Genomic DNA, 108894 nt, shown 5'->3' with positions numbered 1-108894 from the left:
ATGTGGGACTTCTCGACCGGCAGGCCGACCTCGTCCCAGGAGAAGCGGCCGAGCACGGTGCGGACCGGGTTGTCCTTGGTGCGCGCGTGCAGCCATTCGCCCATCTTGGCGTTGTCGGTGGTGCCGGCGCCGATCATTGCCTGCTCGATGCCCTGGCAGACAGCGAACGGAATGGCGCTGTCCTCGTCCGGCTCGACGCCGTATTCAGCGGTGAAGGCCTTGACGAAGTCGGCATTGTTGAACGGCTTGCCGGCCAGCGTGCTCTCGAACGGCACGTCCTTGTGCCAGGTGGTGTGGATCAGCACGCCGTCGGCGGCCTCCTTGCCCACGCCCTCGATGAACTCGGTCTGCGCACCCTGGCTGAGGTAGACCAACTTGGGCGTGGCGCCGACCGTCTTCAGGCTGCGCGTCAACTGCACCGCCTCTTCCGCCGAGGCGGTCAGGCCGATGATCATCTCGGCGCCGGAGCGCTTGATCGAGTTGGCGAGGTTCAGCCAGTCGTTGAAGCCTTCCTCGGGCCATTTCTCCTTCATCACCACTTCGATGCCGACATCGGCGAGGTAGCCCGGTGCGAGATCGGCGATCTCCTTGTCGGTCGCCGGGTCCTTCACCTTCTGTCCGAGCAGGCCGGCCTCGATGGCATTGGCAAAGAAGTCGTCAGCGGAAACGACGGCAACCGTCTTCGGCGCCTGGCCCTCGGCGATGAGCTGCTTGATCACCGCGGCCACGTCCTTGCCGGTATATTCGGCGGCATTGACCTGGAAGTAGAACAGGTTCTTGTAGCCCTGCTCATAGATACGCAGCGCGCCGCCCGAAGGGATGGCGTGCACCATGTTGTATTTCGACAGGATGCTGGCGACCGGGAAGGTCAGGCGGCTCGAAAACGTGCCGTAGACCGCCTCGACCTTGTCAACGTTGATGAAGCGCTCGTACTGGTTAATCGCGGTTGCCGTGTCAGAACGGTTGTCGCTGACGACCAGCTCGACCTGGCGGCCGAGAATGCCCCCGGCCTCATTGATCAGCTTGGTGCAGAGCTCGTAGCCCCGCTTGTGCTTCTCGCCGCTGACCGACAATCCGCCGGTGATCGGCAGCGAGGCGCCTATCCTCAGATTTTCGGCATGAGCCGCGCTTGCCATCAGCGCCGCTGCGGCTGCCGCAGCGAGCAATGTATTCAATCTCATACGCTTTCCTCCCGTTAGCGATCGACTGTATGCGTAACCAGGCGTCTACCTATCGAGACACGCTGGCTGGATTCCGAACCCCGACAGATCTCGTCCTGCGGCTTTGCCTGCTCCCTCTTGCGCAACTGTTGGGGTATCCGCTTCGCCATCCTCCCAGACGACAAAGCATTCCGCCTCGATGCACAAGCTCCTCCGTGCAATCGATTGCGAGGATGGAGTACCACGGCCCCGCAAGACGGTCAAGGAATTTTCGCAAACGATTGCGTGACACATGCCGGGTCTGTTAATTTGCACAAATCAGGGGTTGTCAGCATGCGGCAGAAGCGGATCACACTTAAGGACATTGCGCGCGAGACGGGGGTCCACGTATCGACCGTGTCCCGCGCCCTGGACCCGGTCGAGCGCAAGTCGATCACCGAGGAAGTCGCAAGCCGCATCCAGGCTGCGGCGGACGCGCTGGGATATCGGCCGAACCGCATCGCCGCCGGCCTGCGCACCAATCGCACGATGACGGTCGGAGTGATGATCCCCGACATCACCAACGTCATCTTTCCGCCGATCCTGCGCGGCATCGAAAGCGTGCTGGAACCGCTCGGCTATGCATCGATCATCGTCAACACTGACAGCGAACGGGACCGCGAAAGCCGCCTCGTCGACGTTCTGCGCGACCGTGGCGTCGACGGCATCATCCACGCCGCCGTGCTGAGAAGCGACCCCACCATCGCGCGGGCCGCGTCCGAGGGCCTTCCGGTGGTGACGCTCAACCGCATGGTCGAAAATTCCCAGATCCCCTACATCATCAACGACGAGGACGCCGGCATCTGCGAGATGCTGGGCCACCTCCGCGACCTCGGACATCGCGACATCGCGCACGTCGCGGGTCCGCAGGACCTGTCGACCGGCCAGCTCCGCCTCGCCGCCTTCCGCAATGCCGCAAAAAGGCTGTCGGTCGAATTCCGACCCGAGCTTGTCGTCACCGCCAGGCGCTTCGACGAAAAGGACGGGGCGCGCTGTGTCCAGGACCTGCTGGCCTCGGGCAGGAAATTCACCGCGATCCTGTGCGCCAATGACCGTCTCGCCCTTGGTGCCATCGACGAGTTGCGCGAGCGAGGCATCGACTGCCCGCGCCAGGTGTCGGTCACCGGCTTCAACGACATGCCCTTCCTGGAGCTGATCCGGCCAAGGCTGACGACCGTTCGGATCCAGTCGCATGTCGCCGGATGCACCGCGGCGACCGTGCTGCTGCAGCTGATGAACGGCGAGAGTGCCGAAAACGTGCCGATGGAGACGATCCTGCCCGTCGAGATCATCGTCCGCGAAAGCACTGCCCAGGCAGCGCACTGACCCGAGGCCGCTATCGGCCTGCCTGGGTCTTCGTGCGCTCGGCAAACTCGGCAAAGCCGCGGACGAAATCGTGCAACTGCTGGCGCACGCCGTCGTCGACGATGGCGCCGGCCTGGTCAAAGACGCTGTGGGCGCGGGCGACGAGCATGCGGCCGCCGAACCACGGTTCGGTTCCGAGCGTGCGCAGGACCGGAAGCCAGGCATTCTGGCTGAGCACCGTGCCGAAACCACCTGCCGATGCGCCGAGCACGGCAACGGGCTTGCCGCCGAAGACGCGCTTGATGTCGCTCGCCGGACGGCTCATCCAGTCGACGGCGTTCTTGAACACGCCGGGGATCGAGTTGTTGTATTCGGGAGTGAACAACATCAGGCCGTCCGCGCCGGCGACAAGCTCCTTGAGTTGCGCAACCGTGTCGGGAATGCCGTCGGTCGCCTCGACGTCGGCGTCGTAGAGCGGAATGCCCCGGATCGAGGCGGGGTGGAGCTCGACGCCTTGCGGCGTCATCGCAACCGCCGCCCGCAACAGGGCGGAGTTGTAGGAGCCGTGCCTGAGGCTGCCCGAGATTCCCAGAAGCTTCGTCATGTCATTCACTCCACACCGTCATCGATTGCCGGGAGGTTGTCGCCTCCCGGCAGGTGACGCTCAAACAAGCGGTTTCAGCTTGGCTTCGATCGAGGCCCGCTTCGGCTCGAGGAGGGGCGGCAGGGCCAGCCGTTCGCCCAGCGTTTCCAGCGGCTCGTCGGCGGTGAAGCCCGGACCGTCGGTGGCGATCTCGAACAGGATGCCGTTCGGCTCGCGGAAATAGAGCGAGCGGAAATAGTAGCGCTCGACCTCGCCACTCGACGGCAGGCGCACGCTGGCCAGCCGCTCGGTCCATTCATGCATCGAGTCCAGGTCCGGCGTGCGGAAGGCGACGTGGTGTACCGCGCCCGCGCCCTGCCGGGCCGGCTGGAGCTTGGGCTCCACCGCGACATGCAGCTCGGCCGCCGGACCGCCCTCGCCCATGGCAAAGACGTGGACATGCCCGTTGCCGTCGGCGGAGGCATGGTCGCGCACCTGGCGCATGTTCATGACCTTGGTCAGCACCAGCTCGGTGGGCGCAAGGTCGGGAACGCTGAGCGCAATCGGGCCAAGCCCCCTGATCTGGTGTTCTGCCGGAACCGGGCTCTTTGCCCACGGATGGGCATCGCCCTTGCCGCCATCGTCGATGAGGCGGAAGCGCTGGCCTTCGGGATCCTCGAAATCAATGGCGCGATGGCCGGCGATTTCGGCGATCTCGCTGGCCGCCACGCCCGACTGCTTCAGATGCTCCTGCCACCAGCCCAGGCTCTTTTCGCTCGAAACCCGCAAGCCCGTGCGGGCGACGCTGTGCGTGCCACGCCTTTCGCGGCCGACCGGCCAGTCGAAGAAGGTCAGGTCGGTGCCCGGCGTCGCTTCGCCGTCGGCATAAAACAGGTGGTAGGCGCTGGTGTCGTCCTGGTTGACCGTCTTCTTGACCAGCCGCAGGCCGAGCGTGTTGGTGTAGAAGCGCAGGTTCGCCGGCGCGTCCGCGGTGATCGCGGTCAGATGGTGGATGCCCGTCAGTTGCAAAGTCATTGGTGCCTCCTGCATGTGTTCTGTGATTGCAGCAGTCATATCGTCGTTCTTGCATCGCCCTATAAGAGCGCATTCCGGGACGCAGTGTTCTCAAAATCGGACCTGGCGGGGCAAATGCCCCGCCAGATCTGTCGTCCTTATTTCTGCGAGTCGAGCTGCTCGTGATCCTTCTCGACCTGCTGCGCCTTGAGGTAGCTCTCGATCAACAGCTGGTAGGGAGGGAAGATCTTGGTGTAGACTTCGGCCCATTCCTGGGCGTCTTCGCGGTGCCAGGTCTTCTGCAGCTCCGAGGCAACTGCCGCGGTATCCATCGGCACGACGCCGGCCTGGACGACGCGAGCAAGGGTGATCTCCTGCGCCATCTTCGAATAGGTGCCGGAAGCGTCGATCACGGCGAAGACCTTGTAGCCGTCATAGGCGGCGCTGATCGACGGGAAGGCCATGCAAACGCTGGTGATGGTGCCGGCGATGATCAGCGTGTTGCGACCGGTCGCCTTGACCGCGGCGACGAAGTCGGGATTGTCCCAGGCATTGATCTCGCCCTTGCGGGCCACGTACTTGGCATGCGGTGCGTTCTGATGGATCTCCGGGATCAGCGGGCCGTTCGGGCCCTGCGGCACCGAGGCGGTGGTGATGACGGGGATGTTGGAGAGCGTCGCCATCTTGGCGAGCGCGGCAGCATGGTTGCGCAGCGTCGTCATCGGCATGTCGGCGACGGTCTGGAACAGGCCGCTCTGGTGGTCGATCAGCAGCAGCACGGCGTCGTTGGGGTCGATGACCGGGCGCTGGCCGTTGAAGTTCGCGATGTTGTTGTTCGTGCTCATTGTCGTCTCCTGGGGGTGATGAGCCATGTTCGTTGGGGGTAGTGGCTCGTTGCTGCTGTTCGGCTCGCGCTCTCGTACGGGCCGTGCTTGCAAGGGGCCGGCCGGAGCCGGGCCCTTGATCTCATCCGGTCAGCTTTCGATCCGACCGAAGCCGCCGCGCCGGAAATCGGCGAAGGCCTGCTGGAGTTCTTCCTGGGTGTTCATAACGAACGGTCCTTGCCAGGCGACAGGCTCGTCGATCGGCTCGCCGCTCAGAAGAAGCACGCTGGCGTCGCTCGACGCAGCGATGGTGAACTCGCCGCCGCTGCGGTCGAGCAGGACGAACTGGGCATCGTGCACCAGTTCTGTGCCGTTGACGACGATGTTGCCGCGCAGCACGACCAGGCCGGCTGCATGGCCCTCCGGCAGTTCCAGTGACGTCTCGCCACCGGACTTGAGCTGGAGATCCCACATGTTGATCGGCGTGAAGGTGCGGGCCGGTCCAGACTTGCCCTGGAAGTCGCCGGCGATGACGCGCAGCGTGCCGGCCTTGTCGTCAAGCTTGACTGCGGGAATGTCGGCATCGAGCAACGTCTGGTAGCCGGGGGTCGCGTTCTTGTCCCTGGCCGGCAGGTTGACCCAGAGCTGGATCATCTCGAGCACGCCACCTTGTTGGGTGAACGCCTTCGAATGAAACTCCTCGTGCAGGATGCCCTTTGCAGCCGTCATCCACTGGACGTCGCCGGGACCGATCAGGCCGCCTGCACCGGTCGAGTCACGATGTTCGACCTCGCCCTGGTAGACGATGGTGACGGTCTCGAAACCGCGATGCGGATGGACGCCGACGCCGCGCGGCCTGTCGGTCGGCGCAAAGTCGGCCGGGCCGGCATAGTCGAGATGCAGGAAAGGGCTGACATGCTGTCCGAGCGTCGTCTGGGAAAAGACCGAGCGAACCGGAAAGCCATCGCCGACCCAATGCGGCGACGAGGCGCTGTAGACCCCTAGTATCTTTCTCATCATCTTTCTCCTTGCGAACCCTCGACGGGTTGTGTTGCAAAGAGAATATGCGCAGGACACAAAACGCAGTAGACACCAGAATTCGGTCACACTGTCCTACAGACGAGACAATCGACGGCCATGCATGACCTGAATGATCTTTATTTTTTCGTCCAGGTCGTCGACCAGAACGGCTTCGCCGCCGCGGCGCGCAAGCTCGGCATGCCGCGATCGAGGCTCAGCCGGCGCATCGGCCTGCTCGAGGAACGCCTGGGCATCCGCCTGATCCAGCGCTCGACCCGGCGCTTCGCCGTCACCGAGATCGGCATGGAATACTATCGCCACTGTGTCGCCATGCTGATCGAGGCCGAGGCGGCGCAGGAGGTCATCGAGCGGACCCGCTCCGAGCCGCAAGGCATCGTGCGGGTGGCCTGCCCCTCCTCCGTCGTCTACTTCCAGGTCAGCGAGATGATCGCCGGCTTCATGGCCGAGTGCCCGAAGGTCGAGGTCCATCTCGAGAGCACCAACCGGCGCGTCGACGTGATCCGCGAGGGGTTCGACCTGTCGATCCGCGTGCGCTTTCCCCCGCTGGAGGAAAGCGACCTCGTCATGAAGGTGCTGGCAGACAGCCCGCAACGGCTGGTCGCCAGCCCCGCATTGCTCGCGCAATGCCCCGGCGGCGTGGTTCCCGCCGATCTCAGCACGTTTCCAAGTCTCGCCTGGGGTCCGGTGCATGGCGACTATGAATGGCGACTCGACGGCCCCAGCGGCGCAACGGCACGCATCCCGCACGTCCCGCGCTTCGTCACCGAGGACATGGTGACGCTGCGCCACGCGGCACTGCGCGGTGTCGGGGTGGTTCAGCTGCCGACCATGGTCGTCAGGGCGGACCTTGCCGCCGGAACGCTTGTCGACGTCCTGCCGGACTGGGCACCCAAGACCGGCATCATCCACGCAGTGTTCCCGTCACGCCGCGGCCTGCTGCCGTCCGTGCGCGCGCTGCTGGACTATCTGGCGGTCGAATATGCAGCGCTTGGCCGCGCCGAAGGCGAGCAAAACTAGCCCCGGTCACCGCTTCAAAAGCGGTTCCAGGCCTGCTTGCGCGCCGGGGAATGGGGCGGCGAACCGCCCCCGAAACGCCTATTCGAACACGATGGTCGGCGTGGCGGCAGCAGCGGCGCCCTGCTCCTGCTGGAGCCGCTCCCAGACCTTGGTGGCGATGTCGCGATAGGTTTTCGCCTCGACGCTGTCGGGCCGGGCCACCGTGACCGGCGTGCCGGCATCGGAGCTTTCGCGGATGCCCATTTCCAGCGGCACTTCGCCGAGGAAGGTGACGCCGAGGCGCTCGGCTTCCTTCTTCGCGCCGCCATGGCCGAAGATGTCGTAGCGTTTGCCGGTGTCGGGAGCGATGAAATAACTCATGTTCTCGACGATGCCGAGCAGCGGCACGTCGACCTTCTTGAACATGTTCAAGCCCTTGCGAGCGTCGATCAGGGCCAGATCCTGCGGCGTGGAGACGATGACCGCGCCGGCCAGCGGAACCTGCTGGGCCATGGTCAGCTGGGCATCGCCGGTGCCGGGGGGCATGTCGACCACCAGCACGTCGAGCGGACCCCATTCGACCTCGCGCAGCATCTGGGTCAGCGCCGACATGACCATCGGGCCGCGCCAGATCATCGGCGTCTCCTCATCGACGAGGAAGCCCATCGACATGACCTTGAGGCCGAAATTCTGCATCGGCTTCAGAATCTTGCCGTCGACCGTTTCCGGCCGACCATGGATGCCGAGAAGCTTGGGCATCGACGGGCCGTAGATGTCGGCGTCGAGCACGCCGACCTTGAGGCCGTTGGCGGCGAGGCCGAGCGCGATGTTGACCGCCGTCGTCGACTTGCCGACGCCACCCTTGCCGGAGGCAACCGCGATGATCGCGGCGATGCCGGGCACGCCACGCTTGCCTTGCGACTGCGAGGCGGGCGCGTGTGGGGCGGGACGGGCCGCGGGCGCTGCCGCCGGACGCGGCGCCGGCTTCGACGGCACCGGCGCTTCCATGCCGCCGCCCTTCTTCTCGGCGGTCAGGGCGACGACAGCGCCGTTGACGCCGGGAATGGCCTTGACGACGCGTTCTGCGGCGGCGCGCAGCGGCTCCATTTCCTGGGCCCGCGCGGCCGGCACGGTGATCGAGAAGAACACCTTCCCGTCAGCGATGAAGATGTCGGACACCAATCCGAGATCGACGATGTTGCCTGAGAAATCCGGGCCGTTGACCGTCTTGAGACGCTCCACAACGGTTTCTTTGGTGACTGTCATGTGACGAACCTGTCTGCTTCCCTGTTGGGTTTCAGATAATGCAGTTTGGCGAAAGAACCAAGCTACCCGAAATGGCAGCGGGCGGCGCAGGTTGGCACAGAGGCAAAGTGCCCCATGTGTCCAGGGCAGGATTTTTTTCGCCGATGTGTCGGCATCGACCAGCCCGGTGCGTCCTTGGTGAAGAAACCCCAGCCAGGGAGCCGTTCGATGAAATTCGTCAACCACCCGTTCTCCAACGGCAACTGCCGCGAGGCCTTCGGGTTCTATGCCAAGGTTTTCGACGGCGAGATCGTCGGCAATGCTGACGCATCGCGAAATGCCTTGGATGATCAGCCGCGGCAATGCAGGCGCATAGGCGGCGCAAACGCAATTTCACGAGGAAAACATGACCTATCCAGCCATTGAAACGCCCGCAAGTTCGAACGCGGCACTGTGGACCGGCCGCGTGTTGAGCGGCGCGCTGATCACCTTCCTGGTGTTTGACGCGGCAATCAAGCTCGTGCCGCTTCAGGTGGTGATCGAGACCACCGCGGCACTCGGCTTTCCGCCTGAACTTGCCCGGACCCTCGGCGCGCTGACGCTCATCTGCACGGCCCTGTATGCCTGGCCGCGGACGGCGATCCTCGGTGCGATCCTGCTGACCGGCTATCTCGGCGGCGCCATCGCCATCCATCTGCGCATCGGCAACCCGCTGTTTTCGCACACTTTGTTCGGCGTCTATCTCGGGCTGATGGCCTGGGGCGGGCTCTACCTGCGGGATCAGCGCCTGCAGGCGCTGATCCCGTTCCGCCGCTGATCCTGCCATTCCAAGGAGACGACAATGCAGTTCCTCGCCATCATCCTCGGCCTGGCCGTGCTCGCGATCATCGCCATCCTGGCGATCGCCACCACCAAGCCTGCCACTTTCACCATCCGGCGAACGACCTATGTGGATGCAGCACCGGAGGCGATCTTTCCGCTGATCAACGACTTTCGCAGATGGCGCGACTGGTCGCCTTATGAAGACAGGGACGCCGACCTCAAGCGCACGCTGAGCGGCGCCGAAGCAGGCGAAGGCGCGGTCTACGAATGGAGCGGCAACAAGAATGTCGGCACCGGCCGGATGGAGATCACCGATGTGGCGGAGCCGCACAAGATCGTCATCAAGCTCGACTTCATGAAGCCGTTCGAGGCGCACAATGTGGCGCGCTTCACGATGGAGCCACAGGGCGCAAGGACGCGGCTGGGCTGGGAAATGACCGGCCCGTCGCCCTTCATGTCCAAGGTGATGCAGGTGTTCATGAACTTCGACAAGATGGTCGGCGCGGACTTCGAAATGGGCCTCGCCCGGCTCAAGGCGATCGCCGAACAAGAGCGTCTTGCCGCCACGTGACGTCACCGATCAGGCGCCACGAGACCTGTCGCCCCGCCGGGACGGCGCTATTTCATCAGAATGCGGGGGCAACACCAGAAGGAGACTGACATGCTTGGTCAAGTCAACGCCGTTGCCAATCTGGCCGTCAAGGACCTCGGACGCGCCAAGACCTTCTACGAGCGCACGCTCGGCCTCAGGGAAGTCGACCACATGGGCGAGGACGTGTCGGTGCTGAAGAGCGGCGACACCGTGATCAACGTCTATCGGTCGGACTTTGCCGGAACCAACAAGGCGACGGCGGTAAGCTGGGCCGTCGGCGACAAGATCGACAGGCTGGTCGACGAGTTGAAGTCGAAAGGCGTCACATTCGAGCACTACGACATGCCCGATACCCGCCTCGAAGGCGACGTGCATGTCTTCGGCGACATCAGGGTTGCCTGGTTCAAGGATCCCGACGGGAACATACTGAACCTCATCAACCAGTGATTTTCGCAGCAAGTGCAATGTGATGGCTGGCCTAATCGATCGGCGCCGGATAGTTTTCCGGCATGATCGACAAGCTCGAATTCTTCATCGCGCTCGCCAGAGAGCAACATTTCGGACGCGCAGCCGAGGAATGCGGCGTGACCCAGCCGACGCTTTCGGCCGGGATCAAGCAGCTCGAGGACATATTGGGCGTGATGCTGGTGCAGCGCGGTTCGCGGTTCCAGGGCCTGACGCCGGAAGGCAGGCAGGTGCTGGACTGGGCCCGGCGAATCGTCGGCGACACGCGCGCCATGCGCGAGGAGATGCGCGCCGCGCGCCACGGCCTGTCCGGCCGCATCCGGATTGCCGCCATCCCGACGGCGCTGGCGATGATTCCGAGGCTGACGACGCCGTTTCGCGACAAGCATCCCGGCGTCACCTTCTCGATCCTGTCGCGCACGTCGATCGAGGTGCTGTCGCTGCTCGGCAATTTCGAGATCGACGCGGGAATCACCTATCTCGACAACGAACCGCTCGGGCGCGTGACCAGCGTGCCGCTCTATGCCGAGCGCTACCAGTTGATCACCGCCACGGGAAACGAGTATTCCGATCGGGACAAGGTGACGTGGGAAGAGGTGAGCACGCTGCCACTGTGCCTGCTGACCCCCGACATGCAGAACCGCCGCATCATCGACCAGCATCTGGCCGACGCCGGCGTGCAGGTGCGGCCGACACTCGAATCGAATTCGATGATCGTGCTGTTCTCGCACATCCGGACCGGCAAATGGTCGTCGATCATGCCTCTGAACCTCGCGGAAACCTTCGGTTTTGCCGAGCCCATCCGGGCGATCCCGATCATCGAACCGGACGCCAGCCACAATGTCGGGCTGGTGGTGGCGCGCCGCGATCCGAACACCACGCTGGTGCAGGCGTTGCTTGACGAAGCCATGACGCTGGCAGGCGATTTCCGCCGCAAGGCCTGAGCTATACTCCACCTGGTTTTGTCCACTCGATAGAAAATTTTTATCATGTGACGAAACAGCTTTATTGATTCCGGCGGCCAAGATCGGTTTCAATAGGAATATAGCGCCCATGTAAGGCGCCAGTGTCAGGGAGGGCGCTGCGTGGTCATGCAGCCAGCAAGTACCGAACTCGCCGCGCGTACGGCCGCGGTGATCAGCGAAATGAAGAACCTCGAGGGTCCGCTGATCCCGATTCTTCACGGTGTCCAGGAAGAGTTTGGCTATGTTCCGCAGGAGAGCCTGCCGATCATCGCCGAGGCGCTGAACATTTCGCGGGCCGAAGTCCACGGCGTGTTCACCTTCTACCATGATTTCCGCCACAACCCGGCCGGACGGCATGTGCTGAAGGTCTGCCAGGCCGAGGCCTGCCAGTCGATGGGCAGCGACGCCATCGCCGCCCAGATCAAGCAGACGCTCGGCATCGGCTTCCACGAGACCAGCAAGGACGGCGCGGTGACCCTGGAGCCGATCTATTGCCTCGGCCTGTGCGCCTGTGCGCCGGCCGCGATGCTCGACGGCGAAGTGATCGGCCGGCTCGACGCAGACAAGATCGAAGAAATCGCCGAAGAGGTGCGCAAATGAGCGTGACGATCTACGTTCCCGGCGATTCCGGCGCGCTTTCGCTCGGTGCCGAAAAGGTCGCCAAGGCGATCGCCAAGGAAGCTGCCGACCGCGGCGTCGATGCCAAGATCGTGCGCAACGGCTCGCGCGGCCTGTACTGGCTCGAGCCGATGGTCGAAGTCGTGACCGACGCCGGCCGCGTCGCCTACGGCCCGGTAGCGGCCAAGGACGTGGCCTCGCTGTTCGACGCAGGTTTCGTCACCGGCGGCCAGCACAAGCTGTCGCTCGGCGACCCGGAAAAGCTGCCCTACGTCGCCAAACAGACGCGCCTGACCTTTGCGCGCTGCGGCATCACCGACCCGCTGTCGCTGGAAGACTACGAAGCGCATGGCGGCCTGACCGGCCTGCGCAACGCGGTCAAGATGGCCCCCGCAGACATCGTCAAGCAGGTGACCGAGTCCGGCCTGCGCGGCCGCGGCGGCGCCGGCTTCCCGACCGGCATCAAGTGGAAAACGGTCCTCGATACGGCAGCCGACCAGAAATACATCGTCTGCAATGCCGACGAAGGCGACTCGGCGACCTTCGCCGACCGCATGATCATGGAAGGCGACCCCTTCGTGCTGATCGAGGGCATGGCAATCGCCGGCCTCGCGACCCACGCCACCAAGGGCTACGTCTACATCCGTTCCGAGTACCCGCATGCCATCGCGGTGATGACGAAGGCGGTCGAGGTCGCCAGGAAAGCAGGCGTACTGGGCAAGAGCGTTCTCGGATCCTCCCAAGGCTTTGACATCGAGATTCGCTCCGGCGCGGGGGCCTATGTCTGCGGCGAGGAAACCTCGCTGCTGAACAGCCTCGAAGGCAAGCGCGGCGTGGTGCGCGCCAAGCCGCCGCTGCCGGCCATCCAGGGCCTGTTCGGCAAGCCAACCGTCATCAACAACGTGATCTCGCTCGCCTCGGTGCCGATCGTCATGGACAAGGGCGCGCAGTACTACAAGGACTTCGGCATGGGCCGCTCGCGCGGCACCATCCCGATCCAGATCGCCGGCAACGTCAAGCATGGCGGCCTGTTCGAAGTGGCCTTCGGCCTGACGCTGGGCGAGATCGTCGACGAGATCGGCGGCGGCACCGCATCGGGACGTCCGGTCAAGGCGGTGCAGGTCGGCGGCCCGCTCGGCGCCTACTTCCCGCGCGCCCTGTTCGACACGCCGTTCGACTACGAGGCCTTCGCGGCCAAGGACGGCCTGATCGGCCACGCCGGCATCACCGTGTTCGACGACAGCGCCGACATGCTGAAGCAGGCACGCTTCGCCATGGAATTCTGCGCCATCGAAAGCTGCGGCAAGTGCACGCCCTGCCGCATCGGTTCGACGCGTGGCGTCGAGACGCTCGACAAGCTGGCCCAGAACATCGAGCCGGAAAAGCAACTCGCGCTGGTGACCGACCTCTGCAATACTATGAAGTTCGGTTCGCTCTGCGCCCTCGGCGGCTTCACGCCCTATCCGGTGATGAGCGCCATCAATCACTTCCCTGAAGACTTCCGGCCGGCAACGGTCGCCCAGGCAGCGGAATAGGAGACAGCATCATGGGTCTCGTACACGAAATCGACTTCGGCACCCCCGCCTCCAAGTCCGAGAAACAAGTCACCCTCACCGTCGACGGCTTCGAGGTCACCGTGCCCGAGGGCACCTCGATCATGCGCGCCTCGATGGACGCCGGCATCGAGATCCCGAAGCTGTGCGCCACCGACATGGTCGACGCCTTCGGCTCCTGCCGGCTCTGCCTGGTGGAGATCGAAGGCCGCAACGGCACGCCGTCCTCCTGCACGACGCCAGTGGCGCCGGGCATGGTGGTGCACACCCAGACCGGACGTCTCAAGGACATCCGCAAGGGCGTGATGGAGCTCTACATCTCCGACCACCCGCTGGACTGCCTGACCTGCGCTGCCAATGGCGACTGCGAACTGCAGGACATGGCCGGCGCCGTCGGCCTGCGCGACGTGCGCTATGGCTATGAAGGCGACAACCACGTTCGCGCCAAGAACGACGGCGCCGAAAACTTCAAGTGGATGGCCAAGGACGAATCCAACCCCTACTTCACCTACGATCCGTCCAAGTGCATCGTCTGCTCGCGCTGCGTCCGTGCCTGCGAAGAGGTGCAGGGCACCTTTGCGCTGACGATCGAAGGCCGTGGCTTCGACAGCCGCGTTTCGCCGGGCGCACATGAACTGTTCCTCGACAGCGAGTGCGTGTCGTGCGGCGCCTGCGTGCAGGCCTGCCCGACGGCGACACTGACGGAAAAGTCGGTCATCGAGATCGGCCAGCCGGAACACTCGGTCGTCACCACCTGCGCCTATTGCGGCGTCGGCTGCTCGTTCAAGGCCGAGATGCGCGGCGAGGAATTGGTGCGCATGGTGCCGTGGAAGGACGGCAAGGCCAATCGCGGCCACTCCTGCGTCAAGGGCCGCTTCGCCTATGGCTACGCCACCCACAAGGAGCGCATCCTCAACCCGATGATCCGCGAGAAGATCTCCGATCCGTGGCGCGAAGTGTCGTGGGAAGAGGCGATCGAATACACCAACAAGGAATTCCGCCGCATCCAGTACCAGTACGGCCGTGGCGCCGTCGGCGGCATCACCTCGTCGCGCTGCACCAACGAGGAGACCTACCTCGTCCAGAAGCTGATCCGTCAGGGCTTCCGCAACAACAACGTCGATACCTGCGCCCGCGTCTGCCACTCGCCGACCGGCTACGGCCTCGGCCAGACCTACGGCACCTCGGCCGGCACGCAGGACTTCGATTCGGTCGAGCAGACTGACGTGGCTCTGATCATCGGCGCCAACCCGGCCTCGGCACACCCGGTCTTCGCCTCGCGCCTGAAGAAGCGCATTCGCGCCGGTGCCAAGCTGATCGTCATCGATCCGCGCCGCACGGAAATGGTCAAGTCGGCGCACATCCAGGCCGAGCATCACCTGGCGCTGAAGCCGGGCACGAACGTGGCCGTGGTCACCGCGATGGCGCATGTCATCGTCACCGAGGGCCTGTTCAACGAGGCGTTCATCCGCGAGCGCTGCGACTGGTCGGAATTCCAGGACTACATCGAGTTCGTCTCGGATCCGCGCCACAGCCCCGAGGAAGTCGAGAAGCTGTCGGGCGTTCCGGCAGAGACGATCCGCGGTGCGGCCCGCCTCTACGCAACCGGCGGCAACGGCGCGATCTACTACGGCCTTGGCGTGACCGAGCACAGCCAGGGTTCGACCACCGTCATCGGCATCGCCAACCTCGCCATGCTGACCGGCAACATCGGCCGGCCGGGCGTCGGCGTGAACCCGCTGCGCGGCCAGAACAACGTGCAGGGCTCGTGCGACATGGGCTCGTTCCCGCACGAACTGCCGGGCTACCGCCACGTCTCGGGCGATGCGGTGCGCGACATCTATGACAGCCTGTGGGGCGTGAAGCTCGACGAAGAACCGGGCCTGCGCATCCCCAACATGCTGGACGCGGCCGTCGACGGCACGTTCAAGGGCATCTACATCCAGGGCGAAGACATCCTGCAGTCCGACCCCGACACCAAGCACGTCTCCGCCGGCCTCGCCGCGATGGAATGCGTGGTGGTGCAGGACCTGTTCCTGAACGAGACGGCGAACTACGCGCACGTCTTCCTGCCGGGCTCGACCTTCCTCGAGAAGGACGGCACCTTCACCAACGCCGAACGCCGCATCAACCGCGTGCGCAAGGTGATGACCCCGAAGAACGGCTACGCCGACTGGGAAGTGACGCAGTTGCTCGCCCAGGCCATGGGCCTCAACTGGAACTACAAGCACCCGTCCGAGATCATGGACGAGATCGCCAAGACCACCCCGTCCTTCGCGCTCGTCTCCTACGACCGGCTGGAGAAGATGGGTTCGGTCCAGTGGCCGTGCAACGAGAAGGCACCGGAAGGCACGCCGATCATGCACATCGACGGCTTCGTCCGCGGCAAGGGAAAGTTCATCCGCACCGAATACGTGGCGACGGACGAAAAGACCGGCCCGCGCTTCCCGCTGCTGCTCACCACCGGCCGCATCCTCAGCCAGTACAATGTCGGCGCGCAGACACGGCGCACCGAGAACGTCGCCTGGCATGCGGAAGACCTGCTCGAAATCCATCCGCACGACGCCGAGAACCGCGGCCTGCGCGATGGCGACTGGGTCAGGCTGAAGAGCCGCGCCGGCGAAACGACGCTGCGAGCACAGGTTACCGACCGCGTGTCGCCGGGCGTGGTCTACACGACCTTCCATCACCCCGACACGCAGGCCAACGTCATCACCACCGACTTCTCGGACTGGGCAACCAACTGTCCGGAATACAAGGTGACGGCGGTGCAGGTGTCGCCTTCCAACGGTCCGTCCGACTGGCAGAAGGAATACAACGAGCAGGCACAGCAGAGCCGCCGCATCGCCGGCCATCTGGAAGCTGCGGAGTAACCCAGCGGTGAGCGACCGTCCCGCCATCACCCAGACATCCCGCCTCGCCCGACGGGCGAGCGGGACCTCGGCGGCCAATCGCATGGTGCCCGAGGAGACGCCGGTGGCGCTGTCCTATGGCGGCACCACGCATGCGGTGATGATGGCGAGCCCGGCCGACTTCGAGGATTTCGCGCTCGGCTTTTCGCTGACCGAAGGCATCATCGGCTCGGTCGAGGAGATCGAGTCGATCGAGGTGCTCGACGTCGAGGCCGGCATCGACATCCAGATCCGGCTCAAGGACAAGGCCAACAAGCGCTTCGAACAGCGTCGGCGCCGCCTCGCCGGCCCCGTCGGCTGCGGCCTGTGCGGCATCGAATCCATCGAGGAAGCGATGCGCTCGGTCTGCGACGTGCACCGGCCGGTGCTCGGCCTTGCCGCCGAGGACATCGTGCAGGCGGTCAAGATGCTGTCCAAGATGCAGCCGCTTCACGCCGAAACGGGCGCGGTGCATGCCGCCGGCTTCTACGTGCCGGGCAAGGGCGTGGTCGCGGCGCGCGAGGACGTCGGGCGCCACAACGCGCTCGACAAGCTGGCCGGCGCGCTTGACCGGGCCGGCATCGCCGGCGGTTCGGGCGCGGTGGTGGTTACCAGCCGCGTCTCGGTCGAGATGGTGCAGAAGACGGCGGCCATCGGCGCGCCCTTCATCATCGCCGTCTCGGCGCCCACGGCATTGGCCATCCGCACCGCCGAACAGGCGGGCATGACACTCGTCGCGCTGGTGCGCGGCGACGATTTCGACATCTTCACCCACCCTGACCGCGTGAATACCGGAGCCGCGAAAAATGTCGCATGATGACGGCAGGATGAGCACCAAGCAAAAGCTCGTCTACATGGCGAACCAGATCGCCACTTTCTTCGATTCGAAGCCGCATGAGGAAGGTGTGGCAGGCATCGCCGAGCACATCAACAAGTTCTGGGACCCTCGCATGCGCCGCCAGTTCTTCGAGATGCTGGACGCTGGCGGCGACGGCATGAAGCCGACCGTGATCGAGGCTGGAGCCACGATCCGGCGCCCCAGGCAGGACGCCGCCTGAGTGCATAGCGACGGGCGGAACAGGCCGTTCCTCCCGACCAAACATCTGCTATGTTAGCCATCCCTAATGGTTTTTGCCGACGGGGTGGCTCCGATGAGGCCGATCGCGACCCGGTATGCGCGCAGCGGTGACGTCCATATTGCCTATCAGGTGGTCGGCCAGGGGCCGATCGACCTGGTTTTCGTGCCGGGTTTCATCTCCAATCTCGACCTGCACTGGGAAGACGAAGGCTACAGCCGGCTGTTGCACCGGCTGTCGGCCTTTTCCCGGCTGATCCTGTTCGACAAGCGCGGAACCGGGCTGTCCGACCGGGTCGACGCGCATGCCCTGCCCAGCCTCGAAACGCGCATGGACGACGTGCGCGCGGTGATGGACGCCGTCGGATCGAGCCGTGCCGCGATCCTGGGCGCGTCGGAGGGCGCGCCGATGGCGATCCTGTTTGCCGCGACCTATCCGGAGCGCACCCGGTCGCTGGTGCTCTATGGCGGCTACGCGCAGTTCCACAGATGGGTGATGGCGCGGGACCGGCTCGACGCCTTCATCGAGGCGGCGGCGACCGCGTGGGGCACAGGCGCAACCCTGGCGCAGTTCGCGCCCGGACGTGTCGACGACAGCCGCTTCGCCAACTGGTGGGCCCGCTTCGAGCGCCTGTCGGCGAGCCCGGCCGCCGCCGCCGCACTGGCCCGGATGAACGCGGACATCGACGTACGTGGCGAGCTGGCGCGCATCCGCGCGCCGACGCTGCTGATCCATCGCCGCAACGACGCGCGGGTCAATCCCGACGCCAGCCGCTACCTCGCGCAGAAGATCCCCGGGGCGCGGCTTGCCGAGATCACCGGGCGCGACCATCCGATCTGGACGGGCGACGTCAACCGTGTCGCCGACCTGGTCGAGGAATTCCTGACCGGGGCGCATGCGGCACCCGACACGGAACGGGTGCTGGCCGCCCTGCTGGTCACCCGCATTTCGGATACGGCACGGCTGGGCGACCGGATGTGGAGCGAGCGCAGCCTGCGCTTCCACGAGACCTGGCGCCTCCTGGTCGGGCGACACGGCGGCCGCGTCGCCGACCAGCATGGCGAAATGCTGGTCTCGCGCTTCGACGGCCCGGCACGGGCGGTGCGCTGCGCCGCCGCCCTGCGCGAGGCGGCCCAGGACATCGGCATCGCCAGCGCGCAAGGCGTGCATGTCGGCGAAGTCGAGATGCGCGGGCCTCTCTCCGGTCTGGCGATCCGCGTGGCGGCGCAGATCGCCGACCATGCCGGGCGCGGCGGCATCCTCGCCTCGCGGCTGGTCGCCGATCTTGCCGCCGGTTCGGGCCTGCGTTTCATCGATGCCGGAAGGTTGCCCCTCGACGATCTCGACGAGCCGCTGGCGCTGGTCGAGGCGACGTCGGAACAGCACCTGGAACCGGCCTGCCGCAGCCGGGCGATCACGGTGGAGCCATCGACCCTGACGGTGCGCGAGAACGAGGTGGTGGCACTGATCGCCGACGGCAAGAGCAATGCCGCGATCGCCGCGGAGCTCAGCCTCAGCGAGCACACGGTCAAGCGCCATGTCGCCAACATCCTGCTGAAGCTCGACCTGCCGTCACGCGCGGCGGCAGCGGCGTTTGCCGCCCGCCAGGCTGGCCCGGACGGGCCATAGCGGAAATGGCCCTTTCGGGCGAAGCGGAAAGGCGTCGCCGGCGGCTACAAATTCTCCCCATGCAGGCAGGCTGAAATCGGGCCTCGCACCTGCCGATGGAGGAAAAGATGAGCAAGAGCAGACTGTTCGCATCGCTCGCGGTTGCCGCCGGGCTCGCCGCTTTGGCCACATCCGGCGCCATCGCCGAAGACGCCACTGCCGCGACGACCTACAAGGACATCGAGGCCACGCTCGGCTCGGTGCCCGGCTTCTTCAAACAGTTTCCGGAGGCCGGCGTCGCCGGCGCCTGGGCCGAATTCAAGGGCATTCAGCTCAACCCCAAGACCGAGCTGGACGGCAAGACCAAGGAACTGCTCGGCCTGGCGGTCGCAGCGCAGATCCCGTGCCAGTACTGCATCTATTTCCACACCGCGGCCGCCAAGGCCAACGGCGCCACCGACGAGGAGATCCGCGAGGCCGTGGCGATGTCGGCGATCGTGCGTCACTGGTCGACGGTGCTGAACGGCATGCAGGTCGACTACCCGCAGTTCAAGCAGGAGGTCGACACGGCCATGGCAGCGGCCAAGGCCAAGTCGCAATAGGCCCACCGACCGATCAACCAGGTGCCCAACGCGGCACCGAAAGGAGGAACACATGCTTGCCACCAAGGAAGCCGTGACCGGTGCCTCGATCAAGAAGGCGATCGAAGGCCGCGACGGCAAGATGCTGTCCAGCTTCTATGCCGACGACGCGCTGGTGCGCGTCATCGACCGCAACAACCCGCCGAGCAAGCCACGCGAGATCCGCGGCCGGGCTGCGATCACCACCTTCTGGGATGACATCTGCAGCCGGGCGATGACCCACCGCGTCGACACCACCATCGCGCAAGGCGACAGCCTCGCCTTCTCGCAAGCCTGTGCCTACCCGGACGGCACCAAGGTTTTCTGCGCCGCCATGCTGGAACTCAAGGATGGCAAGATCGCGCGGCAGACCGTCGTGCAGGCCTGGGACGAGTGATCGGATGCGGGCGAATGGTCGCCCGCAGAATGGGAGGAAGCCATGTTCGTCGCACGCTGGAAGATCGATGCCCGCTTCGGGCACAAACAAAGCGCCATCGATCTGTTGCGCCAATGGGAACGTGAAATCGGTCCGCAAGCCGGGACCGACAAGATGGCGATGCAGATCCTGACCGGATCGATCGGCGCCAAGGAAGCCACGATCGAGGTCAACCACAACGTCGAAAGCCTGGCGCAGATCGAAGAGATGTTCGCCAAGCTGTCGAAGATCGACGCCCACGCCCAATGGGGAAAGAAGCTCGAGCCCTTCGTGGTCTCAGGCTCGTCCTACTGGAACTTCTATCGCGTGATCCAGGACTGACGGCCACCGGTCCACCAATGCCTATCGGGGCGGTTCGCCCGGAGGGCGGTCTTCGGCCGGCCTCCGGGTGCTGTGGCGCAATGCCAGGAGGAAGACGATCTCGGCGGCGACGACGATCGCAACGATGCGGAAGCCGATGGTCACCGGATCGTGGTCGCCGTCGCGCATCAGATAGCCGCCGACCAGGAAGGCGGAATTCCAGATCAGGGCGCCGCACAGCGTGGCGAGTGCGAAGGGCAGGAAGGAAAGCCGCAGGACGCCGGCCTCGAGCGCCAGGTAGGTGCGCGCCACCGGCACCAGTTGCGCCACCAGCGAAGCCCGGAAGTTGTTGCGGCGATAGGCCTGCGTCAGCCGGTGGTAGGTGGCGTGCTTGAGGAAGACGAATTTGCCGAAACGCCGAACGAAGGCATCGGCGCGGTCAGGCCCCAGCCAGTTGCCGCCGGCGTACCAGATCATCGAACCAAGGGTCGACCCGATCATGGTCGCAAACATCAGCGCGACGAGCGTCTGCATGTCCGGGGCGGCGGTCATGCCGAGAAACAGCAGCAGCACATGCGACGGTGGGACCGGCGATATCTTCTCGGTGAAGGCAAGACACGCCGCGCCAAACAGTCCGAAGCCCAGGATCGATGGAATCATGCAAAACGCCAGTCGTAACTCTTTGCCGGCTTCATCCTGATGATCCGATAGACTGCGGCCGGCGGCAGATTGCGGAAAGTATGGCCAACGCGCGTCACTTCGAGATCGAGCCTGTCGAGCAGCGGCTGATCGATAGGACAACGGAAGCCGTAAGTGAATATATACATCGCCCCATCGGGCCTGACATTAGCGAAAACGCCTTCGAGGATGGCGAGCGTCTGGCGCGGCGGGATCGCCAGGAAAGGCAGGCCGCTGACGGCGGCGCCGGCGACCGGGCCATCAAAGAGCGGCCGGCTGCGCAGTTCGGCTGCGTCCATTTCCAGCACGCGCGCGCGGGGAAAGCGGCAGCGGAGCAGGTGGGTCAGGCTGGCGTCGAACTCTATCAGCGTCAGGTCCTCCTCGCGAACGCCGCGCGCCAGCATCGCCCGGGTGAGTGACCCGGTTCCGGCGCCGAGTTCCAGCACCGGACCGGTCTCCGGCCCGAGGTGACGCGTCATCAGGGTCGACAGGCTGGCACCCGATGGCGCGACAGCGCCCATCTTCAGCGGCGCACGGGCCCAGGCCTTGAGAAAGGTCAATGTTTCGCTCGCAGTCATTTCCGAACCTCTTTCGTATTCATCACGGCCGGCGAATCGGCCGCCGACGGCTGGTCGGGGCTGTTTGCGGCCTCTGGATTACACAGGCATTGCGGGAAATCCGGAGTTCCGGCATTTCTCGGTTGCATCGCCAGGCGGTTGTTTCGCAATGCTTCGGCAATGTTGAGTCGTTAGCCCGGCCACATCTCACATCCGTTCGTGCACCTATCGGGGACGTTGAATGCGTATATTGCTGGTCGAAGACGAGCCGGAACTGGCCTCGGCCCTGCGCACGGCGCTGAAGCGGCACGACATGGTGGTCGACCACGCCGCCTCCCTGCTGGAAGCCGGCGACTTCGCTGCCGAAGATGCCTATGACGCCATCCTGCTCGACCGCCAGCTGCCCGACGGAGACGGCCTGACGCTGGTGCCCAAGCTGCGGGCACGCGGCAACGCCACGCCGGTGCTGGTTCTGACGGCACGCAGCGACACCTCCGACAAGGTCGACGGCCTCGACATGGGCGCTGACGACTACCTGGCCAAGCCCTTCGCCTTCGAGGAGCTGCTGGCCCGCTTGCGCGCCCTGCTGCGCCGGCCCGCCAACATGCAGACGCAGGTGATCCGGGCCGGCCAGATGGCATTCGATTTCGGCCATCGCGAGGTTTCGATCCGCGGCGAGGCGCTGACCCTGCCCCGCCGCGAGCTTCTGGTGCTGGAGGCGCTGCTGAGGCGCATGGGACGCATGGTGCAACGCGCCTCGCTGATGGAGGCGGTGTTCGGTCTCGACGACGAGATCCAGTCCAACGCGCTCGACACCCACGTCTCGCGCCTGCGGCGCAAGCTTGCCGAGGCGGACGGCGGCGTTGAGATCAACGGCGTGCGCGGCGTCGGCTACATGCTGCGCGAGACGTCATGAACGCCGTCCGCATTCTCCGCTCGCTCAAGCGCTTCTTCCGCCCGATCTCGCTGAAATGGCGGTTGGTGTGGCGGCTCGTCGTGCTGCAGGTGGTTCTGCTGACGCTGCTGATCGGCGTGGTATTCGGCGCCCTGATCGTCACCGGCGTCATTCCCGACAATTACGAGGGGCGTGCCGTCCAGGTGCTGGTGAAGGACGTGCGCAAGGATCCCTCGGGCGAACTTGTGCTGAAGAACGGCAAGGCATTGGCCGACCTGCGCAAGGAAGTACCCGAGCTTTGGTTCGTGCTGCGCGACGAGCACGGGCATTCGATGTCGGAAGGCACCGTGCCGCCGGAGTTTGCCCGGATGGCCGCCGCGCTCGACCATATCGACAGTGCGAGGCTGGTCTGGAAGAAAGGAACGACGCTGCCTGCGGCGTCGGTGGACTGGTACGACACCAACGCCGGCAGGGTCCAGATATTCACCGGCGCGCAAGGTCGCTTCAAGATCACGGCGCTGCTGGAAATAACGCCAGAGATATTCACCGACTTCATCCTGCCGGTCGGTGGCGTGATGGCGGTGGCGACGCTGCTGGTGATCCCGCTGGTGGTCCGCAACGCCTTCGCCGGCCTGCGGCGCGCGGCCGCCGAGGCGCAGAAGATCGACATCGACGAACGTGGCGTTCGCCTGCCGGTGGAGCAGATACCCTTGGAGATCGCGCCTCTGGTCAAAGCCGTCAACGGGGCGCTCGACCGCCTCGACAAGGGCTATGAACGGCACAAGCGCTTCCTGATCGACGCCGCGCATGAGCTGCGCACGCCCGTCGCCATCCTCAACACGCGCATCACCTCCCTGCCGGCGACGCCGGAGCGGGCACGGCTGCTGCAGGACACGGCCCGGCTGTCGACGCTGACCGACCAGTTGCTCGACATCCAGCGCCTGGGGCGGCAATCGGAACGTCTCGTCCGCGTCGACCTCGTGGCCCTGGCGCGCGGCGTCATCGTCGATCTCGCGCCGATGGCTTTTGCCGCGGGCTACGAGATGACGTTCGAACCGTCAGTGGGAGAGCTGATCATCAATGGCGACCAGACGGCGATCGAACGGGCCGTCACCAATCTGGTGCAGAATGCCATCGAGCATGGCGGCAATGCCGGCCGGATCGGCATTGCGATCGAACTGCCGGCGACGATCGAGATCTCCGATGAAGGCGAAGGCGTGCCGGCATCCGAACGCGACAAGATCTTCGAGCCGTTCTACCGGCTGCGCTCGCGCGGGCATGGTGCCGGCCTCGGCCTCAACCTGGTCCAGGAGATCATGCAGATGCACGGCGGCCGCATCGAACTGGCCAGCGGCGAGCAACGCGGCGCCTGCTTCAGGCTGGTGTTTCCACGCGAGCCGCTGGCCTAGCGGCCGGATATCGACAGTTGCGCGCCCGCCTCGGCCAGCGCCCCGGCGAGGTCGTCCGGGGGCTGGCGGTCGGTGAAAAGCTCGGTGAAGCCGGAGAAGCCGCAGACCTGGACCAAGCCCTGGCGGCCGAACTTGGTGTGGTCGGTCACGACAACGGAACGCTGGCCGCGCGCCAGGACCATGCGGGCGAACTCGGCTTCCTCGAGATTGTAGTCCATCACCCCATTGGCTGCGTCGACGGCACCGGCGGAAATCACCGCATGGGTGACGGCGAAGCGGCTGACGAACTCGATGGCCGAGATGCCGAAGGCAGCGCCGCTGTCGCTGCGCAACTCGCCGCCGGCCATGTAGACCTTGTTGCCGTTGACGGTGGCCAGCGTCCGGGCGATGTCGGACGAGTTGGTCACCACCGTCAGGCGGCGATGGCCAAGCAGTTCCCGGGCGAGATAGCTCGTCGTCGTGCCGGTATCGAGCATGACCGACTCGCCGTCATGGATGGTGGCGGCGACGGCCTTGGCGATGGCCCGCTTGGCCTCGGCATTTTCGCGCATGCGGCGCTCGAAGGGCGCTTCGCCGACGGCCGACGGCAGGCCGATGGCGCCGTGCATCTTGAGGATCGCACCATCCGAGGCCAACGGCTTGACGTCGCGGCGCACGGTTTCCAGCGAGACCCCGAGCTTGTCGGCAAGGTCGGCGATGGTGATCGTACCCTCGTCTTCGAGCAGGCGCAGGATTTCGCTGTGGCGCTTGGAGTGATTCATCAGACGGCCCCGCTCGAACGGCCGAAATGGCCGGTTTTGAGTTCCGATTTGACTGACTCTACCGCACTCATGGCGCCATTCTCAACAGATACGGGCAAAATAACAATAAAAACCACAAATCCGGATTGACACCGCAGCTTTCGCCGCGTGAGACTGCCCCTCAACAAGACAAAGGCGCAAGGGGAACGCGCCGGACACGGCACGGAGAGGCTGGATGTCGAACAGCGAGGACCGCATCCGCGCCTTGCCCTTGTGGAACGGGGCAGTGACGATCGCGCCGCTCAAGGGCGGCATCAGCAACGAAAGCTGGGTGGTGAGCGATGCGTCGGGGGCGCATGTCGTGCGCTTCGGCAAGGACTTTCCCTTCCATCACGTCATCCGCGAGCGCGAGGTGATGGTGGCGAAGGCAGCCTTCGAGGCGGGCTTCGCGCCGGAGCTGCAATATGCGGCACCCGGCGTGATGGTGACCGCGTTTCTCGGCGCCCGGACCTATGGCGGCGGCGACGTCCGGGCCAATGCAACGGGCATCGCCCGCATGGTCAGGCGCTTTCATCTGGAGATGCCCAGGTATGTTTCGGGGCCCGGCTTCATGTTCTGGGCCTTCCACGTGATCCGCGACTATGCCCGCACGCTTCAGGCCGGCGGCAGCCGGATGACGGCCGACCTGCCGCGCTATCTCGAACTGGCAGACGCGCTCGAGGAGGCACAGGCACCGCTGCCGATCATCTTCGGCCACAACGACCTGCTGCCGGCCAACTTCCTCGACGACGGCGACAGGCTGTGGCTGATCGACTTCGAATATGCCGGGTTCTCGACCGGAATGTTCGACCTTGCCGGCATCGCCTCCAATGCGGGGATGACGGAGCAGGAGTCGGACGAACTGCTCACCACCTATTTCGGCGGGCCGCCCAACCTGGATATCCGCCGCTCGCATGCGGCCATGCAGTGCGCCTCGCTGCTGCGCGAGGCGATGTGGAGCATGGTCTCGGAACTCCACCTCTCCGCGCCCGGCAGCGACTATGTCGCCTACACCACGGAAAACCTCGGCAAGCTCGAGGTCGCGCTCGAAACCTACCAGAACCAATACGGGAAACTGTAGTCATGGCCCTCCCCTCGCACGCGCAGATCGTCGTCATCGGCGGCGGCATTATCGGCTGCTCGACGGCCTATCACCTGGCGCGCGACCACAAGGCCGACGTGATCCTGCTCGAACAGGGCAAGCTGACCTCGGGCTCGACATGGCATGCGGCGGGACTGGTCGGTCAGTTGCGCTCGTCGGCCTCGATCACGCGCGTGCTCAAATACTCGGTCGAACTGTACAAGGGGCTTGAGGCCGAGACCGGGCTCGCCACCGGCTGGAAGATGACCGGCTGCCTGCGCCTCGCCACCAACCAGGACCGCTGGACCGAATACAAGCGGCTGGCGACGACGGCCAAGAGCTTCGGCATGGACATGCAGCTGGTGTCGCCGGATGAGGTCAAGCGCATGTGGCCGCTGATGGACACCTCGGATCTCGTCGGCGCCTCCTGGCTGCCCACCGACGGCCAGGCGAGCCCGTCCGACATCACCCAGTCGCTGGCCAAGGGCGCGCGCATGCATGGCGCGAAGCTGTTCGAGAACGTGCGGGTGGCCGGCTTCGAGATGAAGGACGGCCGCATCGTCAAGGTTAGGACCGACCAGGGCGACATTTCCTGCGACAAGGTGGTGAACTGCGCCGGCCAGTGGGCGCGGCAGGTGGGCGCGATGGCCGGCATCAACGTGCCGCTGCAGCCGGTGAAGCACCAGTACATCATCACCGAGAAGCTGCCGGGGCTCGCCACCGACGCGCCGACGCTGCGCGACCCCGACCGCCGCACCTATTTCAAGGAGGAGGTCGGCGGGCTGGTGATGGGCGGCTATGAGCCCAACCCGCAGGGCTGGACGACGGGCGACGTGCCCAACGACTGGGAATTCCGTCTGTTCGATGACGATTTCGATCACTTCGAGCAGCACATGGTGCAGGCGATCGAGCGCGTGCCGGGACTGGCTGACGTCGGCGTCAAGCAGATGATCAACGGCCCGGAAAGCTTCACGCCCGACGGCAACTTCATCCTCGGTGCTGCGCCCGAATGTTCGAACATGTTCGTCGGCGCCGGCTTCAACGCCTTCGGCATCGCCTCGGGCGGCGGCGCCGGCTGGGTTCTGGCGCAGTGGGTGGTCGATGGCGAGGCGCCGCTCGACCTCTGGGTCGTCGACATCCGGCGCTTTTCGAGCCTTCACCGCGACCGGCAGTGGGTGTCGGACCGCACGCTCGAAGCTTATGGCAAGCACTACACGATCGGCTATCCGCACGAGGAATATGACAGCGGGCGGCCGTACATCGTCTCGCCGCTCTATGAGCGGCTGAAGGCGCACGGTGCGGTGTTCGGCTCGAAGCTCGGCTGGGAGCGGCCCAACTGGTTTGCGCCAACGGGCATGGAGGCCAGAGACATCTACGCGATGGGCCGGCAGAACTGGTTCGAGCCGGTCGGCGACGAGCACGCCCATGTGCGCAAGGCGGTGGGCGTGTTCGACCAGTCGTCCTTCGCCAAATACGAGATGACGGGCAAGGATGCGCAGAAGGCGCTCGACTTCATCTGCGCCAACGACGTGTCGAAGCCTGCGGGGCGGCTGACCTACACGCAGTTGCTCAACACGCGCGGCGGCATCGAAGCCGACCTGACCGTGGCGCGGCTTGCGGACGACAAGTTCTACATCGTCACCGGCACCGGTTTCCGCACCCACGACCTCGCCTGGATCAGCGACCACATCCCGGCTGGACTGGACGCAAAGCTGGTCGATGTCACCGAACAGTTCGGCACATTGTCGCTGATGGGGCCGAATGCGCGGAACGTGCTTGCGGCCGTCACGGATGTGGACGTTTCCAACGCCGCCTTCCCCTTCGGCCATGTGCGTGAGATCACCATCGCCGGCGCCACGGTCCGCGCGTTGCGCGTCACCTATGTCGGCGAACTCGGTTGGGAGCTGCACGTGCCGATCGGCGCCACCGGCGAGGTGTTCGACACGCTGATGGCGGCGGGCAAGGCGCATGACATCCGCCCGGTCGGCTACCGCGCGCTGGAATCGTTGCGGCTCGAAAAGGGCTACCGCGCCTGGGGCTCCGACATTACGCCCAACGACACGCCCTTCGAGGCGGGCCTCGGCTGGACGGTGAAGCTGAAGAAGGACACCGGTTTCCTCGGCCGCAAGGCGCTGGAAAAGCTCGACAACGCGCCGCTGACCAAGCGGCTCGCCTGCTTCACGGTCGATGACAAGGAGGTCGTGCTTGTCGGCCGCGAGACGATCCTGCGCGACGGCCAGCCGGTCGGCTACCTCACCAGCGGCGGCTATGGCTACACCGTCGGCAAGAACATCGGCTTCGGTTACGTCCGCAATGCCGGGGGAGTCGACGACGCCTTCCTGACCGGCGGCAGCTATGAGCTGGTCGTGGCGATGGAGCGGGTGCAAGCGCAGATCCATCTCGAGCCGCTGTTCGATCCGGAAGGCACGCGCGTGAAAGGATAGATTTCAAGCCAATTAATTCTTCTACTTATAGTAGTAATTTACATATACAGCAACCTGGAGTAACATTCATGGCAAAGCAAGGGGGCGTTCATGAATGGCTTCCGGCCGCCAGGCGGTTGCATCCCGGCAACCGGGTCAAGCAGACATGGTGCCCTCGCCCCATCGCATCTGATCGGCTTCAAGCTGACATTGGTTCGGCTGCTGTTGCCCATCCTGCTCGCGCTCAACATGGCAGGCTGCGCAATCCAGCTTGCACCGATGTTCGACAAGACAATCGTTCAAGGTCTCACGACGGCGAACGAGCAGACAATGATCCTGTTTGCGTCTGTCTCGTCCGGCAGCAAGGCGCAAGGCTTTGGCAAGCGGAAGCCCGAATACGATTCCCTCATCGGCCAGTTTGACGCGCTCCGGCTGCAAGCCAAATCGCGGCCCTCGCCGCCACCGCCGGCGCTGTTCCTGAAGACCCGCTCGCTGGCCAGTGCAAGGGCCGGGCAGATCGACTTGCTCAGCCAGGCCCCCACCATCGAAGCCACGGAACAGATCGTGTCGCTGCTGACGCGAATGCGCGACACGGACGAGCGCCGCGGCCTTTCCACGACAAGTACCGGGCTTTTCAAGAATCAGTTCGAAATCCTGATCCGGAATGCCCTGATCTATGAAAAGGCCCTCGAACGATAGCGGGAGGTAATCATGGCGCTTCCATTCAAGCCCGAGGCCGTCAGCAAGAAAATCTTGTCCTCGTTGACCAAGATAATCGGAGACGATGTCAGGGATCATGTGCAGTTCGCGGAGGAGCAGACAAAACTGCTGGCCAAGCAGGCTGCACTGATCGCGCAAGCTGCAATCAGCGGCGACATCGACGCGGACGACCGCGATTTCTTCACCGAGAGCCTGAGGGCGTCGGCGGAGAATTTTGCCCGCACCCTGGTGGCCTTGACGATCCTGACCATCGAGAAAGCCTGGAATGCGCTCGTCTCCATTCTGTGGGGAGCAATCAACAAGGCAATCGAAAGCGCAGGCCTGCCCATCTCGTTCCCCATCCCCGGCGCGCCCGCCGCGTGACGGGCGGTAGCTCAAGCCGCCACTCGATCCGGCGGGGACAAGGGCATAAAACGTTCCAACCGCGATCTTAACGCGGCCGGCCGGGCGAGCAGCACTCGCCAAAAAGCCATGATCTGCCTTATCAAGGCTCGCAAGGACGGGCACGAGACAAGGACCGGATGATGGCGAAGAAGATGGCTCGCGCGGCATTGCGCGCAACGGCAATCGGCGGACTGCTGTTCCTGGCCGCGTGCCAAACCGGTTCGAACCTCGCGGGTGACGGCGCCGGTGCGTCGGCGACGGGTGTCGCTTATCTCGAGACCATCCGCTCGGAGCACGGCTTGCCGCCGTTGCGCCCCGATACAACGCTGGAACGTGCCGCCCTGCAGCAGGCGGGCTACATGGCACGCAGCGGCAAGATGGAGCACACCACCGGCTGGGGCAAGGATTTTGCCGCCCGCATGAACGACAACGGCGTCGAGGGGGCGGCAGCGGAAAACGTCGCCCATGGCGGCATGGAGCCGGCCAAGCTGTTTTCAATGTGGATGAACTCCGCCGGGCACCGCCGCAACATGCTCGACCCCAGGTTCAGCAAGTTCGGGCTCGCCTATGTCCGCGAGGGCAAGGGCAGCGACAAGCGCTACTGGGCGCTGGTGCTGGGGCGGTAGCTTCCTTCAGGATTGCGGCAACATACCCCACCCCTAACCCCTCCCCACAAGGGCGGAGGACCGGCGGCTTCGCGAACACTTGATGCCAACCTTTAATGAGGTGGCAGGAAGAGGCTGCGAGGCCATCCCCTCCCCCTTGTGGGGAGGGGATGGGGGTGGGGTAATTTCCAGTTTGTTTAGGTGCTCAATGCACGCTGGTCGGCACCGTCTCGGGCTCTGCCTTGTCGACCACCTTCTGGCGGTGGAAGATGAACAGGCCGGCAACGACGATGATCGCCGAGCCGACGAGGCCCTGGGCGTCGGGATAGTCGCCGAAGAAGGCGATGCCCATCACCACCGCCCACAGCAGCAGCGTGTATTGCAGCGGCGCCAGCAGCGAGGCGGGCGCAAGCTTGAGCGCGCGCGTGATCATCAGGTGCGCCGCGCATGAGACGACGCCAAGCAGCAGCATGGCCGACCAGTCGAGCGCACTTGGCGCCCGCCAGTCGGCGACCGCCAGCACGCCGCCGGCGGCGAGCGCGCCAAGCGTCTGCCAGGTGACGAGGGTGGTGTCGTTGGTGGCGCGCAGCTTGCGGCTGAGGATCAGCGTGACGGAGAAGGACAGGCTGCCGACGATGGCGAACAGCGACGGCCACGACAGCGAGGCGGTCGACGGGCGCAGCGCGATGACCACGCCGCAGAAGCCGAGCACGATGGCGATCCACCTGCGCCAGCCGACCTTTTCGCCCAGGAAGAAGTGCGAAAGGGCGGCGATGTAGATCGGGCCTGCCATGTAGAAGGTCATGACGTCGGCAAGCGGCAGATAGGCGACGGCAGCGTAAAAGAATCCCGTGTCGGCCGTGGCGAGCACGACGCGCAATACCTGCAGGCCGGGACGCTCGACCCTGGTCAAGGGGCCCACGCCTTGCTTGGCGATCATCGGGCCGAGGATGATGAAGGCGCCGATCGAGCGGATCAGGAGCACCTGGCCGACGGAAAAGCTGGTGACCAGCCATTTGCCCATGGCATCGTTGAGGGCGAACATGAAGTCGCCCAGGAGCATCAACAGGACGCCGGCAAGAACGAGATTGTTCTTGGGCAGCGCAAGGGCTTGTCGGAAGGTCATGGCACAGGAATCCGCCCGGGCAACGGGCCCGGATCGCGCCTATCTAGGCCCGCAACGCGGCGTTTGCGAGGGCTAAGTGCCCTGGACCATGCGTTGCTGCGTCGCAGCGCCAGCGATCACGGCCTGGGCGCGACGACGACAGGCCTGTAGACCACGACAGGCCTGGTCCAGTCGTCGAAGTCGCTGCGGCGGCGGAACTCGGCGCGGCGGTCGAGTTCGATGCGCTGCAGGCACTCGGCAAAGGCGTCGTTACGGGCGCTGAACCCGTAGGAGCGGCACTTTTCCTCGTCACGGGCACGCTGTTCTTCCGATGACACGCAGCCGGCAAGAACGGCGGCGGTAAGCAGCAACAAGACGGTCCTGAACTTCATGGCTACGCCTCGCATTCAAGTGGTCCGGCAAACTTGATTCCGGATGGCTACTTTAGGCGTTTGACCGGAGTTCGGAAAGAGCATGCCTAGAGACAAGCGCTCTGGCAGCAAGGCCCCTCTCCGCCTCGCTTCGCTCGGCACCTCTCCCCAGAAGGGCGAGGAACCTGGATTCTGAACCGCATCGGTTCATCACCGTATCCGTTCGATGTCGGGGTATTTCCAGCTGGGTTCCTCGCCCCTTTGGGGGAGGTGGCCTGAAGGGCCGGAGAGGGTAACGCCGTACGCTTCCCGTCGCCGGTCTGACTTTCAGCTCAGTTCGCCTGCGGCGGCACCACGTGGCGGCGGTTGATGGAGGCCGGGCGGCCCTTGATCGACAGTGCCGTGTCGCGCTTGGAACGCTCGGCCACGACCTTGCCCCTGGCGACGACGCAAAGCCGCTCGGCGCGCAGGCGCACCGCCTCGACAGGGTTTCCAGCGTCGAGCACGACGAGGCTCGCCGTCTTGCCGATTTCCAGACCGAGATGGTCGAGGCCCATGATCTCGGCATTCACCTTCGTCACCATGTCGAAACAGCGGCGCATGTCGGCGGGCGAGGACATCTGGGCGACGTGCAGGCCCATGAAAGCAACGTCGAGCATGTCGGCGGTGCCGAGCGAATACCAGGGATCGAGGACGCAATCCTGGCCCCAGCCGACGCGGATGCCGGCCTTCAGCATCTCCGGCACGCGGGTCATGCCGCGGCGCTTGGGATAGGTGTCGTGGCGGCCCTGCAGCATGATGTTGATCAGCGGATTGGGGATCGCCGAGACGCCGGCCTCGGCAATGAGCGGCAAAAGCTTCGAGACGTAGTAGTTGTCCATCGAGTGCATCGACGTCAGGTGCGAGCCGGCCACCCTGCCCTGCAGGCCAAGCCGCTGCGTCTCGTAAGCCAATTGCTCGATATGGCGCGACAGCGGATCGTCGGTCTCGTCGCAATGCAGGTCGACCATCAGGCCGCGATCCGCCGCGATCTCGCAGAGCTCGGTCACCGAGCGGGTGCCGTCGGCCATGGTGCGCTCGAAATGCGGGATGCCGCCGACGATGTCGACGCCTTTGTCCAAAGCGCGAATGGTATTCGCGCGGGCTGTCGGCGAGCGATAGAGCCCGTCCTGCGGGAAGGCGACGAGCTGGAGATCGATGTAGGGCGCGATCTCCTTCTTGACCTCGAGCAGGGCCTCGACGGCGAGCAGGCGGTCGTCGCAGGTGTCGACATGGGTGCGAATGGCGAGCAGGCCCATCGAGACCGCCCAGTCGCAATAGGCGAGTGCGCGTTCCTTGACCGCCTCATGGGTCAGCAGCGGCTTGAGCTCGCCCCACAGCGATATGCCTTCGAGCAGCGTGCCCGAGACGTTGATGCGCGGCAGGCCGTAGGACAGCGTCGCATCCATGTGGAAATGCGGGTCGACGAAGGGCTGGCTGACGAGGTTGCCGGAGGCATCGACGACACGCCCGGCCGCTGCATCGATCCTTGGCTCGATCGCGGCAATCTGCTCGCCCTTGATGCCGATGTCGGCAACGGTTCCATCGGGCAGCGTGCCGCCCTTGACGATCAGGTCGAAGCTCATCTTTCGCCTTTCTGGTACGGTATCATCAGCGCTTTCGGATAGGTGGCGCGGCGCGCCACCAGGATCAGGGCCAGGATCGACAGCGCATAAGGCATCATCAGGAACACCTGGTAGGGCACGATGCCGCCCGACATCTGCTGCAGGCGCACCTGGTAGGCATCGAAGGCGGCGAACAGGATGGCGCCGATCAACGCCTTGCCCGGCCGCCACGAGCCGAACACGACGAGCGCGATGCAGATCCAGCCGCGCCCGTTGATCATCTCGAAGAAGAACGAGTTGAAGGCCGACATGGTCAGGAACGCCCCGCCGACCGCCATCAGCGCGCTGCCGACCATGACCGCGCCGATGCGGATGGCGGTGACCGAAATGCCCTGCGCCTCGACCGCCGACGGATTTTCGCCGGCGGCGCGGACGGCGAGGCCAACCGGCGTGCGGTAGAGCACCCAGGCGACCACGGCGACGGTGAGGAAGGCGAGATAGGTCAGCGGCGTCTGTGTAAAAAGCGCTTCGCCGATAACGGGGATCTTCGACAGTCCGGGGATCGGCAGCGGCTGGAACGGCTCGATCTTGGGGGGCGACGTCACTTCCGGCAGCGCCAGGCGATAGGTGAAATAGGTCAGGCTGGTGGCCAACAGCGTGATGCCGATGCCGACGACGTGCTGCGACAGGCCTAGCGGCACGGTCAGCGTGGCATGCAAAAGCCCGAACATGGCCCCGGCAAGTGCTGCCACCAGCACGCCGGTCCACAGATCGCCGCCGGCATAGACGGTGAACCAGCCGGCGAAGGCGCCAGCCGTCATGATGCCCTCGATGCCGAGATTGAGCACGCCTGCCCGCTCGCAGATCAGTTCGCCCATGGTGGCGAAGATCAGCGGCGAGGCGATGCGGATGGCTGCGACCCAGAAGGAGGCGGTGAAGAGGATTTCAAGCGCGTCCATCAGAGGCTCCTGGCCTTGGTTGCCGCCATCGGATGGCTCCGGTGCTCTACGTCGCCCCCCTCTGGCCTGCCGGCCATCTCCCCCTCAAGGGGGGAGATCAGGCGGTCACCACGGCCTCGCCCACTCGTCAGCAGATAAAGCAGGGCTCCCGGTCGGTCAGTGCGCTCTGCCACGCTGCAAGCATTGGCGTGGCGTCGACTCGACTGATCTCCCCCCTTGAGGGGGAGATGGCCGGCAGGCCAGAGGGGGGCGCGACGGATCACAACCATCATCACTTCCACCTCACCCGGAACCGCGTCAAAAGGATCGCCACCACCATCGTCAAAAGCGACGTCGCCACCATGACGTCGGCGATGTAGCTCGGCACCTTGGCGACGCGGCTCATGGCGTCGGCGCCGACGAAGATGCCGGCGACGAAGATGGCCGAGGCGATGACGCCGAGCGGGTTCAGCATCGCCAGCATGGCAACGACGATGCCGGAGTAACCGTAGCCCGGCGACAGGTCGAGGGTCAGGTTGCCCTTGAGCCCCGACACCTCGGAGAAGCCGGCGAGTGCAGCGAGACCACCCGACAGGAGTGCCGTCTTCATCAGCACGCGGTTGACGGGGATGCCGACGAAGCGCGCGCCCTCAGGATTGTGGCCGACGGCGCGCATCTCGTAGCCGAGCACGGTCTTCTTCATGATGACCCAGACGACGATGGCCGAGATGATGGCGATGACGAAGCCGTAATGGAGGCGCTTGCCCTGGATGATGCGCGGCAGCTGCGCCTCGGCGATGACCTTCTGCGACTGCGGCCAGCCGAGTCCCATCGGGTCCTTGAGCACGCCTTCGAGCAGCATCGAGACAAACAGAAGCACGATGAAGTTGAGCAGCAGCGTGGTGACCACCTCGTCGACGCCGAAGCGGGTCTTCAGCACCGCCGGCCCGAGCAACAGAAGTCCGCCGGCCATCATCGCAGCCAGCATGATGACGGGAATGAGGACGACCGAAGGCAACGGCAAGGCACCGGTGCCGAGCACGACGGTGACGATGCCGCCGACATAGAGCTGGGCCTCGGCGCCGATGTTCCAGAGCTTGGCGCGGAAGGCGACGGCAACGGCGAGGCCGGTGAAGATCAGCGGCGTCGCGCGCGTCAGCGTTTCGAGCAGGGCGAATTGCGAACCGGCAGCGCCCTTGGCGACGAGGTAGAACACCGACAGCGGCGAAGCGCCGGCTGCGAGCACCAGAAGCGAGGTGAGGAGCAGCGTGGCGACGATGGCAGCAACGGGGAACAGGAGGGTGATGGCCAGCGACGGCGCGGGTTTGGGCTCAAGCCGCATGATGTTGCCTTCCAACGGCTTGAGATGGCTGTGGGACAGCACCCCCCTCTGTCCTGCCGGACATCTCCCCCGCAAGGGGGGAGATTGGCAGCGTCAGCCTCACCGCCCCTCCTGAAACATTGGCGATTGGCACGGGCGGCGATGAAAGCTGATCTCCCCCCTTGCGGGGGAGATGTCCGGCAGGACAGAGGCGGGTGGCGTGGAGTGCTACTCGTTCCATGCTCACGCCGCCTGCTCCCCGCCGTGACCCGCCATCAGTTCACCCAGTTCCCGGATGCTGCGTTCGCCGCGCGCCGACGGCACGGACAGCCGCCCCTTGGACATCACGACGATGCGGTCGGACAGCGCCAGGATTTCCTCCAGGTCCTCCGAGATCAGCAGCACCGCGGCACCGCGCTCGCGGGCAGCGAGCAGCATGCGGTGGACATAGGCGACGGCGCCGACGTCGAGGCCGCGCGTCGGCTGGCTGGCAAGGATGACTGCAGGCTCGGGATCGAGCGCGCGGCCGAGGATCAGCTTCTGCATGTTGCCGCCCGAAAGCAGCCGGATGCGCGCCTCGGGCGACGGGCATTTGACGTCGTAGTCGGCGATGATCTCCTCGGCGAAGGCGCGGGCCGCCTTCCAGTCGAGAAAGCCCATGCGGCTGAAGCGCGGGCTGCCATAGCGCTCGGCAATCACGTTCTCCATCACACTCATGTCGCCGATGGTGCCGACGGCATGGCGATCCTCGGGGATGCGGGCGATGCCATGGCCGAGCGCTGCCTGTGGCGACCAGTCGCCGATCGCCCGGCCGGCAACGGAAATGCTGCCGCCGGTGGGGCGCCGGGTGCCGGCGATGAGCGCGGCAAGGGCTGCCTGGCCGTTGCCGGAAACGCCGGCCAGGCCGGTGATCTCGCCTGCGCTGAGGGTCAGCGACACCTCGTCGAGCCCGGCGCCGTTGTGGCGCGCGGTCGAGACGCGGTCGAGCAAAAGCAGCGGCGCGCCGAGCTGGACGGGCGTGACTTCCGCCGGCTTGACCTCCTGGCCAACCATGAGGGCCGCCAGTTCCTTACGGTCGGTCGATTTCGTCTCCCGCTCACCCGCGAGGCGGCCGGCGCGCAGCACCAGGACGCGGTCGCTGACGGCCATCACCTCGTGCAGCTTGTGGGAAATGAAGATGATCGACAGGCCCTTGGCGACGAGCAGCTTCAGCGTGCGAAACAGCGCTTCGGTCTCGGCCGGCGTCAGCACCGCCGTCGGCTCGTCGAGGATCAGGATGCGGGCCTCGCGGTAAAGCGCCTTCAGGATCTCGACGCGCTGGCGTTCGCCGACAGAAAGGGACGAGACGGTCGCGGCGGGATCGACCGCCAGGCCGAAGTCGGCGGACAGCTGCCCGATGCGGCTGCGCGCAGCAGCCCGGTCGAGACGCGGACGCCATAAGCTTTGGGTGCCGAGCGCGATGTTTTCCAGCACCGTCATGTTGTCGGCGAGGGTAAAATGCTGGTGCACCATGCCGATGCCGGCATCAAGCGCTGCGTGCGGATCTCCGGGCGGCAACGGCTTGGCAAACGCCGCGACAGTGCCCTCGTCGGCGACATAGTGGCCGAACAGGATGTTCATCAGCGTGGTCTTGCCGGCGCCGTTCTCGCCGAGCAGGGCAATCACCTCGCCGCGCTTCAGCTCGAAGGAAATGGCGTCGTTGGCCACGAGCGGGCCGAAACGCTTGGTGATGCCGGAGAGGCGAAGGACGGGGGTGCTGGTCACGTTTGACGATCGGGAGCGGCGTTGCGGACAAGGCTCCTCTCCCCGTTCACGGGGAGAGGATGGCGGCAGCCAGGTGAGGGGCAGCGCGAGCCGCGAACGTTAGCTCCGCCCCTCATCCGGCCCTTTGGGCCACCTTCTCCCCGTGAACGGGGAGAAGGAAACGGCGCTAGCTCGACTTCGGCTCGGCGTCGTTGATCTCGACGGTGAAGGACCCGTCCTTGATCGCCTTTTCCTTCTCGGCGACCTTGGCCTTGACGTCGTCGGGCACCTTGCTCTCGAAGGTACCGAGAGGCGCCAGCGACGAGCCGCCGGCCTTCATGAAGGAATAGACGCCGTAGTCGTCGGCCTTGAAGGTGCCGGCCTTGACCTCGGCGATCGCCTTGTCAAGCGTCGGCTCGAAGTGCCACAGCGCCGACGCGACGACCGTTTCAGGATAGTCGGCCTGGGTGTCGATGACGTTGCCGATGGCGAGCACCTTCTTTTCCTTGGCCGCGTCGGACACCCCGAAACGCTCGGCGTAGAGCAGGTCAGCACCACCGTCGATCTGGGCGAAGGCGGTCTCCTTGGCCTTGGGCGGATCGAACCACGAGCCGATGAAGGCGACCTGGAACTTGGCGTCGGGGGCCACTTCCTTCACGCCTGCCATGAAGGCGTTCATCAGGCGGTTGACCTCGGGGATCGGATAGCCGCCTACCATGCCGATGTTCTTCGACTTGGTCATGGCGCCGGCAACGAGGCCGGAGAGGTAGGAGGCGTCCTGGATGTAATTGTCAAAGACCGAGAAGTTCGGCACCGCCGCGTCGGGCTTGAAGCTCGAGCCCATCAGGAAAGCGACGTCGGGATAGTCCTTGGCGACCGCGCGGGCAGCGTCCTCGACGCCGAAGACCTCGCCGAGGATCAGCTTGTGCCCCGCCTCGCAATATTCGCGCATGACGCGCTCATAGTCGTTGTTGGCGGTGTTTTCCGAATAGACATATTCGATGTCGCCACGGTCCTTGGCGGCGTTGGCCGCCTTGTGGATGCGGCTGACCCATTGCTGCTCGACCGGAACGGTGTAGACGGCCGCGACCTTGATCGGATCGGCGGCGAACAGACGGCCGGGGATGCCCACGGCTGCGACCGCAGCGGAGGCGCCGGCGGCCCTGATCAGGGTGCGTCTGGAAATGCCTGAACTGTTGGAATTGCTGTGCATTCGATCCACCTCTGGCTGGTTTTGGTCTTCTTTGGCGAAGGCGCGTTTTTTATCGTTTGGTCAACGGTATGCGAAATACGAAATCCCGGCAATCCGTAGGCGGCCTGCTGTCCACCGTCTCCTTGCGCGCCGCGACGACCGGTCCGGACATTTGCGGCACATGCACCGTTTCCCTTCGCCCGCAGGTGCTTTATATAGGCCCGCACGGGGGGCCGCGCCTCAAGGGACCCATTGATTTGTTTGGATTTTTTCGTCCGACGCAGAATCATCGCCTGATCTGGCGATTGCTGCGCGAGTCGTTCCGCCAGCATGCCCTCGGCTACGGTATCGCCATCATCGCCATGCTCGTGGTCGCCGGCATGACGGCGGCCAGCGCCTGGATCATGCAGGACATCACCAACGAGTTCGTCATCGGCAAGGACATCAACCGCGTCTACATGATCGCGGCGATGGTGGCGGGGATATTCATCCTCAAGGGCGTGGCGACCTTCGTCCAGGCCTTCTTCCTGAGCCGCGTCGGCAACTCAATCATCGCCGACCGCCAGCGCAAGATCTACGACCGCATCCTGGCGCAAGGCATCGCCTTCTACCATTCGATCCCCTCGTCGGACCTGATCACCCGCGTCACCCACAATGCACAGGCAGCGCGGACGGTGCTCGACGTCATCGTCACCTCCTTCGTGCGCGACCTGTTTTCGCTGATCGGCCTGGTTGCGGTGATGGTGTACCAGCAGCCTGTGCTGTCTCTGGTCGCCTTCATCGTCGGCCCGATCGCCATCTTCGGCGTCAACCAGATCCTGCGCCGCGTGCGCAAGATCATGGAGGCGGAATTCATGTCGCTGGCCCAGATCGTGCAGGTGATGCAGGAAACGACGGTCGGCGTGCGCATCGTCAAATCCTTCAATCTCGAGTCCCTGATGCGCAGCCGCATGCATCGTGCCGTCTCCGACGTCGAGCGGCGCGCCAACACCATCGCCGCGCTCGAAGCCGGCACCAGCCCGATCATGGAAACGCTGGCCGGCCTGGCCATCGCCGGGGTGGTGCTGGTCAGCGGCTATCTTGTCGTGCAGGGAGGGCAGACGCCTGGCAGCATCATGTCGTTCATCACGGCGCTGCTCCTGGCCTACGAGCCGGCCAAGCGGCTGGCGCGGTTCCGCGTATCGCTGGAGGCCGGCCTGGTCGGCGTGCGCATGATGTTCGAACTGTCCGACCGGCCGCTGACGATTACCGAAAAGCCCGGCGCGGAGGCACTGTTGCCCGGACCGGGCAAGATCGAACTCAGGAATCTCAGCTTCTCCTATGCCGACGGCGAGCCGGTGCTGCGCAATCTCGACATGATCTTCCCGCCGGGCAAGATGACCGCGCTCGTCGGCCCGTCGGGCAGCGGCAAGTCGACGATCATGAACCTGATCATGCGCATGTACGATCCCGACAGCGGCGAGGTGCTGTTCGACGGGCAGGACATATCGCACGCGACGCTGCATTCGGTGCGCGACCGCATCGCCTATGTCAGCCAGGACACCTTCCTGTTCACCGGCACGATCATGCACAACATCCGGCTCGGCCGCGAAGGCGCCGGCGACGAAGAGGTGATCGCCGCCGCCAAGGCCGCCAACGCGCACGACTTCATCATGGCGCTGAAGAACGGCTACGCCACCCAGGTCGGCGAGAACGGCGCGCTGCTTTCAGGCGGCCAGAAGCAGCGCCTGTCGATTGCCCGCGCCATCCTGCGCGATGCCAACGTGCTGTTGCTGGATGAAGCCACCAGCGCGCTCGACGCCGAATCCGAGGCGCTGTTCCGCGACGCGCTGGAAAAGCTGTCGGCGGGCCGCACGACGATTGCGATCGCGCATCGCCTGTCGACGGTCCACCAGGCCGACAACATCGTGGTGATGCAGGACGGCAAGGTCGCCGAACAGGGCCGCCATGCCGACCTTCTGGACGCCGGCGGGCTCTATCGCCGGCTCTATGAGTTCCAGCTGATGCGCTGAGCGGGCTCAAGGCCGCGCCCGCTTGCGGACGCGGCTTCGCGCTTGCCCGCCTGCCCGGGCTCAATCGATGCGGATGAAGACGCCCTTGGTGTTGAGATATTCGCCAAGGTGCTCGCCGCCGCCCTCGCGGCCGTAGCCGCTCATCTTGTAGCCGCCGAAGGGCACCGCCGGGTCGATGGCGTGATAGGTGTTGACCCACACCGACCCGGCCTGGAGCCGGCGCGACAGCTGGTGCGCGGTGGCCAGATCACGCGTGAAGACACCGGCGGCCAGGCCATAGGGCGTGTCGTTGGCGCGTCTCACCGCCTCGTCCAGCGTGTCGAACGGCAGGGCCGAGATGACCGGACCGAATATCTCCTCACGCGCGATGCGCATGGTGTCGGAGACCCCGGCAAAAACCGTCGGGGCAATGAAGTTGCCGGCTGCCAAAGCGCCATCCGACAGCCTGGTGCCGCCGGCAACGAGGCGGGCCCCTTCCTCCGACCCGGCGCGCAGATAGCCCTCGACGCGGTCGAGCTGGCGCTGCGAAATCAACGGGCCGATTTCCGTTCCAGGGTCGATGCCGTTGCCGATGCGCAAGCTCGCGGCATAGGCGGACAGGCGCTCGACGAATTCGTCATGGATCGAGCGCGCCACGAACAGGCGCGAGCCGGCGATGCAGATCTGGCCGGAATTGGCGAAGACCGACATGGCGGCGACCGGCACCGCGCGCTCCAGATCGGCATCGGCGCAGACGATGACGGGCGACTTGCCGCCGAGTTCGAGCGACACGCGCTTGAGATTGCCGGCCGATGCCCGGACGATGCTCTGACCGGTCAAGGTCGAGCCGGTGAAGACGATCTTGTCGACGCCCATGTGCTCTGCCAGCGGCGCCCCGGCCTCCGCTCCGGTGCCCGTGACCACATTGACGACGCCGTCGGGCACCCCGGCCTCCGCCATCAGCTCGGCGATCAGCAGCGGCGTGAGCGGCGCCTCTTCCGACGGTTTCAGCACAACCGTGCAGCCGGTCGCCAGCGCGGGGCCGATCTTCCAGACCGAAGCGGCGGTCGGTGCATTCCACGGGATGATGGCGCCGACGACGCCGACCGGCTCCTTGCGCGTGAACGACACGATGTCGCCGGGCAACGAGTTCTCGATGGTCTCGCCGTGCAGGGCGGTGGCCATGCCGGCGTAGTAGCGCAGCATGCCGAGGACGCGGTTGGCATTGCCCCGCGCCCTGGCGATGGGCAGCCCCATGTCGGTGGTGTCGGAGATGCAGATCTCCTCCCAGTGGCGCTCGAAAAGGTCGGCTATGCGCAGCAAGAGCTTCTGGCGTTCATGCGGCTTGAAGCGGCTCCACGGCCCGACGAAGGCATTGCGGGCGGCAGCGACTGCACGCTCGATATCCTGCCGGCCGCCGCGCGGGACAGTGGCGATGACCTCGCCGGTGGCAGGGTTGCGCGTTTCGAAGGTCTGGCCGGAAGCGGCATCCACCCACAGGCCGCCGATGAACATCGGCCGATGGCGGCCATCGATGGGCTGGCGGATGGGGACGACGGTCATGGCTATGCTCCTCGCCGCGCGGTCACGGCGTGGCGCCGCTGCCTGGTCAGCGCGGCAAGGCTAGGCCGGACAGGCCACGCCATTCAAGCCATTGCGATGAGGCCAGCGGCCGATCGTCAGACCGTTCCAGTGCGTTCGAAATCGCCGGTGGTGCGGTCCATGACCCACAACTCGCCCGCCGAGATGTCGAACCAGGCGCCGAAGATTTCCAGCCGGCCCTTCTGCTCGAGTATCTGGACGCACGGAAAGGTGCGCAGATTGGCGATCGAATAGCGGATGGAGATGCGTTCCAGGGCCGTCTGCCGCTCGGACTTGGTCATCATGTCGTTGCCGGAGACCGTCTCGGCGGCGGGGCCGACGAGGCTCATCCACTTGCCGATGAAATCGCCGGGCGAAAGCGGCGTGGCATTGGGGTCGAGGGCAGCGCGGATGCCACCGCAGCGGCCATGGCCCATGACGACGATGTTCTTGACCTTGAGCGCCTGCACGGCGAATTCGAGCGCCGCCGAGGTGGAATGGAACTCGCCATCGGGCGAATAGGGCGGCACGAGATTGGCGACGTTGCGGAGCACGAACAGTTCGCCCGGGCCGGCGTCGAAGATGGTTTCGGGGGCCGCGCGGGAATCGCAACAGGCGATGACCAGCGTTTCGGGCGACTGGCCTTCGCGCGCCAGCGACTTGTAATGCTCGGTTTCGGCCGCGTAACGACCGTTCATGAAGTTGCGATAACCGGTGAGCAGAGCATCAGGCAAATTCGACATGGACTTGCCCATAAACGGAAATTGCCGTTGCGGCAAATGCAAATGAGCAGGTGCTACTACGTCACCGACCTCCTGTAACGTTGCCGCCCCCGCCGCTCAACCACAGGACGCAGAGCTAGGCGCTTTACGCTGGACGACGTTGAGCTATGCTGCGGTCAAACCGCCCGGGAGCAGCTTTCCCGGGCAAGGCGCCTGCCCCGTCCGGCAGCCGACATTGGCGGCTGCGTCCGATCAACACGGCAAAGGAGAGTGAAATGCGCCTCCTCCTCTTCATCCTTTCGACCGCCAGCCTGCTGGCGGCAACCGGCGCCGGACCGATGCACGTCTCGCCCGCGCAGGCCCAGGAATGCTCGGGCGAAAACTGCCCGCCGCCGAGCGGTCAGGGCAGCGGCCGGGACTGCGAAAGCAAGAAGGAAAACACGGTCAGCTGACGCCACCGGCGGCAGGCATGTCATGGCCAGACCGGCGACACCGGCCTCTGCAAGGGTGTCGGCGCAGGGCCAGCTAGCAGCACCCGTGAGCGTCAGGGTTCGGCATCACACGAAGACCAGGCTGAGCCAGGGGAATACCATCAGCACGATGGTGACCAGCAGCATCATGGCGGCAAAGGGCAGCGTGCCAATGAAGATGTCGTTCAATGTCGCCATGCCCGGTGGCAATGTGCCTTTGACGACATAGACCGACAAGCCGAATGGCGGCGTCAAAAGCCCGATCTCGACGGCGATCGTGGTGACGATGCCGAACCAGACGAGATCGCCGCCAAGCGACGACACCACCGGCAGCATCAGCGGCAGCAGGATCAGCATGATCGAGACCGAGTCGAGGAACATGCCGAGCACGATCACGATCAACAGGTAGATCGCGAGGAACGCGGCCAGCCCGAAGCCGGCGGCGATGATCCATTCGGCAACGCCCTGGGGAATGTTGGTGAGCGTCAGCAGGCGGCTGTACAGGTTGGCCGCAACGATGAGGACGAGGACGGATGCCGAAATCTGGGCTGCCTCGACGAGGATCCGGGAGAATTTCTTCCAGTCGAGCGCGCCCTTGAGGACGGCTATGACCAGCCCGCCGGCAGCGCCGATCGCGCCCGACTCGGTCGGCGTGAAGAAGCCGGTGTAGATGCCGCCCAGGACGACGGCGATCAGGACCATGATCGGCATCATCTTCGACGAAAAATCCCGGAAGCTGACGCTGTCGTCCAGTTCGGCCGGCGATGCGCTGGCCTGCTGTCCGGCCGCGAAAATGAAGCTCGGCGAGAAGCGGGCCATACCCATAATGAGCCCGGCAAAGGCAACTGCCAGGAGCAACCCCGGCAACACGGCCGCAATGAACAGCTTGCCGACGGAGACTTCGGCAATGAGGCCGTAGACGATCAGCAGAAGGCTCGGCGGGATGAGCATGCCGAGCACCGAGCTTCCCGCGACGACGCCGACGGAGAAGCGCGTCGAATAGCCATGCAGCATCATCTGCGGGGTGGCGACACGGGTGAACACGGCTGCCGATGCGATCGAGCTGCCGGTGATCGCTGCAAAGACTGCATTGGCGAAGACGGTGGCGATGCCGAGGCCACCTTTCAGCCGCCGCGCCAGCCGGGCTGCGACGGCAAAGGCGTCGCGGCCGACATTGGCGATGTCCACGAACAGCCCCATCAGGATGAACAACGGGATGACGCCGAAGCTGTAGGAATTGATCGAGCCGGCCGCCGCGAGCACGAGCGAACGCGAGGCGATCTCGGGATTGCCGCGCACCGCCCAGATGCCGATGAACGAAAGCAGGATCAAGCCCGTGGCGATGTGCACGCCGGCGAGAACCAGCAGCAGCATGCCGCCGATGGCGACGAAGCCCACGGTGATCGGCGACAGACCCGAACTGACCACGAGGTACCCACCGGCCACCAGCACCGCAATGAAGGCCAATGCGGCGAACAGGCTGAAGGGATGCTGCCTGTCGCCGCGAACCTGCCAGAGCCGGATGGTCGAGGCGGTGGTCATCAGCCCGAACTGCAGCCCTGCCAGGCAGGCGCCGATGAAGATCGTTGCCAGGAAGGGCCAGACCGGCGCCGTGAACACGCCAACCGCGCCAAAGAACTCGGCCGTGCGCCAGGCCTCGGCCAGCTTGGGCCACAGGCCCGAGGCGATCTCGTAGAACACCCAGGTGCCGGCGAGGTTGAAGAAGCCTTCCAGCACCGCACCGGCGCGCGGATAGCGCTCCAGCACCGGTGCGTAGAGGAAATCAGCGCGCAGGAACCGGCCGGCGCGGATGGCGCTGGTGACGGCAAGGAAGACATAGCTCGGTACCGAATAGGCCACGATCTCCGGCACGCCCTGCAGCGGCTGGTTGAACAGCGACCGCATGACAATGTCGGCGCAGATCACAGCCATGATCACGAAGATCCAGATCGAACTGGTAGTCGCGAGCAGGTCCGAGCCAATTCTCAGGAACCGGTCCGGGACGTTGAGGAGCGGCGGGTGGTCGGACGATGTGGCGTCCGCAACATTGGAATTGGTGGTCATGGTGTGATCCGATTTGGGTCTGCGCGCGGCCGCATGAATTCTGGTTGTTGCCGTTTCAAGCGACCGGCATCCCGTGCCTGTCGTTGCTGGCGGCCAGCTCGACGACATGAAGCATCGTGGGCATGGCCCACGATGCTTTCCTCGAATGATCAGAGTTCCTGATCCCAGTTGCGCAGCGGCTTGGCACCGCGTTCGCGCATTTCGTCCATGAACCGGACGACGATGTCGCGGGCCGGCAGCCCCGCCTTTTCGGCCGTCTCCACCCAGGTCTTGGAAAGAGCCGCCAGGCTGTCCACCCAGAGCTGGCGGTCCTGCGCCGGCAGCGGCTTGATCTGCGCGCCTTCCTTGGCCATGTCGGCAAGGGACTGGTCGTATCTTGCCATGACCTGCTTGGCGTGCACGTCGCTGTATTCGCGGCCGAGCTTGGTGAGCACGGCCTGGACATCCTTGGGAAGGGCGTTCCAGCTGTCCTGGTTCACCGCCAGGCCGCCAACGGTCGTCACGCCGATGTCGACGAGGGTGATGTGGGGCGCCACCTCATGCAGCTTCAGCGAGAAGGAGCCGGTGGGCATGATGATGGCCCCGTCGGCGACACCGGACTGGATCTGCTGGTAGAAGCTCGGCAGGCCGCCGGCCACGAGCACGGCGCCCGTGCCTTCCAGCCAGGGGCCGAGCGAGGAGTTGCCGACGATCTTCTTGCCCTTGAGGTCGGCAAGGCTGTTCACCGGGAACTTGGTGAAGATGTGATAGGTGTCGTTGACGCTGGCGCCGAGGAACACCAGGTTGTGCCTGGTCCACTCCGCCTTCATTTCGGGAACGGTGTCGTTGAGTTCGTTCAGGACGTCGACCGCGATCGCCGGGTCGCTGGTCACGAAGGGCGTCGCAAAGGTGATGTTCTGCAGCGGCATCTTGGCCGGTTCCCACAGGGAGCCGACCCAGCCCATGTCGGCCATGCCACTCTCGATCGCCTCGAGCGAATCGTTGAAATCGTAGAGCGCACCGCCGAAGGCTTCCGTCCATTCGATGCGGTAGTTGGAACCCTGCTCCTCGAGCAGGCGGTTCGAATTGTCGACGACGTGGCTCTTCAGGGCCCCGACCCAGGCGACCGACGTCGGATGGCTCGATGCCATCGTCAGCCGAACCGTTTCGACCGCTTGCGCGGATGCTGCAAACATGCCGAGCGCAAGGCCCAGCGAGCAGGCTATCATCTTCTTCATATTGCCCTCCCAGCAATCAAAGACATTTCATCGGCTGCGATCCAGGATCAGACGAAAAATCGATCCAACTACCTGATTTCGCAGTATCTATTATCGGCGGCGCGGCTGCGCTTGTTGCCAATTGACATCAAGCCGGCGATAGTCTCCTCCAAGACCCCGCCAGCACCCAGGCGCGTTCACTTCGGGAATACTGCGAGAACCTCGATTTCGATGCGCGCGCCCGGCGTCGACAGCGAGTTGACGCAAATCGTCGTGCTTGCCGGGGACCAATCGCCGAGAAATTCCTTGAGCGTGGCGCTTAGAACCTCGATCTCGCGCATGTCGGTCAGGAACTTGGTGATCTTCACGACATCGGTCCAGGTCAGCCCTTCATGCTCGAGGATGCCCTGGATGGTGTGCATGGCACGCCGGGCCTGCTCGCGGATGTCGTTGGGGTGGTCGTGCTCGCTCCAGTCGTGGGGATGCTTGTGGTACAGCGGCGATGGCGTTGCGCCCGACACGAACAGCAGGTCGCCCGGTGTCTCGACACGAATTGCCGGCGCATAGGGCATGTCCTTGACCCTGCTCGGATCCGTGTGAATTTCTCCGATATTGGGGTTCGTCGGAGATGTCCTGTAAGGTTTCGTTCTGCTCATTTCTTCCTTGATCCTTCAGCAAGCTGAAAGATTAGCTTCGCAACAACTGAAGGCAGGAAATAGAGAGGTTCGTCCGGTTTTGGTGGACTTTCGACCTGCTTCATTGACCTTCCCGTCAGCTCGCCCCGGAAGGCCACGCACCGCAAATGCCCGTGACCGATGTTTGGTGCGCCGAAGGATCGGTGTTCGCTGCTCAATGCCGGTTGATTTTGCCTGCGCCGTTGTCGAGGATGACGTCGTGGCCCCCGCTTCCCAGCGGATCGGGTCGGAAGCTGCCGCATTGGAAATGAGCATGGACGAACACGTCGTCGACAACCCAGCCATGAGCCGATACGAACTGGCAATCGGCGACGAGGTGGCCGCGGCTTACTACCGGATCGAGGACGGCCGGGTGGTGCTGGTCCACACCGAGGTGCCGCACCAGTTCACGGGACAGGGCATCGGCTCCAGGCTGGCCAAAGGCGTGTTCGAAACCATCAAGGCCAGCGGTCGCCGGGCCATCGCCAAATGCCCGTTCATGGCCGCCTATGCCAGCCGCCACCCTGAATACATGGCGCTGCTGGATGGCTGATCTTTCGAACTCCGTCATCTTGCGGGCGGAGAGCCAGCCAGCTTCGGCCGGCGATCCGAGGCAGGGCCGCTGAATCGCATTCTTCACCTTCGAACCGCGTCCGGGACAGGCCACTCATGATCAAGGGCATCGCGCTTCTGCTGCTGTTCCAGCTGCTGGGGGAAAGCATCGTCTTCACCACGGGGCTGCCCCTGCCCGGGCCGGTGGTGGGGCTGGTGCTGCTGTTCGTGGCGATGCAGGCATGCAAGATGCTCGGCCTCGGGCTGTTCGCCGAGGCGGAGACCGCTGCCGACGGCTTCCTCGCCAATCTCGGCCTGCTGTTCGTGCCGGCCGGCGTCGGCATCGTAGCGCTGTGGAGCCAGTTGCAGAGCCAAGCCGGGGCGATCCTATTGGTGCTGGTGGCGTCCGCCGTCCTCACCCTCGCCATCACCGTGTGGACGTTCGTCATCGTCCGCCGGCTCGTCGGGCGGGAATAGCCCGATGAAGCACCCCATCGAACTCTGGGTCTACCTGTCTGCCTCGCCGCTGCTGTGGCTGACCCTGACCCTGTTTGCCTGGATCGCGGCGACCACCATCTCGGTGCGGCTGAAGCGCCACCCGCTGGCCAATCCGGTGCTGATCACCATCGCGCTGTTGTCCACGACGTTGTGGCTGTTCGACGTGCCGTACGAGACGTTTTTCGAAGGCGCGCAGTTCATCCATTTCCTGCTCGGCCCCGCCACCGTGGCCATCGCCATCCCGCTGTACCGCCAATGGCAGAAGGTGCGGCAGGCGCTGATCCCGATGGCGGCAGCGCTGGTCGTCGGTTCCTTCTCGGCCGTACTGTCGATCGTGCTGATGGGCAAGTGGGCGGGGTTGTCGCAGGACGTGCTGGTCTCGTTCCTGCCGAAGTCGGCCACCGCCGGCGTGGCCATGGCGATCTCGTCGTCGCTGGGCGGCAACCCGTCGCTGACCGCGGTGCTGGTCGTGCTGACCGGCATCGTCGGCGCGCTCGTGGTGACGCCGCTGATGAATGCCATGCGGATCAAGGACTATGCCGCGCGCGGCTTTGCCGTCGGGCTGACCTCGCACGGCATCGGCACCGCACGCGCCTTCGACGTCGACGAGACGGCGGGGCTGTTTGCCGGCATCGCGATGGCGCTGAACGCCATCGCGACGTCGCTGATCGTGCCCCTGCTGGTCAGGCTGGTGCTGTGACTAGAGGGTCGGCGGCTCCTCGCCCGGCGCCAGCGTCATGACGTCGGCCCAATCGGGATGCTTGCGATACTGCGCCCGCACATAGGGGCAAAGCGGCAGGATCTTGAAGCCGTTCTTGCGCGCGTCCTCGATCAGGAACGTCACCAGGGCCGCGGCCGCACCGGTTCCGCGCATCGATTCGGGCGCACCGGTGTGGTCGGCGCTGATCAGCCCGGGCCCGCGCTTGGTGAAGGTGATTTCGGCCTCGCCTTCGACGCCGGCGATGCGGGCGACATAGCGGCCGTGCCGCTGGCCGCGCTCTTCCCTGGTGATTTCGATCTCAGACATGTGTTTCCTCTGCTTTCACATCATGGAACCCGGGCACGATCCGCTCCGGGATCAGGCCACCGGTTCGGCCGACAGCATCCGTTCCATCTCGGCACGGCCGAAGGTGGCGCCGAAGATCGGGGTGCCGGTTCCGAAGGTGCGGCTGGCCATGAGCGGGCCGGCGTCAACGGCATCGTAGCCGAGACGCTCGACGAAGGCGGAAACGATGCCGCGCGCCGCTGCGTCGTTTCCGGCAACGGCCAGCGCGCGCCGGTCGGGATCGCCCGCCGGGCGTGCCTCTTCCTCGATCTCATGGTAGCCCATGTGGTTGAAGCTACGCACCAGCGATGCTGCTGACAAGAAGTCCTGGACGACCTCGCTGCTCGACCGCACGCCTTCGAATTCCGCGATGGTGCCATCGGTCGGGGCCCAGTAGTTCATGATGTCGACCACCACCTTGCCGGCCAGGAGCTCGGGCTTGAGGCTCCGGTATTTCGACAGCGGCAGTGCCAGCAGCACGATGTCGCTGTCGGCAATCGCGGCTTCCGCCGTCACGGCCTTGGCCCCGGGCGCCATGATCTCGAGCAGCAGCTCGATCTCGGCGGGCGGCCGACCCGTTGCGACACGGACCTCGTAGCCGGCAGCTATCGCCAGCCGCGCCAGCGCAGTGCCGACGCGGCCGGCGCCGAGAATGCCTATGGCAGGCGTCTCAGGCGACATCTTTGGTCAACTCCTTCGGCTCGTTGGTGCCGAGTTCGGCATCGACGAGCGGCTTCACCTTGGTGCCGAGCAGTTCGATGGAGCGCAGGAATTCCCTGTGCGGCATCTGGCCGACATCGGTCTGGAAGAACTGCCTCATGTGGCCGATGCTCTTGTGCAGGCTCACGATGCGTTCGGCGATCTCCTCGGGTCCGCCGGCAAACAGCGCGCCGGCACCGCTGGCTTCCTTGTCGAAATGGGCGCGCGGCGGCGGCGCAAAACCGCGGATCTTGCCGAGCTGTTCCATGACGCGGTGCCAGTGGGTCCAGAAGAACTCCTTGGCCTGTGCCGCATCCTCGCCGACGAAGCCGGGGCTGGCGACGGCGACCTTGATCTTGTCCTCGGCTATGCCGGCCTGTGCGGCGGCACGCCTGTAGAGATCGGCCAGGGGCGCGAACCGGTTGGCCTGGCCGCCGATGATCGCATAGGAGACCGGCAGGCCGAGCAGGCCGGCACGCACCGACGAATGCGGGTTGCCGCCGGTGGCGAGCCAGATCGGCAGCGAACCGGCGTCGGGGCGCGGCACCACCAGCGCCTCGTTCAGTGCCGGGCGGAACTTACCGCTCCAGGTGATCGATTCGCTCTCGTTGATCTGCAGCAGCAGGTCGAGCTTCTCGGCATAGAGTTCGTCATAATCGTTCAGGCTGTGGCCGAACAACGGGAAGGATTCGGTCGACGAACCGCGGCCGGCGGTGATTTCGGCACGGCCATTGGACAGCGCATCGAGCGTGGCAAACTGCTGGTAGACACGGACGGGGTCGTCGGTGCTGAGCACCGTGACCGCGCTGCCGAGCTTGATGGTCCTGGTGGTGGAAGCTGCCGCACCCAGGATGACAGTCGCAGCGGATGCCGGCATTTCGCGGGTGTGATGCTCGCCAATGCCGAAAAAGTCCAACCCCACCTGGTCGGCGAGTTGGATGGCTTCGAGAAGATTTCGCGTGGCATCGGCGGTCGAGCCGAGCTTGCCGGTCGAGGCGTCCGCCTGCACGTCGCCAAAGCTGTAAACGCCCAGTTCCATGTCTTCGCTCCTTTGTCGGCGGGCGCCCTTGTCGCTCGCCCTGCCAGTTAGTATATTTCCGTAACTTGGCCTAATATTGTTACTGGATAGAGAGGCGCAAGGAGGCACACCGATGTTACCTGAACCCAACGGCCTGCTGGAGATTTGCCGGCCCGTCCGCCACATCCTCGCCCGCGTCGGCGACAAATGGAGCGTGCTCATCGTCATGGCGCTGCGCGACGGTCCGCGCCGCTTCAACGAGATCAAGCGCGCCATCGGCACCATCTCGCAGCGCATGCTGACATTGACGCTCAAGGGCATGGAGCGCGATGGCCTGGTGCACCGCACCGTCACGCCGTCGAACCCGCCCCGCGTGGACTACGAACTCACCGAACTGGGGCATTCCCTGCGCGGCCCCATCGAGGAACTCGGGCGCTGGGCGATCGACAACGAGAGACGGGTTGCGGAAGCGCAGCTGTGGTTCGACGGCCGCGACAAGGCGGCGTGAGCACGCACTTCGCCTGACTGCATATCGACAGCCGGCTGGCCGGCCGCGGGGCGAGAGAGCTCCCCGCGGCCAGCCCGCTCGCTACCTGGTGCCTTCCTTGAGGTCGAGGAGCTGCCATTCCCAGCGCAGTCCCTGTCCGAACCCGCCACCATGCTCGGCAAAGAGCTTGGCGACCCCGTCGGCGGTCGGGCGTGCCCAGTCGCGCTGCAGTTCCGACACGTAGGCGATGGTGGTCAGCGGCTGGGCGCCGGCCTGCACCATGCGCTGTACGCCGCGTTCGTGGCTTTCGCTGGTGCCGCCGCCGGACGCGTCGGTGACGATGTAGACCTCGTAGCCGTCGCCGAGCGCGTCGATGACGGGCATGCTCAAGCAGACTTCAGTCCACAACCCGGCCATCACGAGCTTCTTCTTGCCAGTCTTCCTGACCCAGTCGAGCACGCGCGGATCGTCCCAGGAGTTGAGGCCGGTGCGGTCGATCGGGGTCTGCTCGGGGAAGACCGCCTGCACTTCCTCGAAAAGCGCCTGGCGTTCGGCGAACGCCGTGGTCAGAAGCGTCGGCACTTCAAACAGCCTGGCAGCCTTGGCGAGGAAGGTGGTGTTGTTGACGATGGTTTCGTTGGGGTGCGAACGAAGCGCCAGCAATTGCAGGTACTGGTGGTCGATCAGCAGCAACGCGTGATCGTCGGGGGTGAGCAGGGAACTTTTGGCCATGATGGTATCTCCTCTGGCTTGTTGACGGCCGGAATGTCGGCGCCCTGAGAAGATGATGGCGGAACGATCTTGCCGGTAGCCGTAGAAAACGGCACAGTTCGTTCCATCAGTGGAACACTGCCTTGCAAGATCTCAACGACCTCTACTACTTCGCGCGCATCGTCGAGCATGGCGGGTTCGCCGCTGCAGGCCGTGCGCTCGGCGTACCCAAGTCGACGCTCAGCCGGCGCATCACACATCTCGAGGAAAGACTGGGCAGCCGCCTGCTGCAGCGCTCGACCCGGCATTTCGGCGTGACGGAGATCGGCGAGACCTTCTACCGACATTGCGTGGCGATGATCGCCGAAGCCGAAGCCGCGCAGGAAGCCGTCGACCACAGCCGCGCCGAACCTCGCGGCACGATCAGGGTCACCTGCCCGGTCTCGCTGATGATGAGCCGGGTGGCCCCGATGGTGTCACGATACCTGACGGCAAACCCCATGGTTCGCGTGCAGCTCTCGGCAACCAATCGCCGCGTCGACGTCATCGAGGAAGGGATCGACGTCGCGCTCCGCGTCCGTTTCCCACCGCTCGACAGCGAAGGCCTGGTGATGCGGCGCCTGGCGGAAAGCCGCCAGATACTCGTCGCCAGCCCTGCCTTGCTCGACAGGCTCGGCCGGCCCGGTGCGCCCTCCGAGCTTGCCCGTATTCCCGGAATGGACCTCATCCGATCGCCGCCAAGGCACGCCTGGGATCTCGTGGACGACAGCGGCAGGTCCAGCGCCGTCGCATTCGATCCGCGCTATGTCGCCGACGACATGTACGCGCTGCGGCAGGCTGCGGAAGATGGGGTCGGCATGGTTCAGTTGGCCGACTACATCGTCGCAGCCGGGATCGCCGCCGGCACGCTTGAAGTGGTCCTGCCGGACTGGACCCTGCCGAGCGGTGTCGTCCACGCGGTGTTCCCGTCGCGCCGCGGGCTTTCGCCTGCGGTGCGCAGCTTCATCGATTTCCTGGCCGTAAAGTTCCGCGAGGCCGCCTGACGCCGCGGCGCCTCACGAGGCGACCGGCTCCCTCGCCAGATCGATATCAGGCCACGAGGGATCAAGCAGGAACGTAGGTCAACCTGAGCACATCCTCGCCGATCCGATCATGCGTCATGAGGCGGAGCGGCGGCCGGGGACCGGCAAAATATGGCTTGCCGTGACCGAGCACGACGGGATGCAGGTAAATTCGATACTCATCGATCAGGCCAAGTTCGGTGAGGCTTCGCGCCAGGTCCGGGCCGGCAACTTCGATTTCTCCATCGCGCTCGGCCTTCAACGCGCGGATCGTGCCCTCGAGATCTTCCTCGACAAGCGTGGCATTGGGGCCGAGCGACTTCAACGAGCGCGAGACGACCCATTTCTGCTGGTTCCGCCACGCCGCCGCGAAGGCATGTCGCTCTGCATCCCATTCAGGGTGATCGTCGTCCCAGTACCGCATGATCTCATACATTCGGCGACCGTACACACTGCCCGCCTGCCCCTGAGCCTCCTCGATGAAGTGGCGGAAGAGCGTGGGGCTTGGCCCAAACGCCATGTGATCGACGTAGCCGTCCAGGGACTGGTTCATTCCGAACACGAGCTTGGCCATGACCACTTCCTTTCCGTGAACGGCATATGCGCGGGTCTGATTGCAATGTGCAATCGGTTCCAGGCTAGATCGACTGGTCTTGGATCGCAATCGGTTTTTGGCGTGCGCGTGAACGGGCGTCCGCCGCATATGCGGTCAGTCGCCGCCTCCAAGTGTGTTCACGACCGCACGCACAGCGGGCGAAAGCGGCGCGCCGGCCGCGTAATAAGGTGGAAACCGGGATAGGTCGGCGACCAGTCCGCCAGCACCGGCAAGGCCGTCGATTTGGGGAGAGAATGGCGCGCTGCACCGGGCGGCTGAGAACCATATCTGCTCCCTCGCCCTCTGGGGCCTGAGCGGCCGGTCGCGACGGATCCGGGTCAAGCCTGGCGTATGCGGCCGATCTCAACCTCGGCACAAGCCCTGGACGGGTCGCGCCGGGCCTGGTCGATCAGGTCGATATCGGCAAGGGCATCCGCCAATGTCCGCTGGCCCAGCAATTGCAGCACGACGTCGTCGATATCGTGCCCGAGCCGCTCGAAATAATTGTCGAAGTTCCAGCTTATGAGGCATCGAGCAGCCAACAGGGGGACTTCTTCTGTAAGAAACACCGCGCAGCCACGACTATTGGTTGTGTGAATGCAGCGGACCGGAAAGGCACTATGCTTGACCAGACAAAAAAGCAGGATCTTTACCAAAGCCTGGCGAGCCAGCATGGCGGCATGATTGCGCGCCTCGCCGCTGCCTATGAGAAAAATGCCGCGGCCCGCCAGGACCTGGAGCAGGATATTCACTTGCACCTCTGGCGCAGCCTCGATGTCTTTGCCGGCCAGTGCAGCCTGATCACCTGGACCTACCGGGTCGCCCACAATGTCTGCGCCCAGCATGTGGGCCAGGCCATGCGCCGGCGACCGGCCCAGGGCTGGGTCGATATCGACCAGGTGGAACCCGTCGATGGCCGCTTGACCCCCGAGGAGGCCACCGGCACGGCGCTGACGCTGGAGCGGCTCTACACCCTGATCGACCGTCTTCGTCCTGCCGATCGGCAGGTTGTGCTGCTCTATCTCGAAGACATCGACGCGGCCGGAATAGCCGAAATTACCGGACTGTCGGCCGGCGCCGTCGCCACCCGCATCCACCGCATCAAGGCGCTCCTAGCGCAAGGTTTCAAAGCGGAGGTCCTGGCATGACGCCGACGCCCCAATCCCAGTCCCCCGACCCGAAAAACCTCTGGAAGGAACAGGATATGCAGCCCCAGACCATGACACCGCAAATGCTCGAAAGCCGCTCCCTCGAATTCGAAGACCGTATCCGCACCCGCAACAAGCGCGAATACGTCATCGGCAGCATCGTCGCTGTGGTCACGGTCGCTTTCGGCACATGGATGCTGCTGAGCGTTGCCGCCGCCCCGTCCAGCCTGATGACCGGCATCGGCTTCATCCTCCTGGGCCTTGGCGCGGCAGCGGCGATCTTTCAGCTCCGCCGCCGCGCTGGCGGCCAGGCTTTCATCGATGGCAGCTCCAACACATCGGCCGCCTACCGGGCCGAACTGGTGCGCCAGCGTGACGCGCTTCGCTCCATTTTCTCCTGGTATGTCGCCCCCTTCCTGCCTGGCTTGCTGCTCATCTATGGCGCCGGCTTCTTCGAACCCGATGGGATCGAATGGGGCACCCTGATTCCGGGCTTTCTGACCGTCGCATTCGGCATCTGGCTCGTCCGCGCCAATCACAAGGCAGCCGACGGGCTGGATCAGGAAATTAAGGGGCTGGACGCAAGAGGCTGAAGCAGGCCGAGGCGGCCGAGATAAGCGAGGCGCCTCAACCACAGGCAACGGGATCAACGGCTCCAAGGCCATTCTGGCCCCGAGCGCCGCAGCGGGCAGACCAAGACCACCCTCCGTTCTCACATCTTCTTGGAAAATGGCGCGCCCGAAAGGATTCGAACCTCTGACCCCCAGATTCGTAGTCTGGTGCTCTATCCAGCTGAGCTACGGGCGCGCAACGGGCCAAAATTGAAAAATGGCCGGGACGCTTCGGTCAATCGACCGCAGCGACCGGCGCTACCTAACGGCTGGTTCTGCGAATTGCAAGCCGCCGCCAGATTTTTTCTGGGCAACCGGCGGACATGCCCTGTCCCGTCTCTAGCGGAACGGCAGTTCGCCCGTCCGTCTGGCGGACAAAGTCCTTCCCGCTCCAAAGATGCCGCAGGAGGAGCGCACCTCACAAGGGAGCCTGGGTGCGCCGGCTACTTGAGCGGGATCAGCCCGGCGTCCGTCGACTTGAAGCCGCAGGCGTCGAAGTAGAAGGGCCTGAGATGCGGGTCGAAATCCACATGAAGCCATTCGCATCCAGTCTGCTTCGCACGCCCGACTGCTTCCTCGATCAGCGCCCTGGCGATGCCCTGGCGCTGGAATGCCGGCGTCACCATCGTGTCCAGAATGAAGGCATGGACGCCACCGTCCCAGGCGACGTTCACGAACCCGATCAGCTTGCCTGCCCGCCGGGCACAGACCCAGCCAAGACTGTACCGGTTGACCTGCGTCCACCAATCGTCCTCGAACATCCGATGTTCAAAGCATTCGGCATGGAGAGCATTGACTTCAGCGTTCTCGAACGCCCCTCGCCATTCGGCAATGCTGCCAGCCGGGTCCGTTCCTGTCGATGACTGTTCCATGCACGCCGTTACATCAGGCGCCTCGCCCAGCGTCAACTTTGCAAGTCCTTGAAAAATGAATGGCGCGCCGTCGCAGGCGCGGCGGTCATCACGTCCCCGGTCGGCGCGGGCATCCTGCCGGATTAGCATCGTGGGGCCGATTGCGTTGATCATTCCAACGGCGTCGCCAGCCCGCCGTCGTGTCCGGCGATCCAAAGAATGGGCTCGGAGTAACTGATCGCCGACCCCTCAAACCGGAAGAGATCACGGGTTCAGGTCACTCCAACTGTCAACCTGCGGACAAACTGACATCACCGCTCTGATCCATCATTTTGCTGCCGATACGCTCGGCCAGGCTGCGAGCAACTCGCGGGTATAGGCGTCCTGCGGCGAGCCGAACAATGATCCAACCTCGCCGGCCTCGACCACCTTGCCCGCCCGCATGACCGCGGCGTTTTCGGCAATCAGCCGCACGATCGCCAGATTGTGGCTGATGATCACGAGCGTGATATGCTGCGACCGCCTGATGTCCTGCAGGAGGTTGAGCAGATCGCCCTGGACGGAAACATCGAGGCCGGCGGTCGGCTCGTCTGCGATCAGAATCGATGGCTTCATCAGCAGCGCCCGTGCGATCGCCACCCGCCGCGCCTGGCCGCCGCTGATCTCGTGCGGATATTTGTCGACAACGCCGGGCGGCAGGCCGAGCCGGTTCAGGATGACGTGCAGCCGCTCATGCGTTGCCGCCAGCGGCTCCCGCAGCACCGTGCCGACCTCGTCCATCAGCGTGCGGATGCGGCTGCGCGGCGACAGCGATGCGGCCGGGTCCTGGAAGATCGGCTGGATGAAGCCGGCGCGTTCTTTCAGCGCTGCGCGGCCGTGCAGCAGCGGCTTGCCTAGAATGCGTATCTCGCCCCGGTCGAGCTTCTGCAGGCCAAGAACGGCGCGCATCAGCGTCGTCTTGCCGGAGCCGGATTCGCCGACAATGCCGAAACATGAGCCGTTGGGAATGGCAAGCGACACACCATCGAGTGCCGCGGTCTCGCCAAATCGCAACTGCGCCTGGCTGATCGAGATCGCGTCGGTCATGGCGTCTGCAGCCGCAGGCAACGGGCACTGTGCCCGGCATGATTGCCGATCGGATAATCGCCCGGATCGATGACGGCGCAATCCTCGAACGAGACATCGCAGCGCCCATTGAAGATGCAGCCGGGCGGCCGCTGGCGCGGATCCGGCAATTCGCCGGCAATCACCGTGAAGCGGTTCTCGGAGGCATCGGCATGGCGCTCGCAGTCGATAGGCACCTCGCAGTCGAACAGCATGCGTGTGTAGGGATGGCCGGGCTGGCGCTGCACCTCCTTCACCGTGCCGCTTTCCAGCTTCTCGCCGGCATAGAGCACCGAAATTGCGTCGCAATACTCGGTGACCAGCCCGAGGCTGTGCGTGATCAAAAGCACCGCGCAGCCGATGCGGTCGCGCAGACCGATGATCTCTCGCATGATCTGCGCCTCGACGGTGACGTCGAGCGCGGTGGTCGGCTCGTCGGCGATCAGCAGCGCCGGTTCGGACAGCAGCGCCATGGCGATCACAACGCGCTGGCGCATGCCGCCGGACAGTTCATGCGGATACTGGTTCATCCGCCGCTGCGGGTTGCTGAGCTTGACCTTGGCGAGCGCGTCCTGCGCCATTGCAACGCGGGTCTTGCGGTCGCTGCCGGGGGCGCGCCGGCGCAGCACTTCGCAAAGCTGCGTGCCGATGGTGAACACCGGGTTGAGCGACAGCATCGGATCCTGGAAAATCATCGCCATGCCGCGGCCACGCAGATCAGCGGTCGCGTTGCGCTTGGTCAGGTCGAAACTCCTGCCTTCGATCGTCGCCGTGCCTGATGTCACCCTGGCGTTGTTGGCAAGCAGGCCCATCAGGGCGAAGGCGACGGTCGATTTGCCGCTGCCGGATTCCCCGACCAGCCCGAGCATTTGGCCCTTCCGGATGTCCAGCGACACGCCGCGCAACGCGTGAGCGGTGCCCTGCGGCAGGGTGTAGTCGACCGATAAATCGCGCAGCGAAATCGCCATCAGCGCACCCCCGCCGTCTTCGGATCGATGACGCGCCGCAGCGCTTCTCCGAGCAAGGTCGCGCCCAGCGTGGCGATGGCCAGCACAAGGGCCGAGGCGACCGTTGGCCACCATGACTGGTTGATCGAGATGAAGCCGTCCTTGATCAGCGTGCCAAGCGAGGATTTCGGCGGTTGCACGCCAAAGCCGAGGAAGGAAAGCGAGGCCTCAAAGGCGATCACCACCGGGAGATTCATGCTGGCCAGCACGATGATCGGTCCGGCGACATTGGGCAGATAATGCCTGACAACGATGGTGACGGGATGAACGGCCAGCATGCGCTCGGCCTCGATGAAGCTCAGGTTGCGCAAGGTCTGCGCACGGGCGCGCGCCATGCGCCCGAATTGCGGGATGAAGACGACGGTGACCAGAAGCACGAAGGTAGCCGAACCCTTGCCATAAAGGGCGATCAGCGCGAAGGCCAGGATCAGCGGCGGGAAGGCGTTGACGATGTCGAACACCGCCGTCACCGCCCGGTCGACCCAGCCGCCTGCGATGCCGGCGACAATGCCAATCAGCGAGCCGATGACTGACGAGATGACGACGATCATCACGGCCAGCGTCAGTGCATAGCGCGTGCCGGCCGAGGTGCGCGCCAACAGATCGCGGCCAAGATTGTCGGTGCCGAGCAGATGCGCCAGCCCAGGCGCCGCGAAGCGGGCCTTGACGTCGATGACGTTCGGGTCGGGGCTGACCAGCGGTCCGGCCAGTGCGAACACCAGGATGAGACACGTGAAGGCCAACCCAAGCCGGCCCTCACGCTCCGAGCAGATGCCTTTTAGCGTCGCAACCAACCCACTCATCCGCGCCCTGCCGCAATACGAGGATCAAGCAGCGCGTTGATCATGTCGACCACGAGATTGGCGACGATGTAAAAGGCAACGATGAACACCACGCAGGCTTGCACGACGGGAAAGTTGCGTTGCGCGATCGAATTGAAGATCAGGCTGCCGATGCCCGGCCGGGCGAAGATGATCTCGACGACCACCGAACTGCCGATGAGATCACCAAGGCCGATGCCGAGGATCGACACGACAGGCACCAGCGCAAGCTTCAGCGCGTACAGCCCGACGATGCGGTACTCCGAAACGCCATAGGCGCGCAGCGTGCGCACATGCAGTTCGGCAAGCGTGTCGAGCAGGGCGGCGCGGACCAGCCGCGAGATGTAGCCGACCCAGCCGAGCGCCAGCGCCACGCTGGGCAGGATCAGATGCCGCAAGCGGTCCACAAGATCGCCCGGGTCGCCCGCGCCCGCCACCGGCAGCCAGTGCAGGCCGATGGCGAAGATGAGGAACAGGATCACCGACACCACCAGCGTCGGTGTGGTGATCAAGGAGATCGACAGCAACGCCAGGCCATTGTCGAGCCACGAACCCGGCCTCAGCGCCGCGATGACGCCGATCGGAATGCCGACCACCAGTGCCAGCGCAAGGGCGCTGAAGGCCAGTGCAAGCGTGTTGGGGATGACATCAAGCACGATATCCAGAATCGGCCGGTGCGAGACGACATCCTCGCCAAAATCGCCGGTCGCAGCGCGGCTGGTGAACAGCCAGAGCTGTTCGAGCATGCTGCGGTCGAGGCCCATATCATGGGTTATCTGGGCACGCAGCTCCGGCGTCGCTCGTGGGCCGAGCATCACCGAGGTGAAGTCTCCCGGCACCAGGCGCACCATCAGGAACAGGAGCAGCGTGGCGCCGGCGATGGTCAGTACCACCGACGCCAGACGGCCCGCGATGAAAGCGGCGGTCCGTTGCGATCTGCTCATGAACGCTTTCCCCCCGATCCGCCACATCTCATCATCCGGTCACCCCTCCCAGGTCCACCGATCGATCTCAGGCTTTGTCAAAAAATTCGAACTGCCAATCCTTGCCACTGGGCAGGAACATCGGCTTCAGCCAGGCCGTGTTGACGAAGAAGTTGCGGCCATGCGTGATCCAGATGCAGGAGGCCGATTCATCGAGCAGCTTCTGCATGCTGATATAGATCGCCTCGCGCTTGGCCTTATCCAGCGTCTCCAGCCCCTCCTGGTGGAGCTTGTCGAATTCCGGGCTGTTCCAGCCCTGCCAGTTCCACAGGCCGATCTGACTGGCGAGAAACCATTGCGTCTGGAAGCTCGGGTCGAACTTGGACGTGTAGGGGATGAGCGTCAGTTCGAGATCCTTGCTGGCATTGTCGGCGCCGAGCGCCCAGTAAGCGCCGGAATCCATCGCGTTGATGGTAAGCGCGATGCCAACTTCGGCCAGGTTCGCCTGCGCGATCTGCGCCACCGCAAGCGAGGTCGCGTCGTTGAGGCAGGTAAAGGTGAAGGTCAGATCCGTCTTGCCGCTCTCGGCGAGCAGCGCCTGCGCCTTGGCGAGATCCCTCGTGTAGAGCGGCGCATCGGCCCAGTTGCCAAGCAGGCCGGGGGCGAGCAGCGTCCTGGCGCGCGAGGTGGCGCCGGAATAGGCGCCCTGGATGATGGCATCGACATCGATCGCCCAGCGGATCGCCTGGCGTACCCTAGGGTCAGCGAGATCGCCTTTTTGCACATTGATACCGATCCAGGTGTAGTCGATGCCGGGACGGTCGATCACGCTGGTGTCCGGCAAGCCCTTGGCGGTGTCGAGCTGGTCGGCATCGAAAGCCGTGAAATCGAGCTCCTTGGCCTGGTAGGACAGGAAAGATGTCTTGTGCTCGGGGATGATCTTGCCGGTGATCTCCTGGAAATGCGCCTTGTACGGACCCTTGTAGTCGGCGTTGGCGGCGAGCACGAACTGCTCCTTCGGGCGCCACTCCTTGAGAACCATCGGTCCGGAGCCGATCAGCGTGGTGGCGATCTTGTCGCCCAGCTGTTCGACGGCCTTCCTGGACAGGATTGCACCCGACGCGTCGCAGATGCCGATCAGCCAGAGCGCTGCCGAAGGATGCTTGAGGATCAGCTTGCCGGTGTATTTTCCGGTGACCTCGACGGATTTGAGCGCCTCCATGTCGTCGGCATAAGCAAGCTTCTTGCCATTGCTGTCGCCGTTGATGTAGCGGTCGAACGAATATTTGACGTCGTCCGCGGTCATCTCGCCGAAACCGCCGGTGAACATCTGGCCGGGGTTGAGCTCGAACTCGAACTCGGTGTCGGATACCTGCTTGATCTCCTTGGCCGCGTCGTTGGTCCAGCTTGTCTTGCCAGGTTCGAACCGCACCAGCGTCTGGCAGACCGAGCGGATGATGTTGCCTTCGGTGGTGCCGACGCGGTTGCCGGGATCGAGATTGCCGATATCGGCGTCGAGCGCGATGATGGGGTTGGTCCTGCCGGCCGCCCGCGCGTGGCGGGCGAAGGGCAGGATCGCCAGGGCCGACGAGCCGGCCAGGAACGTTCTGCGGTCGAGTTTCATGCGCATTTTCCCCCCTCTTGTTATTTACATGCAGTCGCGTGGAATAACCTCGTCGTAGATGCGTTCAGCGAAGATCGTGCCCCGCTCATAGGCCTTGACCCAGCCACGGGCGTAGAAATTGTCGCGGTCGCAGCTGATGGTGATTTCGCAATCGAGGCGTGCGTTCCAATCCGGACGCGTCAGCTCCTCATGGCAGGTGACCTGCGTCACACAACTCGCCGGGTCGTTGTCGGTGATCCCATAGATCTTGCGGCGCCAGGAGGTGATCTCGGTGCCGATGTCCTCGAGGACGAAGCGGCCGTCGTCGGACATCGCCGTCAGCTCTGTGCGTTCTGTCGGCAGGTCGGTCGTCAGCGAGCGCAGCTGGCGCGCCGGCTCCTTGACTGTCACCGGACCGGGCTCGGCCCACAGCGCCTCCTCGAAGGCCACCGGCGCCAGGCCGTCCTCGCTGGCAAGGACAGCGAGCTCGAGCCGGCAACCCTTCGGATCGAAGGTCAGCATGGTGCGCTCTGGCGACGGCCAGGCCATCGGCCAATAGGACGAGGAAATCGCCACCCGCAGCCGATGTCCGGCGGGGATGATCTGCGCCACCGGCTTGAAGTCGAGCTCGACGTCCTCGAACTGGCCCGGCGTCAAAGGCGTCGGGAACTCGTGGCTGTGGCGATGCGCCAGATTGAGCAGCGCAAAGGTGATGAAGGTGGACGTGCCATCGGGGGCGACGTCGTTCAGCCTGATGCAGAGCTGCGCCTGCGGCTTGTCCGATGCAACACGCAGCCTGATTTTCGAGATGCCGGCAAGCGGCAGGTCGGCATCCATCGCCGCGCTGTCGAAGCACAACGAACCGCCATCGTCGGCACGCTGGTCGCGCGCGCCTTCGGCCGAAATGCGGCCTTGGCCGTAGGGGCACCATTCCTGCGCCTGGACGCCGGTGGCGAGCGGCGAGGAAATGGCGAGCGTTGTCCCGCCCGCGCCTTGCGTTTCGCCGAGACTGCCGTCACCGTTCAGCCAGTATACTTTGGCGCCGATCTGCCTGGCCGGCCATTGCGGGAAACCCAGCCAGCGGCCCGGCCGGACCTCGATATGCGAATGCGGCCTGGCGTAATCCATCAGATAGAGGCGCATGTCCGGGTCGCTGTCGGCGCCATTGTCGATGCCCTTCAGCCAGTGGTCGAACCAGCGGATGCATTCCTGCAGATAACCGATGGCCGGGCCCGGCACGCCGGCGTTGGGCTCCTTGTGGCCCCAGGGACCGCAAAGCCCCTTGGCCGGCGCATCGAGGTTCTCGACCAGATTGAAAATGGTCTGCGTATATCCGTCGAGATAGCCACCGACCGCCAGCACCGCGCACTCGATCGCGGAGAAGTCCTCGCAGACCGAGCCCTGCTTCCAGAATGCATCGCGGCGCTGGTGCTTCAGCCATTCCGCGGCATGGTTCTTGTGGTCGGCGAGCCGGTTTTTCCACATGTCGCGCCAGCGATCCTCGCCGACGACGGCCGGGTCCGGCGGCAGCGCCGAATAGCTGAACAAAGCTCCGCCCCAGCCGAAATTATCGTTGATGAGCAGGCCGCCATTGTAATGCGCGTCGCAGGCATAGCGGTCGTCGGTCGAACACGCCGTGATGACCGCCTTCAGCTGCGGCGGACGGCGCGCGGCGACCTGCAGGCCGCTGAAGCCGCCCCAACTGATACCGATCATGCCGGCAACGCCGGTGCACCAGGGCTGCGCGCAGAGATGCGCCAGGATCTCCAGTCCGTCATCCTGCTCGCGCTCGACATATTCGTCGTCGAGCAAGCCATCTGAATCACCGCTGCCGGAAATGTCGACGCGGGCGCAGGCATAGCCATGGCCGGCGAAGAAAAGATGCATTTCGTCGTCACCGGTGCGCGTGCCGTCGCGGCGGCGATACGGTATGTATTCGAGGATCACCGGGACGGGAGTGTGTTCGTCTTCCGGCAGGAACAGGCGGGCCGCCAGCCTGCGGCCGTCGGCAAGCGGAATCCAGTGGGTTTCGACTGTTCTGACCCCGGAAATGACGACGCTGGGCATAGGAACTCCGGCTTGGATTGAACGACAATATGATATATTGAATGACCAATCAATATACAAAAGAGAAGGCTTTGCAATGGCGAAACGATCCATCAAGGCGATGCGCCGCGACGAGCTGGTCGACGCCGCGATCGCCGTCGTCGGCGAGCAGGGCATGCCCGGCGCCACCATGGCGATGATCGCCCGGCGCGCCGGCATGTCGGCCGGACTGGTCAACCACTATTTCGGCAGCAAGGAAGAACTCATGGCCTTGGCCATGCGCAATCTGTCGAACCTGTTTCGTCAGGATATACTCAAGCTCGCGCCCACCAACCCGTCGCCGGCGCAACGGTTGAAGGCCATCGTCGACGGCTCCTTCGCGCCACAGCATCTCGGCGTGCCCAAGCGCGCCGTGACCTGGATGCAGTTCATGATCGCAGCGCAGACCGAGCCGCGCATCAGGCATCTCTACCGCCTGACAGGCTCCCGCTTCGTCTCCAACATCCGGTATGCGGTCAAGCGACTGGTTCCACCCGACCAGGTCGATGACATCGTCGATGGCATCGCAGCACTGATCGACGGCTTCTTCTGGCAGAACGCAGGCGAATATATCGAAGAGGACCTGGAACGGGCGCGCAGGATCTGCTGGCGCCACATCTGCTTGCTGATACCCAGCATCGAGCTGTAAGGCGTCCCGCAGGGCCATCCAGGGGGAGCACCCTTCGATCTCAACCGGAGTTCAGCAGCTGCCATGAGTGGGGTGCCGCCGGGCGCATCCTGCGGCGGCTTGATCCGTCGGTCGCTGCGACGCCGCTCGCCCGGCGCATGAAAGGCGCTGTTTTCCGAAAGGGAAGACGGCTGCCATGAGCTGCCGCCTGGGTGCCGCTTCCCAGTTATTGCCGACGCCCTCGCCGAGCTTGCTGACCATGACAGTCCGGCATGCGGCACTGTTGGCGCTCGACGCCATCGGCTAGCTGCTTTCAGAACGCCAGGTTTCGAGACACGATGGCGCTTCCGTTCTTTGCGCGGGCCAGGTCTCGGCGGTCATGGCGTACTGTGGAAGGAAATCGGCAGTATTTGGCGCGCCCGAAAGGATTCGAACCTCTGACCCCCAGATTCGTAGTCTGGTGCTCTATCCAGCTGAGCTACGGGCGCGCAACGGGCCATTGGATGGCCGGGACGCTCCGGTCTATCGACCGCAGCGATTGGCGCTACCTAAAGGCTGGCATGACGAAATGCAAGCCGCTGCCGGCAAAGTTTTTTGGCATCAGGCCGGCCGGCGCAAACCGTTGCGCGCCTCGTCGAGGCGGACCGGCTGGTCGGGGATGGTGACGGCAAAGACGGTGCGGCCGCCATTGCTCTCGACCAGCTCGAGCGAGCCGCCATGCGCGCGCACCAGCTCGTAGGCAATGGCGAGGCCGAGCCCGGTGCCGCCGCTTCTCGCCGAGCCGCGGAAGGCGGCAAAGAGGTTTTCGCGTGCCTTCTGCGGCAGGCCGGGGCCGGTGTCGGCGACGAGGATGCGGCTGACACTGCCCTCGCGCTCGGCATAGACGGTCAGGCGATTGACGATGGCGCTGTCGGCCACGCCGGCCATGGCCTGGACGGCATTGCGGCAGAGGTTGGTCAGCACCCGGAACAGCTGGTCGGGGTCGGCGTCGATCTCGAAGTCGGTGTCGACCGCGTTGAAGAACTCGATGCCCGAGTCGGGCTCGAGGCCGAGCAGGCCATGGACGTCGTCGACCAGCTGGCTGAGCCGCAGGCGGCGGCGCGCCGGGGGCAGCTCCTGGGCGCGGCCATAGGACAGCACATTCTCGGAATAGGCGACGGCGCGGTCGAGAGTGCGCAGCAGCTTCGGCGCAAAGGCCTGGACCGCCGGATCCTTCACCTGCCGCAATCGATCGGACATCAGTTGTGCCGAGGCCAGGATGTTGCGCATGTCATGGTTGATCTTCGACACCGCCAGGCCGAGGTCGGCAAGGTGTTTCTGTTCGTTCAGCATCTTCTGCAGGTGCTGCTGCATCGCCGCCAGCTCGCGTTCGGCGACGCCGATTTCGTCGCCGCGCGCCCCGGTGGGTACAATGACGCCGGCCGGGCTGTCGGGCGCATCGGAAAAGGTCAGCATCGAGCGCGTCATGGCGCGGATCGGGCCGATCATGATGCGGTCGATGGCGGCGTAGACCAGGGCTGCCGTACACAGCGAAATCAAAAGCGAGACGAAGACGATGTAGCGCGCATTGGCCAGCATGGCGCGATGCAGCCGATAGTCAGGGATGACGAGCTCGAATTCCTTCTGGCTCTCGCCGACGGTTCCGAACACGCGCAGCATACGGTTGCCGCCAAACAGCAAGGTGTCGATCGCCGCCGGCATCGAGCTCAGCACGTCCTCCTTGGTGATGTCGATATGCTCGTCGACCTGGGGCGGCATGTCGGTGACCACCAAGAGCCTGGAGACGCCGCCGTCGCGCACCGCGATCGCCTTGGCGCCGATCGCCATCAGCACGTCGTTCTGGGCGGCACGTGACAATGACGTGGGATCGCCCTGGACCAGGATGGCCGCAACCGCAGCGGCGGTCGCCAGACGCTCCTCGAGCCAGCGCAGGCGGTAGGAGGCGATCGAAGGCAGGAAGAACAGGACTTCGGCAAAGAGCACGAAGGCAATTGTCAAGAGCAGCAGCTTGGACGAGAGGCCGCGCGAAAGCGGAACCGAACGGTCCGCTGGTTTTCCGGCATAGGCGCCGGTATCGGCTGCTTCAGTCATGCTGGTCTTTGCTGCAAGTCCACCCTGGGAGCGTGGGGCTCGGCCACTGAGGGCGCGATACGCCTTGCATCCCTTTCCGGCAAAGATAGGCTATTGCAGCGCAGTTGCAAATTCCGCAGTGCAAAAGACAGTCTGTAACCGCGGCGTGGGCGGGCCATCTGGCGGCCCCCGACGGGGTGACGGCAACCGGTGGTGGCAACGGCACCGGCGGATTGACTTCGGGACACCTTCTTTCTATAAGCCCGCACACGCTCGGGACCCGCTTCCGGCGCGGTTTTTGATCGCGTCGAGGCAAGCCGAGCCAAGCTCCTGTTACACAGTGACAGAATCAAGAAGGGCCGCACCCCGCGGTATTAAAACAAATGAAGCGTACCTATCAGCCGTCCAAACTCGTCCGTAAGCGCCGTCACGGTTTCCGTGCCCGCATGGCCACCAAGGGTGGTCGTGGCGTCGTCGCCGCCCGCCGCAACCGCGGCCGCAAGCGGCTCTCCGCCTAAGCCGTGGGCGGGAACCTTGCCCGCTGACGGCAAGCCAGAGGGGTCTGCTCCGCATGGACGCGGCCCCGAACGGCTTCTGAAAAGAAAACAGTTTCTGGCCGTCCGCCGCGGTGACAAGCGGCGCGGGCGGTTTTTTCTCGTCGAGGTCCTGGATCGCGACGACACGGCCGGGCCGCGGGTCGGCTATACCGTCACCAAGAAGGTCGGCAACGCGGTTGTCCGCAATCGTGTCAAACGGCGCATTCGCGAAGCCGTTCGTACACATGCCGCAGGTGACATGGCCGCCGGCAAAGACTATGTGATCGTCGGGCGCGAAGATGTGCTCACCGCCCCGTTCGGCCAGATCACGGCCGAACTCTCTCGGCGCATTCGCGGAACGCGATAAGGGCTTTCGATGGAAAACAACCGTAATTTCTTCATCACCATCGCCTTGTCGGTGCTGATCCTGACGCTCTGGCAGGTGTTCTACATGAACCCCCGCATCGAAACGCAGCGCGAGACCGCGCGGATCGAGGCCGAGCGCGTGGCGCAGGAGCAGAAGGCCGCGCAGCCCGTCGGCACGACGCCCGGCACTGGCACGCCTGCCGCGCCGCAGGCCGGCATTCCCGGCGCGCCGACGACGCAGGCCGCCATTGCCGACCGCGCCCAGGCGATCGCCGCCACGGGCCGCATCGCCATCGACACGCCGAGCCTGAAGGGTTCGATCAACCTGACCGGCGCGCGCATCGACGACATCAGCCTCAAGCACTACCGCGTGACGGTCGAGCCGAATTCGCCGGTCATCGAGTTGCTGAACCCGCAGGCGCTGCCGTCCGGCTTCTACGGCGAGATCGGCTTCGTCGGCAGCGAGGCAACGGGTGCGGTGCCGGGTCCCGACACCGTCTGGACCGCCGAAGGCAACCAAACGCTGACGCCGGCGACGCCGGTGACGCTGACCTACACGAACGACAAGAACCTGACCTTCAAGCGCACCATCGCGGTCGACGAGAACTACATGTTCACGGTGACCGATACGGTGACGAATGCCGGCGGCGCCGACGTCGCGCTGTCCAACTACGGGCGCCTGACCCGCTTCGACAAGCCGCTGCATGCCTCGACCTACGTGCTGCACGAAGGCCTGATCGGCGTGACCGGCACCGAAGGCCTGCAGGAAATCAGCTACAGCACGATCGAGGACGACAAGCAGGTCCTGCCCGGCAAGTCGACCGACGGCTGGCTCGGCATCACCGACAAGTACTGGGCCGCGTCGCTGGTTCCTTCGGGCAAGCAGCCGTTCCAGCCGCGCTTCTCCTATTTCGACGACGGCCGTCCGCGCTACCAGGCCGACTACCTCACCGACCCGATCACGGTCGCGGCCGGCCAGTCGGCTACGGTCGAAACGCTGGTCTTCGCCGGCGCCAAGGAAGTGGCCAAGATCAACGCCTACGAGACGGATCGCCAGATCCGCCAGTTCGAGCTCCTGATCGACTGGGGCTGGTTCTACTTCATCACCAAGCCGATGTTCTGGCTCATCGACAACCTCTACAAGCTGCTCGGCAATTTCGGCCTGGCGATCCTCGCCACCACCGTCATCGTCAAGGCCATCTTCTTCCCGCTCGCCAACAAGTCGTACAAGTCGATGGCGAACATGAAGATGGTGCAGCCGAAGATGCTGGAAATCCGCGAGAAGTACGCGGACGACAAGATGAAACAGCAACAGGCGATGATGGAGCTGTACAAGACCGAGAAGATCAATCCGCTCGCCGGCTGCTGGCCGGTGCTGATCCAGATTCCGGTGTTCTTCGCGCTCTACAAGGTGCTCTACGTCACCATCGAAATGCGCCACGCGCCGTTCTTCGGCTGGATCCACGATCTGGCGGCGCCCGATCCGACGTCGATCTTCAACCTGTTCGGCCTGCTGCCATGGGGCGTGCCCGCCTTCCTGATGATCGGCGTATGGCCGCTGATCATGGGCGTGACCATGTTCCTGCAGATGCGCATGAACCCGACGCCTCCGGATCCGACCCAGGCGATGATCTTCACCTGGATGCCGATCCTGTTCACCTTCATGCTGGCGTCGTTCCCGGCGGGCCTCGTCATCTACTGGGCGTGGAACAACTCGCTGTCGATCCTGCAGCAGGGCGTGATCATGAAGCGCCAGGGCGCCAAGATCGAGCTGTGGGACAACCTCATGGCGCTGTTCAAGAAGAAACCGACACCGGCCGAATAGGCCGGATGCTGGCGATGCAACAAAAGGCCCCGGAATTTCCGGGGCCTTTTTCTTTGCAGGGTCGGCGATGCCGCTGAAACTCTTTCGACGGATGCCGCGTATCTCGAAGATGCCTGCAGGCGCGAGCTTGCGGGGTGGCGGTGTCTGACCTCCCCCCGGTCAGCAACGAACCGTCTCGGCAAGGCCGGGGTCCCGCTGTCCCTTGCGGGACCCCGGTTGCCGCGAGAAATCGCAACCAAGAATTCAAGTATTCCCGCAATGATCGGGTGAAGAAGGTATGGCGCGGCGATGTCATCGCGCCGCACCGCGCTATACTGTCACCTTATCCGCATCAATATGGACGCCGCGCCATGCTGGGACCGAACCCCTCGATCAAGCACCCGATGCCGATGCACAAGCGCGTCGGCTTCCTGAAGGCCCTTGTCGACGCCGAGAACATCGAGGTCGGCGACTTCACCTACTATGACGATCCCGAAGGGCCGGACCTCTTCCAGACCAAATGCGTGCTGCACCACTACCCCTTCATCGGCGACAAGCTGATCATCGGCAAGTTCTGCGCCATCGCCGAGGGCGCGCGCTTCATCATGAACGGCGCCAACCATGCCATGTCCGGCTTCTCGACCTATCCGTTCAACATCTTCGGCCATGGCTGGGACGAGGGTTTCGACGTCGCCACCTGGCAGCAGGAGGTGCGCGGCGACACGGTGATCGGCAATGACGTTTGGATCGGCATGGAAGCGGTGATCCTGCCGGGCGTCCATATCGGCCACGGCGCGATCATTGCTGCGAAATCGGTTGTCAGCAGGCACGTACCGCCTTATGCGATCGTAGCCGGCAATCCTTCGGTCGCGGTCAAGAAGCGGTTCGACGACAAGACCATCGAACGGCTGCTTGCGATTGCCTGGTGGGATTGGCCGGTGGACAAGATAGGCCGCAACCTCAACGCCATTCGCGGCTCCGATATTTCTCTGCTGGAGGCAGCGGTTTGAACGACCAGACAAGACCCGCAGCACCGGTGGACGCCGAGCTGTTCAAGCGCCCGTGGATCTTCATCCGCGGCGTGCCCGCCATGAAGTTCCTGCCGCCGGAGGGGCCACCCGAGATCGCCTTTGCCGGCCGCTCGAATGTCGGCAAGTCGTCGCTGATCAACGGCCTGGTGCGGCAGAGCGGGCTGGCGCGCACGTCGAACACGCCGGGACGCACGCAGGAGCTCAACTATTTCGTGCCCGACGGCTATTCCGGCGCGGCGGGCGACCTGCCGCCGATGGCGCTGGTCGACATGCCGGGCTACGGCTATGCCCAGGCCCCCAAGGAACAGGTCGACGCCTGGACCAGGCTGGTGTTCGACTATCTGCGCGGCCGGGTGACGCTCAAGCGCGTCTACCTGCTGATCGATTCGCGCCACGGCATCAAGAAGAACGACGAGGAAGTGCTGACCCTGCTCGACAAGGCGGCGATCTCCTACCAGATCATCCTGACCAAGACCGACAAGATCAAGGCTGCCGGCGTGCCGAGGCTGATCGAGGAAACGCTTCTCAAGATCAAGAAGCGGGCAGCGGCGTTCCCTGTGGTACTGGCCACGTCTTCGGAAAAGAACGAAGGTATGGACGAACTGCGCGAGGCAATCGCCCTGGTGGTCAACGGCGGTTAGGCCGTCGCCGGCCTGAAGCCCAGCGCCAGGCCATTGATGCAGTGACGCTTGCCGGTCGGCGGCGGGCCGTCGTTGAAGATGTGGCCGAAATGGCCGCCGCAGCGGCGGCAATGCACTTCGGTGCGGGTCATCAGCAGGGAGCTGTCGGCCTTGGTGCCGACGGCATCGGGCAGCGCCTGCCAGAAGCTCGGCCATCCGGTGCCGGAATCGAACTTGGTGTCCGAGGCATAGGCAGCGAGATCGCAGCCGGCGCAATGGAACGTGCCCTTGCGGTGCTCATCGAGCAGCGGGCTGGTCCATGGCCGCTCGGTGTCTTCCCGGCGCAACACGGCAAACTGGGCATCGGAAAGGACGGCACGCCATTGCGCATCCGTCCTGGTGATCTCGAAGCTCTCGGCCAATGCCGGGCCGGCCACGGTCAATCGCCTGGAAACGGCGAAACCGGCAACTACGGCCATCGCAGCACTGCCCAGCAGGAACGAACGGCGGTCCATGGCACTCCTCCTGTCCGACCTTAGGCCGGTGCCGCATCACGGCGAAATCAACAGGGCTTGAGGGGCCGAAGCCGAAGAGCCCGCGGGTCAAAAAACGTGCCCCGCAACGGTGACCGTTGCGGGGCGCATCGTCGATTGCGCGAGAGACAGCGAAGTTCCGCGCGACAAAGCCTGGCTCACATCTTGGGCAGCAGCACCTTGTCGATGACATGGATGACGCCATTCGACTGTTCGACATTGGCGATGGTGACGTTGGCGACGTTGCCGTTCTCGTCCTCGACCGTGACCTTGTCGCCGTCATACTTGGCGGTCCAGGTGCAGCCGCCGACGGTCTTGACCGGGTGGGCGCCCTTGTCGTCGTCGACCATCTTCTTGATGTTGGCCGCCATCGCCTTGGCGGCGACGACGTGGCAGGTCAGGATCTTGGTCAGTTGATCCTTGTTCTCGGGCTTGAGCAGGTTCTCGACGGTGCCGGCCGGCAAGGCGGCGAAGGCCTCGTTGGTCGGCGCGAAGACCGTGAACGGCCCCTTGCCCTGCAGCGTCTCGACCAGGCCGGCAGCCTTGACCGCAGCGACGAGCGTGGTGTGATCCTTCGAGTTGACCGCGTTCTCGACGATGTTCTTGTCGGCAAACATCGCCGCACCGCCAACCATCGGGTTCTCGGCATGGGCCATCGTTGCGAGAGCAGAGAAAGCGCCGGCAAGCAAAGCGAGAGAGATCTTACGCATATCGTAACTCCTTGGGGTTGTTTCCCTAGATGGAAAGGCACAAGGAATTACGGTCCGGGTCTCCAACAGTTTCACAAAAAGACAGAAATATCTGAATAAAATCAGTATGTTATTTATCGAAACCTTGTAGATACGGAGATGGGCGCGGATAAGTTTCGGCCGCTCCGGTTTTCCGCGACGTTTTTCAGATTTCCCGGAGATCGCCGGCCGCAACGACAGGGCCGGTGGGCTGGCCGGTCGGCGAACCGCCGGTCGGTTCCAGGCTGACTGCCAGCACGGCGCCGGCTGCCAGCTTGTCGCGCATGTCTTCCTTGACCGGCATCTTCATCGTGGCGCCGACCGGAATGACGCCCATCGACACGGGCGGGTTGCTGCCTTCGATCATCCAGAGCTCGAAGTCCTTGCCGCTGCCGCGCTCGCCGGCGACATGGGACAGGCCGACCTCGCCGGTGGCGGCGTCGTACATGACCATGTACTTGACGTCGCTGCCGTCGGCGGCAAGCGATGCCACCATGCGCTCCTGCGGCACGTCGACCGGCGGGTTGAGCATGGGCACGGCAACATAGATCGCCAGCGCGGCCACGGCAGCGGTTGCGAGACCGCGCCAGAAGGCAAGGCTCGACCACAGCCCGGCAGGCTGCCCGGAGGCGGAGCGCGCGGTTGTGGAGAACAATCTCGCGTCGATCGCCTGCTTGACCGAGGCCGGCGCCTCGACCTCGGGATAGGCCGCACCCAGCGGGGCGAACCGCACCTCCCATTCGTCGACGAGGCGGGCGAAGCCAGGCTCGCCGTCGATGCGGACACTGGCCTGGCGGCGCTCGTCGGCAGGCAGGACGCCGAGAACGTATTCGGCGGCGACGATGTCGTCGCCTCCACGTTCCGGTCCATTGTCTTCCGCGAGCGTCATCTTTCCAGACATTCCCTAAGCTTCAACAGGCTGCGGCGCAGCCATGTCCGCATGGTGTTGAGCGGCACGCCGTGGCGTTCCGCGAGTTCGGCATAGCTCTCGCCCTTGAGATAGGCGCCGCGGACTGCGGCCGCCCGGTCCTTCTCCAGTTCCTCGAGGCAGCCGTGGATGCGCCCGGCTTCGTCGCCCGCCACCGCGGCCGCCTCCGGTCCCGGCGCGGGATCGGCAATTTCAAGCGCCTCGTCGATGGCGAGGGGCGCCTGGCGCCGCGCCCGGATACGATCGATCGCATGATTGCGCGCGATTGCCACAAGCCACGAGATGGGGCTGAGGTCGGAGGCGGCAAACCGGTCGGCCTTCGTCCAGATCTTGACGAAGACCTCCTGCAGCGCTTCCTCGGCTTCCGCCCTGTCGTTCAATACACGCAGGCAGACGCCGAAAAGTTTCGAGCTCGTCTGCCGGTAGAGCAGATCGAAGGCACCGCGGTCCTTCATCGAGGTCCGCACGATAAGTTTGGTGATGTCCTGCGGCGTCATTGTCGTCACGTTACGTTGCGGCAGGCGAATTGCAACCGCTGTTTAGATCGCACCGCCCCCTGCAACCGATTTCGAAGCGCGGGAGGCACGGCGCGAGGGCCATCGAACCATTTGCCCCCTGCCCGGTTTCCGGCTAAGACCGCGCCGACCTTTTCCACCGATCCGGGACCATGCCGATGACGACGAACGTCGCCGCCACCGCCGAAATGCAGGCAGCCCTGCTTTCAGCAGCCCTGCCCTACATGCAGCGCTACGAAAACAAGACCGTCGTCGTGAAATATGGCGGCCACGCCATGGGCGACGTGACGCTCGGCCGCGCCTTTGCCCGCGACATCGCTTTACTGAAGCAGTCGGGCGTCAACCCGATCGTCGTGCATGGCGGCGGCCCGCAGATCGGCGCCATGCTCAACAAGATGGGCATCGAATCGAAGTTCGAGGGCGGCCTGCGCGTCACCGACCAGAAGACCGTCGAGATCGTCGAGATGGTGCTGGCCGGCTCGATCAACAAGGAGATCGTCGCGCTGATCAACGCCGAGGGCGAATGGGCCATCGGCCTGTGCGGCAAGGACGGCAACATGGTCTTCGCCGAAAAGGCCAAGAAGACCATGATCGACCCCGATTCGAACATCGAAAGGGTGCTCGATCTCGGCTTCGTCGGCGAGCCGGTCGAAGTCGACCGCACGCTGCTTGATCTTTTGGCCCGCTCCGAGATGATCCCGGTGCTGGCGCCCGTCGCCCCGGGACGCGACGGCCACACCTACAACATCAACGCCGACACCTTCGCCGGTGCCATAGCGGGTGCAGTCAAGGCATCGCGGCTGCTGTTCCTGACCGACGTGCCGGGCGTGCTCGACAAGGACAAGAGGCTGATCGACGAGCTGACGGTCTCCGATGCCAAGGCGCTGATCAAGGACGGCACGATCTCGGGCGGCATGATCCCCAAGGTCGAGACCTGCATCGAGGCGATCGAGCGCGGCGTCGAAGGCGTCGTCATCCTCAACGGCAAGACGCCGCATTCGGTGCTGCTTGAGCTGTTCACCGAGCACGGTGCGGGCACGCTGATCGTTCCGTAGGCGGAGGAAAACTGCTGCTCCAGTGGGCAAAGACAGGCCGGCTTCTGCCGGCCTTGCCGTTTGTCAGCCACGCCCCGGTGTTCACGAAGCATTGACCCGGCCCGGCTTTCATTTTCCCCGCGTTGACGCACACTGATTTCCGGGTCCCTCGGACATCGAACCATGCTGGCTGCGCTGGCGCTGATGCTGTGCACGAGCTGCGAACTGCCTGCCACGCCGGTCATCGGCGTGGATGCCGGAACGGTGGACGTCGAACTGGTGCTGGCCGTCGATGTTTCGAGCTCGATGGACGCAGGCGAGTTCGCCCTCCAGCGCGCCGGCTACGTCAAGGCGCTGCGCCACCCCGACTTCATCAATGCCGTCTTGTCGGGATCGAAAGGCCGCATAGCGGTGACCTATTTCGAATGGGCGGGAACCGTCCAGCAGGAATCGGTAATACCGTGGCAGGTCATCGACAGCCGCGACAGCGCCGAAGCCTTCGCAGCCAAGCTTGCCATCATGCCGATCGAAGGCTCCGGCGGCACCTCGATCTCGAATGCCGTGGCGTTCGGCGCAAGGCTGCTGCAGCACAACGACTTCAGTGGCGAAAAGAAGGTCATCGACATCTCGGGCGACGGACCGAACAACACCGGGGCGCCGGTGGAGATCGCCCGCAACAACGCGGTTGCGAAAGGCATCGTCATCAACGGCCTGCCGATCCTCGTGCGGCCGACGGGAAGCCTCGAAGACATCGACCGCTACTACGCCGAATGCGTGACCGGCGGGCCGGGTTCATTCGTCCTGCCTATCCGCCTCGCGACCGAGTTCATCACCGCGATCCGCCGCAAGCTGATTCTCGAAGTCAGCGGCGTCACCGATGCACCCGAGATGCTGAACATCCAGGCGACGGAACCCGTCAACTGCCTCGTCGGCGAGCGCTACCGGCTCGTCTATCCCGAACAGTAGCCACTGCCCTACCCCCTGAGATGCCCCAGCGGGACGTGGCCGGGACCCTTGATGTTCTGCAGCACCAGCTGGGTGTGGACGTCGCGCACGCCTTGCAGGCGCATCAGCCGGTGCATGACGAAGGCGTTGAGGTCGTCGACACTGGGCACCATGACGTGCAGCAGGAAGTCGTAGTCGCCGGTCATCGTCCAGCAGGCCGAGACCTCGTCCATACGCTGCACGGCAGCGATGAACTTCTCCGGCGAATCGTCGCTGTGACTGACCAGCCTGACCTGGACGAAGACTTCGACCATGAGGCCAACCGCCCGACGGCCGATGCGGGCTGTAAAACCCTTGATGACGCCGGCTTCCTGCAGCGCCTCGAAGCGCCGGGCGCAAGGCGTGTTGGAGAGACCGATCTCCTGCGCGATTTCCGAGACCGGCTTGCGCCCGTCGCGCTGGAGAATGTCGAGCATCTTGATCTCGAACTCGTCGAACTGAGGCATTTTCACTCCCCATGCGATATTTACAGGGCAACATACCTCAATTCTCATACTCATGCGCGCAAAGAAGTGAATTCCGCTCAAACGCCGCGGTTATGATTCTGCATCGAAACCATGTTCTCGGGAGGTTCAGACCATGGGCATCAGCGTTCAGGACTACGCGCAGGAATGTGCGGCCCAGGGGTTGCGCGGCGACTACACGGTCTGCCGCCCCGATTTCACCGCCGAGCAGAAATACGACTACAGCGCCGCCGAGCAGGACGTCTGGCGCACATTGTGCGACCGCCAGACCAGGCTGACCCAGCGGCTGGCGCACAAATCCTATCTCGACGGCATGTCAGCGCTCGACCTCGTCGACCGCATCCCGGATTTCCACGACGTCAGCGAGAAGCTGCGCAAGCTCTCCGGCTGGGAAATCGTCGCGGTGCCCGGGCTGATCCCGGCACAGCCGTTCTTCGACCATCTCGCCAATCGCCGCTTTCCCGTCACCAACTGGCTGAGGACGCGCGAAGAGCTCGACTACATCGTCGAACCCGACATGTTCCACGATTTCTTCGGCCACGTGCCGGTGCTGAGCCAGCCGGTGTTCGGCGACTTCATGCAGATGTATGGCGAGAAAGCCGGCGACCTGATCGCGCTGGGCGGCGACGAAATGACCACCCGGCTCTACTGGTACACGGCCGAATACGGCCTGATGCAGGAGGCCGGCCAGCCGCTGAAGGCATTCGGCGCCGGCCTGATGTCGTCCTTCACCGAACTGCAGTTCGCCGTCGAAAGCGCCGACGCGCACCAGGTGCCGTTCGACATCGAAACGGTGATGCGCACAGTCTACGAGATCGACAAGTTCCAGCGCGCCTATTTCGTGCTGCCGTCGTTCGACGTGCTCCGCGACGCGTTCCAGAACTCCGACCTGGCCGGCATCATCAAGCGCTGGAAGGACGAGCCGCCGCTCGACCCGGCGACAATCTAGGGAGGCTAGCCGACGGCCAGCAGCACCAGGATGCCGCCGACGATCAGCACGCAACCGGCGATCTCCAGCCGGTTGATGCGCTCGCGGAAGAAGAAGACGCTCGAGGCAAAGGTAAACAGCATCTCGATCTGGGCCAGCGACTTGACGATCGCCGCCTGCTGCAGCGTCATTGCCATGAACCAGCCGAAGGAGGCCGAGGCGCCGACAAGGCCAGTGAACAATGCCGGCCGCCACGCCTTGGCGATGCGCGGCAGCTCGTCGCGCTCCCTCCAGACGATCCAGGCCAGCATGAGCAGCGTCTGGAAGACGATGACGACGGCGAGCGTGACCGCTGCCTGCATCATGAAATTCGGCCCGCCGAGCGCCAGCGACGCGGCGCGATAGGCGACCGCCGAGATGCCGAAGCAGGTGCCTGAGGCAAGGCCGATCAGCGCGTTGCGGCTGAGCACCGAGGTCACCAGCGTGCGGGCGGTGAAGGCGGTATGCGCGACCGAGATCAGCATGACGCCGAAGACGCTGATGGCGATGGCGGCGATGGCGCCGGCCGTTGCCCTCTCGCCGAGGAACAGCAGGCCGAACAGCGCCGCCTGCGCCGGCTCGGTACGCGAATAGGCGGTGCCGACGGCGAAGTTGCGGAACGAAAACAGGTGGATCAACAGGAAGGTCGCGGCGATCTGGCCGACGCCGCCGAGCACGGCCCAGGCGAAGAACGTGCCGTTCAGCCGAGGCAGCTCGTAGCCGACGACGAAATGCAGCACTCCGACGAAGGCAAGCGCGAAGGGAAAACCGAAACCGAAACGGACGAAGGTGGCACCGGTGGTGCCCATCACGCCCTTCAGGTGCTTCTGCACCACCGACCGCAGATTCTGCAGGAAGGCGGCGGCAATGGTGATGGGTATCCAGAGTTCCATGGAAATGTCCGGCGGGACGGCAGGAGGCGCCGCCCGTCCCCTCTAGAAGCGGGAAAGGCCGCGTGCAACCGTACGCGGCCTCAAAAACCTTGTGCCAGGCAGGATCAGGCCGCTTCGGGGACGCCCGTGTCGAAGATCGCGCGGTTGCGGCCGCGGCGCTTGGCCTCGTAGAGGCGCTTGTCGGCGCTCTTCATCAACTCCGAGACGTTGGCCTCCGATTTACAGGTGGTGCCGCCGATGCTGACGGTCAGCGGCACGGAGCGCTCGTCGTTCGGCTGGAAGCGTAGCGCTTCGACCTCGCTGCGGATACGCTCGGCCACCAGCTTGGCCTCGTCATTGGTGGCGCCCACCAGGAAGGCGCCGAATTCCTCGCCGCCGATGCGCCCGAGGATGTCGCCGCTGCGCACGCCGCGGGTGATCGCGGCGGCGATCTGCAGCAGCGCCTGGTCGCCGGTCAGGTGACCGAAGCTGTCGTTGATCTGCTTGAAATGGTCGGCATCGATGATCAGCAGAGCGCCGCGATCGGTCTTGCGCCTGGACCCGTCGAGCGCCGCAAAGAAGTTCTCGCGGTTGAGCATGCCGGTCATCTCGTCGCGGCTTGCCTTTTCCGACAGGCGCTTGTGCGCGGCGGCAAGCTGGGCGTGGGCATGCGTCAGCTCGGCATGGGCGACCTTCAGCTTTTCACGCTGCCAGAAGGTGTGAAAAGAAAACGGGAAAGCAATCAGGACGGGACACAGCACCGGCAACACATAAGCGGCAGTATCGACAATACCGCCAGTGAGCCGAATGACCGTCAGGACGAGTGCCATCGTAACCACGATGCACAATAGTGTGACGAAACCGGATTTTAAAAGCGCACTCTTCAATTTCTGCTCCCTGCCGACAGCTGGAATGCCAGCATCAACTGAAGGTCATCTTTCCTAGGTAGTTAAAATTCGACTTACCCCGCGTAATTTCGCCATCCTCCAACGCGAACGTGAGCAGCCGCGGACGCTTCCAAATTTCCTGAACCATGCCATAAGGGCGTCATGACCGATATTCCCGATCCCGCCCGCTTCGACCACGTCACCGACTGGGTGTTCGACCTCGACAACACGCTCTATCCGCATCACTCGAATCTATTCTCCCAGATCGACGTGAAGATGACAGGCTATGTCGCGGAGCTGCTGACCTTGTCGCGCGAGGACGCGCGCAAGCTGCAGAAGGAGCTCTATCTCGAATACGGCACGACGCTGAACGGCCTGATGCAGCGCCATGGCATCGATCCCGACGCGTTCCTCGAGCATGTCCACGACATCGACTATTCCTGGCTGGTGCCGGATCCGGTTCTGGGGGCGGCGATTCGCCAGCTGCCGGGGCGCAAGTTCATCTTCACCAACGGCAATCGCAGCCATGCCGAGCGCACCGCCCGCCAGCTCGGCATCCTCGACCATTTCGACGACATCTTCGACATCGTCGCCGCGGGGCTTACGCCCAAGCCGGCACGCCAGCCCTATGAGACCTTCGCAGCCCTGCACAAGGTGACGGGCGCCAACGCGGTGATGTTCGAGGACCTGGCGCGCAACCTTTCGGTGCCGAAGTCGCTCGGCATGACCACGGTGCTGATCGTGCCACGCAATTTCGAGCCGACCTTCTCGGAAATCTGGGAGAGCGACCCCACCCACGAGGACGACGTCGACTACGTCACCGACGATCTCGCGACCTTCCTGACGACGATCGTCGAGGCCAACGCCGCTTGAGCCGTTTCACCTCCGTCGAAGCGCGGATCGATGCGGCGGCACATGCCGTGCTCGACCGCCTGCCGGCAGGCGGGTTCTATGGTGCGCTGGTCGAGTTCCTGGTCTTCGGGCTGAAGCAGGCCTGGGCCTGCCTGTTCGGCGGCGCCATGCTGGCGCTGATCATGGCCACCCGCCTGTGGTGGCCGACGGACGCCGGGCTGTCGCGCTACGACTTCCTGTTCCTCGCTGCCGTCGCTATCCAGGCCGCCATGCTGGCACTGCGCCTGGAGAAGCCGTCCGAAGCCAGGGTCATCCTGATCTTCCACGTCGTCGGCACGGCGATGGAGGTGTTCAAGACCTACGCCGGCTCATGGAGCTATCCGGAAGACAGCTTCTTCCGCATCGGCGCAGTGCCGCTGTTCTCCGGTTTCATGTATGCGGCGGTCGGCTCGTATCTCGCCCGCGTCAGCCGCATCTTCGACATGCGCTACAGCGGCTATCCGCCGCTCTGGGCGACGGTGCTGTTGTGCGCGGCGATCTACGTCAACTTCTTCGCCCACCATTTTACCGTCGACATCCGCTACGGGCTGTTTGCGGCCACCGCGCTGCTCTACCTCACGACGGTGGTGCATTACCGCGTCTTCCGCTTCCGCCACCGCATGCCGCTGCTGCTCGGCTTCCTGCTGGTCTCGCTGTTCATCTGGTTCGCCGAAAACATCGGCACCTGGTCGCGCGCCTGGATCTATCCCGGCCAGCATGACGGCTGGACGCCGGTCTCGATCCAGAAGCTCGGCTCCTGGTACCTGCTGATGATCATTTCCTTCGTGCTGGTGACGCTTGTCCACCGGCCGCGGCCGGTGGACAAGCCAAGCCAGCCTCAAAGGCTGTAGAACTTGGCGATGATGTCCCAGGCCTCGTCGGCGGTGTCGACGAAGTCGATGATGTCCTGGTCGCCCGGCGTGATCGTGCCCTGGTCGGCGAGGAAATCGAGGTCGATCGCCCGCTCCCAAAATGACTTGCCGAACAGGATGACCGGCACCCGCTCCATGCGTCCGGTCTGGATCAGCGTCAGCGTCTCGAAGAACTCGTCCATCGTGCCGAAGCCGCCGGGGAACACCGCGACTGCCTTGGCGCGCATGACGAAATGCATCTTGCGGATGGCGAAGTAGTGGAAGTTGAAGCACAGTTCCGGCGTCACATAGGCATTGGGCGCCTGCTCGTGCGGCAACACGATGTTGAGGCCGATGGACGGTGCGCCGACATCGTCGGCGCCGCGGTTTCCGGCTTCCATCACGCCCGGGCCGCCGCCGGTGACGACGACGAACTCGCGGTAGTAGGACGCAGCGGAATGCTGCGAGCACAGGCGGGCAAATTTGCGCGCCTCGTCGTAATATTTGCTGTTGGCCTCGAGGTTCTTGCGCTGCGTTTCGTTCTTGGCCGCCCAGGCCTCGCCGCCCGGCTCGGGAATGCGGGCGCCGCCGAATAGGATGACCGTCGAGCGGATGCCGCGTTCGGCCAGGATCATCTCGGTCTTGAGCAGTTCGAGCTGCAGCCGCACCGGGCGCAGGTCGCGCTGGGTCATGAAATCTTCGTCGTTCCAGGCCAGCCGGTAGGTCGAGGCGCGCGTCTGCGGCGTGTCGGGCACGCTCTTGGCCCGCTCCAGATCCTCATCGGAGTGCGGCAGCGGCGTCCAGCCAGCCTTTTCCATAGGATTCATAATCTACTCAGCCCCAAATTACGTTGCCCGCGACATTCCGCGGCGTCACCGCGATTGACCCCTTCACAAGCCTGAAATAGGGTCCGCGCGATTTTATGCCAGCTTAGAAGCCTTAACCTTAACGGTACGTAACGGAGATGTTCATGTCGAAGCCCGATCTCGCCAGCCTCGAAAAGACAATCGACAAGGCATTCGAGGAACGTGACGGCATTTCGACGTCGACGCGCGGTGAAGTCCGCGAGGCAATCGAGACGGCGCTTGACCTTCTGGACAAGGGCGCGGCCCGCGTCGCGCAGCGCCAGGACGACGGCAAATGGCTGGTCAACCAGTGGCTCAAGAAGGCTGTGCTGCTGTCGTTCCGCCTGAACCCGATGGAACTCATCTCGGGTGCGCCCGGCGGCGCTTCTTGGTGGGACAAGGTGCCGTCCAAGTTCGACGGCTGGGGTTCGGTCGACTTCGAGAAGGCCGGCTTCCGCGCCGTGCCGTCTGCGGTCGTGCGCAAGTCGGCCTATGTCGCTCCGGGCGCCGTGCTGATGCCGTCCTTCGTCAATGTCGGCGCCTATGTCGACAGCGGCACGATGGTCGACACCTGGGCCTCGGTCGGCTCCTGCGCCCAGATCGGCAAGAACGTGCACCTGTCCGGCGGCGTCGGCATCGGCGGCGTGCTCGAGCCGATGCAGGCCGGCCCGACCATCATCGAGGACAATTGCTTCATCGGCGCGCGTTCGGAAGTGGTCGAGGGCTGCATCGTGCGCGAAGGCTCGGTGCTCGGCATGGGCGTGTTCATCGGCCAGTCGACCAAGATCGTCGACCGCGCCACGGGTGAAGTGTTCTATGGCGAAGTGCCGGCCAATTCGGTGGTCGTGGCAGGTTCGCTGCCCGGCAAGCCGCTGCCCAACGGCGACGCCGGCCCGAGCCTCTACTGCGCCGTCATCGTCAAGCGCGTCGACGCCCGGACCCGCTCGAAGACGTCGATCAACGAACTGCTCAGGGATTGATCCTTCAGCAGAATTTTTTCCCGGGCATTTGAGCAGATCGCTCGAATGCCCGACCAACAGAACGGACCAGATTCACTTTGCCCGACAAATCCCAGCTTTTCTGGTTGTTCTTCCGATTCTCGGGCCGCGTGAACCGCGCGGCCTACGTGCTCGGCTTTCTGTTCATGCTGGTGACGATGTCGTTCCCGCTCTACCAGTTCATGCGCGTGCACCCCGAAAGCGGTGCGGCCCAGGTCTGGTCGATGCTGTTCGGAATGACCTTCCTCATCTTCCTGTGGGTTCACATCGCCTTCAGCGTCAAACGCCTGCACGATTTCGACAAGCCCGGTCTCTTCGCCGTGGCGCTGTTCATCCCGGTGGTCTCGATCTTCGCCTTCATCGCGCTCTGCTTCTTTCCCGGCACGCCGGGCCCGAACCAGTTCGGCTACCAGACCAACGCGCCGCGATAACCTCGCTTTGGTAATAACGGCGCCGGCGACCCGGCGCCCTGTCGCCCGGGCCGTGACCGGACGACGCTGTCGCGAAGCTTAACTCCGCGTTCACCGGAGCAACCGAACGTCGTGACAGGACCGGGCGATTCAATTATCGCTGTCGCCATGAAACTGCCTACAGATCCCGCCGAGAACCTCGCCGCCCTCATTCGCTGCCCGTCGGTCACGCCGGCCGAAGGCGGTGCGCTTACGGCGCTCGAAGCCATGCTGAAGCCGCTCGGCTTCGCCGTCGACCGCCCGACCTTCTCCGACGCCGGCACGCCCGACATCGAGAACCTCTATGCCCGCCGTTCCGGCAACGGGCCGCATCTGATGTTCGCCGGCCACACCGACGTCGTGCCGGTCGGCGACGAGGCCGCCTGGACCCACCCGCCCTTCTCGGCGGCCATCGCCAATGGCGAGATGTATGGCCGCGGCGCGGTCGACATGAAAGGCGGCATCGCCTGTTTCGTGGCGGCTGTGGCACGCCATGTCGAGGCCAATGGCGGCCCCAAGGGTTCGGTGTCGCTGCTGATCACGGGCGACGAGGAAGGCCCGGCGATCAACGGCACCGTCAAGCTGCTGGCATGGGCCGCCGCACGCGGCGAGAAATGGGACGCTTCGCTGGTCGGCGAACCGACCAACCCGGATGCGCTGGGCGACATGATCAAGATCGGCCGCCGCGGCTCGGTCTCCGGCGTCGTCACGGTCAATGGCCGGCAGGGCCACGCCGCCTATCCGCACCTCGCCGACAACCCGGTGCGCGGGCTGATGACGCTGGTCGACGCGCTGCTCAACCCTTCCTTCGACAAGGGCACCAAGGATTTCCAGCCGTCGAACCTCGAGGTCACCACCTTCGACGTCGGCAACCCCGCCACCAACGTCATTCCGGCCAAGGCAACGGCCGCGTTCAACATCCGCTTCAACGACACCTGGACGGTCGAAACGCTGCAGTCGGAGATCCACAATCGCCTGGACAAGGCGAGCGGGCGAAAGAAATACCGCAAGGGCCGCAAGGAGCCGATCGACTTCGAGCTGACCTGGCGCGACACGCCGAGCCATGTCTTCCTGACCCGCGACGACAAGCTGGTCGACGCGCTCGCCGGCTCGATCAAGGCGGTCACCGGCCACAAGCCGAAACTGTCGACCACCGGCGGCACGTCGGATGCGCGTTTCATCAAGGATTATTGCCCGGTCGTCGAATTCGGGCTGGTCGGCAAGACCATGCACATGGTCGACGAGCGCGTGCCGCTTGCCGAACTCGAAATGCTGACACAGGTCTACCAGCGTTTCCTGGAAGACTGGTTCGGATGACGGCTTAGGGCGCTATGTTGGGCAGCGGCGAAATCCAGCAATATTTGTCAGGCGCATGGCGGCTGATGCTGGGCAAGGCAGACGGCCTGCGCCAGCTCGACCTCAGCGCCGACGGCTTCTGGAATTCGTTCTTCGCCATCCTGATCGCGGTGCCTGCCCTGATCGTCGGATGGGTCGGCGTTTCCGACGAGCTGACGCTGCAGTCGGCCGCATTCGCAGGCCGCTTCGGCATCGTCGTCAGGCTGGCACTGGTCGACATCGGCGCCTGGGTGCTGCCGCTGATCGTCTTTGCCCTGGTGGCGCGCCGCGTCGGGATCGGCGACCGTTTCGTGCACTATGTCGTGGCCAGCAACTGGGCTTCAGCGATCATCGCCTGGCTGATGCTGCCCGCAGCGCTGCTTCGGATGGTGATGCCGGCGGCGCAAAGCGCGACCTCGATGCTGTCGCTGGCGCTGTTCGTGCTGTCGATGGTGCTCAGCTGGCGGATGACCAATGCGGCCATAGGCAAGGGGCCTGCCGTCGGCTCGGCGGTCTTTGCCGGTATGTTCCTGGTGTCACTGCTCGTTCTGTTTTCGCTGCAGGCGATGTTCGGCATTTCCGTGCAGAACTGAGATCTCAGCGCCGCGCGGCGGTCGCGGCAACCAGCATCAGGGCGGCCGCCACCAGTGCTGAAACTGCAAAGCCATAAGCCGAGTAGAGCGGGCCGAAGGCAGTCGTGCCGACGAACACGGCAAGATAGGTGACGGCGCTGTTCAGCCCCATGATGGTGCCGCGCTGGCCCGGATCGAGCGCCGACAGGCGCATCACCAGCACGTTGAGCCCGAAATGGTTGATCAGCCCCCACAGCGCCATGGCGGCGATCAGCCCGCCGAAACTGCCTGAAATCGCTGCCAGCAACAGATAGACGCCGCCGGCGGCGACATAGGCGATGGGCATGACCCGTCGGGCGCCGAGCCGGTCGACGACGCCGTCCAGCAATGCAGCCGCGCCGAAGCCGATGCCGTAGGACACCGCCGCCAGGCCGTTGGCGCTGACCGGGCGGCCCAGCGCCTCGTGCAGATGGTCGCCGAGATAGCCGTAGACGCCGTAGAACGCCGTCATGAAGGCACCGCAGGCGATCAACAGCGGCACGATGCCGGGCGTGCGCAGGGCTTCCAGCGGCGCGGGAGCCACATGGCCGTTCGGCCTGTCGGCCAGCGACACGGCCGACACGCCGATGGCCACGGCAATGGCGAGCATGGCAACGATCGCGAAGACGGCGCGCCAGTGCAGCAGGTCGGCGATGACGGCCGACATCGAGACGCCCGCGACCATCGACAGCGTCCAGCCGGTCAGCACCACGCCGATGGTGCCGCTTTCGCGGCCGGGCGGGGCGATGGCGGCGGCACTTGCATAGATCGCCGGCAAGGCGATGCCGGCCGCAACGCCTGCAACCAGCTGTGCAGCGATCAACACCGGGATCGTCGGCGCCAGCGCACTGGCGGCAAGGGCGAGCGCCAAGAGGCCCAGCGCCCATTGCAGCATGCGCCGGGCGCCGAAGCGGTCGATGTAGCGGGCAAGGAACAGCGCGCTCGCCGCCGTGCCGAGGCCGAAGGCCGATGCGGCCGCCATGACGAACGGAACCGAGGTGCCGAAGCCGCGCGCGACTTCCGGCGCGATCGGCCCCAGCACCAGCGAGTTGGAGCCGATGACGGCGATACAGGCGGTCAGCAGGTAGGCGGCACCGGGAATGCGGGCAGCGGGTTCGGCGACGCCAGGAAATGATTGATCAAGGTTCGGCATCGTCGCATATTCGCCGAATGATGTTCAGCTTCAACGGAGAATTTCCGGATGGATCAAGAAACAGACGGCGTTCGGCAGAACCGCCAGCCGGAGCGCGCGATCGATGCCGCGGACCGAAGGCTGTTAGGCGTCCTGGTCGAGGATGCGACGGTCTCCTACGCCGAACTGGGCGAGAAGGCCGGCCTTTCGGCACCGGCGGCGCATGAGCGGGTGAAACGCCTGCGCCGGTCGGGCGCCATCCGCCAGACAGTGGCGATGGCCGACCCGAAGGCCATCGGCAAGCCGCTGCTGGCCTTCGTCCATGTCGACACGAGGGGCTGGGGCAAGACGCCGGAGCTGATGGCGGTTTCCGCCTTTCCGGAGGTCGAGGAGATCCACACCGTCGCCGGCGATGCCTGCATCCTGCTCAAGGTCCGGACCGAGGATACGCGCGCCTTGGAGGGGCTGCTGGCCCGCCTCTACGACACCCCCGGCGTGACTTCGACGCGCAGCTATGTGGTGCTGTCGACCTATCTCGAACGGCCGGTACAGCCTGACATCACCCAGGACTGGCCAGCGCCGAAGCATCTGGCGAACCCGCTCTACTAGAGCCCGTCTAGTAGTCCACGCCGGTGAGATAGAGACCGTCCGGCGGCGCCACCTGTCCGCAGGCGGCGCGATTGCGCGCCTCGAGTGCCGCGCTGAGATCGTCGGCCGTCCAGCCGCCCTCGCCGACCCGCTTCAGGCTGCCGACCATCGAGCGGACCTGGTTGTGAAGGAACGAGCGCGCCGACGTCGTGACCTCGATCGTGTCGCCAGACCGCCTCACGTCGAGCCGGTCGAGCGTGCGGACCGGACTGTTGGCCTGGCACTGGGTCGAGCGGAAGGTGGTAAAATCGTGCCGGCCGAGCAGGACCTTGGCAGCTTCGGCCATCGCCTCGTGGTCGAGGCGCTTGGGAACCCACCAGACCTTGCCGCGCTCCAGCGCGGCCGGCGCCCGCCGGTTGAGGATGCGGTAGATGTAATGGCGCCCGGTGGCCGAGAAACGGGCGTCGAAATCGTCCGGCACCTGACGGGCGGCGAGCACCGCCACGGTCTCACCGGCGGCCTGCATATGCGCGTTGACGGCATCGCGCACCTTGTCGTCGGCCCATGCCCTGGTGAGGTCGGCATGGGCGACCTGGGCGGTCGCGTGCACGCCGGCATCGGTGCGGCCGGCGCCGCGCAGCGAGATTTCATCGCCCGAAAACTTCAGGATCGCCTGCTCGATCGCCGCCTGCACTGTGTGCAGGCCAGCCTGGCGCTGCCAACCGGCATAGGCGCGACCGTCATATTCGATATCGAGGCGATAGCGCGGCATGTGCTGGCGAACTCCGGCCGCCTCAGGCAGCCAGAGCCGTACCGAAGGCCGAGGCGTAGACCAGCTTGCCGGTCTCGGGCGCATCGCCCCAGGCCAGCGCCTGCAGCGCCTCGCACTGGTAGTCGCTTTCGAACTTGGCCGCGCGCTCGTTGCTGTAGCCGAAACGGCCGTAATAGGCCGGGTCGCCAAGCACCACGGCGAGCGTCTCTCCGCCATCCCTGAGCCGGATGTGGGCTTCGCGAATCAGCGCGCCACCGATGCCGGTGCCGTGGAAATCAGGTTCGACAGCCAGCGGCGCGAGCGCCACGGCCGGAACCGTCCTGGCACCGTTCTGCACGTAGAGGCGCGAAAACAGGATGTGGCCGACCACCTGGTCGTCTTCCTCGGCCACCAGTTCGACGACGGCGTCGCCACCGGCGACCAGCGCATCGACGAGGCCGGCTTCGGCCTGCTGCCCGAAGGCGTGTTCCTCGACGAGGCGGATCGCCTCGCGGTCGCGGGGCGTAGCCGCCCGGATCGACATCATGCTCATGACAACTTCATTCCTTTTTCGATCTTGGCACCGCGCAGGAATTCATCCGCGGTGACGGGTTTTCCTCCCGCCCTTTGTACCTCGACCAGCCTGACGGCGGCTTCGCCGCAGGCAATCTCCAACCGGTCGTCGAGAACCGTTCCCGGCTCTCCCTGTCCGGCGGCACGTTGGGAGCGCAACACTTTCAAGCGCTCGGTCCGTCCGCCGATCTCGAATTCGCACCAGGCGCCGGGAAATGGCGACAGGCCGCGGATATTGTTGTCGACCGCCATCGCCGGCAAGGTCCAATCGATCCGCGTCTCCGCTTTATCGATTTTTTTGGCGTAGGTCACGCCTTCGCTAGCCTGGGGCACCGTTTCCAGCCTGCCCGCTTCGAGTTCCGCCAGCGCGTCCACCATCAGCGACGCACCCACCGCCATCAGACGATCGTGCAATTCGCCTGCGGTCATGTCGGGTCCGATCGCGACTTTTTCAAGTCGAGCGACCGGTCCAGTGTCCAATCCCTCTTCCATCCGCATGACCATCATGCCGGTTTCCGCGTCGCCGGCCATGATCGCGCGCTGGATCGGTGCCGCCCCCCGCCAGCGCGGCAGAAGCGAGGCATGGCCATTGTAGCAGCCGAGCCGGGTGCCCTCGAGGATGGCCTTCGGCAACAACAGGCCATAGGCCACGACGACGGCGACATCGGCATCGAGCCCGGCAAATGCCGCCTGCTCGGCCTCACCTTTCAGCGACAACGGCGTGCGCACGTCGATGCCCAGGCGCTCGGCCTCGCGCTGCACCGGCGACGGCGTCAGTTCCAACCCGCGGCGGCCGGCGGCGCGCGGCGGCTGCGAATAGACGGCCACGACCTGATGGCCGGCCTCGGCGATGGCGCGCAGCGTCGGCACGGAAAAATCCGGAGTTCCCATGAAGATGACGCGAAGGCTCATATGGATATGCAGTCCAGCACAAGATGCCCGGCCGGCAACGGCCGACCGTTCAGGCCATCGCTTCAAACGGGTTTACGAGCCCGAGGTCAAGCCCGTCGAAGTCGCGGACGTTGCGTGTGGCGAGCGTTGCGCCATGAACGATGCAGATGGCGGCGATCATCGCGTCCTGGACGGAGATGACGTGGCCCGACGCCTCGCGCAGGGCTCTTATCCTGCCGGTCAGCGCTGGCGATCTCCCGTCGAAGTCGAGGATGCGACCTCGAAACAGCTCTTGCAGCCCTGCGAGTGTCGTCAGATATCGGTCTGATCCGCTGCGAACCAGGTAACGTTCCGCGCCATAGGCCAGCTCCATGACCACCGGCCCGCACAAAAACAGCTCCTGCTGCTGTTGACGACCGAACCACTGCGTCAACGCGGCGTTGGGGTTCGGTTTATCGGCCTCCGAGATGACGTTGGTGTCGAGGACGATCATCGTTCGTCGTCGGCATCGAGGCCAAAACTGACGGGCCTGCCGAAGTCGCGTTTTCGCTTCGCTTCGATCTCGTCCATCGCCTTGGCGAACTCGCCATCAGGCGAGCCGTCGCTCCCAAAGAGCGCGCGCAGGCTTTCCCAGGCCGAACCCTGCGGCGACGCATCGCTGCCACGCTCGGCCAGCAAACCCTTCTGCAACAGATCGACTGCCTTGTCGGACAGGCTTTGGCCACGCGCCTTGGCGGCCTCGGCGATCTCGAGCTTGACGGCTTCCGGAATGTTCCTGATCAGCAGGTCGCCCATAAGCGCCTCCATCGGTTGATATCAATGATATCAGACCGTGGCGACGCCAGCAAACGGGCGGGAATTACCCCACCATGCGGCTCGGCGGACGGTCCTTGGCGAGCTTCTTGAACTTGCGCAGGACCATGTCGCGCTTGAGCTTGGAGATATAGTCGATGAACAGGACGCCATCGAGATGGTCGATCTCGTGCTGGAGGCAGGTGGCAAGCAGGCCGTCGGCCTCGACTTCCTGCTCCTTGCCGTTCTCGTCGAGATACTTGACCCGCACCGTCGAAGGCCGCTCGACCTCGGCATAATAATCGGGGATCGACAGGCAGCCTTCCTCGTAGACCGAGCGTTCGTCGCCGCGCGAAACCACCTGCGGGTTGATGATCGTCATCGGCGCCGGCTCCTCGCCCTCCTTGGCAAGGTCGATCACCAGCATGCGCAGCGGCTCGCCGACCTGGATGGCGGCGAGGCCGATGCCCGGCGCGTCATACATGGTGTCGAGCATGTCGCGCGCGAAATTGCGCACGCCGTCGTCGATGCGCTCCACGGGCCTGGAAACCTCGCGCAGCAGGGGGTCGGGAAGGATGATGAGCGGCTTGATGGTCATGTGCCTCAACTAAGATGTCGGGATAAAACCGTCAACCGGGGCCATGCGGCAATGTTCCTGTTTTGATCTGACCCAATGGAGCGAATCGGTTATGGTGCCGGCCATGAACGAGCTTTCCAGCATCTTGTCCGCCCCCATCGCCCAGCTTGGCGCGACCATCGTCACGCTCGGCCAGTTGCTCGGCTTTGCCGCGCTGCTGTTCGTGATCCTGCTCGCCATCCTCATGATCGCCCTGTGGCGCTCGGCCAAGGCGCGTGCGGTTGCCGCCGCCGAAGCCGCCGACCACGCCCGCGATGCCGAGGCGCGCATGGCCGGCATCCTGCAGGCCCAGGCCGAGATGCAGGGGCGGCTCGGCACCGTCGCCGACATTTTTGGCGCACGCCAGGCGGAACTCACCCAGTCGCTGGGACAGCGCCTCGATGCCATGACCGGGCGCATCGGCCAGACCATGGCCGAGCAGACCAAGTCGACGCATGACAGCCTTGCCAAGCTGCAGGAGCGGCTTGCCGTCATCGACACCGCCCAGGGCAACATCCAGTCGCTTGCCGGCCAGGTGGTGCAGCTTCAGGCGATCCTGTCGAACAAGCAGACCCGCGGCGCCTTCGGCCAGTCGCGGATGGAGGCGATCGTCGCCGACGGGCTGCCGCTCGGCGCCTACGAGTTCCAGGCGACGCTGTCGAACAACAACCGGCCCGACTGCCTCGTGAAAATGCCCAACGGCGCACCGTCGCTGGTGATCGACGCCAAATTTCCGCTCGAAGCCTGGAACGCCATCCGTGCGGCTGCCGATGTCGAGGCTGCGGCGGAGGCGCAGAAATATGCCGCCCAGGCCTTCCGGCGCGACCTCGAGGTGCACATCAAGGCGATTGCCGACAAATACCTGATCTCCGGCGAGACGCAGGACACGGCGTTCATGTTCGTGCCCTCGGAATCGATCTTCGCCGAGATCCACGAAAATTTCGAATCGCTGGTGCAGCGTGCCCACCGCGCCCGCGTGGTGATCGTCTCGCCGTCGCTGCTGATGCTGTCGATCCAGGTCATCCAGGCGATCCTCAAGGACGCGCGGATGCGCGAACAGGCGCACCTGATCCAGGGCGAGGTCATCCGCCTGATGGAGGATGTCGGCCGTCTCGACGAGCGCGTGCGCAAGCTGCAGACCCATTTCGGCCAGGCCAGCAAGGATATCGACGACATTCTGGTGTCGTCGTCCAAGGTCACCAAGCGCGGTGAAAAGATCGAGGCGCTGGAATTCGGCGCCTCGCATGCCGGCGAAACGGACGAGGCCGCGAAGCCTCAAGCAACCAACGCCCGCGCCGCCGACTCCAAGACCGGCCAGCTCAGGTTGCGGGTGGTCGAGGAAAGCGATTAGGCGCCGCTAGGACTGCTTCTCGACCGTTTCCATGCCGTCGAATGCGGGCAGCCAGTGCAGCGCCGAACGGTGCCAGACCTGCCTGCGTGGAACCAGTTCGTCGCGCTGGTTCGCAGTGCCCGTCCTCAGGCCGTAGACCTTGGGCCCGTCGCCGACCGAGGTGGCGAAGAGATGCGAACCGCAGTCGCCGCAGAAGCCCTGGGCCCGCTTGTTCCCGCTCTCGCCGGTCTTCACATAGATCCTGGGCGTGCCCGAAAACGCGATCTTGTCCTCGGCGACCGGCACGGTCACGCGAAAGGCGGTTCCGGTCAGCTTCTGGCAATCGGTGCAATGGCAGATCGCCGTCTTCCCCGGATCGACCTCGGCCGTGTAGGTGATGGCGCCGCAATGGCAGCCGCCTTCGATCTTCATTGAAATTCCTCCCTTTCCAGTACGCTCGACGCCGGCATCCTATTCCATATCCGGCGCCGCCAAATCCCCGGGCACAAGCCGTTCCCGCCGCTCGCGCCAGCGTTCGGACGTCTGCGGCTTGACGAAGACCACGCTGACCTCGGGAACCTCGGTCTTGAGCCTGGCCTCCAGCCGCTCGACGCAGGTTTCGATGTCGGCTGCCGATATGTGATCGACGAAATCGAGGCTGAGACCGGCGACGACCTGCTCGGGGCCCATATGCACGGTCAGCACGCCGTTGGCATTTTCGACCGCCGGATCGGCCTGGGCGATCTCGAGTATCTTCGCCTGCACGTCGGGCAAGGCAGGCTCCCCCATCAGCAGTCCCTTGCTCTCGACGGCCAGGAAGACAGCCGTGGCAGCGAGGATCAGGCTGATGCCGATCGAGGCCGCGCCGTCCATCCAGGGCTGCTCGAAATAGTGTGCCGCCGAAATGCCCACCAGCGCGATGACCAGGCCGAGCAGGGCCGCGCTATCCTCGAACAGCACGGTGTAGACGCTCGGATCCTTGCTGCGCCGCACGGCGCGAATATAGCCCATGTTGCCCTTGCTGCGCCGGAACTCCTTGAGCGCGACCAGCCAGGAGCCGCCTTCGAAGATCATGCACAGGCCAAGCACCACATAGTTGACGCGCGGGTTTTCGATCGGCTCGGGATCGAGCATGTGGATGACGCCTTCATAGAAGGCGACGCCGGCACCGAGCGCAAAGACCAGAAGCGCAACGATGAAGCTCCAGAAATAGAGTTCGCGGCCGTGACCGAACGGATGCAGGCGGTCGGGCGGCCGGGCGGCGCGTCGGAGCCCATAGAGCAGCAGCAGCCCGTTGCCGGTATCGACCAGCGAGTGCACGCCCTCGGACAGCATCGCCGAACTGCCGGTGAAGGCAGCGGCGACAAACTTGGTGACGGCGATCAGGAGGTTGCCGGCGATTGCCGCAAAGATCACAAATCTCGAGCCGGAATGTGCCACCGTCGATTCCTCGCGAGAGACAACTGTAGCGGGCGGCGGGCTGTGCTCAAGCCATTTCGTGGGCTGCGAAACAGGCGATGGGTGGCTCAACAGCCCTCTTGCAAGCGAGACGACTTCGCGTTTCACTTCGTGTCTCAGCAGCGGGAGATACGAATCATGGCCAAGGGTGCGATGAAAGCCGGAAAAGAAGCCCGGAAACCCAAGAAGGATGCCAAGAAGCCGGCGCCAGCGCCAGCATTCAAGGCCCCGCCGGTGCAAGCCACCAAGCTTAAGGACAAGTAGTCCTTGGTCTCGGCTTGATGCCAATCTCCAGCGCCCGGTCTCGGCCGGGCGTTTGGTTGACTGTTCCTCCGAAAACCCCAATCTGTTCTGGCGCAGGAACGATCTTGCGCCTTTCCGAAAAACCGGCCGGGACGACCCGCCATCCAATGGAGCGTTCCATGGCTTGGACTTATCTGTTTTTTGCTGGACTGTTCGAGATCGGCTGGGCCATCGGCCTGAAATACACGGATGGCTTCTCGAAGCCGATGCCGACCGTCCTCACCATTGTTTCGATGATCATCAGCCTTGGCCTGCTCGGCCTGGCGCTGAAGACGCTGCCCGTCGGCACGGCCTATGCCATCTGGACCGGCATCGGTACGGTCGGGACGGCGATGCTCGGCATCTGGCTGCTGGGCGAGCCGGCGACCGCACTTCGCCTCGCCTGCATCGGCCTGATCGTGTCCGGCATCGTCGGCCTCAAGCTGGTCGCCTGATCGAGCGGTCGTCTACTGGCCTGCCCCACCGGCGGGCCACTGAAGCCTCGATGGCGCGCCTGACGTGCAGGCATGCCAAAGCGGCCCGCGCCCGGGGCTTGGCAAAACCCCGATCGCGAACCGCCAGCAATGAGAATGTGCGCAATCGAACCTTGCTAACGGGCCGTTGCGTCTTTCAGGCGAACGTGTCCTGCAATCAGCCGAAGTTGGCCGAAGGCGGCATGCGCTTGCCGCGCGCCTTGCGCGCTGCGTAACGCGCGTCACGCTTGGCCTTGCGTTCGGCCTCGTCGGACAGCACGCGGCTGATACGGTCGGCCTCTTCGGCCTCGCGTGCCTTTGCCTCGGCCTGTGCCGCTTCTTCGGCAGCCAGACGTTCGGCTTCGGCCTTGGCTTCGCGCTCGGCCTTTTCAATGGCTTCGCGAGCCAGGCGTTCCTGCCGCAGCTTTTCCTTTTCGGCTTCGCGAATGGCGCGCGCCTCTAGGATAGCCTTGCGTTCGGCCTGGCGTGCCAGAACCGCTGGATCGTCAGCTGCCGGGCGTGCCTTGTACTTTTCGAGGAGAGCTTTCTTTGCGTCATTGGCGGCGCTACGCCGTTCGAAGACGTCTTTTTCCCTGTAGATTGCCAATTTGATTTCCCTGGAGTCACTTCGCGCCGCTTACATACGCGCGCGAAGGCAGAGTTCAAGCGCCAAAAAGGCATGTCTCCCATGAATTCGCGTGATGTTGCGGATAGGAAACGCTCTTTGGCGCCAATCTCGATATGGATTGTTCACTAGTCCGCATCTGGCGGCTTCGTGGAGCGATGGCTACGTGTAGCACGAATGACAGCGACAGGACCAGCGATATGGAACTTGGCCTCTACACTTTTGCCGACGTCAGCCCGGAAGCAGGTCCGGGAGCCATCGGACCGCACCAGCGGCTGCGCAATCTCATCGAAGAAATCGAACTGGCCGACCAGGTCGGGCTCGACGTCTTCGGCCTCGGCGAGCATCACCGCCCCGACTATGCAGCCTCTGCGCCGGTCGTGGCACTTGCGGCTGCCGCCGAGCGCACCAAGCGCATCCGGCTGACCAGCGCGGTCACGGTGCTGTCGTCCGACGATCCGGTGCGCGTGTTCCAGCAGTTCGCCACGCTCGACCAGCTTTCCGGCGGCCGCGCCGAGATCATGGCCGGCCGCGGCTCGTTCATCGAATCGTTCCCGCTGTTCGGCTACAACCTCGAAGACTATGACGAGCTGTTCGCCGAGAAGCTCGACCTGCTGCTGGCGCTGCGCGACAGCGAGCGTGTCACCTGGACCGGCACGCAGCGCGCGCCGATCAACGACCGCGGCGTCTATCCCCGGCCCTACCAGGACGGGCTGCCGATCTGGATCGCCATCGGCGGGACGCCGCAATCTGCGGCACGCGCCGGCGTGCTCGGCCTGCCGCTGGCGCTTGCCATCATCGGCGGCGAGCCGGCACGGTTCGCACCGCTGTTCGACCTCTATCGCGAGGCGGCACGGCGCGGCGGCCAGGATCCGGCCAAGCTCGCCACCAGCATCAACGTCCACGGCTTCGTCGCCGAAACCACCGAACAGGCGGCCGACGACTTCTACCAGCCGCAAGCAGAGGTGATGAACCGCATCGGCCGCGAACGCGGCTGGGGTCCGACATCAAGGGCGCATTTCGATCAATCGCGTTCGCCGCAAGGCGCGCTGTTCGTCGGCAACCCCGAAGTGGTGGCCGAAAAGATCGTGGCACAGCACAAGCTGTTCAAGAACGACCGCTTCATGCTGCAGATGGCGATCGGCATCATGCCGCACGACAAGGTGATGAAGGCGATCGAGCTCTACGGCACCAAGGTAGCGCCGCTGGTGCGCAAGGAACTGGGCGTCTCGGCCGCCGGGACGGCAGCCTGAAACGGCTGGACCAAAACTTACCCTGAGCGGGAAGGTTTGTTTGCAAGCATCGCGGTTCCTATATCCGGCGGGTCCCACCCCGCCGGAGCTGCACCATGACCACCCTTTCCGTCCTCGACCTTTCGCCGGTCACCGAAGGCAGCACTGCCGCGCAATCGCTCCAGAACACGCTCGATCTCGCCCGCCATGCCGAGGCGCTCGGCTTCCACCGCTACTGGCTGGCCGAGCACCACAACATGGCCGGCATCGCCAGTGCCGCGACCTCGGTCGTCATCGCCCATGTCGCGGCCGGCACCAGCACCATCCGCGTCGGCGCCGGTGGCATCATGCTGCCCAATCATGCGCCGCTGGTGATCGCCGAGCAGTTCGGCACGCTTGCCGCCCTGTATCCCGGCCGGATCGACCTCGGCATCGGCCGCGCGCCCGGCACCGACATGCTGACCGCCCGCGCCCTGCGCCGCAATCTCGAGGCTGGCGTCGACAATTTTCCGCAGGATGTGGTCGAGCTGATGGGCTATTTCGAGCCAGCGACGCCGGAGCAGCGCATCCGCGCCGTGCCCGGCGAAGGCGAGCAGGTCGAGGTCTGGGTGCTCGGCTCCAGCCTCTACGGCGCGCAACTCGCCGCCATGCTCGGCCTGCCCTACGCGTTCGCCTCGCATTTCGCCCCGGCCGAGCTCGACCATGCAATCGAGATCTACCGCTCGCGCTTCCAGCCGTCGGAGCGCCTGGCCAAGCCCTATGTCATGGCCGGCATCAACATCGTTGCCGCCGACAGCGACGCCGAGGCAAAGCTGCTGTTCAGCTCGGTCCAGCAGGCCTTCGTCAACCTGCGCAGCGGCCGCCCCGGGCGCCTGCCCGCGCCGCTCGACGGCTACGAGCGCGACCTCGACCCGGTCGCCCGCCAGATGCTGTCGCAGACGCTTTCCTGCGCCGTCGTCGGTTCGCCTGACACCGTTCGTCGCGGCGTCGAGGCGTTCATCGCCCGCACCGGTGCCGACGAGCTGATGGTGACGGCCCAGGTGTTCGACCATCAGGCACGCAAGCGCTCGTATGAGATTTTGGCGGAAGTCGGCGCCGGGCTGGCGAAGGCGGCGTAGCCGCCCCTTCCTTTCCCCCGTGTGGGAGAAGGTGGATCGGCGCGAAGCGCCGAGACGGATGAGGGTGTTGGACGGATCACGACGCTCCAAGAGCGAATTCGGGACGACCGCGCTCCGGCCAGCACCCCTCATCCGTCGCCTGCGGCGACACCTTCTCCCACAAGGGGAGAAGGAGAATGCGCTACCGCATCGCCTCGACGAGGCCCTTGTCGGGAAAACACGTCGCCGCACGGCCGTTCTTGGCCTGCCAGTCGCCGATCGAGCGGCGGGTCTTGAAGCCGGGCAGGCCGTCGGCGCCGCCGACGTCGTAGCCGAGCTTTTCCAAGCCCCGCTGCATGACGGCAACGTCGGAGCGGTAGAGCCCGTCGACCTTGCCCCAGGCACCAGTGAAGCGCTTGTCGCCCGCGGCGATCCGGTCGGCGCCGTGGCCGATGAACAGGGCGTAGACGTCGCTCTCGTTATATTCCTTGAGCACGTAGAAATTGGGCGTGACGATGAACGCGGGTCCGTTACGCCCCGCCGGCATCATCAGGAAACCTTCGGCCCGCGCCTCGTTCTGGGGAAATGGCTTGCCACCGACGCGGGCGACGCCCATCGCCGCCCAGTCAGCGATCTTCCTGCCCTGGTCGGGGCCTTCCAGCGCGCAGGAGACGCTGTCGGGCACCGACACTTCGAAGCCCCAGTCGCGGCCCTTCACCCAGCCATAGTGGACGAGATAGTTGGCGATCGAGGCCAGTGTGTCGGGCGTCGAGTTCCAGATGTCGGCGCGGCCGTCGCCGTCGAAGTCGATGGCGTGCTGCAGGAACGACGTCGGCAGGAACTGCGGCTGGCCGAGCGCGCCGGCCCAGGACGAGCGCATCGCCTTGCGGCTGACCAGCCCGCGCTCGACCATTTCGAGACCGGCCAGAAGCTCCTTGCGGAACATCTCCTTGCGGGTCGCCAGGAATGCCTTGGTGCCCAGCACCTCGAAGGCATCGTAAGGCATCTTGGCGGCGCCGAACCCCGACTCGCGCCCCCAGATCGCCAGCACCACGCCGCGCGGCACGCCGAAGCGCTTTTCGACGGCGGCGAGCGTCTGCGCGTTGGACCCGGCGCGGCTGCGGCCGCCCGCGGTGACCGCACCAAGCGTCTTCTCGGCGAAATAGTTGCCGGGCGAACCGAACTCGGCCTGGTGCTGCTTCTTCGGCGTCTTTTGCTTCTCACCGGGCAGCACGAGGTCGGGCAGCTTGAGATTGGGGGAGACGCCGGCAAAAGCCGCGTCGAACGTCGCTCTGGAAATGCCCTTGGCCCTGGCTTCCGGCCACAGGTCCTTGGTGAGCCAGGCCTGGAACTGGTCGTCGATCTTGGCGGCGGAGGCGGGGGTGGCGCCGAACGCGATGAGCGCTGCGGCAAAGGCGGCCAGCATTGAGAGCTTGCGTTTCTTCGCGCCCCCCTCTGGCCTGCCGGCCATCTCCCCCTCGAGGGGGGAGATCAGATGTCGCCACCGCTTCCGCCAATCACCGATGTCGCAGGATGAGAGCCGCGCCAAAAGCTGCTGATCTCCCCCCTTGCGGGGGAGATGGCCGGCAGGCCAGAGGGGGGTGGGACGGAACTGCGACGATTCAGAAAATTTGCTCATGCAGCTTCCTCGACCGCAATTACGTCAAAACACGGTCCGCGACTTCAACGCCGCCGACAGCGTGCCTTCGTCGAGATAGTCGAGCTCGCCGCCAACCGGCACGCCATGCGCCAGCCGCGTGATCTTGACGTCGAAGCCCGAGAGCTGGTCGGTCAGGTAATGTGCCGTGGTCTGACCCTCGACGGTGGCGTTGACGGCGAGGATCACCTCGCTCACCCCGCCCTCGGCAATGCGGGTCACAAGCTGCCTGATGGTCAACTGGTCCGGGCCGACGCCATCGAGCGGCGACAGCGTGCCGCCGAGCACATGGAAGCGCGCGTTCATGGCCCCGGCCCGCTCCAGCGCCCAGAGGTCGGAGACGTCCTCGACGACGATGATGGTGGTGGGGTCGCGGAGCGGATCGGTGCAGATCATGCAGGGATCGGAGGTGTCGACATTGCCGCAGGTCGAGCAGACGCGGACCTTGTCGACCGCTTCGCCCATGGCAGCGGCCAGCGGCGCCAGCAACTGCTCCTTCTTCTTGATCAGGTGAAGGGCTGCGCGGCGGGCCGAACGCGGCCCAAGCCCCGGCACCTTGGCCAGCAGCTGAATCAGGCGTTCGATCTCGGGACCGGCGATTCGCTTCGACATGCGAGGGGTATAAAACGAGTAGCGAATAGTGAATAGCGAATAGTGAAGAAGCAGGGCAGAGCCGCCGCCCAGACCCCACTACTCACTATTCGCTACTCCCTATTCGCTCATTCCTGCATCGGCCTGTCCTGGCTGGCGATCAGCGCGCCGATCGCGTCGGCATCGTCCGGCGTCGCCTGGAACGACATCGCACTGGCCAGCGCCGCATCCGAACCGGCGGAAGCGACGGTCGTCGGCTTTTCGTCTTCGAGGCCCGGCAGCGCCTGCGGCTCGGCCGACGCGACCATGGTTTCGGCCTCGATCGCAGCAGGCACCGGCTTCCTGCGGCTGCGCTTCTCGTAGAAGGCGTTGCCACCGGCGACCGTGGTGTAATGCATGTTCTTGTAGGGGAATTTCAGCCCGGCCGTGTGGAAGAACATCACGTCGGGCTTCACCTTCGGGTGGCGTTCGCCCTTGAGCACCGCGTCGGCAGCCGCCTGCACGTCGGGCAAGGCCTTGGAATTCATCGGCCGTGACAGCACGCCGGGCGCGAACTGGCCCTTCTGGCCGACCACGCCGCACACGGTGTCGGCGTATTCGCCCGACTTGAGGCGGTTCATGACGACGCTGCCGACGGCAACGAGGCCGTCGCGGCTGGAGCGGTTGGATTCGAAGAACATCGCCCGTGCCAGGCATTCCTTGTCCTTCGCCGAATAGGCGTAGGAACCCGAGCGGACCGAACTCGTTGTGATGCCGTCAGCAAGCTTGCTGGTGGTGCATCCGGAAACGACGAACAGCGAGACGACGACGCCGACAAAGATCGGCATCTTCCATGTTTTGGCGATCAAAGCGCCTCTCTCCTGCTACCGCCACGTCCCCAGATTGCAGCAACAATGAGCCCGTTTCGGGCGAAATGATGGCCAAAGGCTGAAATGTGGCGATCGGCAGGGGTCGCCTCTGCAACGCCCGGTCGCTATAGGTCGGTGCCATGACGCCGCGCAACGGCCGAAAAGCAAGAGGAAGACGATCGTGAAAGCTGTCCTGTTCGAGCAATTCGGCCAGCCGCCAAAGGTCCAGAACGTTGCCGATCCGACGCCTTCGCCGGCTGGCGTGGTGATCAAGATCGAGGCGACCGGCCTGTGCCGCAGTGACTGGCATGGCTGGATGGGGCACGATGCCGACATCGTGCTGCCGCATGTGCCGGGCCATGAGCTTGCCGGCACCGTATCGGCGCTGGGCAAGCTGGTGACGCGGTGGAAGGTCGGCGACCGAGTCACGGTGCCGTTCGTCGGCGGCTGCGGCCGCTGCTTCGAGTGCACGTCGGGCAATCACCAGGTCTGCGAACACCAGTTCCAGCCCGGCTTCACCGCCTGGGGCTCGTTCGCCGAATACGTCGCCGTCGATTTCGCCGACACCAACCTGGTGCGGCTGCCGGAGACGCTGGACTTCGCCACGGCAGCCAGCCTCGGCTGCCGCTTCGTCACCTCGTTCCGGGCCGTCGTCGACCAGGGCCGGGTCAAGCCGGGCGAATGGGTCGCCGTGCATGGCTGCGGCGGCGTCGGCCTGTCGGCGATCATGATCGCGGCGGCCGCCGGGGCCAATGTGATCGCCATCGACCTCGCCGACGACAAGCTGGACTTCGCCAGGAAGGTCGGGGCCGTGGCGACGATCAATGCCTCGGGCGGCAAGGACGTCGTGGGTGCCGTCCAGGAGATCACCAAGGGCGGCGCGCATTTGTCGCTCGACGCGCTGGGCCATCCCGCCACCTGCTACAACTCCATCGCCAACCTCCGCCGGCGCGGCCGCCACGTCCAGGTCGGCCTGATGCTCGGCGACCACGCCGATCCGAAGATCCCGATGGGCAAGGTGATCGCCCACGAACTCGAAATCCTCGGCAGCCATGGCATGCAGGCCTTCCGCTACGAGGCGATGATGCAGATGATCGAGGCCGGCAAACTCGCCCCGCAGATGCTCGTCGGCAAGCACCTCAGCCTCGACGAAGCCCCGGCAGCGCTGATGGCGATGGACCGGTTCGAGGGGCTGGGAATCAGCGTGGTGACGAGGTTCTAGGTGAGTAGCGAGTAGCGAGTAGCGAGTAGCGAGTAGCGAGTAGCGAGTAGCGAGTAGCGAGTAGCGAGTAGCGAGTAGCGAGTAGCGAGTAGTAATAAAAGAAACGTCGCCTGATCCTCAAGCGCCGCCCACTATTCCCTACTCACTATTCCCTACTCACTACTCACTATTCGCTATTCGCTCTTCGCTCTTCCTCAGAACGGCAGCTTCATGCCGGGCGGGATCGGCAGGCCGGCGGTCAGGGCCTTGGTCTTTTCCTGCATCGCCGTCTCGACCTTGGCCTTGGCGTCGTTGTGGGCGGCGACGATCAGGTCCTCGAGGATCTCGCCCTCGCCTTCCTTCAGCAGCGACGGGTCGATCTTCAGCGCCTTCATCTCCGACTTGCCGGTCAGCGTGACATGCACCAGGCCGCCGCCGGACTGGCCGGTCATCTCGAGCAGGGCGATCTCTTCCTGCATAGCCTGCATCTTGGCCTGCATTTCCTTCGCCTTGCCCATCAGGCCGAGCAGATCCTTCATGGTCGTATTCCTTTCGTCTCAGAACGGGTCGTCATCGTCATTGTCCACGCCGGGATCGGGCGGCAACTCGGTGTCGGTATCCAGGTCGGGCGCGTCCGGCTGCGTCGGCAGGCGCACGTCGATGATCTTGGCGCCGGGAAAGCGCGACAGGATCGCGGCAACCGTCGGATCGGCCTTCGCGTCGGTCAGGGCGACCTCGCGCTTGTTGGCCTCAATCTCGGCCAGCGTCGGCCCGCCTTCTTCCTTCGACAGCGACACCAGCCAGTGGCGGCCTGTCCAGGTCTTCAGCTTGACGGTGAGGTCGTTGAGGAAGGTCCTCGGCGCATCCGACGTCAGGCTGACTTCCATGTGGCCCGGCTCGATGCGGACCGGCCGCACCACGCGGCGGATCAGCACTTTGAAGGCCATCTCGCGGTTGGATTCGGCGAGGTTGGCGAGGTCCGTGATCGAGTTGACAGGCACCGCATCGGCCACCGGCTCGGGTGCCGGCGTCGGCGCGACAAAAGCCGCTGGCGCAGGCGCGGTCTCGACCAGGCGCATGGCCTGGCCGCCACCATTGCTGACCGGCATGCGCGCCTGCGAAACGGCCGAGGCCGCCGGGCCGCCATTGCCGCCGCCCGCCGGCATTGCGCCGTTGCGCGGGCCGGGTGCCGGCTGCGAAGGCGCATCGCCGAGCGATTTCAGCGCCTCGTCGAGGGTCGGCAGGTCGGCGGCGTGCGCCAGCCGGATCAACACCATCTCGGCGGCACTGACCGGCCGGTTGGACGACTGCACCTCGGGAATGCCCTTGAGCAGCATCTGCCATGCCCGCGACAATACCCGCACCGACAGGGCCTGGGCGAACTCCCCGCCCCTCTTGCGCTCGTCCTCGGACAGCGAAGCGTCGTCGGCCGCCGACGGCACGAAGCGCAGGCGGGTGACAAGATGGGTGAATTCGGCGAGATCGTTGAGCACCGCCACCGGGTCGGCGCCGGTGTCGTACTGGGCGCGCAATTCGCCAAGGGCAGCGGCGATGTCGCCCTTCATGACGTTTTCGAACAGGTCGACGACACGCGCCCGGTCGGCAAGGCCGAGCATGGCGCGCACCGCATCCGTCGTCACCCTGCCGCCGCCATGGGCGATGGCCTGGTCGAGGATCGACAACGAATCGCGCGCCGAGCCTTCGGCCGCACGCGCGACCATGGCAAGCGCATCGTCCTCGACCGCGATGCCTTCCTGCTGGGCGATGTTGCGGAGATGGCCGACCAGCTTGCCGGCATCTATGCGGCGCAGGTCGAAGCGCTGGCAGCGCGACAGCACCGTAATCGGGACTTTGCGGATTTCGGTGGTGGCGAAGATGAACTTCACATGCGGAGGCGGCTCTTCCAGCGTCTTCAGCAGGCCGTTGAAGGCCTGCGTCGAGAGCATGTGCACCTCGTCGATGATGTAGACCTTGTAGCGCGCCGAGACCGGCGCGTAGCGTACGCGGTCGATGATGTCGCGGATGTCGTCGATGCCGGTGTGGGACGCAGCATCCATCTCGATGACGTCGACATGGCGGCCTTCCATGATCGACTGGCAATGCTCGCCGAGCACGGAGAGGTCGACCGAGGGGCGGTCAATGTCCGGCGTCTTGTAGTTGAGTGCACGGGCAAGGATGCGGGCAGTGGTGGTCTTGCCGACGCCGCGGACGCCGGTCAGCATCCAGGCCTGGGCGATGCGCCCGCTGGAGAAGGCGTTGGTCAGCGTCTGCACCATCGGCTCCTGGCCGACGAGGGCGGTGAAATCGGCAGGGCGGTATTTGCGCGCGAGAACGCGGTAGGCGCCGTCCCTGGTCTTTTCGGTCTGTCCGGCTTCGCTCATCCGCCCCGTTCGCTCGCCCGTTGGTAGTGGCGCCCCTGCCTCGGCCGCCAAAAGGCCGATTCCGCGAAACGAGTTTCGCCCGCACGGCGCAACGCCGTCAATGACGCGGAGAAGGGCGAAGAGGCGGGAGGCTGGAACAATGACCCGTTCCGGGCTCGTTAGGGCTGCTTCCTTCCGGACCTGACCCGGTTGGCGAGTGGATCGTCCACCACCAACCTCCCACTCCCCATATCGGCAATTGCCGAACCAATTGCAAGAGCCAAGCAAGCGCCGCCTGCAAACATGCCCATTAATGATGCCCGCGGCAGCCCGGCAGATTGATCGAAGCAGGGCGGCCCGAGCGCAATGATTCGCTTGCAGCGGCAGCAGGCAGGCTCTAGCTTTTGCATGAACAAGGAAAACGCCAATGATGTCGGGGCTCAAGGCCGGGTTTGCGCTGGATTCGCGTCTCGACACCGACAGCGAGCCCTTGATGTGGCTTGGATTGTGCGAATTGCGGGTCATGAACGACCAGCGCTGGCCCTGGCTCATCCTGGTGCCGCAGCGCTCGGGCATCGAGGAAATCCATGATCTGACCCCGCTCGACCAGGCCATGCTGACCTTCGAAAGCAACATGGTGGCCCACGCGCTCAAGCGCGCGACCGGCTGCGCCAAGATCAACAGCGGCGCGCTCGGCAATGTCGTTCGGCAATTGCATTTCCACGTCGTCGCCCGCTCCGAAGGCGACCCCGGCTGGCCCGGCCCGGTCTGGGGCCATGGCGTGCGCGAGCCCTACCGACGCGACGACCTCCACCGGTTTGCCGAGAGCATCAAGGCCGCCCTATAAGGGCTTCCCCCGACCCTGCGCCTGAGTCCATGCAATGCAATTCAGCCTGTCCAACGCGCCCGAGCGCGAAGCGAGCCAGTTCCTCGGTTTTGCCGGCAACGTCATCGACCGCCAGTCGGAAAAGCGCAGCGACGATTGCGCCCGGTTGGCGCTGGCCGAGCCCGGCGCCCGCCTGCTGCTGATCGGCGCGGGACGGCTGGTGCTCGATTTCGGCAACGGCGCAGCCACCCCCTATTTCACGCACGCCGCGGCCCAGGCCATCGGCATCCGACCTGACGCCGCGATCCTGCTCGGCCGGGCCGACGGCGTCGCCATGCTCGCTGTGCCTGTCGCCGTCGAGCCGGAAACCATGCCCGGGCACCTCAAGGCGATCGACTTCCGTTCAATCCTGACGCAGGGCCTGATCGACGCCGCCGGTCTCGGCGCCATGGCGCAAGGTGCGGCCCTGCTCGCCTGGCATGCCAGCCACCGCTTCTGCGGCCGCTGCGGCAGCCCCACCGAGATGCGCGCCGGCGGCTACAAGAGGTCGTGCCCGTCCTGCGGCGCGGAGCATTTTCCGCGCACCGACCCCGTCGCCATCATGCTGACGGTGTCGGGCGACAGGTGCCTGATGGGGCGCGGCCGGCATTTCGCGCCGGGCGTCTACTCAGCGCTCGCCGGTTTCATCGAGCCAGGCGAAACCATCGAGGCCGCGGTGCGGCGCGAAACGCTGGAAGAATCAGGCATCCGGCTCGGCCGCGTCGTCTACCATTCGAGCCAGCCCTGGCCGTTCCCCTATTCGCTGATGATCGGCTGCTACGGCGAGGCGCTGAACGAGGACATCGTCCCGGACACCGCCGAACTCGAGGATTGCCGCTGGTTTCCCCGCGCCGAGGTGCTGCAGATGCTCGCCAGCATGCATCCCGGCGAACTCAAGGTGCCGCCGGCACACGCCATCGCCCACCAGCTGATCCGCAACTGGGCGGACAGCGCTTGACGACAGCTGACTAAAATCTGCAAATCTTGTCTTTCAGCTATGCCTGACTATAGTCAGGTAATGGAAAAATCCCTGCAAATCACCCGGATGCGCAGCTTCAACCGGGCGGTGACCCGCCGCATCGGGGCCCTGGAAGACAGCTATCTCAGCCGCGGCCGCCCGCTCGGCGAAGCACGGCTCATCTTCGAGATCGGGCCCGATGGCGCCGGACTTGGCGCCCTCCGTTCCCGGCTCGGGCTGGATTCGGGCTATCTCAGCCGAATGCTGCGGTCGCTCGAAGCTCAGGGCCTCGTCTCCGTCGACAAGCTCGACGGCGACGCCCGCAACCGCCACGCGACCCTGACCGACAAGGGCCGCGCCGAGCACGCGGCCTACGATGCCTTGTCGGACGAATTGGCGGCTTCGGTTCTCAAGCCGCTTTCTTCCAGCGCGCAAGACCGCCTCGTCGCGGCCATGGCAGAGGTCGAGCACCTGCTTGCCGCCGCGTCCGTGACGGTCGGCGAGGGAGACGCCAGCAGCGCCGACGCGCAGCAATGCATGCGGCTGTATGTCGACGAGCTGGCCGCGCGCTTCGAGGAAGGTTTCGACACCAGCAAGGGAAACAGCGTGCGCGGGAGCGAGTTCGTCCGTCCGCACGGGGCATTCCTGATCGCCCGGCTCGATGGAAGCCCCGTCGGCTGCGGCGCGGTGCGCATGCTGGATGCCGCGACGGCGGAGATCAAGCGGATGTGGGTCTCGCCTGAGGCGCGCGGGCTCGGCGTTGCCAGCCGCATGCTCCACGAACTCGAGGCGATTGCACGCCAGCTCGGGGCGACAATGGTGTGTCTCGACACCAACCGTGCGCTCAAGGAAGCGCAATCGCTCTACAGGCGCGATGGCTACGAGGAAGTCGCGCCGTACAACGACAACCCTTTCGCCGACCACTGGTACTCCAAGCGCCTGTAGGCGGCAGAATCAACCGCAGCGGAAGCGACTCCGACGGAGCGCGCGGATCCCAAACCATCGTATTCGGAGCCCATGATCATGATCCGACGTTCCCGCCCCGGTGAGGGCGACCGCATCATCGAAATCTGGCGAGGCGCAGTTGACGCGACGCATGATTTTCTGACGCCTGAGGATCGCCTCGCCATTGACGATATGGTGCGTGGCTTCCTTCCCCAAGCCCCACTCTGGCTGGGGGTTGACGAAAATGACCACCCGCTGGCCTTCATGCTGATCGACGATGGACATATGGAGGCGCTGTTCGTCGATCCCGCTCATCGCGGAACCGGCATCGGTGCTGCGCTTGTGCGCCACGGCCTCACGCTTCATCCAAGAATGACAACGGATGTCAACGAACAGAATGATCAAGCTGTTCGCTTCTATGAACGAATGGGATTCAGGCAGACAGGCCGCTCGCCAATCGACGGACAGGGCAGGCCGTACCCACTCATCCATCTGGAATATTTCAGCTGATTGGCCGATCTCCGAAATCTCGTCAACCGAACTTTATGGGCTCAAGGCCCAGTCTTCAGTCGCCGCCGTTGGCCTGCGTGCCGCGGAACTCGTTGGCCTCGTAGACGCCGAGGATGCGCACCTCGCGGGTGAAGAAGCGCAGTTCCTCCAGCGCCAGCGCGACGAGACGGTCGTCGGGATGGCCCTCGATGTCGGAATAGAACTGGGTCGCGGTGAACTCGCCGCCGAGCTGGTAGCTTTCCAGCTTGGTCATGTTGACGCCGTTGGTGGCGAAGCCGCCCATCGCCTTGTAGAGGGCCGCCGGCACGTTGCGGACGCGGAAGACGAAGGTCGTCATCATCTTCGTCTCGGGATTGGTGCGCTCGGCCCAGCTCTTGCCCTTGGACAGGACGACGAAACGGGTGATGTTGTTTTCGGTGTCCTCGACATTCTCCTCGAGGATGTCGAGACCGTAGAGCGACGAGGCCAGCCGCGGCGCAAGGGCTGCCATGGTGCGGTCCTTGACCTCGGAAACGAGCTTGGCCGCACCGGCGGTGTCGCCGGCGACAACCGGCTTCCAGCTGTTCTTGCGGATGTATTTGCGGCATTGGCCGAGCGCGTGGATGTGGCTGTGCACGGTCTTGATCTCGGAGCGCTTGACGCCCGGCAGCACCATCAGCTGGAAATGGATCGGCAGGAAGTACTCGCCGACGATGTGCAGCTTCGATTCCGGCAGCAGGTGGTGGATGTCGGCGACCCGGCCGGCGATCGTGTTTTCGATCGGGATCATGGCGAGGTCCGCCTTGCCGGTCTCGACCGCGTTGAACGCGTCCTCGAAGGTCGGGCAGGGCAACGGGTCCATGGCAGGATAGACATTGCGGCAGGCAGTGTCGGAGTTGGCGCCCGGCTCGCCCTGGAAGGCAATCTTGTTGGTCGGTGTCGGCATGGTCGGCCTGTCTTTGTCTATTTCGAGAGAAGTTCGCGAGCGCGTTCGAGGTGTTCGGCGGTGTCGACGCCGAGCGGCACCGTGTCGACGATCTCGGCGTCGATGCGCATGCCGGCCTCCAGCGCCCGCAGCTGTTCAAGCCGCTCGCGCTTTTCCAGCGGCGACGGGCTGAGACTGACGAAACGCTCGAGCGCGGAGCGGCGGTAAACGTAGAGCCCGACGTGATGATAGAGCGGGCCGTCGCCCCACGGCGCGGTGGCGCGGGTAAAATAGAGCGCCCTCAGGCGCTGCGCCGACAGCGGCGAGCCGATGATCTTGGGGACGTTGGGATCGACCTTTTCCTCATGGCGGGTGATTTCCACGCCCAGGGTCGAAATGTCGACCGCCGCGTTCCCGAGCGGCCGCAGGGCCGCCTGGATGATCGCCGGGTCGATGGTCGGCAAATCGCCCTGGACGTTGACCACCGTCTCGACCTCGCCCTTGGGATCGAGCCTGGTCAGCGCTTCGAAGATGCGGTCCGAACCCGACTCATGATCCGATCGGGTCATCACCGCCTCGAAGCCGTGCGCCCTCACCGTTTCGGCGACAATATCCGTGTCGGTGGCCACCACGACGCGGCCCAGCCCGCTTTCCGAAGCACGGGCGGCGACATGCACGATCATCGGGCGGCCGGCGATATCGGCGAGCGGCTTGCCCGGCAGGCGCGTCGAGGCCATGCGGGCGGGGATCAGGACGAGAGTGGACATGGCTTGGCTGGGGCTGTCTCGAAATGGCGTGGAAAAGTGTCAAAAGGTCTCACTGGAAGCGCCCTTATAGGTGTTGCAACCGGCAAGCAAAAGACCTAGTTTCCGCGCGATTTCACCCGGCCGGCCGGGCGATAGACGATACCGACGAACGGCGACGGTCGCAGAGGATGGCGATCGGCCGGATAAGGGAGCCAGGGGCGTATGGACTCATTCGAAATCAACAAGGTGCTCGGCGGCCTGCTGGGCACTGCCTTTGTGGTGTTCTCCATCTCGCTCGTCTCGGACGCGATCTTCGCTGCGCCGGTTCCCGAGAAGCCGGGCTTTGCCATCGAGGCTGCCGAAGAAGGCGGCGCGGCTGCAGGCGGTGGCGCTGAAGCCCCGGCCGCAGTGCCTGTCGCCCAGCTGCTTGCCAGCGCCAATGCCGAAGCCGGCGCCGCCGTGTTCAAGAAGTGCACGGCCTGCCACTCGATCGAGAAGGGCGGCCCCAACAAGGTCGGCCCCGACCTCTGGGGCGTGGTCAACCGTCCGATCGCCTCGCATGAAGGCTTCGCCTATTCGGGCGCGATGAAGGAGTTCTCGCAGGGCAGCTCGGTCGTCTGGGACTTCGAGCACCTGAACCACTTCCTGGCGTCGCCGAAGGGCTACATCAAGGGCACCGCGATGGGCTTCGCCGGCATCAAGAAGGATGACGAGCGCGCCAACCTGCTGGCCTACCTGAACTCGCAGTCGGACAGCCCGGCACCGCTTCCCGCGGCAGACGCCGCTCCGGCCGCCGAGCCGGCAGCAGCACCGGCTGGCGAAGCTGCTCCTGCGGCTCCCGCCGAGGGCGCCGCCCCGGCAGCCCCTGCTGAAGGCGCCGCACCGGCTGCTCCCGCCGAGGGCGCTGCTCCTGCCGCACCGGCAGAAGGCGCTGCGCCGGCACCGGCCGCCCAGTAAACGATTTGTAATTTTCGCATCTTGAAAAAGCCGGGTTTCACCCGGCTTTTTTGTTGCCCGGCGCAAACA

At 64.8% G+C, this 108894-nt stretch carries 119 protein-coding genes, 2 tRNA genes and 1 other RNA gene (1 of these 122 cut by a window edge); 59 read left to right on the top strand and 63 right to left on the bottom strand.

Annotated features, from left to right (window positions below; genetic code table 11):
• On the bottom strand, nt 1-1181 hold the 5' portion of the coding sequence (locus GGR00_RS10095) for an amino acid ABC transporter substrate-binding protein (protein ID WP_184699363.1). It extends 97 nt beyond the left edge of the window; only the first 1181 of its 1278 coding nucleotides appear in the window; the start codon lies at nt 1179-1181; its stop codon lies off the left edge, out of view.
• Nucleotides 1182-1493: 312 nt separating this feature from the next.
• On the opposite strand from GGR00_RS10095, the gene GGR00_RS10090 reads away from it, so the two are divergent.
• Entirely contained in the window at nt 1494-2525 is a 1032-nt protein-coding gene (locus tag GGR00_RS10090; protein WP_184699362.1) for a LacI family DNA-binding transcriptional regulator, read from the top strand.
• Between the two features lie 10 nt (nt 2526-2535).
• Here the strand turns inward: GGR00_RS10090 and GGR00_RS10085 are convergent, their stop codons facing one another.
• The 4 genes from GGR00_RS10085 to GGR00_RS10070 all read right to left on the bottom strand — a co-directional run bounded on the left by GGR00_RS10085 (nt 2536) and on the right by GGR00_RS10070 (nt 5942).
• The gene (locus GGR00_RS10085; protein ID WP_184699361.1) at nt 2536-3108 is read right to left on the bottom strand and encodes an NADPH-dependent FMN reductase; all 573 of its coding nucleotides are present in this window, start codon (nt 3106-3108) and stop codon (nt 2536-2538) included.
• 60 nt (nt 3109-3168) lie between these two features.
• Nucleotides 3169-4122 (bottom strand): ring-cleaving dioxygenase, encoded by a 954-nt coding sequence (locus tag GGR00_RS10080; RefSeq protein ID WP_184699360.1) that lies wholly within the window; start codon nt 4120-4122, stop codon nt 3169-3171.
• A 137-nt stretch (nt 4123-4259) separates the two neighbouring features.
• Nucleotides 4260-4946, bottom strand: a complete 687-nt coding sequence (locus GGR00_RS10075; protein ID WP_055980408.1) for a hydrolase — start codon at nt 4944-4946, stop codon at nt 4260-4262.
• Nucleotides 4947-5075: 129 nt separating this feature from the next.
• Nucleotides 5076-5942, bottom strand: a complete 867-nt coding sequence (locus GGR00_RS10070; RefSeq protein WP_055980978.1) for a pirin family protein — start codon at nt 5940-5942, stop codon at nt 5076-5078.
• Nucleotides 5943-6062: 120 nt separating this feature from the next.
• Here GGR00_RS10070 and GGR00_RS10065 point away from each other — a divergent pair, with 120 nt between their 5' ends.
• A complete protein-coding gene (locus GGR00_RS10065; protein ID WP_055980411.1) occupies nt 6063-6983 on the top strand; it encodes a LysR family transcriptional regulator in 921 nt (306 codons plus the stop codon).
• Nucleotides 6984-7061: 78 nt separating this feature from the next.
• Here GGR00_RS10065 and GGR00_RS10060 read toward each other — a convergent pair whose 3' ends face one another.
• Nucleotides 7062-8228 carry an Mrp/NBP35 family ATP-binding protein gene (locus GGR00_RS10060; RefSeq protein ID WP_055980413.1) on the bottom strand — a complete coding sequence of 389 codons (1167 nt, stop codon included), beginning with the start codon at nt 8226-8228 and terminating at the stop codon, nt 7062-7064.
• Between the two features lie 207 nt (nt 8229-8435).
• Between GGR00_RS10060 and GGR00_RS10055 the strand changes: the two genes are divergently transcribed.
• From GGR00_RS10055 to GGR00_RS09990, 14 genes are all read left to right on the top strand, one after another.
• Nucleotides 8436-8633 (top strand): hypothetical protein, encoded by a 198-nt coding sequence (locus tag GGR00_RS10055; RefSeq protein ID WP_156381352.1) that lies wholly within the window; start codon nt 8436-8438, stop codon nt 8631-8633.
• Nucleotides 8614-9024, top strand: a complete 411-nt coding sequence (locus GGR00_RS10050; protein WP_055980416.1) for a DoxX family protein — start codon at nt 8614-8616, stop codon at nt 9022-9024. Before GGR00_RS10055 ends, GGR00_RS10050 begins: the two co-directional genes overlap by 20 nt.
• A 24-nt stretch (nt 9025-9048) precedes the next feature.
• Nucleotides 9049-9600: an SRPBCC family protein gene (locus GGR00_RS10045; protein WP_055980420.1), complete on the top strand. Its 552-nt coding sequence runs from the start codon at nt 9049-9051 to the stop codon at nt 9598-9600.
• A 90-nt stretch (nt 9601-9690) separates the two neighbouring features.
• Entirely contained in the window at nt 9691-10068 is a 378-nt protein-coding gene (locus tag GGR00_RS10040; RefSeq protein WP_055980424.1) for a VOC family protein, read from the top strand.
• Between the two features lie 62 nt (nt 10069-10130).
• Nucleotides 10131-11030 (top strand): LysR family transcriptional regulator, encoded by a 900-nt coding sequence (locus tag GGR00_RS10035; protein WP_055980427.1) that lies wholly within the window; start codon nt 10131-10133, stop codon nt 11028-11030.
• A gap of 141 nt (nt 11031-11171) precedes the next feature.
• A complete protein-coding gene (locus GGR00_RS10030) occupies nt 11172-11651 on the top strand; it encodes a formate dehydrogenase subunit gamma (RefSeq protein ID WP_055980430.1) in 480 nt (159 codons plus the stop codon).
• Entirely contained in the window at nt 11648-13204 is a 1557-nt protein-coding gene (locus GGR00_RS10025) for a formate dehydrogenase beta subunit (RefSeq protein WP_184699359.1), read from the top strand. The genes GGR00_RS10030 and GGR00_RS10025 overlap by 4 nt, the downstream gene beginning before the upstream one ends.
• Before the next feature lie 11 nt (nt 13205-13215).
• A complete protein-coding gene (fdhF, locus tag GGR00_RS10020; RefSeq protein WP_055980437.1) occupies nt 13216-16095 on the top strand; it encodes a formate dehydrogenase subunit alpha in 2880 nt (959 codons plus the stop codon).
• 7 nt (nt 16096-16102) lie between these two features.
• The gene (gene fdhD / locus GGR00_RS10015) at nt 16103-16930 is read left to right on the top strand and encodes a formate dehydrogenase accessory sulfurtransferase FdhD (protein ID WP_055980439.1); all 828 of its coding nucleotides are present in this window, start codon (nt 16103-16105) and stop codon (nt 16928-16930) included.
• Nucleotides 16931-16940: 10 nt separating this feature from the next.
• Nucleotides 16941-17171: a formate dehydrogenase subunit delta gene (locus GGR00_RS10010; protein ID WP_244487911.1), complete on the top strand. Its 231-nt coding sequence runs from the start codon at nt 16941-16943 to the stop codon at nt 17169-17171.
• Between the two features lie 93 nt (nt 17172-17264).
• A complete protein-coding gene (locus tag GGR00_RS10005; RefSeq protein ID WP_055980981.1) occupies nt 17265-18818 on the top strand; it encodes an alpha/beta fold hydrolase in 1554 nt (517 codons plus the stop codon).
• 107 nt (nt 18819-18925) lie between these two features.
• Nucleotides 18926-19399 carry a carboxymuconolactone decarboxylase family protein gene (locus tag GGR00_RS10000; RefSeq protein WP_055980985.1) on the top strand — a complete coding sequence of 158 codons (474 nt, stop codon included), beginning with the start codon at nt 18926-18928 and terminating at the stop codon, nt 19397-19399.
• Between the two features lie 52 nt (nt 19400-19451).
• Nucleotides 19452-19814 (top strand): nuclear transport factor 2 family protein, encoded by a 363-nt coding sequence (locus tag GGR00_RS09995; protein ID WP_055980445.1) that lies wholly within the window; start codon nt 19452-19454, stop codon nt 19812-19814.
• 42 nt (nt 19815-19856) lie between these two features.
• Nucleotides 19857-20174 (top strand): hypothetical protein, encoded by a 318-nt coding sequence (locus GGR00_RS09990; protein ID WP_055980447.1) that lies wholly within the window; start codon nt 19857-19859, stop codon nt 20172-20174.
• A gap of 21 nt (nt 20175-20195) precedes the next feature.
• On the opposite strand, the gene GGR00_RS09985 is transcribed toward GGR00_RS09990, so the two are convergent.
• A complete protein-coding gene (locus tag GGR00_RS09985) occupies nt 20196-20813 on the bottom strand; it encodes a DedA family protein (protein WP_055980450.1) in 618 nt (205 codons plus the stop codon).
• Nucleotides 20810-21409 carry a class I SAM-dependent methyltransferase gene (locus GGR00_RS09980; protein ID WP_184699358.1) on the bottom strand — a complete coding sequence of 200 codons (600 nt, stop codon included), beginning with the start codon at nt 21407-21409 and terminating at the stop codon, nt 20810-20812. Before GGR00_RS09980 ends, GGR00_RS09985 begins: the two co-directional genes overlap by 4 nt.
• 220 nt (nt 21410-21629) lie before the next feature.
• On the opposite strand from GGR00_RS09980, the gene GGR00_RS09975 reads away from it, so the two are divergent.
• Both GGR00_RS09975 and GGR00_RS09970 read left to right on the top strand, forming a co-directional pair.
• Nucleotides 21630-22304, top strand: coding sequence for a response regulator transcription factor (locus GGR00_RS09975; RefSeq protein ID WP_055980455.1), 675 nt, complete (start codon nt 21630-21632; stop codon nt 22302-22304).
• Entirely contained in the window at nt 22301-23692 is a 1392-nt protein-coding gene (locus GGR00_RS09970; RefSeq protein WP_184699357.1) for a sensor histidine kinase, read from the top strand. The genes GGR00_RS09975 and GGR00_RS09970 overlap by 4 nt, the downstream gene beginning before the upstream one ends.
• Here GGR00_RS09970 and GGR00_RS09965 read toward each other — a convergent pair.
• Nucleotides 23689-24453, bottom strand: coding sequence for a DeoR/GlpR family DNA-binding transcription regulator (locus tag GGR00_RS09965; RefSeq protein WP_184699356.1), 765 nt, complete (start codon nt 24451-24453; stop codon nt 23689-23691). The genes GGR00_RS09970 and GGR00_RS09965 overlap by 4 nt on opposite strands.
• 214 nt (nt 24454-24667) lie before the next feature.
• On the opposite strand from GGR00_RS09965, the gene GGR00_RS09960 reads away from it, so the two are divergent.
• The 5 genes from GGR00_RS09960 to GGR00_RS09940 all read left to right on the top strand — a co-directional run bounded on the left by GGR00_RS09960 (nt 24668) and on the right by GGR00_RS09940 (nt 29705).
• Nucleotides 24668-25552, top strand: a complete 885-nt coding sequence (locus tag GGR00_RS09960) for a choline/ethanolamine kinase family protein (protein WP_055980464.1) — start codon at nt 24668-24670, stop codon at nt 25550-25552.
• A 2-nt stretch (nt 25553-25554) separates the two neighbouring features.
• Entirely contained in the window at nt 25555-27996 is a 2442-nt protein-coding gene (locus GGR00_RS09955) for a GcvT family protein (RefSeq protein ID WP_184699355.1), read from the top strand.
• Nucleotides 27997-28086: 90 nt separating this feature from the next.
• The gene (locus GGR00_RS09950) at nt 28087-28674 is read left to right on the top strand and encodes a hypothetical protein (RefSeq protein WP_184699354.1); all 588 of its coding nucleotides are present in this window, start codon (nt 28087-28089) and stop codon (nt 28672-28674) included.
• Between the two features lie 12 nt (nt 28675-28686).
• Entirely contained in the window at nt 28687-29058 is a 372-nt protein-coding gene (locus GGR00_RS09945; protein ID WP_055980473.1) for a hypothetical protein, read from the top strand.
• A 161-nt stretch (nt 29059-29219) separates the two neighbouring features.
• Nucleotides 29220-29705 (top strand): CAP domain-containing protein, encoded by a 486-nt coding sequence (locus tag GGR00_RS09940; RefSeq protein ID WP_244487912.1) that lies wholly within the window; start codon nt 29220-29222, stop codon nt 29703-29705.
• 184 nt (nt 29706-29889) lie between these two features.
• On the opposite strand, the gene GGR00_RS09935 is transcribed toward GGR00_RS09940, so the two are convergent.
• From GGR00_RS09935 to GGR00_RS09905, 7 genes are all read right to left on the bottom strand, one after another.
• Nucleotides 29890-30810 (bottom strand): DMT family transporter, encoded by a 921-nt coding sequence (locus GGR00_RS09935; protein WP_184699353.1) that lies wholly within the window; start codon nt 30808-30810, stop codon nt 29890-29892.
• 116 nt (nt 30811-30926) lie between these two features.
• A complete protein-coding gene (locus GGR00_RS09930; protein WP_055980479.1) occupies nt 30927-31181 on the bottom strand; it encodes a hypothetical protein in 255 nt (84 codons plus the stop codon).
• 311 nt (nt 31182-31492) lie between these two features.
• Nucleotides 31493-32785, bottom strand: a complete 1293-nt coding sequence (locus tag GGR00_RS09925; RefSeq protein WP_055980482.1) for an amidohydrolase family protein — start codon at nt 32783-32785, stop codon at nt 31493-31495.
• On the bottom strand, nt 32782-33723 hold the full coding sequence (locus GGR00_RS09920) for an ABC transporter permease (RefSeq protein WP_055980485.1): 942 nt from the start codon (nt 33721-33723) through the stop codon (nt 32782-32784). Before GGR00_RS09920 ends, GGR00_RS09925 begins: the two co-directional genes overlap by 4 nt.
• A gap of 271 nt (nt 33724-33994) precedes the next feature.
• Entirely contained in the window at nt 33995-35044 is a 1050-nt protein-coding gene (locus tag GGR00_RS09915) for an ABC transporter permease (RefSeq protein WP_055980997.1), read from the bottom strand.
• Nucleotides 35045-35266: 222 nt separating this feature from the next.
• A complete protein-coding gene (locus tag GGR00_RS09910) occupies nt 35267-36787 on the bottom strand; it encodes an ATP-binding cassette domain-containing protein (protein ID WP_184699352.1) in 1521 nt (506 codons plus the stop codon).
• Between the two features lie 166 nt (nt 36788-36953).
• The gene (locus tag GGR00_RS09905; RefSeq protein WP_055980494.1) at nt 36954-37979 is read right to left on the bottom strand and encodes a BMP family protein; all 1026 of its coding nucleotides are present in this window, start codon (nt 37977-37979) and stop codon (nt 36954-36956) included.
• Between the two features lie 236 nt (nt 37980-38215).
• Here GGR00_RS09905 and GGR00_RS09900 point away from each other — a divergent pair, with 236 nt between their 5' ends.
• Nucleotides 38216-39970, top strand: coding sequence for an ABC transporter ATP-binding protein (locus tag GGR00_RS09900; RefSeq protein WP_184699351.1), 1755 nt, complete (start codon nt 38216-38218; stop codon nt 39968-39970).
• A 60-nt stretch (nt 39971-40030) separates the two neighbouring features.
• Here GGR00_RS09900 and GGR00_RS09895 read toward each other — a convergent pair whose 3' ends face one another.
• Nucleotides 40031-41512: an aldehyde dehydrogenase family protein gene (locus tag GGR00_RS09895; RefSeq protein WP_184699350.1), complete on the bottom strand. Its 1482-nt coding sequence runs from the start codon at nt 41510-41512 to the stop codon at nt 40031-40033.
• Between the two features lie 116 nt (nt 41513-41628).
• Nucleotides 41629-42273, bottom strand: a complete 645-nt coding sequence (locus GGR00_RS09890) for a carbonic anhydrase (protein ID WP_055981000.1) — start codon at nt 42271-42273, stop codon at nt 41629-41631.
• A gap of 254 nt (nt 42274-42527) precedes the next feature.
• Between GGR00_RS09890 and GGR00_RS09885 the strand changes: the two genes are divergently transcribed.
• Nucleotides 42528-42704, top strand: coding sequence for a hypothetical protein (locus GGR00_RS09885; RefSeq protein WP_184699349.1), 177 nt, complete (start codon nt 42528-42530; stop codon nt 42702-42704).
• A gap of 105 nt (nt 42705-42809) precedes the next feature.
• On the opposite strand, the gene GGR00_RS09880 is transcribed toward GGR00_RS09885, so the two are convergent.
• The 3 genes from GGR00_RS09880 to GGR00_RS09870 form a co-directional block, all read right to left on the bottom strand.
• A complete protein-coding gene (locus GGR00_RS09880) occupies nt 42810-44786 on the bottom strand; it encodes a TRAP transporter large permease subunit (RefSeq protein ID WP_184699348.1) in 1977 nt (658 codons plus the stop codon).
• Nucleotides 44787-44935: 149 nt separating this feature from the next.
• Entirely contained in the window at nt 44936-46003 is a 1068-nt protein-coding gene (locus GGR00_RS09875; protein ID WP_055980502.1) for a C4-dicarboxylate TRAP transporter substrate-binding protein, read from the bottom strand.
• 176 nt (nt 46004-46179) lie between these two features.
• Nucleotides 46180-46638 (bottom strand): RidA family protein, encoded by a 459-nt coding sequence (locus tag GGR00_RS09870; RefSeq protein ID WP_184699347.1) that lies wholly within the window; start codon nt 46636-46638, stop codon nt 46180-46182.
• A 292-nt stretch (nt 46639-46930) separates the two neighbouring features.
• Here GGR00_RS09870 and GGR00_RS09865 point away from each other — a divergent pair, with 292 nt between their 5' ends.
• The 3 genes from GGR00_RS09865 to GGR00_RS09855 all read left to right on the top strand — a co-directional run bounded on the left by GGR00_RS09865 (nt 46931) and on the right by GGR00_RS09855 (nt 48406).
• A complete protein-coding gene (locus GGR00_RS09865; protein WP_082496720.1) occupies nt 46931-47209 on the top strand; it encodes a GNAT family N-acetyltransferase in 279 nt (92 codons plus the stop codon).
• A gap of 116 nt (nt 47210-47325) precedes the next feature.
• The gene (locus GGR00_RS09860; RefSeq protein ID WP_184699346.1) at nt 47326-47685 is read left to right on the top strand and encodes a CidA/LrgA family protein; all 360 of its coding nucleotides are present in this window, start codon (nt 47326-47328) and stop codon (nt 47683-47685) included.
• 4 nt (nt 47686-47689) lie between these two features.
• The gene (locus GGR00_RS09855) at nt 47690-48406 is read left to right on the top strand and encodes an LrgB family protein (RefSeq protein WP_055980513.1); all 717 of its coding nucleotides are present in this window, start codon (nt 47690-47692) and stop codon (nt 48404-48406) included.
• Here GGR00_RS09855 and GGR00_RS09850 read toward each other — a convergent pair whose 3' ends face one another.
• From GGR00_RS09850 to GGR00_RS09840, 3 genes are read right to left on the bottom strand one after another with little or no spacing between them, the layout of a single operon-like run.
• On the bottom strand, nt 48407-48733 hold the full coding sequence (locus GGR00_RS09850; RefSeq protein WP_184699345.1) for a GNAT family N-acetyltransferase: 327 nt from the start codon (nt 48731-48733) through the stop codon (nt 48407-48409).
• Nucleotides 48734-48784: 51 nt separating this feature from the next.
• Entirely contained in the window at nt 48785-49432 is a 648-nt protein-coding gene (locus GGR00_RS09845; protein ID WP_184699344.1) for an NADPH-dependent F420 reductase, read from the bottom strand.
• Complete coding sequence (locus tag GGR00_RS09840; RefSeq protein ID WP_184699343.1) at nt 49422-50489, bottom strand: LLM class flavin-dependent oxidoreductase; 1068 nt, start codon at nt 50487-50489, stop codon at nt 49422-49424. Before GGR00_RS09840 ends, GGR00_RS09845 begins: the two co-directional genes overlap by 11 nt.
• Nucleotides 50490-50601: 112 nt before the next feature.
• Between GGR00_RS09840 and GGR00_RS09835 the strand changes: the two genes are divergently transcribed.
• Nucleotides 50602-50976, top strand: a complete 375-nt coding sequence (locus GGR00_RS09835; protein ID WP_055980523.1) for a winged helix-turn-helix transcriptional regulator — start codon at nt 50602-50604, stop codon at nt 50974-50976.
• 81 nt (nt 50977-51057) lie between these two features.
• Here GGR00_RS09835 and GGR00_RS09830 read toward each other — a convergent pair whose 3' ends face one another.
• Nucleotides 51058-51687, bottom strand: coding sequence for a hydrolase (locus GGR00_RS09830; protein WP_184699342.1), 630 nt, complete (start codon nt 51685-51687; stop codon nt 51058-51060).
• Nucleotides 51688-51809: 122 nt separating this feature from the next.
• On the opposite strand from GGR00_RS09830, the gene GGR00_RS09825 reads away from it, so the two are divergent.
• Nucleotides 51810-52709, top strand: a complete 900-nt coding sequence (locus tag GGR00_RS09825; protein WP_184699341.1) for a LysR substrate-binding domain-containing protein — start codon at nt 51810-51812, stop codon at nt 52707-52709.
• 61 nt (nt 52710-52770) lie between these two features.
• Here GGR00_RS09825 and GGR00_RS09820 read toward each other — a convergent pair whose 3' ends face one another.
• Together GGR00_RS09820 and GGR00_RS28255 are read right to left on the bottom strand one after the other, a co-directional pair.
• Nucleotides 52771-53301, bottom strand: coding sequence for a dihydrofolate reductase family protein (locus GGR00_RS09820; protein ID WP_184699340.1), 531 nt, complete (start codon nt 53299-53301; stop codon nt 52771-52773).
• Nucleotides 53302-53660: 359 nt separating this feature from the next.
• Nucleotides 53661-54074 carry a hypothetical protein gene (locus GGR00_RS28255; protein WP_244487920.1) on the bottom strand — a complete coding sequence of 138 codons (414 nt, stop codon included), beginning with the start codon at nt 54072-54074 and terminating at the stop codon, nt 53661-53663.
• On the opposite strand from GGR00_RS28255, the gene GGR00_RS09810 reads away from it, so the two are divergent.
• Both GGR00_RS09810 and GGR00_RS09805 read left to right on the top strand, forming a co-directional pair.
• The gene (locus GGR00_RS09810) at nt 54003-54470 is read left to right on the top strand and encodes an RNA polymerase sigma factor (protein WP_055981010.1); all 468 of its coding nucleotides are present in this window, start codon (nt 54003-54005) and stop codon (nt 54468-54470) included. The genes GGR00_RS28255 and GGR00_RS09810 overlap by 72 nt on opposite strands.
• A complete protein-coding gene (locus GGR00_RS09805; RefSeq protein WP_156381355.1) occupies nt 54467-55063 on the top strand; it encodes a hypothetical protein in 597 nt (198 codons plus the stop codon). The genes GGR00_RS09810 and GGR00_RS09805 overlap by 4 nt, the downstream gene beginning before the upstream one ends.
• 137 nt (nt 55064-55200) lie before the next feature.
• Here GGR00_RS09805 and GGR00_RS09800 read toward each other — a convergent pair.
• From GGR00_RS09800 to GGR00_RS09765, 8 genes are all read right to left on the bottom strand, one after another.
• Nucleotides 55201-55277: transfer RNA gene (locus tag GGR00_RS09800), tRNA-Arg, on the bottom strand.
• Nucleotides 55278-55524: 247 nt separating this feature from the next.
• Entirely contained in the window at nt 55525-55914 is a 390-nt protein-coding gene (locus GGR00_RS09795) for a GNAT family N-acetyltransferase (protein ID WP_425488775.1), read from the bottom strand.
• 345 nt (nt 55915-56259) lie between these two features.
• Nucleotides 56260-57018: an ABC transporter ATP-binding protein gene (locus tag GGR00_RS09790; protein WP_184699339.1), complete on the bottom strand. Its 759-nt coding sequence runs from the start codon at nt 57016-57018 to the stop codon at nt 56260-56262.
• Entirely contained in the window at nt 57015-58004 is a 990-nt protein-coding gene (locus GGR00_RS09785) for an ABC transporter ATP-binding protein (RefSeq protein ID WP_184699338.1), read from the bottom strand. Before GGR00_RS09785 ends, GGR00_RS09790 begins: the two co-directional genes overlap by 4 nt.
• Nucleotides 58004-58846: an ABC transporter permease gene (locus GGR00_RS09780; protein WP_055980552.1), complete on the bottom strand. Its 843-nt coding sequence runs from the start codon at nt 58844-58846 to the stop codon at nt 58004-58006. The genes GGR00_RS09785 and GGR00_RS09780 overlap by 1 nt, the downstream gene beginning before the upstream one ends.
• Entirely contained in the window at nt 58843-59808 is a 966-nt protein-coding gene (locus tag GGR00_RS09775; protein WP_055980555.1) for an ABC transporter permease, read from the bottom strand. The genes GGR00_RS09780 and GGR00_RS09775 overlap by 4 nt, the downstream gene beginning before the upstream one ends.
• A 67-nt stretch (nt 59809-59875) precedes the next feature.
• Nucleotides 59876-61411 (bottom strand): ABC transporter substrate-binding protein, encoded by a 1536-nt coding sequence (locus GGR00_RS09770; protein ID WP_055980558.1) that lies wholly within the window; start codon nt 61409-61411, stop codon nt 59876-59878.
• Between the two features lie 24 nt (nt 61412-61435).
• Nucleotides 61436-63457 carry a CocE/NonD family hydrolase gene (locus GGR00_RS09765; RefSeq protein ID WP_055980561.1) on the bottom strand — a complete coding sequence of 674 codons (2022 nt, stop codon included), beginning with the start codon at nt 63455-63457 and terminating at the stop codon, nt 61436-61438.
• Between the two features lie 76 nt (nt 63458-63533).
• Here GGR00_RS09765 and betI point away from each other — a divergent pair, with 76 nt between their 5' ends.
• Nucleotides 63534-64124: a transcriptional regulator BetI gene (gene betI, locus GGR00_RS09760; RefSeq protein WP_055980564.1), complete on the top strand. Its 591-nt coding sequence runs from the start codon at nt 63534-63536 to the stop codon at nt 64122-64124.
• A 390-nt stretch (nt 64125-64514) separates the two neighbouring features.
• Here the strand turns inward: betI and GGR00_RS09755 are convergent.
• A tRNA-Arg gene (locus tag GGR00_RS09755) sits at nt 64515-64591 on the bottom strand.
• 112 nt (nt 64592-64703) lie between these two features.
• Nucleotides 64704-66194 carry a sensor histidine kinase gene (locus GGR00_RS09750; protein ID WP_055980567.1) on the bottom strand — a complete coding sequence of 497 codons (1491 nt, stop codon included), beginning with the start codon at nt 66192-66194 and terminating at the stop codon, nt 64704-64706.
• Between the two features lie 362 nt (nt 66195-66556).
• Between GGR00_RS09750 and rpmH the strand changes: the two genes are divergently transcribed.
• The 5 genes from rpmH to yihA all read left to right on the top strand — a co-directional run bounded on the left by rpmH (nt 66557) and on the right by yihA (nt 70551).
• Nucleotides 66557-66691 (top strand): 50S ribosomal protein L34, encoded by a 135-nt coding sequence (gene rpmH / locus GGR00_RS09745; RefSeq protein WP_008833937.1) that lies wholly within the window; start codon nt 66557-66559, stop codon nt 66689-66691.
• A 16-nt stretch (nt 66692-66707) separates the two neighbouring features.
• Complete coding sequence (gene rnpA / locus GGR00_RS09740) at nt 66708-67076, top strand: ribonuclease P protein component (protein WP_055980570.1); 369 nt, start codon at nt 66708-66710, stop codon at nt 67074-67076.
• 9 nt (nt 67077-67085) lie between these two features.
• Nucleotides 67086-68900, top strand: a complete 1815-nt coding sequence (gene yidC, locus GGR00_RS09735; RefSeq protein WP_184699337.1) for a membrane protein insertase YidC — start codon at nt 67086-67088, stop codon at nt 68898-68900.
• A 350-nt stretch (nt 68901-69250) separates the two neighbouring features.
• The gene (locus tag GGR00_RS09730; RefSeq protein WP_055981013.1) at nt 69251-69889 is read left to right on the top strand and encodes a CatB-related O-acetyltransferase; all 639 of its coding nucleotides are present in this window, start codon (nt 69251-69253) and stop codon (nt 69887-69889) included.
• Entirely contained in the window at nt 69886-70551 is a 666-nt protein-coding gene (yihA, locus tag GGR00_RS09725) for a ribosome biogenesis GTP-binding protein YihA/YsxC (RefSeq protein WP_082496711.1), read from the top strand. The genes GGR00_RS09730 and yihA overlap by 4 nt, the downstream gene beginning before the upstream one ends.
• Here the strand turns inward: yihA and msrB are convergent.
• From msrB to GGR00_RS09705, 4 genes are all read right to left on the bottom strand, one after another.
• The gene (gene msrB / locus GGR00_RS09720) at nt 70548-71045 is read right to left on the bottom strand and encodes a peptide-methionine (R)-S-oxide reductase MsrB (RefSeq protein WP_184699336.1); all 498 of its coding nucleotides are present in this window, start codon (nt 71043-71045) and stop codon (nt 70548-70550) included. The genes yihA and msrB overlap by 4 nt on opposite strands.
• Before the next feature lie 176 nt (nt 71046-71221).
• A complete protein-coding gene (locus GGR00_RS09715; RefSeq protein ID WP_184699335.1) occupies nt 71222-71773 on the bottom strand; it encodes a fasciclin domain-containing protein in 552 nt (183 codons plus the stop codon).
• A gap of 184 nt (nt 71774-71957) precedes the next feature.
• Nucleotides 71958-72680: an anti-sigma factor gene (locus GGR00_RS09710; protein WP_184699334.1), complete on the bottom strand. Its 723-nt coding sequence runs from the start codon at nt 72678-72680 to the stop codon at nt 71958-71960.
• Nucleotides 72677-73216: a sigma-70 family RNA polymerase sigma factor gene (locus tag GGR00_RS09705; RefSeq protein ID WP_055980590.1), complete on the bottom strand. Its 540-nt coding sequence runs from the start codon at nt 73214-73216 to the stop codon at nt 72677-72679. Before GGR00_RS09705 ends, GGR00_RS09710 begins: the two co-directional genes overlap by 4 nt.
• Before the next feature lie 170 nt (nt 73217-73386).
• On the opposite strand from GGR00_RS09705, the gene argB reads away from it, so the two are divergent.
• Together argB and GGR00_RS09695 are read left to right on the top strand one after the other, a co-directional pair.
• Nucleotides 73387-74289: an acetylglutamate kinase gene (argB, locus tag GGR00_RS09700; RefSeq protein ID WP_184117402.1), complete on the top strand. Its 903-nt coding sequence runs from the start codon at nt 73387-73389 to the stop codon at nt 74287-74289.
• A gap of 162 nt (nt 74290-74451) precedes the next feature.
• Nucleotides 74452-75234 carry a DUF1194 domain-containing protein gene (locus GGR00_RS09695; protein ID WP_184699333.1) on the top strand — a complete coding sequence of 261 codons (783 nt, stop codon included), beginning with the start codon at nt 74452-74454 and terminating at the stop codon, nt 75232-75234.
• An 8-nt stretch (nt 75235-75242) separates the two neighbouring features.
• On the opposite strand, the gene GGR00_RS09690 is transcribed toward GGR00_RS09695, so the two are convergent.
• A complete protein-coding gene (locus GGR00_RS09690) occupies nt 75243-75719 on the bottom strand; it encodes an Lrp/AsnC family transcriptional regulator (protein ID WP_184699332.1) in 477 nt (158 codons plus the stop codon).
• A 133-nt stretch (nt 75720-75852) separates the two neighbouring features.
• Between GGR00_RS09690 and phhA the strand changes: the two genes are divergently transcribed.
• A complete protein-coding gene (phhA, locus tag GGR00_RS09685) occupies nt 75853-76686 on the top strand; it encodes a phenylalanine 4-monooxygenase (RefSeq protein WP_184699331.1) in 834 nt (277 codons plus the stop codon).
• Between the two features lie 5 nt (nt 76687-76691).
• Here the strand turns inward: phhA and GGR00_RS09680 are convergent, their stop codons facing one another.
• Entirely contained in the window at nt 76692-77597 is a 906-nt protein-coding gene (locus GGR00_RS09680; protein ID WP_184699330.1) for a DMT family transporter, read from the bottom strand.
• 104 nt (nt 77598-77701) lie between these two features.
• Nucleotides 77702-78406 (bottom strand): GGDEF domain-containing protein, encoded by a 705-nt coding sequence (locus GGR00_RS09675; RefSeq protein ID WP_184699329.1) that lies wholly within the window; start codon nt 78404-78406, stop codon nt 77702-77704.
• Between the two features lie 219 nt (nt 78407-78625).
• Here GGR00_RS09675 and GGR00_RS09670 point away from each other — a divergent pair, with 219 nt between their 5' ends.
• Together GGR00_RS09670 and GGR00_RS09665 are read left to right on the top strand one after the other, a co-directional pair.
• Complete coding sequence (locus GGR00_RS09670) at nt 78626-79336, top strand: pyrimidine 5'-nucleotidase (RefSeq protein WP_055980607.1); 711 nt, start codon at nt 78626-78628, stop codon at nt 79334-79336.
• The gene (locus tag GGR00_RS09665; RefSeq protein ID WP_184699328.1) at nt 79333-80205 is read left to right on the top strand and encodes a DUF817 domain-containing protein; all 873 of its coding nucleotides are present in this window, start codon (nt 79333-79335) and stop codon (nt 80203-80205) included. The genes GGR00_RS09670 and GGR00_RS09665 overlap by 4 nt, the downstream gene beginning before the upstream one ends.
• On the opposite strand, the gene GGR00_RS09660 is transcribed toward GGR00_RS09665, so the two are convergent.
• Nucleotides 80193-81032 (bottom strand): LOG family protein, encoded by an 840-nt coding sequence (locus GGR00_RS09660; RefSeq protein ID WP_156381359.1) that lies wholly within the window; start codon nt 81030-81032, stop codon nt 80193-80195. The two genes, GGR00_RS09665 and GGR00_RS09660, sit on opposite strands and share 13 nt — an antisense overlap.
• Before the next feature lie 143 nt (nt 81033-81175).
• On the opposite strand from GGR00_RS09660, the gene dapD reads away from it, so the two are divergent.
• From dapD to GGR00_RS09640, 4 genes are all read left to right on the top strand, one after another.
• The gene (gene dapD, locus GGR00_RS09655; RefSeq protein WP_184699327.1) at nt 81176-82030 is read left to right on the top strand and encodes a 2,3,4,5-tetrahydropyridine-2,6-dicarboxylate N-succinyltransferase; all 855 of its coding nucleotides are present in this window, start codon (nt 81176-81178) and stop codon (nt 82028-82030) included.
• 77 nt (nt 82031-82107) lie between these two features.
• Complete coding sequence (locus GGR00_RS09650) at nt 82108-82479, top strand: DUF805 domain-containing protein (RefSeq protein WP_184699326.1); 372 nt, start codon at nt 82108-82110, stop codon at nt 82477-82479.
• Between the two features lie 147 nt (nt 82480-82626).
• The gene (dapE, locus tag GGR00_RS09645) at nt 82627-83814 is read left to right on the top strand and encodes a succinyl-diaminopimelate desuccinylase (RefSeq protein WP_184699325.1); all 1188 of its coding nucleotides are present in this window, start codon (nt 82627-82629) and stop codon (nt 83812-83814) included.
• A 14-nt stretch (nt 83815-83828) separates the two neighbouring features.
• Nucleotides 83829-84425 (top strand): transporter, encoded by a 597-nt coding sequence (locus GGR00_RS09640; protein ID WP_184699324.1) that lies wholly within the window; start codon nt 83829-83831, stop codon nt 84423-84425.
• 4 nt (nt 84426-84429) lie between these two features.
• Here the strand turns inward: GGR00_RS09640 and GGR00_RS09635 are convergent, their stop codons facing one another.
• A complete protein-coding gene (locus GGR00_RS09635; protein WP_184699323.1) occupies nt 84430-85596 on the bottom strand; it encodes an MFS transporter in 1167 nt (388 codons plus the stop codon).
• 48 nt (nt 85597-85644) lie between these two features.
• On the opposite strand from GGR00_RS09635, the gene GGR00_RS09630 reads away from it, so the two are divergent.
• On the top strand, nt 85645-86184 hold the full coding sequence (locus GGR00_RS09630; RefSeq protein ID WP_055980625.1) for an Lrp/AsnC family transcriptional regulator: 540 nt from the start codon (nt 85645-85647) through the stop codon (nt 86182-86184).
• A gap of 7 nt (nt 86185-86191) precedes the next feature.
• On the opposite strand, the gene truA is transcribed toward GGR00_RS09630, so the two are convergent.
• From truA to def, 6 genes are all read right to left on the bottom strand, one after another.
• Nucleotides 86192-86935: a tRNA pseudouridine(38-40) synthase TruA gene (truA, locus tag GGR00_RS09625; protein ID WP_055980628.1), complete on the bottom strand. Its 744-nt coding sequence runs from the start codon at nt 86933-86935 to the stop codon at nt 86192-86194.
• 22 nt (nt 86936-86957) lie between these two features.
• A complete protein-coding gene (locus GGR00_RS09620) occupies nt 86958-87467 on the bottom strand; it encodes a GNAT family N-acetyltransferase (protein ID WP_055980631.1) in 510 nt (169 codons plus the stop codon).
• Nucleotides 87464-88399: a methionyl-tRNA formyltransferase gene (gene fmt, locus GGR00_RS09615; RefSeq protein WP_055980635.1), complete on the bottom strand. Its 936-nt coding sequence runs from the start codon at nt 88397-88399 to the stop codon at nt 87464-87466. Before fmt ends, GGR00_RS09620 begins: the two co-directional genes overlap by 4 nt.
• 49 nt (nt 88400-88448) lie before the next feature.
• Entirely contained in the window at nt 88449-88871 is a 423-nt protein-coding gene (locus tag GGR00_RS09610) for a type II toxin-antitoxin system VapC family toxin (protein ID WP_055980638.1), read from the bottom strand.
• Nucleotides 88868-89173, bottom strand: coding sequence for a hypothetical protein (locus tag GGR00_RS09605; protein WP_055980642.1), 306 nt, complete (start codon nt 89171-89173; stop codon nt 88868-88870). Before GGR00_RS09605 ends, GGR00_RS09610 begins: the two co-directional genes overlap by 4 nt.
• 64 nt (nt 89174-89237) lie before the next feature.
• Nucleotides 89238-89768 (bottom strand): peptide deformylase, encoded by a 531-nt coding sequence (def, locus tag GGR00_RS09600; protein WP_055980645.1) that lies wholly within the window; start codon nt 89766-89768, stop codon nt 89238-89240.
• 103 nt (nt 89769-89871) lie between these two features.
• On the opposite strand from def, the gene GGR00_RS09595 reads away from it, so the two are divergent.
• The gene (locus GGR00_RS09595) at nt 89872-91137 is read left to right on the top strand and encodes a DNA recombination protein RmuC (protein ID WP_055981027.1); all 1266 of its coding nucleotides are present in this window, start codon (nt 89872-89874) and stop codon (nt 91135-91137) included.
• A gap of 6 nt (nt 91138-91143) precedes the next feature.
• Here GGR00_RS09595 and GGR00_RS09590 read toward each other — a convergent pair whose 3' ends face one another.
• Together GGR00_RS09590 and GGR00_RS09585 are read right to left on the bottom strand one after the other, a co-directional pair.
• Entirely contained in the window at nt 91144-91548 is a 405-nt protein-coding gene (locus tag GGR00_RS09590; RefSeq protein WP_184699322.1) for a GFA family protein, read from the bottom strand.
• A 39-nt stretch (nt 91549-91587) separates the two neighbouring features.
• Nucleotides 91588-92556, bottom strand: a complete 969-nt coding sequence (locus GGR00_RS09585; RefSeq protein ID WP_055980652.1) for a cation diffusion facilitator family transporter — start codon at nt 92554-92556, stop codon at nt 91588-91590.
• 156 nt (nt 92557-92712) lie between these two features.
• Between GGR00_RS09585 and GGR00_RS28505 the strand changes: the two genes are divergently transcribed.
• Nucleotides 92713-92838: a hypothetical protein gene (locus GGR00_RS28505; RefSeq protein ID WP_018426265.1), complete on the top strand. Its 126-nt coding sequence runs from the start codon at nt 92713-92715 to the stop codon at nt 92836-92838.
• 158 nt (nt 92839-92996) lie between these two features.
• Complete coding sequence (gene sugE / locus GGR00_RS09580) at nt 92997-93311, top strand: quaternary ammonium compound efflux SMR transporter SugE (protein WP_055981029.1); 315 nt, start codon at nt 92997-92999, stop codon at nt 93309-93311.
• 196 nt (nt 93312-93507) lie between these two features.
• On the opposite strand, the gene GGR00_RS09575 is transcribed toward sugE, so the two are convergent.
• Nucleotides 93508-93936, bottom strand: coding sequence for a DUF6481 family protein (locus GGR00_RS09575; protein ID WP_055980656.1), 429 nt, complete (start codon nt 93934-93936; stop codon nt 93508-93510).
• Between the two features lie 218 nt (nt 93937-94154).
• On the opposite strand from GGR00_RS09575, the gene GGR00_RS09570 reads away from it, so the two are divergent.
• Both GGR00_RS09570 and GGR00_RS09565 read left to right on the top strand, forming a co-directional pair.
• Nucleotides 94155-95207, top strand: a complete 1053-nt coding sequence (locus tag GGR00_RS09570) for an LLM class flavin-dependent oxidoreductase (protein ID WP_184699321.1) — start codon at nt 94155-94157, stop codon at nt 95205-95207.
• A gap of 95 nt (nt 95208-95302) precedes the next feature.
• Nucleotides 95303-96304 (top strand): LLM class flavin-dependent oxidoreductase, encoded by a 1002-nt coding sequence (locus tag GGR00_RS09565; RefSeq protein ID WP_184699320.1) that lies wholly within the window; start codon nt 95303-95305, stop codon nt 96302-96304.
• 181 nt (nt 96305-96485) lie between these two features.
• Here the strand turns inward: GGR00_RS09565 and GGR00_RS09560 are convergent, their stop codons facing one another.
• The 3 genes from GGR00_RS09560 to GGR00_RS09550 all read right to left on the bottom strand — a co-directional run bounded on the left by GGR00_RS09560 (nt 96486) and on the right by GGR00_RS09550 (nt 99379).
• Nucleotides 96486-97754 (bottom strand): lytic murein transglycosylase, encoded by a 1269-nt coding sequence (locus GGR00_RS09560; RefSeq protein ID WP_184699319.1) that lies wholly within the window; start codon nt 97752-97754, stop codon nt 96486-96488.
• Nucleotides 97755-97946: 192 nt separating this feature from the next.
• The gene (gene recR / locus GGR00_RS09555) at nt 97947-98552 is read right to left on the bottom strand and encodes a recombination mediator RecR (RefSeq protein ID WP_184699318.1); all 606 of its coding nucleotides are present in this window, start codon (nt 98550-98552) and stop codon (nt 97947-97949) included.
• Nucleotides 98553-98659: 107 nt separating this feature from the next.
• Complete coding sequence (locus GGR00_RS09550) at nt 98660-99379, bottom strand: cell wall hydrolase (RefSeq protein WP_246441327.1); 720 nt, start codon at nt 99377-99379, stop codon at nt 98660-98662.
• Between the two features lie 181 nt (nt 99380-99560).
• Here GGR00_RS09550 and GGR00_RS09545 point away from each other — a divergent pair, with 181 nt between their 5' ends.
• Nucleotides 99561-100601 carry a zinc-binding dehydrogenase gene (locus GGR00_RS09545; protein WP_184699317.1) on the top strand — a complete coding sequence of 347 codons (1041 nt, stop codon included), beginning with the start codon at nt 99561-99563 and terminating at the stop codon, nt 100599-100601.
• Nucleotides 100602-100795: 194 nt separating this feature from the next.
• Here the strand turns inward: GGR00_RS09545 and GGR00_RS09540 are convergent, their stop codons facing one another.
• The 3 genes from GGR00_RS09540 to ffs form a co-directional block, all read right to left on the bottom strand.
• Nucleotides 100796-101119 (bottom strand): YbaB/EbfC family nucleoid-associated protein, encoded by a 324-nt coding sequence (locus GGR00_RS09540; RefSeq protein WP_184699316.1) that lies wholly within the window; start codon nt 101117-101119, stop codon nt 100796-100798.
• Between the two features lie 18 nt (nt 101120-101137).
• On the bottom strand, nt 101138-102961 hold the full coding sequence (locus tag GGR00_RS09535) for a DNA polymerase III subunit gamma/tau (RefSeq protein ID WP_184699315.1): 1824 nt from the start codon (nt 102959-102961) through the stop codon (nt 101138-101140).
• A 123-nt stretch (nt 102962-103084) separates the two neighbouring features.
• An RNA gene (ffs, locus tag GGR00_RS09530) (signal recognition particle sRNA small type) lies at nt 103085-103181 on the bottom strand.
• A gap of 186 nt (nt 103182-103367) precedes the next feature.
• Here ffs and GGR00_RS09525 point away from each other — a divergent pair.
• The 4 genes from GGR00_RS09525 (at nt 103368) to GGR00_RS09510 (ending at nt 106218) form a co-directional block, all read left to right on the top strand.
• Nucleotides 103368-103787 carry an HIT domain-containing protein gene (locus GGR00_RS09525; protein WP_055980688.1) on the top strand — a complete coding sequence of 140 codons (420 nt, stop codon included), beginning with the start codon at nt 103368-103370 and terminating at the stop codon, nt 103785-103787.
• 34 nt (nt 103788-103821) lie between these two features.
• Nucleotides 103822-104763 (top strand): NAD(+) diphosphatase, encoded by a 942-nt coding sequence (gene nudC, locus GGR00_RS09520; RefSeq protein WP_055980690.1) that lies wholly within the window; start codon nt 103822-103824, stop codon nt 104761-104763.
• Nucleotides 104764-104850: 87 nt separating this feature from the next.
• Nucleotides 104851-105708, top strand: coding sequence for a bifunctional helix-turn-helix transcriptional regulator/GNAT family N-acetyltransferase (locus GGR00_RS09515; RefSeq protein WP_244487913.1), 858 nt, complete (start codon nt 104851-104853; stop codon nt 105706-105708).
• 72 nt (nt 105709-105780) lie between these two features.
• Nucleotides 105781-106218, top strand: a complete 438-nt coding sequence (locus tag GGR00_RS09510; protein WP_082496712.1) for an acetyltransferase — start codon at nt 105781-105783, stop codon at nt 106216-106218.
• A gap of 55 nt (nt 106219-106273) precedes the next feature.
• Here GGR00_RS09510 and GGR00_RS09505 read toward each other — a convergent pair whose 3' ends face one another.
• Together GGR00_RS09505 and GGR00_RS09500 are read right to left on the bottom strand one after the other, a co-directional pair.
• Complete coding sequence (locus GGR00_RS09505) at nt 106274-107143, bottom strand: prephenate dehydratase (protein ID WP_055980698.1); 870 nt, start codon at nt 107141-107143, stop codon at nt 106274-106276.
• 17 nt (nt 107144-107160) lie between these two features.
• Complete coding sequence (locus GGR00_RS09500; RefSeq protein ID WP_055980701.1) at nt 107161-107889, bottom strand: 3-deoxy-manno-octulosonate cytidylyltransferase; 729 nt, start codon at nt 107887-107889, stop codon at nt 107161-107163.
• Between the two features lie 201 nt (nt 107890-108090).
• Between GGR00_RS09500 and GGR00_RS09495 the strand changes: the two genes are divergently transcribed.
• A complete protein-coding gene (locus GGR00_RS09495; protein ID WP_055980704.1) occupies nt 108091-108825 on the top strand; it encodes a c-type cytochrome in 735 nt (244 codons plus the stop codon).
• Nucleotides 108826-108894 lie beyond the last annotated feature (69 nt).

Origin of the sequence: Aminobacter aganoensis, assembly GCF_014206975.1 — a bacterium.
GTDB classification, from domain to species: domain Bacteria; phylum Pseudomonadota; class Alphaproteobacteria; order Rhizobiales; family Rhizobiaceae; genus Aminobacter; species Aminobacter aganoensis.
This window is presented reverse-complemented; position numbering and strand designations above follow the sequence as displayed.

What these genes read in the sequence shown, in the direction of transcription:
- rpmH (WP_008833937.1), top strand. Translation starts at nt 66,557, where the DNA reads ATGAAGCGTACCTATCAGCCGTCCAAACTCGTCCGTAAGCGCCGTCAC.
- GGR00_RS09605 (WP_055980642.1), bottom strand. Translation starts at nt 89,173, where the DNA reads ATGGGCGACCTGCTGATCAGGAACATTCCGGAAGCCGTCAAGCTCGAG.
- GGR00_RS09680 (WP_184699330.1), bottom strand. Translation starts at nt 77,597, where the DNA reads ATGGAACTCTGGATACCCATCACCATTGCCGCCGCCTTCCTGCAGAAT.
- GGR00_RS09505 (WP_055980698.1), bottom strand. Translation starts at nt 107,143, where the DNA reads ATGCCGACACCGACCAACAAGATTGCCTTCCAGGGCGAGCCGGGCGCC.
- nudC (WP_055980690.1), top strand. Translation starts at nt 103,822, where the DNA reads ATGCAATTCAGCCTGTCCAACGCGCCCGAGCGCGAAGCGAGCCAGTTC.
- GGR00_RS09635 (WP_184699323.1), bottom strand. Translation starts at nt 85,596, where the DNA reads ATGCCGAACCTTGATCAATCATTTCCTGGCGTCGCCGAACCCGCTGCC.
- GGR00_RS10045 (WP_055980420.1), top strand. Translation starts at nt 9,049, where the DNA reads ATGCAGTTCCTCGCCATCATCCTCGGCCTGGCCGTGCTCGCGATCATC.
- GGR00_RS09510 (WP_082496712.1), top strand. Translation starts at nt 105,781, where the DNA reads ATGATCATGATCCGACGTTCCCGCCCCGGTGAGGGCGACCGCATCATC.
- GGR00_RS10065 (WP_055980411.1), top strand. Translation starts at nt 6,063, where the DNA reads ATGCATGACCTGAATGATCTTTATTTTTTCGTCCAGGTCGTCGACCAG.
- GGR00_RS10060 (WP_055980413.1), bottom strand. Translation starts at nt 8,228, where the DNA reads ATGACAGTCACCAAAGAAACCGTTGTGGAGCGTCTCAAGACGGTCAAC.
- GGR00_RS09565 (WP_184699320.1), top strand. Translation starts at nt 95,303, where the DNA reads ATGACCACCCTTTCCGTCCTCGACCTTTCGCCGGTCACCGAAGGCAGC.
- GGR00_RS09925 (WP_055980482.1), bottom strand. Translation starts at nt 32,785, where the DNA reads ATGAGCTTCGACCTGATCGTCAAGGGCGGCACGCTGCCCGATGGAACC.
- GGR00_RS09610 (WP_055980638.1), bottom strand. Translation starts at nt 88,871, where the DNA reads ATGATCGTCCTCGACACCAACGTCATCTCGGAGGCCGATAAACCGAAC.
- GGR00_RS09695 (WP_184699333.1), top strand. Translation starts at nt 74,452, where the DNA reads ATGCTGGCTGCGCTGGCGCTGATGCTGTGCACGAGCTGCGAACTGCCT.
- GGR00_RS09710 (WP_184699334.1), bottom strand. Translation starts at nt 72,680, where the DNA reads ATGACGCTCGCGGAAGACAATGGACCGGAACGTGGAGGCGACGACATC.
- sugE (WP_055981029.1), top strand. Translation starts at nt 92,997, where the DNA reads ATGGCTTGGACTTATCTGTTTTTTGCTGGACTGTTCGAGATCGGCTGG.
- GGR00_RS09995 (WP_055980445.1), top strand. Translation starts at nt 19,452, where the DNA reads ATGCTTGCCACCAAGGAAGCCGTGACCGGTGCCTCGATCAAGAAGGCG.
- GGR00_RS09810 (WP_055981010.1), top strand. Translation starts at nt 54,003, where the DNA reads ATGATTGCGCGCCTCGCCGCTGCCTATGAGAAAAATGCCGCGGCCCGC.
- GGR00_RS09960 (WP_055980464.1), top strand. Translation starts at nt 24,668, where the DNA reads ATGTCGAACAGCGAGGACCGCATCCGCGCCTTGCCCTTGTGGAACGGG.
- GGR00_RS09970 (WP_184699357.1), top strand. Translation starts at nt 22,301, where the DNA reads ATGAACGCCGTCCGCATTCTCCGCTCGCTCAAGCGCTTCTTCCGCCCG.
- fmt (WP_055980635.1), bottom strand. Translation starts at nt 88,399, where the DNA reads ATGAGCCTTCGCGTCATCTTCATGGGAACTCCGGATTTTTCCGTGCCG.
- GGR00_RS10000 (WP_055980985.1), top strand. Translation starts at nt 18,926, where the DNA reads ATGAGCAAGAGCAGACTGTTCGCATCGCTCGCGGTTGCCGCCGGGCTC.
- GGR00_RS09540 (WP_184699316.1), bottom strand. Translation starts at nt 101,119, where the DNA reads ATGAAGGATCTGCTCGGCCTGATGGGCAAGGCGAAGGAAATGCAGGCC.
- GGR00_RS10040 (WP_055980424.1), top strand. Translation starts at nt 9,691, where the DNA reads ATGCTTGGTCAAGTCAACGCCGTTGCCAATCTGGCCGTCAAGGACCTC.
- dapE (WP_184699325.1), top strand. Translation starts at nt 82,627, where the DNA reads ATGAAACTGCCTACAGATCCCGCCGAGAACCTCGCCGCCCTCATTCGC.
- GGR00_RS09640 (WP_184699324.1), top strand. Translation starts at nt 83,829, where the DNA reads ATGTTGGGCAGCGGCGAAATCCAGCAATATTTGTCAGGCGCATGGCGG.
- msrB (WP_184699336.1), bottom strand. Translation starts at nt 71,045, where the DNA reads ATGGACCGCCGTTCGTTCCTGCTGGGCAGTGCTGCGATGGCCGTAGTT.
- GGR00_RS09690 (WP_184699332.1), bottom strand. Translation starts at nt 75,719, where the DNA reads ATGCCTCAGTTCGACGAGTTCGAGATCAAGATGCTCGACATTCTCCAG.
- GGR00_RS09495 (WP_055980704.1), top strand. Translation starts at nt 108,091, where the DNA reads ATGGACTCATTCGAAATCAACAAGGTGCTCGGCGGCCTGCTGGGCACT.
- GGR00_RS10070 (WP_055980978.1), bottom strand. Translation starts at nt 5,942, where the DNA reads ATGAGAAAGATACTAGGGGTCTACAGCGCCTCGTCGCCGCATTGGGTC.
- GGR00_RS09880 (WP_184699348.1), bottom strand. Translation starts at nt 44,786, where the DNA reads ATGACCACCAATTCCAATGTTGCGGACGCCACATCGTCCGACCACCCG.
- GGR00_RS09920 (WP_055980485.1), bottom strand. Translation starts at nt 33,723, where the DNA reads ATGGACGCGCTTGAAATCCTCTTCACCGCCTCCTTCTGGGTCGCAGCC.
- GGR00_RS09775 (WP_055980555.1), bottom strand. Translation starts at nt 59,808, where the DNA reads ATGAGCAGATCGCAACGGACCGCCGCTTTCATCGCGGGCCGTCTGGCG.
- GGR00_RS09785 (WP_184699338.1), bottom strand. Translation starts at nt 58,004, where the DNA reads ATGGCGATTTCGCTGCGCGATTTATCGGTCGACTACACCCTGCCGCAG.
- GGR00_RS09790 (WP_184699339.1), bottom strand. Translation starts at nt 57,018, where the DNA reads ATGACCGACGCGATCTCGATCAGCCAGGCGCAGTTGCGATTTGGCGAG.
- GGR00_RS09770 (WP_055980558.1), bottom strand. Translation starts at nt 61,411, where the DNA reads ATGAAACTCGACCGCAGAACGTTCCTGGCCGGCTCGTCGGCCCTGGCG.
- dapD (WP_184699327.1), top strand. Translation starts at nt 81,176, where the DNA reads ATGTCGAAGCCCGATCTCGCCAGCCTCGAAAAGACAATCGACAAGGCA.
- fdhF (WP_055980437.1), top strand. Translation starts at nt 13,216, where the DNA reads ATGGGTCTCGTACACGAAATCGACTTCGGCACCCCCGCCTCCAAGTCC.
- GGR00_RS09620 (WP_055980631.1), bottom strand. Translation starts at nt 87,467, where the DNA reads ATGAGCATGATGTCGATCCGGGCGGCTACGCCCCGCGACCGCGAGGCG.
- GGR00_RS09870 (WP_184699347.1), bottom strand. Translation starts at nt 46,638, where the DNA reads ATGAGCAGAACGAAACCTTACAGGACATCTCCGACGAACCCCAATATC.
- GGR00_RS10010 (WP_244487911.1), top strand. Translation starts at nt 16,941, where the DNA reads ATGAGCACCAAGCAAAAGCTCGTCTACATGGCGAACCAGATCGCCACT.
- GGR00_RS09570 (WP_184699321.1), top strand. Translation starts at nt 94,155, where the DNA reads ATGGAACTTGGCCTCTACACTTTTGCCGACGTCAGCCCGGAAGCAGGT.
- GGR00_RS09915 (WP_055980997.1), bottom strand. Translation starts at nt 35,044, where the DNA reads ATGCGGCTTGAGCCCAAACCCGCGCCGTCGCTGGCCATCACCCTCCTG.
- GGR00_RS09950 (WP_184699354.1), top strand. Translation starts at nt 28,087, where the DNA reads ATGAATGGCTTCCGGCCGCCAGGCGGTTGCATCCCGGCAACCGGGTCA.
- GGR00_RS09805 (WP_156381355.1), top strand. Translation starts at nt 54,467, where the DNA reads ATGACGCCGACGCCCCAATCCCAGTCCCCCGACCCGAAAAACCTCTGG.
- GGR00_RS09865 (WP_082496720.1), top strand. Translation starts at nt 46,931, where the DNA reads ATGGACGAACACGTCGTCGACAACCCAGCCATGAGCCGATACGAACTG.
- GGR00_RS09705 (WP_055980590.1), bottom strand. Translation starts at nt 73,216, where the DNA reads ATGACGCCGCAGGACATCACCAAACTTATCGTGCGGACCTCGATGAAG.
- GGR00_RS09820 (WP_184699340.1), bottom strand. Translation starts at nt 53,301, where the DNA reads ATGGCCAAGCTCGTGTTCGGAATGAACCAGTCCCTGGACGGCTACGTC.
- GGR00_RS10025 (WP_184699359.1), top strand. Translation starts at nt 11,648, where the DNA reads ATGAGCGTGACGATCTACGTTCCCGGCGATTCCGGCGCGCTTTCGCTC.
- GGR00_RS10050 (WP_055980416.1), top strand. Translation starts at nt 8,614, where the DNA reads ATGACCTATCCAGCCATTGAAACGCCCGCAAGTTCGAACGCGGCACTG.
- recR (WP_184699318.1), bottom strand. Translation starts at nt 98,552, where the DNA reads ATGTCGAAGCGAATCGCCGGTCCCGAGATCGAACGCCTGATTCAGCTG.
- GGR00_RS09660 (WP_156381359.1), bottom strand. Translation starts at nt 81,032, where the DNA reads ATGAATCCTATGGAAAAGGCTGGCTGGACGCCGCTGCCGCACTCCGAT.
- GGR00_RS09895 (WP_184699350.1), bottom strand. Translation starts at nt 41,512, where the DNA reads ATGACCGTCGTCCCCATCCGCCAGCCCATCGATGGCCGCCATCGGCCG.
- GGR00_RS09965 (WP_184699356.1), bottom strand. Translation starts at nt 24,453, where the DNA reads ATGAATCACTCCAAGCGCCACAGCGAAATCCTGCGCCTGCTCGAAGAC.
- GGR00_RS09990 (WP_055980447.1), top strand. Translation starts at nt 19,857, where the DNA reads ATGTTCGTCGCACGCTGGAAGATCGATGCCCGCTTCGGGCACAAACAA.
- GGR00_RS09840 (WP_184699343.1), bottom strand. Translation starts at nt 50,489, where the DNA reads ATGGAACTGGGCGTTTACAGCTTTGGCGACGTGCAGGCGGACGCCTCG.
- GGR00_RS09780 (WP_055980552.1), bottom strand. Translation starts at nt 58,846, where the DNA reads ATGAGTGGGTTGGTTGCGACGCTAAAAGGCATCTGCTCGGAGCGTGAG.
- GGR00_RS10035 (WP_055980427.1), top strand. Translation starts at nt 10,131, where the DNA reads ATGATCGACAAGCTCGAATTCTTCATCGCGCTCGCCAGAGAGCAACAT.
- GGR00_RS10075 (WP_055980408.1), bottom strand. Translation starts at nt 4,946, where the DNA reads ATGAGCACGAACAACAACATCGCGAACTTCAACGGCCAGCGCCCGGTC.
- GGR00_RS09835 (WP_055980523.1), top strand. Translation starts at nt 50,602, where the DNA reads ATGTTACCTGAACCCAACGGCCTGCTGGAGATTTGCCGGCCCGTCCGC.
- betI (WP_055980564.1), top strand. Translation starts at nt 63,534, where the DNA reads ATGGCGAAACGATCCATCAAGGCGATGCGCCGCGACGAGCTGGTCGAC.
- GGR00_RS09985 (WP_055980450.1), bottom strand. Translation starts at nt 20,813, where the DNA reads ATGATTCCATCGATCCTGGGCTTCGGACTGTTTGGCGCGGCGTGTCTT.
- GGR00_RS09595 (WP_055981027.1), top strand. Translation starts at nt 89,872, where the DNA reads ATGAACGAGCTTTCCAGCATCTTGTCCGCCCCCATCGCCCAGCTTGGC.
- GGR00_RS09675 (WP_184699329.1), bottom strand. Translation starts at nt 78,406, where the DNA reads ATGGCACTCGTCCTGACGGTCATTCGGCTCACTGGCGGTATTGTCGAT.
- GGR00_RS09515 (WP_244487913.1), top strand. Translation starts at nt 104,851, where the DNA reads ATGCGCAGCTTCAACCGGGCGGTGACCCGCCGCATCGGGGCCCTGGAA.
- GGR00_RS10005 (WP_055980981.1), top strand. Translation starts at nt 17,265, where the DNA reads ATGAGGCCGATCGCGACCCGGTATGCGCGCAGCGGTGACGTCCATATT.
- GGR00_RS09730 (WP_055981013.1), top strand. Translation starts at nt 69,251, where the DNA reads ATGCTGGGACCGAACCCCTCGATCAAGCACCCGATGCCGATGCACAAG.
- GGR00_RS10085 (WP_184699361.1), bottom strand. Translation starts at nt 3,108, where the DNA reads ATGACGAAGCTTCTGGGAATCTCGGGCAGCCTCAGGCACGGCTCCTAC.
- GGR00_RS09935 (WP_184699353.1), bottom strand. Translation starts at nt 30,810, where the DNA reads ATGACCTTCCGACAAGCCCTTGCGCTGCCCAAGAACAATCTCGTTCTT.
- yidC (WP_184699337.1), top strand. Translation starts at nt 67,086, where the DNA reads ATGGAAAACAACCGTAATTTCTTCATCACCATCGCCTTGTCGGTGCTG.
- GGR00_RS09630 (WP_055980625.1), top strand. Translation starts at nt 85,645, where the DNA reads ATGGATCAAGAAACAGACGGCGTTCGGCAGAACCGCCAGCCGGAGCGC.
- GGR00_RS09975 (WP_055980455.1), top strand. Translation starts at nt 21,630, where the DNA reads ATGCGTATATTGCTGGTCGAAGACGAGCCGGAACTGGCCTCGGCCCTG.
- GGR00_RS09955 (WP_184699355.1), top strand. Translation starts at nt 25,555, where the DNA reads ATGGCCCTCCCCTCGCACGCGCAGATCGTCGTCATCGGCGGCGGCATT.
- phhA (WP_184699331.1), top strand. Translation starts at nt 75,853, where the DNA reads ATGGGCATCAGCGTTCAGGACTACGCGCAGGAATGTGCGGCCCAGGGG.
- GGR00_RS09670 (WP_055980607.1), top strand. Translation starts at nt 78,626, where the DNA reads ATGACCGATATTCCCGATCCCGCCCGCTTCGACCACGTCACCGACTGG.
- GGR00_RS09885 (WP_184699349.1), top strand. Translation starts at nt 42,528, where the DNA reads ATGCGCCTCCTCCTCTTCATCCTTTCGACCGCCAGCCTGCTGGCGGCA.
- GGR00_RS09980 (WP_184699358.1), bottom strand. Translation starts at nt 21,409, where the DNA reads ATGACTGCGAGCGAAACATTGACCTTTCTCAAGGCCTGGGCCCGTGCG.
- GGR00_RS09535 (WP_184699315.1), bottom strand. Translation starts at nt 102,961, where the DNA reads ATGAGCGAAGCCGGACAGACCGAAAAGACCAGGGACGGCGCCTACCGC.
- GGR00_RS28505 (WP_018426265.1), top strand. Translation starts at nt 92,713, where the DNA reads ATGGCCAAGGGTGCGATGAAAGCCGGAAAAGAAGCCCGGAAACCCAAG.
- GGR00_RS10055 (WP_156381352.1), top strand. Translation starts at nt 8,436, where the DNA reads ATGAAATTCGTCAACCACCCGTTCTCCAACGGCAACTGCCGCGAGGCC.
- GGR00_RS09715 (WP_184699335.1), bottom strand. Translation starts at nt 71,773, where the DNA reads ATGCGTAAGATCTCTCTCGCTTTGCTTGCCGGCGCTTTCTCTGCTCTC.
- truA (WP_055980628.1), bottom strand. Translation starts at nt 86,935, where the DNA reads ATGCCGCGCTATCGCCTCGATATCGAATATGACGGTCGCGCCTATGCC.
- GGR00_RS09860 (WP_184699346.1), top strand. Translation starts at nt 47,326, where the DNA reads ATGATCAAGGGCATCGCGCTTCTGCTGCTGTTCCAGCTGCTGGGGGAA.
- GGR00_RS09830 (WP_184699342.1), bottom strand. Translation starts at nt 51,687, where the DNA reads ATGGCCAAAAGTTCCCTGCTCACCCCCGACGATCACGCGTTGCTGCTG.
- GGR00_RS09765 (WP_055980561.1), bottom strand. Translation starts at nt 63,457, where the DNA reads ATGCCCAGCGTCGTCATTTCCGGGGTCAGAACAGTCGAAACCCACTGG.
- GGR00_RS09525 (WP_055980688.1), top strand. Translation starts at nt 103,368, where the DNA reads ATGATGTCGGGGCTCAAGGCCGGGTTTGCGCTGGATTCGCGTCTCGAC.
- GGR00_RS09890 (WP_055981000.1), bottom strand. Translation starts at nt 42,273, where the DNA reads ATGTCGAATTTGCCTGATGCTCTGCTCACCGGTTATCGCAACTTCATG.
- GGR00_RS09850 (WP_184699345.1), bottom strand. Translation starts at nt 48,733, where the DNA reads ATGTCTGAGATCGAAATCACCAGGGAAGAGCGCGGCCAGCGGCACGGC.
- argB (WP_184117402.1), top strand. Translation starts at nt 73,387, where the DNA reads ATGCCGATGACGACGAACGTCGCCGCCACCGCCGAAATGCAGGCAGCC.
- GGR00_RS09560 (WP_184699319.1), bottom strand. Translation starts at nt 97,754, where the DNA reads ATGGCCGGCAGGCCAGAGGGGGGCGCGAAGAAACGCAAGCTCTCAATG.
- GGR00_RS09945 (WP_055980473.1), top strand. Translation starts at nt 28,687, where the DNA reads ATGGCGCTTCCATTCAAGCCCGAGGCCGTCAGCAAGAAAATCTTGTCC.
- GGR00_RS09750 (WP_055980567.1), bottom strand. Translation starts at nt 66,194, where the DNA reads ATGACTGAAGCAGCCGATACCGGCGCCTATGCCGGAAAACCAGCGGAC.
- GGR00_RS09930 (WP_055980479.1), bottom strand. Translation starts at nt 31,181, where the DNA reads ATGAAGTTCAGGACCGTCTTGTTGCTGCTTACCGCCGCCGTTCTTGCC.
- GGR00_RS09905 (WP_055980494.1), bottom strand. Translation starts at nt 37,979, where the DNA reads ATGCACAGCAATTCCAACAGTTCAGGCATTTCCAGACGCACCCTGATC.
- GGR00_RS09500 (WP_055980701.1), bottom strand. Translation starts at nt 107,889, where the DNA reads ATGTCCACTCTCGTCCTGATCCCCGCCCGCATGGCCTCGACGCGCCTG.
- GGR00_RS09845 (WP_184699344.1), bottom strand. Translation starts at nt 49,432, where the DNA reads ATGTCGCCTGAGACGCCTGCCATAGGCATTCTCGGCGCCGGCCGCGTC.
- GGR00_RS09940 (WP_244487912.1), top strand. Translation starts at nt 29,220, where the DNA reads ATGGCGAAGAAGATGGCTCGCGCGGCATTGCGCGCAACGGCAATCGGC.
- GGR00_RS10080 (WP_184699360.1), bottom strand. Translation starts at nt 4,122, where the DNA reads ATGACTTTGCAACTGACGGGCATCCACCATCTGACCGCGATCACCGCG.
- GGR00_RS09855 (WP_055980513.1), top strand. Translation starts at nt 47,690, where the DNA reads ATGAAGCACCCCATCGAACTCTGGGTCTACCTGTCTGCCTCGCCGCTG.
- def (WP_055980645.1), bottom strand. Translation starts at nt 89,768, where the DNA reads ATGACCATCAAGCCGCTCATCATCCTTCCCGACCCCCTGCTGCGCGAG.
- GGR00_RS09590 (WP_184699322.1), bottom strand. Translation starts at nt 91,548, where the DNA reads ATGAAGATCGAAGGCGGCTGCCATTGCGGCGCCATCACCTACACGGCC.
- GGR00_RS10090 (WP_184699362.1), top strand. Translation starts at nt 1,494, where the DNA reads ATGCGGCAGAAGCGGATCACACTTAAGGACATTGCGCGCGAGACGGGG.
- GGR00_RS09875 (WP_055980502.1), bottom strand. Translation starts at nt 46,003, where the DNA reads ATGAAGAAGATGATAGCCTGCTCGCTGGGCCTTGCGCTCGGCATGTTT.